85 protein-coding genes and 2 tRNA genes (1 of these 87 running past the window's edge) are annotated in these 89,229 nt (G+C 56.2%); 42 read left to right on the top strand and 45 right to left on the bottom strand.

Translation table 11 applies throughout. From position 1 onward, the window contains the following. The 5 genes from Q1A43_RS13260 to Q1A43_RS13280 form a co-directional block, all read left to right on the top strand. Positions 1-834 carry the 3' portion of a tripartite tricarboxylate transporter permease gene (locus Q1A43_RS13260; RefSeq protein WP_299926208.1) on the top strand. 714 nt of this gene lie to the left of the window's left edge, so 834 of the gene's 1,548 nt are visible here — the last part of the coding sequence; the start codon falls outside the window, past its left edge; its stop codon occupies positions 832-834. Positions 835-889: 55 nt separating this feature from the next. Further along, complete coding sequence (locus Q1A43_RS13265; RefSeq protein ID WP_299935876.1) at positions 890-1,975, top strand: isocitrate/isopropylmalate dehydrogenase family protein; 1,086 nt, start codon at positions 890-892, stop codon at positions 1,973-1,975. A gap of 112 nt (positions 1,976-2,087) precedes the next feature. Next, positions 2,088-2,771: an aspartate/glutamate racemase family protein gene (locus Q1A43_RS13270; protein WP_299935879.1), complete on the top strand. Its 684-nt coding sequence runs from the start codon at positions 2,088-2,090 to the stop codon at positions 2,769-2,771. Next, positions 2,765-4,045 (top strand): 3-oxo-tetronate kinase, encoded by a 1,281-nt coding sequence (gene otnK, locus Q1A43_RS13275; protein WP_299935882.1) that lies wholly within the window; start codon positions 2,765-2,767, stop codon positions 4,043-4,045. The genes Q1A43_RS13270 and otnK overlap by 7 nt, the downstream gene beginning before the upstream one ends. Before the next feature lie 48 nt (positions 4,046-4,093). Continuing rightward, positions 4,094-5,149, top strand: coding sequence for an AbrB family transcriptional regulator (locus tag Q1A43_RS13280; RefSeq protein ID WP_299935885.1), 1,056 nt, complete (start codon positions 4,094-4,096; stop codon positions 5,147-5,149). Positions 5,150-5,246: 97 nt separating this feature from the next. Here the strand turns inward: Q1A43_RS13280 and Q1A43_RS13285 are convergent. Further along, a tRNA-Arg gene (locus Q1A43_RS13285) sits at positions 5,247-5,323 on the bottom strand. 121 nt (positions 5,324-5,444) lie between these two features. Between Q1A43_RS13285 and Q1A43_RS13290 the strand changes: the two genes are divergently transcribed. The 3 genes from Q1A43_RS13290 (at position 5,445) to Q1A43_RS13300 (ending at position 8,332) form a co-directional block, all read left to right on the top strand. Beyond that, positions 5,445-6,470 carry a LacI family DNA-binding transcriptional regulator gene (locus tag Q1A43_RS13290; RefSeq protein WP_299926195.1) on the top strand — a complete coding sequence of 342 codons (1,026 nt, stop codon included), beginning with the start codon at positions 5,445-5,447 and terminating at the stop codon, positions 6,468-6,470. Then, on the top strand, positions 6,467-7,669 hold the full coding sequence (locus Q1A43_RS13295; protein WP_299935888.1) for a crosslink repair DNA glycosylase YcaQ family protein: 1,203 nt from the start codon (positions 6,467-6,469) through the stop codon (positions 7,667-7,669). Before Q1A43_RS13290 ends, Q1A43_RS13295 begins: the two co-directional genes overlap by 4 nt. Positions 7,670-8,116: 447 nt before the next feature. Next, positions 8,117-8,332 (top strand): DUF1127 domain-containing protein, encoded by a 216-nt coding sequence (locus tag Q1A43_RS13300; protein ID WP_299935891.1) that lies wholly within the window; start codon positions 8,117-8,119, stop codon positions 8,330-8,332. A gap of 126 nt (positions 8,333-8,458) precedes the next feature. Here the strand turns inward: Q1A43_RS13300 and rpsD are convergent, their stop codons facing one another. Continuing rightward, positions 8,459-9,079, bottom strand: coding sequence for a 30S ribosomal protein S4 (rpsD, locus tag Q1A43_RS13305; protein WP_299926187.1), 621 nt, complete (start codon positions 9,077-9,079; stop codon positions 8,459-8,461). 315 nt (positions 9,080-9,394) lie between these two features. Here rpsD and Q1A43_RS13310 point away from each other — a divergent pair, with 315 nt between their 5' ends. From Q1A43_RS13310 to phbB, 3 genes are all read left to right on the top strand, one after another. Beyond that, complete coding sequence (locus Q1A43_RS13310; protein ID WP_299936040.1) at positions 9,395-10,141, top strand: EAL domain-containing protein; 747 nt, start codon at positions 9,395-9,397, stop codon at positions 10,139-10,141. 146 nt (positions 10,142-10,287) lie between these two features. Next, complete coding sequence (locus Q1A43_RS13315; RefSeq protein ID WP_299935892.1) at positions 10,288-11,463, top strand: acetyl-CoA C-acetyltransferase; 1,176 nt, start codon at positions 10,288-10,290, stop codon at positions 11,461-11,463. 153 nt (positions 11,464-11,616) lie between these two features. Beyond that, on the top strand, positions 11,617-12,339 hold the full coding sequence (gene phbB / locus Q1A43_RS13320) for an acetoacetyl-CoA reductase (RefSeq protein WP_299935895.1): 723 nt from the start codon (positions 11,617-11,619) through the stop codon (positions 12,337-12,339). An 83-nt stretch (positions 12,340-12,422) separates the two neighbouring features. Here phbB and Q1A43_RS13325 read toward each other — a convergent pair whose 3' ends face one another. Further along, entirely contained in the window at positions 12,423-12,578 is a 156-nt protein-coding gene (locus Q1A43_RS13325; protein ID WP_299926178.1) for a hypothetical protein, read from the bottom strand. Between the two features lie 110 nt (positions 12,579-12,688). Here Q1A43_RS13325 and gcvA point away from each other — a divergent pair, with 110 nt between their 5' ends. Next, positions 12,689-13,630: a transcriptional regulator GcvA gene (gcvA, locus tag Q1A43_RS13330; protein WP_299935897.1), complete on the top strand. Its 942-nt coding sequence runs from the start codon at positions 12,689-12,691 to the stop codon at positions 13,628-13,630. A gap of 26 nt (positions 13,631-13,656) precedes the next feature. Here gcvA and Q1A43_RS13335 read toward each other — a convergent pair whose 3' ends face one another. From Q1A43_RS13335 to Q1A43_RS13345, 3 genes are all read right to left on the bottom strand, one after another. Beyond that, the gene (locus tag Q1A43_RS13335; protein WP_299926172.1) at positions 13,657-13,830 is read right to left on the bottom strand and encodes a DUF465 domain-containing protein; all 174 of its coding nucleotides are present in this window, start codon (positions 13,828-13,830) and stop codon (positions 13,657-13,659) included. A gap of 117 nt (positions 13,831-13,947) precedes the next feature. Beyond that, a complete protein-coding gene (locus tag Q1A43_RS13340) occupies positions 13,948-14,721 on the bottom strand; it encodes a methyltransferase (RefSeq protein WP_299935900.1) in 774 nt (257 codons plus the stop codon). Next, a complete protein-coding gene (locus Q1A43_RS13345; protein WP_299935903.1) occupies positions 14,711-14,926 on the bottom strand; it encodes a DUF2007 domain-containing protein in 216 nt (71 codons plus the stop codon). The genes Q1A43_RS13340 and Q1A43_RS13345 overlap by 11 nt, the downstream gene beginning before the upstream one ends. Before the next feature lie 54 nt (positions 14,927-14,980). Here Q1A43_RS13345 and Q1A43_RS13350 point away from each other — a divergent pair, with 54 nt between their 5' ends. Next, entirely contained in the window at positions 14,981-15,979 is a 999-nt protein-coding gene (locus tag Q1A43_RS13350) for a polyprenyl synthetase family protein (RefSeq protein WP_299935907.1), read from the top strand. A 3-nt stretch (positions 15,980-15,982) separates the two neighbouring features. Here the strand turns inward: Q1A43_RS13350 and Q1A43_RS13355 are convergent, their stop codons facing one another. From Q1A43_RS13355 to Q1A43_RS13380, 6 genes are all read right to left on the bottom strand, one after another. Then, positions 15,983-16,789, bottom strand: coding sequence for a 4-(cytidine 5'-diphospho)-2-C-methyl-D-erythritol kinase (locus Q1A43_RS13355; RefSeq protein ID WP_299935910.1), 807 nt, complete (start codon positions 16,787-16,789; stop codon positions 15,983-15,985). After that, complete coding sequence (locus tag Q1A43_RS13360) at positions 16,779-18,494, bottom strand: tetratricopeptide repeat protein (RefSeq protein WP_366944266.1); 1,716 nt, start codon at positions 18,492-18,494, stop codon at positions 16,779-16,781. The genes Q1A43_RS13355 and Q1A43_RS13360 overlap by 11 nt, the downstream gene beginning before the upstream one ends. 116 nt (positions 18,495-18,610) lie before the next feature. Then, entirely contained in the window at positions 18,611-18,898 is a 288-nt protein-coding gene (locus Q1A43_RS13365; RefSeq protein WP_299926157.1) for a PilZ domain-containing protein, read from the bottom strand. Positions 18,899-18,959: 61 nt separating this feature from the next. Continuing rightward, the gene (locus Q1A43_RS13370) at positions 18,960-20,609 is read right to left on the bottom strand and encodes an electron transfer flavoprotein-ubiquinone oxidoreductase (RefSeq protein ID WP_299935912.1); all 1,650 of its coding nucleotides are present in this window, start codon (positions 20,607-20,609) and stop codon (positions 18,960-18,962) included. Between the two features lie 255 nt (positions 20,610-20,864). Then, on the bottom strand, positions 20,865-21,842 hold the full coding sequence (locus Q1A43_RS13375) for a hypothetical protein (protein ID WP_299935915.1): 978 nt from the start codon (positions 21,840-21,842) through the stop codon (positions 20,865-20,867). 127 nt (positions 21,843-21,969) lie between these two features. Continuing rightward, positions 21,970-23,259: a vWA domain-containing protein gene (locus tag Q1A43_RS13380; protein WP_299935917.1), complete on the bottom strand. Its 1,290-nt coding sequence runs from the start codon at positions 23,257-23,259 to the stop codon at positions 21,970-21,972. An 80-nt stretch (positions 23,260-23,339) separates the two neighbouring features. Here Q1A43_RS13380 and Q1A43_RS13385 point away from each other — a divergent pair, with 80 nt between their 5' ends. From Q1A43_RS13385 to Q1A43_RS13400, 4 genes are all read left to right on the top strand, one after another. Further along, positions 23,340-24,104: a DUF6502 family protein gene (locus Q1A43_RS13385; RefSeq protein ID WP_299935920.1), complete on the top strand. Its 765-nt coding sequence runs from the start codon at positions 23,340-23,342 to the stop codon at positions 24,102-24,104. Further along, positions 24,101-24,280, top strand: coding sequence for a hypothetical protein (locus Q1A43_RS13390; RefSeq protein WP_299935923.1), 180 nt, complete (start codon positions 24,101-24,103; stop codon positions 24,278-24,280). Before Q1A43_RS13385 ends, Q1A43_RS13390 begins: the two co-directional genes overlap by 4 nt. Before the next feature lie 146 nt (positions 24,281-24,426). Next, positions 24,427-24,897 carry a transcription elongation factor GreA gene (gene greA, locus Q1A43_RS13395; RefSeq protein ID WP_299935926.1) on the top strand — a complete coding sequence of 157 codons (471 nt, stop codon included), beginning with the start codon at positions 24,427-24,429 and terminating at the stop codon, positions 24,895-24,897. An 8-nt stretch (positions 24,898-24,905) separates the two neighbouring features. Next, positions 24,906-25,910, top strand: a complete 1,005-nt coding sequence (locus Q1A43_RS13400; RefSeq protein ID WP_299926136.1) for a hypothetical protein — start codon at positions 24,906-24,908, stop codon at positions 25,908-25,910. Here Q1A43_RS13400 and Q1A43_RS13405 read toward each other — a convergent pair. The 4 genes from Q1A43_RS13405 to Q1A43_RS13420 form a co-directional block, all read right to left on the bottom strand. After that, positions 25,907-26,866 carry a homocysteine S-methyltransferase family protein gene (locus Q1A43_RS13405; RefSeq protein WP_299926133.1) on the bottom strand — a complete coding sequence of 320 codons (960 nt, stop codon included), beginning with the start codon at positions 26,864-26,866 and terminating at the stop codon, positions 25,907-25,909. The genes Q1A43_RS13400 and Q1A43_RS13405 overlap by 4 nt on opposite strands. Positions 26,867-26,906: 40 nt before the next feature. Further along, complete coding sequence (locus Q1A43_RS13410; RefSeq protein WP_299935929.1) at positions 26,907-28,676, bottom strand: bifunctional molybdopterin-guanine dinucleotide biosynthesis adaptor protein MobB/molybdopterin molybdotransferase MoeA; 1,770 nt, start codon at positions 28,674-28,676, stop codon at positions 26,907-26,909. Further along, on the bottom strand, positions 28,673-29,311 hold the full coding sequence (gene mobA / locus Q1A43_RS13415) for a molybdenum cofactor guanylyltransferase MobA (RefSeq protein WP_299926127.1): 639 nt from the start codon (positions 29,309-29,311) through the stop codon (positions 28,673-28,675). Before mobA ends, Q1A43_RS13410 begins: the two co-directional genes overlap by 4 nt. A 448-nt stretch (positions 29,312-29,759) precedes the next feature. After that, positions 29,760-30,635 (bottom strand): formate dehydrogenase accessory sulfurtransferase FdhD, encoded by an 876-nt coding sequence (locus Q1A43_RS13420; protein WP_299935931.1) that lies wholly within the window; start codon positions 30,633-30,635, stop codon positions 29,760-29,762. Positions 30,636-30,684: 49 nt separating this feature from the next. On the opposite strand from Q1A43_RS13420, the gene Q1A43_RS13425 reads away from it, so the two are divergent. Beyond that, positions 30,685-31,386, top strand: coding sequence for an AzlC family ABC transporter permease (locus Q1A43_RS13425; protein WP_299926118.1), 702 nt, complete (start codon positions 30,685-30,687; stop codon positions 31,384-31,386). Then, the gene (locus tag Q1A43_RS13430; protein ID WP_299926115.1) at positions 31,383-31,709 is read left to right on the top strand and encodes an AzlD domain-containing protein; all 327 of its coding nucleotides are present in this window, start codon (positions 31,383-31,385) and stop codon (positions 31,707-31,709) included. Before Q1A43_RS13425 ends, Q1A43_RS13430 begins: the two co-directional genes overlap by 4 nt. Here Q1A43_RS13430 and Q1A43_RS13435 read toward each other — a convergent pair. The 5 genes from Q1A43_RS13435 to Q1A43_RS13455 form a co-directional block, all read right to left on the bottom strand. Next, positions 31,694-32,326 (bottom strand): hypothetical protein, encoded by a 633-nt coding sequence (locus tag Q1A43_RS13435; protein ID WP_299935934.1) that lies wholly within the window; start codon positions 32,324-32,326, stop codon positions 31,694-31,696. The genes Q1A43_RS13430 and Q1A43_RS13435 overlap by 16 nt on opposite strands. A gap of 43 nt (positions 32,327-32,369) precedes the next feature. Continuing rightward, on the bottom strand, positions 32,370-32,504 hold the full coding sequence (locus tag Q1A43_RS13440) for an aa3-type cytochrome c oxidase subunit IV (RefSeq protein WP_299926109.1): 135 nt from the start codon (positions 32,502-32,504) through the stop codon (positions 32,370-32,372). Positions 32,505-32,608: 104 nt separating this feature from the next. Further along, positions 32,609-33,067 carry a DUF6173 family protein gene (locus Q1A43_RS13445; protein WP_299926106.1) on the bottom strand — a complete coding sequence of 153 codons (459 nt, stop codon included), beginning with the start codon at positions 33,065-33,067 and terminating at the stop codon, positions 32,609-32,611. A 117-nt stretch (positions 33,068-33,184) separates the two neighbouring features. After that, on the bottom strand, positions 33,185-34,216 hold the full coding sequence (locus Q1A43_RS13450) for an MBL fold metallo-hydrolase (protein WP_299935937.1): 1,032 nt from the start codon (positions 34,214-34,216) through the stop codon (positions 33,185-33,187). Between the two features lie 9 nt (positions 34,217-34,225). After that, a complete protein-coding gene (locus Q1A43_RS13455) occupies positions 34,226-35,926 on the bottom strand; it encodes an acyl-CoA dehydrogenase (RefSeq protein ID WP_299935940.1) in 1,701 nt (566 codons plus the stop codon). Between the two features lie 124 nt (positions 35,927-36,050). Here Q1A43_RS13455 and Q1A43_RS13460 point away from each other — a divergent pair, with 124 nt between their 5' ends. Continuing rightward, a complete protein-coding gene (locus Q1A43_RS13460; RefSeq protein ID WP_299935942.1) occupies positions 36,051-36,998 on the top strand; it encodes an L-threonylcarbamoyladenylate synthase in 948 nt (315 codons plus the stop codon). Here the strand turns inward: Q1A43_RS13460 and Q1A43_RS13465 are convergent. Then, entirely contained in the window at positions 36,973-37,305 is a 333-nt protein-coding gene (locus Q1A43_RS13465; RefSeq protein ID WP_299935945.1) for a hypothetical protein, read from the bottom strand. The two genes, Q1A43_RS13460 and Q1A43_RS13465, sit on opposite strands and share 26 nt — an antisense overlap. A 63-nt stretch (positions 37,306-37,368) precedes the next feature. Beyond that, entirely contained in the window at positions 37,369-37,950 is a 582-nt protein-coding gene (locus Q1A43_RS13470; RefSeq protein ID WP_299935947.1) for a YqgE/AlgH family protein, read from the bottom strand. A 150-nt stretch (positions 37,951-38,100) separates the two neighbouring features. Between Q1A43_RS13470 and Q1A43_RS13475 the strand changes: the two genes are divergently transcribed. Next, entirely contained in the window at positions 38,101-38,907 is an 807-nt protein-coding gene (locus Q1A43_RS13475; RefSeq protein ID WP_299935949.1) for a protein-disulfide reductase DsbD domain-containing protein, read from the top strand. 95 nt (positions 38,908-39,002) lie between these two features. Here the strand turns inward: Q1A43_RS13475 and Q1A43_RS13480 are convergent, their stop codons facing one another. The 6 genes from Q1A43_RS13480 to Q1A43_RS13505 all read right to left on the bottom strand — a co-directional run bounded on the left by Q1A43_RS13480 (position 39,003) and on the right by Q1A43_RS13505 (position 46,455). Next, a complete protein-coding gene (locus tag Q1A43_RS13480; protein ID WP_299935952.1) occupies positions 39,003-42,392 on the bottom strand; it encodes an efflux RND transporter permease subunit in 3,390 nt (1,129 codons plus the stop codon). Positions 42,393-42,395: 3 nt separating this feature from the next. Next, complete coding sequence (locus Q1A43_RS13485; protein ID WP_299926082.1) at positions 42,396-43,853, bottom strand: HlyD family efflux transporter periplasmic adaptor subunit; 1,458 nt, start codon at positions 43,851-43,853, stop codon at positions 42,396-42,398. A gap of 85 nt (positions 43,854-43,938) precedes the next feature. Continuing rightward, positions 43,939-44,481: a molybdenum cofactor biosynthesis protein B gene (gene moaB, locus Q1A43_RS13490; protein ID WP_299935955.1), complete on the bottom strand. Its 543-nt coding sequence runs from the start codon at positions 44,479-44,481 to the stop codon at positions 43,939-43,941. Between the two features lie 8 nt (positions 44,482-44,489). After that, positions 44,490-45,059: a hypothetical protein gene (locus Q1A43_RS13495; protein ID WP_299935957.1), complete on the bottom strand. Its 570-nt coding sequence runs from the start codon at positions 45,057-45,059 to the stop codon at positions 44,490-44,492. A gap of 5 nt (positions 45,060-45,064) precedes the next feature. Next, on the bottom strand, positions 45,065-45,673 hold the full coding sequence (locus Q1A43_RS13500; protein WP_299935960.1) for a LysE family translocator: 609 nt from the start codon (positions 45,671-45,673) through the stop codon (positions 45,065-45,067). After that, positions 45,670-46,455: a uracil-DNA glycosylase gene (locus Q1A43_RS13505; RefSeq protein WP_299935962.1), complete on the bottom strand. Its 786-nt coding sequence runs from the start codon at positions 46,453-46,455 to the stop codon at positions 45,670-45,672. Before Q1A43_RS13505 ends, Q1A43_RS13500 begins: the two co-directional genes overlap by 4 nt. A 155-nt stretch (positions 46,456-46,610) precedes the next feature. Here Q1A43_RS13505 and Q1A43_RS13510 point away from each other — a divergent pair, with 155 nt between their 5' ends. The 5 genes from Q1A43_RS13510 to plsY are packed head-to-tail and all read left to right on the top strand — an operon-like array spanning position 46,611 to position 50,390. Next, positions 46,611-47,561 (top strand): aspartate carbamoyltransferase catalytic subunit, encoded by a 951-nt coding sequence (locus Q1A43_RS13510; RefSeq protein ID WP_299926067.1) that lies wholly within the window; start codon positions 46,611-46,613, stop codon positions 47,559-47,561. After that, positions 47,561-48,100, top strand: a complete 540-nt coding sequence (locus Q1A43_RS13515; RefSeq protein WP_299926064.1) for an aspartate carbamoyltransferase catalytic subunit — start codon at positions 47,561-47,563, stop codon at positions 48,098-48,100. The genes Q1A43_RS13510 and Q1A43_RS13515 overlap by 1 nt, the downstream gene beginning before the upstream one ends. After that, the gene (locus Q1A43_RS13520) at positions 48,097-48,492 is read left to right on the top strand and encodes a hypothetical protein (protein WP_299935965.1); all 396 of its coding nucleotides are present in this window, start codon (positions 48,097-48,099) and stop codon (positions 48,490-48,492) included. The genes Q1A43_RS13515 and Q1A43_RS13520 overlap by 4 nt, the downstream gene beginning before the upstream one ends. Beyond that, positions 48,489-49,769: a dihydroorotase gene (gene pyrC / locus Q1A43_RS13525; RefSeq protein WP_299935968.1), complete on the top strand. Its 1,281-nt coding sequence runs from the start codon at positions 48,489-48,491 to the stop codon at positions 49,767-49,769. The genes Q1A43_RS13520 and pyrC overlap by 4 nt, the downstream gene beginning before the upstream one ends. 15 nt (positions 49,770-49,784) lie before the next feature. Continuing rightward, positions 49,785-50,390, top strand: a complete 606-nt coding sequence (gene plsY / locus Q1A43_RS13530; RefSeq protein ID WP_299935970.1) for a glycerol-3-phosphate 1-O-acyltransferase PlsY — start codon at positions 49,785-49,787, stop codon at positions 50,388-50,390. A 31-nt stretch (positions 50,391-50,421) separates the two neighbouring features. On the opposite strand, the gene Q1A43_RS13535 is transcribed toward plsY, so the two are convergent. After that, positions 50,422-51,210 (bottom strand): alpha/beta hydrolase, encoded by a 789-nt coding sequence (locus tag Q1A43_RS13535; protein WP_299935973.1) that lies wholly within the window; start codon positions 51,208-51,210, stop codon positions 50,422-50,424. Beyond that, positions 51,207-51,806, bottom strand: a complete 600-nt coding sequence (locus Q1A43_RS13540) for a 2-hydroxychromene-2-carboxylate isomerase (protein WP_299926051.1) — start codon at positions 51,804-51,806, stop codon at positions 51,207-51,209. The genes Q1A43_RS13535 and Q1A43_RS13540 overlap by 4 nt, the downstream gene beginning before the upstream one ends. Positions 51,807-51,900: 94 nt before the next feature. On the opposite strand from Q1A43_RS13540, the gene Q1A43_RS13545 reads away from it, so the two are divergent. Beyond that, positions 51,901-52,911, top strand: a complete 1,011-nt coding sequence (locus Q1A43_RS13545) for a ribose-phosphate pyrophosphokinase (RefSeq protein ID WP_299926048.1) — start codon at positions 51,901-51,903, stop codon at positions 52,909-52,911. Between the two features lie 94 nt (positions 52,912-53,005). Further along, the gene (locus Q1A43_RS13550) at positions 53,006-53,515 is read left to right on the top strand and encodes a hypothetical protein (protein WP_299935976.1); all 510 of its coding nucleotides are present in this window, start codon (positions 53,006-53,008) and stop codon (positions 53,513-53,515) included. Positions 53,516-53,517: 2 nt separating this feature from the next. Here Q1A43_RS13550 and Q1A43_RS13555 read toward each other — a convergent pair whose 3' ends face one another. Continuing rightward, positions 53,518-53,868 (bottom strand): H-type lectin domain-containing protein, encoded by a 351-nt coding sequence (locus Q1A43_RS13555; RefSeq protein WP_299926042.1) that lies wholly within the window; start codon positions 53,866-53,868, stop codon positions 53,518-53,520. Between the two features lie 199 nt (positions 53,869-54,067). Here Q1A43_RS13555 and Q1A43_RS13560 point away from each other — a divergent pair, with 199 nt between their 5' ends. Then, on the top strand, positions 54,068-56,203 hold the full coding sequence (locus tag Q1A43_RS13560; protein ID WP_299935978.1) for a DEAD/DEAH box helicase: 2,136 nt from the start codon (positions 54,068-54,070) through the stop codon (positions 56,201-56,203). A gap of 154 nt (positions 56,204-56,357) precedes the next feature. Here the strand turns inward: Q1A43_RS13560 and Q1A43_RS13565 are convergent, their stop codons facing one another. Genes Q1A43_RS13565 through Q1A43_RS13585 form a run of 5 tightly spaced genes read right to left on the bottom strand, consistent with a single transcriptional unit; the run spans position 56,358 to position 61,273 of the window. Beyond that, on the bottom strand, positions 56,358-56,780 hold the full coding sequence (locus Q1A43_RS13565) for a F0F1 ATP synthase subunit epsilon (RefSeq protein WP_299935980.1): 423 nt from the start codon (positions 56,778-56,780) through the stop codon (positions 56,358-56,360). Positions 56,781-56,835: 55 nt separating this feature from the next. After that, entirely contained in the window at positions 56,836-58,260 is a 1,425-nt protein-coding gene (atpD, locus tag Q1A43_RS13570) for a F0F1 ATP synthase subunit beta (RefSeq protein ID WP_299926034.1), read from the bottom strand. A gap of 16 nt (positions 58,261-58,276) precedes the next feature. Then, positions 58,277-59,155, bottom strand: coding sequence for a F0F1 ATP synthase subunit gamma (locus Q1A43_RS13575; protein ID WP_299935983.1), 879 nt, complete (start codon positions 59,153-59,155; stop codon positions 58,277-58,279). A gap of 12 nt (positions 59,156-59,167) precedes the next feature. After that, the gene (gene atpA, locus Q1A43_RS13580) at positions 59,168-60,706 is read right to left on the bottom strand and encodes a F0F1 ATP synthase subunit alpha (protein WP_299926028.1); all 1,539 of its coding nucleotides are present in this window, start codon (positions 60,704-60,706) and stop codon (positions 59,168-59,170) included. Further along, positions 60,707-61,273: a F0F1 ATP synthase subunit delta gene (locus tag Q1A43_RS13585; protein ID WP_299926348.1), complete on the bottom strand. Its 567-nt coding sequence runs from the start codon at positions 61,271-61,273 to the stop codon at positions 60,707-60,709. A gap of 539 nt (positions 61,274-61,812) precedes the next feature. Between Q1A43_RS13585 and Q1A43_RS13590 the strand changes: the two genes are divergently transcribed. From Q1A43_RS13590 to Q1A43_RS13600, 3 genes are read left to right on the top strand one after another with little or no spacing between them, the layout of a single operon-like run. Then, positions 61,813-64,335 carry a hypothetical protein gene (locus Q1A43_RS13590; protein WP_299935985.1) on the top strand — a complete coding sequence of 841 codons (2,523 nt, stop codon included), beginning with the start codon at positions 61,813-61,815 and terminating at the stop codon, positions 64,333-64,335. A gap of 14 nt (positions 64,336-64,349) precedes the next feature. Then, a complete protein-coding gene (locus tag Q1A43_RS13595) occupies positions 64,350-65,675 on the top strand; it encodes a hypothetical protein (RefSeq protein ID WP_299935988.1) in 1,326 nt (441 codons plus the stop codon). A gap of 18 nt (positions 65,676-65,693) precedes the next feature. After that, a complete protein-coding gene (locus Q1A43_RS13600) occupies positions 65,694-66,716 on the top strand; it encodes a hypothetical protein (RefSeq protein ID WP_299935991.1) in 1,023 nt (340 codons plus the stop codon). A 74-nt stretch (positions 66,717-66,790) separates the two neighbouring features. Here the strand turns inward: Q1A43_RS13600 and Q1A43_RS13605 are convergent, their stop codons facing one another. Further along, positions 66,791-67,540, bottom strand: a complete 750-nt coding sequence (locus Q1A43_RS13605; protein WP_299926014.1) for a methyltransferase domain-containing protein — start codon at positions 67,538-67,540, stop codon at positions 66,791-66,793. 73 nt (positions 67,541-67,613) lie between these two features. Between Q1A43_RS13605 and gloB the strand changes: the two genes are divergently transcribed. The 3 genes from gloB (at position 67,614) to Q1A43_RS13620 (ending at position 71,810) form a co-directional block, all read left to right on the top strand. Further along, complete coding sequence (gene gloB, locus Q1A43_RS13610; protein WP_299935994.1) at positions 67,614-68,375, top strand: hydroxyacylglutathione hydrolase; 762 nt, start codon at positions 67,614-67,616, stop codon at positions 68,373-68,375. Between the two features lie 151 nt (positions 68,376-68,526). Beyond that, positions 68,527-70,857, top strand: coding sequence for an ATP-dependent Clp protease ATP-binding subunit ClpA (gene clpA / locus Q1A43_RS13615; protein ID WP_299936000.1), 2,331 nt, complete (start codon positions 68,527-68,529; stop codon positions 70,855-70,857). Continuing rightward, positions 70,857-71,810, top strand: a complete 954-nt coding sequence (locus Q1A43_RS13620; protein WP_299936003.1) for a M23 family metallopeptidase — start codon at positions 70,857-70,859, stop codon at positions 71,808-71,810. The genes clpA and Q1A43_RS13620 overlap by 1 nt, the downstream gene beginning before the upstream one ends. Before the next feature lie 3 nt (positions 71,811-71,813). Here the strand turns inward: Q1A43_RS13620 and Q1A43_RS13625 are convergent, their stop codons facing one another. From Q1A43_RS13625 to Q1A43_RS13635, 3 genes are all read right to left on the bottom strand, one after another. Beyond that, positions 71,814-74,441 (bottom strand): peptidoglycan -binding protein, encoded by a 2,628-nt coding sequence (locus Q1A43_RS13625; RefSeq protein WP_299936006.1) that lies wholly within the window; start codon positions 74,439-74,441, stop codon positions 71,814-71,816. A gap of 3 nt (positions 74,442-74,444) precedes the next feature. Continuing rightward, positions 74,445-75,617, bottom strand: a complete 1,173-nt coding sequence (locus Q1A43_RS13630; RefSeq protein WP_299925999.1) for a biopolymer transporter ExbB — start codon at positions 75,615-75,617, stop codon at positions 74,445-74,447. A 65-nt stretch (positions 75,618-75,682) separates the two neighbouring features. Continuing rightward, a complete protein-coding gene (locus Q1A43_RS13635) occupies positions 75,683-76,213 on the bottom strand; it encodes a gamma-glutamylcyclotransferase (RefSeq protein WP_299925996.1) in 531 nt (176 codons plus the stop codon). Between the two features lie 64 nt (positions 76,214-76,277). Here Q1A43_RS13635 and Q1A43_RS13640 point away from each other — a divergent pair, with 64 nt between their 5' ends. Both Q1A43_RS13640 and Q1A43_RS13645 read left to right on the top strand, forming a co-directional pair. After that, positions 76,278-77,237, top strand: coding sequence for a DUF2125 domain-containing protein (locus tag Q1A43_RS13640; protein WP_299936008.1), 960 nt, complete (start codon positions 76,278-76,280; stop codon positions 77,235-77,237). Between the two features lie 51 nt (positions 77,238-77,288). Beyond that, complete coding sequence (locus Q1A43_RS13645) at positions 77,289-78,566, top strand: acetylornithine deacetylase/succinyl-diaminopimelate desuccinylase family protein (RefSeq protein ID WP_299936011.1); 1,278 nt, start codon at positions 77,289-77,291, stop codon at positions 78,564-78,566. An 81-nt stretch (positions 78,567-78,647) separates the two neighbouring features. On the opposite strand, the gene panC is transcribed toward Q1A43_RS13645, so the two are convergent. The 3 genes from panC to Q1A43_RS13660 all read right to left on the bottom strand — a co-directional run bounded on the left by panC (position 78,648) and on the right by Q1A43_RS13660 (position 81,818). Beyond that, the gene (gene panC, locus Q1A43_RS13650) at positions 78,648-79,490 is read right to left on the bottom strand and encodes a pantoate--beta-alanine ligase (RefSeq protein WP_299936013.1); all 843 of its coding nucleotides are present in this window, start codon (positions 79,488-79,490) and stop codon (positions 78,648-78,650) included. After that, complete coding sequence (panB, locus tag Q1A43_RS13655; protein WP_299936016.1) at positions 79,487-80,332, bottom strand: 3-methyl-2-oxobutanoate hydroxymethyltransferase; 846 nt, start codon at positions 80,330-80,332, stop codon at positions 79,487-79,489. Before panB ends, panC begins: the two co-directional genes overlap by 4 nt. An 88-nt stretch (positions 80,333-80,420) precedes the next feature. Beyond that, positions 80,421-81,818 carry a hypothetical protein gene (locus tag Q1A43_RS13660; protein ID WP_299936019.1) on the bottom strand — a complete coding sequence of 466 codons (1,398 nt, stop codon included), beginning with the start codon at positions 81,816-81,818 and terminating at the stop codon, positions 80,421-80,423. 145 nt (positions 81,819-81,963) lie between these two features. Between Q1A43_RS13660 and Q1A43_RS13665 the strand changes: the two genes are divergently transcribed. After that, positions 81,964-83,436: an ABC transporter substrate-binding protein gene (locus Q1A43_RS13665; protein ID WP_299936022.1), complete on the top strand. Its 1,473-nt coding sequence runs from the start codon at positions 81,964-81,966 to the stop codon at positions 83,434-83,436. Position 83,437: 1 nt separating this feature from the next. On the opposite strand, the gene Q1A43_RS13670 is transcribed toward Q1A43_RS13665, so the two are convergent. Further along, positions 83,438-85,057: a GMC family oxidoreductase N-terminal domain-containing protein gene (locus Q1A43_RS13670; RefSeq protein ID WP_299936025.1), complete on the bottom strand. Its 1,620-nt coding sequence runs from the start codon at positions 85,055-85,057 to the stop codon at positions 83,438-83,440. Positions 85,058-85,255: 198 nt separating this feature from the next. Here Q1A43_RS13670 and Q1A43_RS13675 point away from each other — a divergent pair, with 198 nt between their 5' ends. The 4 genes from Q1A43_RS13675 (at position 85,256) to Q1A43_RS13690 (ending at position 88,340) form a co-directional block, all read left to right on the top strand. Then, on the top strand, positions 85,256-85,966 hold the full coding sequence (locus Q1A43_RS13675) for an SGNH/GDSL hydrolase family protein (protein WP_299936028.1): 711 nt from the start codon (positions 85,256-85,258) through the stop codon (positions 85,964-85,966). A 220-nt stretch (positions 85,967-86,186) separates the two neighbouring features. Further along, a complete protein-coding gene (locus Q1A43_RS13680) occupies positions 86,187-86,888 on the top strand; it encodes an autoinducer binding domain-containing protein (RefSeq protein WP_299925970.1) in 702 nt (233 codons plus the stop codon). A gap of 82 nt (positions 86,889-86,970) precedes the next feature. Then, positions 86,971-87,831 (top strand): acyl-homoserine-lactone synthase, encoded by an 861-nt coding sequence (locus Q1A43_RS13685; RefSeq protein ID WP_299936030.1) that lies wholly within the window; start codon positions 86,971-86,973, stop codon positions 87,829-87,831. Between the two features lie 419 nt (positions 87,832-88,250). Then, positions 88,251-88,340, top strand: a tRNA-Ser gene (locus tag Q1A43_RS13690). The last annotated feature ends 889 nt before the right edge of the window (positions 88,341-89,229 follow it).

Consider the following 89,229-nt stretch of genomic DNA (forward strand, 5'->3'; position numbering starts at 1 on the left):
ACAAAAGTCGGTCGTATCATGCCCGACTTTGGCATGATCAAACGCTGCATTCCTTCGATGGCACGTGGCACCGGTTTGGGATTCTTTGCTGGCGTGTTGCCGGGGGCGGGCGCATCCTTGGGCTCTTTCCTTGCCTACTCTCTTGAAAAGCAAACGGTTGACCGGGACGGAAAAACCTTTGGCAAAGGCGATCCACGTGGTGTGGCCGCCCCCGAGGCCGGCAACAACGCGGCCTCAGGCGGCGCGCTGGTCCCGATGCTGGCGCTTGGCGTTCCGGGCTCTGGCACGACAGCGGTTCTTTTGGCCGTCCTTTTGCAGCTCAACATCACACCCGGCCCGCTGTTGTTCACCAAGAACCCGGACGTGGTTTGGGGCCTCATCGCCGCACTGTTTTTGGCCAATTTCATCCTTTTGGCGATGAACATTCCATTGGTCGGCATTTTCACAAGGGTGCTGATGGTTCCGACCCGGATTTTGATGCCGATCGTTGCGATGATCTCCTTTGTGGGCATCTACAGCATCACCGGATCGTCCTTTGATGTGATGTTGATGGTCGGTTTTGGCATCGCCGGTTGGGTACTGCGAAAACTGGATGTTTCGCTGGTGCCTGTGATCCTTGGCATCTTGCTTGGCAACCAAATGGAAGTGAACCTGCGCCGTGCCATGACCATCTCGGACGGAGACTGGCTTGTGCTTGTTGGAAGCCCATTGGCCATCATTCTCTGGATTATCGCAATCACCGGATTTGTGCTGCCCATGCTCATGGGACGTCGGATGAAAAAGCGGATGGAGAACGCCGGTTCCCATCACGAAGAAATCGCAGCAGGCGACTGACCTGCTTCCCCCAAATTGACCATGTCGCGAAAGCGGCACCTATCGGAGACATACTATGCGTATCATGACTTTGCCCTGTGACGGCATCGGCCCGGAAATCATGGCTGCCACGCTCGACGTGGTAGAAGCCGCCAGTCAAAAGTTCGACCTTGGCCTCACGTTTCACGAAGAAGAAAGTGGTTTCACCAGCCTCAAGAACCACGGCATCACACTGCGTGATGAGGTGTTGGAGCGGGCCCGCACCGAGTTTGATGGCGTGATCCTTGGCACGCAGTCGCACATGGATTACCCCCCCGTTGTCGAAGGTGGCCGCAATGTTTCGGCGGGCTTTCGCATTGGGTTAGACCTCTATGCCAATGTCCGTCCGGCCCGCAGCCGCGATTTTTTGGAAAACAAAGCGGCTGGCATGGATCTGGTGATCATGCGCGAAGCCACCGAAGGCTTTTATCCAGACCGCAATATGTTTCAGGGCGTCGGTGAAATGATGCCCGATCCCGACATGGCCTTGTCGGTGCGCAAGATCACCCGCAATGGTTCTATGCGGATTTGCCGCGAAGCCTTCAAACTTGCGATGCAGCGCAAGAAAAAAGTGGCCGCGATCCACAAGGCGAATTCGTTTTTGATGACGGATGGTTTGTTCCTTGAGTGCTTTCGCGACGTCGCCAAGGAGTTTCCAGAGGTAGAGACCGAGGAGTTGATCGTAGACGCCTTTGCCGCGCTGTTGGTCCGCAAGCCGGAAACCTATGACGTGGTTGTGGCGACCAACTTCTACGGTGACATCTTGTCTGATCTTGCGTCCGAACTGTCCGGGTCGCTTGGGCTTGCAGGTTCGATCAATGCCAATGCAGAAACCGGCCTTTGCTGCGCGCAGGCACAGCACGGCTCTGCACCGGATATTCAGGGCCAAAACGTGGCCAATCCCACCTCACTTATCTTGTCAGCGGCGATGATGTTGACGTGGCTTGGTGAGCAGCGTGGCGTGACCAAGCTGATGGACGCCGGTCAGGCCATCGCGGACGCCGTGGACTCAGTTATTGATGAGCCAGCAAACCGCACCCGCGACCTTGGCGGTACTGTAAACACCGATGCCTTTGGCCGTTTGGTGGCCGAGGCCGTGGCAGCCAGAGCCTTGGCCGCCTGAGTTCCTCCTGTGGGCGCAAGCTCACTCTGACTGGCGGTGTCAAGACACCTTTGGCACCGCCTCTTTCCCGAGCGAAACGCCCGAGAGAGAAGCCACCCAGAAAGAAACAACAATGACATGCAAACCTCGACTGGCCCTGATCCATGCCACCCGAGTGGCCATTGACCCGATCGAAACCGCGGCGCAACGGCTTTGGCCAGAGGCGGAAACAATCACAATTCTCGAAGAGGGCCTTTCAACGGATCGGCAAAAAGACTCGGACCTGAGTTTAGAGCTTTGGGACCGCATCATTGGCCTAACGCGCTATGCCGAGGATATCCGCGCCGATGCGATCCTTTTTACCTGTTCGGCCTTTGGTCGCGCCATAGAAGATGCCGCCGAGGGCGCCAAAGTCCCGGTTCTGAAACCCAACGAGGCCATGTTTTCCGAAGCCTTGGCCATCGGCCCCCGCGTGGCAATGATCTACACGTTTGCACCAGCCGCCAAAGGGATGGAGGATGAGTTCCGCGACGCCGCCAAGGCCTTGGGAAGCAACGCAAAACTCACGTCCTTTTGTTGCGATGGTGCCCTTGCGGCCAAACGCTTGGGCGATGATGCAAAGCACGATACGTTGATCGCCGAGACAGCCGCCAGCATTGTTGATGCGGATGTCATCCTCTTGGCACAGTTCTCGATGGCCGATGCCGCAGGCCTGGCCCGCCAAAAGACAGCCATCCCGATACTCAGCAGCCCGGATTCCGCCATTTTGGCGATCAAACATCGGGTGCATTCCCAAGAGAAAGACGTGGCATGCTGATTGGCGTCATTGCCGACGACTTTACCGGCGCAAGTGACATTGCCAACACGCTGGTAAAAGGCGTGGCACCCGAAGGCGGCCTTAAAACCGCACAGTTCTGCGGCATTCCAACGGGAGACGTCGCGCAGGACATAGAAGCCGGTGTCATTTCTTTGAAAAGCCGAACGGCCCCGATGGCTAAGGCGGTTTCAGACAGTTTGGCGGCCTTGACGTGGCTTCTTGGCCAAGGCTGTGAACAGATCATTTTCAAATATTGCTCGACGTTTGATTCAACCCCGGACGGCAATATTGGCCCGGTCGCGGATGCATTGGCCGACGCTCTTAATGCCCAAGGGGTTGTGGTCTGTCCGGCATTTCCGGGCGCGGGACGCACGGTGTATCAGGGGCACCTTTTTGTTGGTGAGAAACTGCTTAGCGAAAGCGGTATGGAAAACCATCCGCTGACCCCGATGCGCGATCCGGATTTGCGCCGGGTCTTGGGTCGTCAAAATGATAGTTCCATAGGCTTAGTGCCCTTGTCGCGGGTGCAGAAAGGTGAGGATTCACTTCGTGACGCCTTTGAAAATGCCACGGATCGATTTGTTGTGGCGGACGCTGTCACAGATGCTGATCTCTTGCGGCTTGGCACTGCGTTGAGCAATGCCAAATTGATGACCGGCGGGTCAGGGATTGCTTTGGGCCTGCCGCGCAATTTTCACCGCGCTGGCAAAGTGGGTTCAAATGGCGCGACAGATGCGCCCTCGGTGACAGGTCCTGAGGCGATATTGGCAGGCTCCTGTTCTGGTGCGACCCGCGGGCAAATCGACACCCATGCGCAAAACCACCCGACACTGGCCATCGATGTGCCCGGAGTGATGCGGGGGAGCGTTACCGAAGATGCGTTGGTTGAGTTTTACCTCGCAAATTCGGGCAACGCTCCGTTGGCATATTCTGCCGGATCGCCGGATGCCGTTGCTGATATTCAGGCCCGCTTTGGGAGAGAGGCAGTGGCGCATCGGTTGGATGAGCTTTTTGCAAATGTGGCGGCGTCCTTGGTGACCCAAGGTTTCAAGCGGATTGTCGTGGCCGGAGGCGAAACCTCTGGTGCCGTGGCACAGGCCGTGGCCGATGCAGTGGGGGTTTCGGCCATGGCTGTAGGGCCCGAAATCGATCCCGGCATTCCAATTCTCACCTTGGGCGAGGATGCGCCTGTTACTCTGGTGTTGAAATCTGGGAATTTCGGCACCGAGGACTTTTTTGCCAAAGCTCTTAGCATGATGGCGGCACCGCAATAACCGACCAAGAGCAAGCGCTATCTATGATCTGGCAAAGGTAACGAACACGTGGACCGTGATACACAGATGAACAACCTCTCAAAGCAGATCTTTACAGTTTCTGTGGCTGGTTTGGCTGGCTGGTTGACGAGCAAAACCGGCATGCCCTTGGGCTGGATGATCGGCGCAATGTTGGCAACCGCCGCGCTTTCCTTGTTCAAATTGCCGATGCAACAGCCAGCAGCGGTATTCCACGTGGTTCGCGCCTCCGTCGGAGCGATGCTTGGAACGGCCTTCACGCTCGAGCTTCTGATGTCCGTGCCGAAATGGACAACCTCAATCGCGGGCCTTCTTGTCGCTATGGCTGTCATGTTCGTCTTGGCCTATGTCGCGTTGCGCAGGCTGGCCCATTTTGACAGGCCTTCGGCACTGCTATGCGCCATTCCCGGCGGCATTGCGGAAATGATCTTGCTCTCTGAAACCGCTGGTGCCGATCAAGCCCGTGTTTCAATCGTTCATGCGCTGCGGATATCGCTCACAATTCTGATCTTGCCTGTGATAATCGGCCTGACCACAGGGCTGACGGTTTCCTCGGATCAAACGACCGAGATCTTTACATTCAATGTGCCGGATTTTCTATGGTTCGCGCTATGTGTCGCGGCAGGCTTTGTTGCCAAACGGTTTTTGAATGTTCCAGCACCCTTGGTCGTAGCTCCAATGGTAGTCAGCGGCGCTCTGCATATTAGCGGGTTAAGTGATTTTGTCGTGCCAGCCGCTCTTTCGAATGCTGTGCAGGTGTTTATTGGAATCAACGTAGGTGGTCGGTTTGCAGGTGTCACTTTTCGGGCTCTATCGGCCGTTTTTGGGTCTGCTGTCGTGGTGGTGGCAGTTCAGATTTCTGTGGCCTTTGCGGCCGCAACGCTGGCGGCACAGTCGATGGGATTTGATATCCTCACAATGACGCTTGCCTATGCACCCGGTGGGCTTGCTGAGATGTCTCTGATCGCGGTGGCCACCGAGGCAGACCCTGCTGTTGTTGGTCTTCACCATGTTTTCCGTGTCTTGGTGGCATTGGTGGCAGCACCTCTGTTGCTCAGTCGATTTGCGCAAGCCAAGGACCAATAAAGGTCGAAAGCCGCAATTCTATCCGGTCAGAGGGCACAACAAACGTAGCCATCCTCTTTTTAGCAAGGCTAGGTATTTGCTCAGGCTTCTGGTGTTGTGGCGACCCCGGCAGGATTCGAACCTGCAACCTGCCCCTTAGGAGGGGGCTGCTCTATCCAGTTGAGCCACGGGACCACACACCGTTTTCTTAGCGTGGCCATTCCGGGTTGTCATCCCGCCACCGCGTCATATTCGCCATCTTGTGTCACAGCGCGCGTTTGCGGTAACGTTTTCCCAAACCAAAAGGATTTCGCCTGTGACCAATGATGCCAATCGCCCGTTGACCCTTCGTGATGTTTCAGAAGCGTCGGGGGTTTCTGAAATGACGGTCAGTCGGGTGTTACGCAATCGCGGCGATGTCAGCCAGGCAACTCGCGAAAAGGTTCTAGAGGCCGCAAAGGCGCTTGGTTATGTGCCTAACAAAATCGCCGGAGCCCTTGCAAGCCAGCGGGTTAATCTGGTGGCGGTAATCATCCCAAGCCTGCGCAACATGGTTTTCCCCGAGGTCATGTCGGGGATTTCCAGCGTTTTAGAAGAAACCGAACTTCAACCTGTTGTCGGCGTCACCGATTACATGCCCGAAAAAGAAGAACGGGTTTTGTATGAAATGCTGTCTTGGCGCCCCTCCGGTGTCATCATCGCCGGGCTTGAACACACCGACGCCTCGCGCGCAATGCTCAAGGCAAGCGGTATTCCAGTTGTCGAAATCATGGATACGGACGGCACCGCTATTGATAGCGCGGTCGGCATTTCGCACCGCCGCGCCGGTCGTGAAATGGCCAAGGCAATCGTGAAACAAGGCTATGAGCGGATCGGGTTTATGGGCACCAAAATGCCGCTTGATCACCGCGCGCGCAAACGGTTCGAGGGCTTTACCGAAGCCCTTGCCAAAGAGGGCGTCGAGGTTGTCGATCAAGAATTTTATTCGGGTGGCTCCGCCTTGGCCAAAGGTCGCGAGATGACCGAAGCCATGCTTGCCCGCGACCCGGAAATCGATTTTCTCTATTATTCCAACGACATGATCGCTGCGGGTGGTTTGTTGCATATGTTGGACAAAGGCATCGACATTCCCGGTCAAGTTGGCCTCGCGGGTTTCAATGGCGTTGAACTTCTTCAAGGTCTTCCGATGCAATTGGCCACAATGGATGCCTGCCGGACTGAAATCGGTACACGCGCCGCTCAGATCATTGCCTCTCGCGTAGAAAACCCCGAAGCGGAGCTCGACAAGATAATCGAACTGACACCAACCATTGCCTATGGTGATACGCTCAAGCGCCGGTGATCACACTTTCCAATTCTGACGCCCGGCGGTTGTTCCTAGACAAACACGCCTTGGGCGAGGCCCCGACCGGCCCCGGAAAAGGGGCCGATCTTCTCGATCTGATCACCCGACTTGGGTTTGTTCAGGTCGATAGCGTTCGCACAGTCGAGCGCGCCCATCATATGATCCTGTTTTCTCGGCGTCCCGCCTATCGGCCCAAGAACCTTGACGCCCTTTTAGAAAAGGATCGCAGTCTTTTTGAGCATTGGACCCACGATGCCTCGGTGATCCCAACCGAGTTCTACCCCCATTGGCACCTGCGCTTTTCCAGAAATGACGCCCTACTTCGCAAGCGGTGGAGTGTGTGGCGTCGCGGCGGGTTTGAGGAAAAGATACAGGGTGTTTTGGATCAGATAGCCGCCCAAGGCGGATGTGGGTCTGGGGACGTCGGAGATGGAGAAGCCCGTGGGTCGGGCGGATGGTGGGACTGGCACCCCTCTAAAACCGCCTTGGAATTTCTGTGGCAAACCGGCCAGTTGGCGGTATCGCGACGCGAACAGTTTCGCAAGATTTTCGATCTGACCAACAGGGTCATTCCCGAAACACACCTGCAAAACCTACCCACCGAAAACGACAGCGTTGATTGGTTATGCAACGCCGCTCTTGACCGTCTCGGCTTTGCCACCAGCGGCGAATTGGCGGCGTTCTGGGCCACCATTTCCGCAGCAGAAGCCCGCAAATGGTGTGACAAAGCATTGGACAATGGTGAGATTAACCAGATCGAGGTGACCCAAAACGACGGTAGCCTGCGCAAGCATTTTGCCCGCCCCGATATTCTCACCCAATTAGATCGCGCGCCACAACCGCCAAACCGCCTACGCATTCTCAGCCCATTTGACCCGGCATTGCGTGACAGAAAACGGGCCGAACGGCTGTTTGGTTTTCACTACCGGATCGAAATCTTCACGCCCGCCGCCAAGCGCCAGTATGGCTACTATGTCTTCCCTCTTCTTGAACAAGACAAGCTCGTTGGTCGGATCGATGCCTCAGCTGACCGATCACTGGATGCGATAAAAGTGACGGCCCTTTGGCCAGAGCGCTCAATCTCTTGGGGGCGCGGGCGGCAGCATAGACTTGAAGCGGAGTTGCATAGGATGGCCAAATTTGCAGGCACATCCAACGTTGTTTTTGCGGATAATTGGCTCCGCGATCCAAAATAATCCGAGCCACCGAAAGACGGAGCAGCAAGAATCAGTTGGCCGATGCCCCCTCATTTCCACAACACGCACCTTGGTCCAGCGCTTGTAAGTTGCCCAAAAAACGATCACCTAAGCCGATCAAGCCGCCCGTTTTTTGATTTCGGCACAACTTTGGCGCTACAAGGCGTCAGAAATTTGCGACACCAATCGATTTTGCGCTATAATGTTCCCTGTGAGTGTGACCGCAGCCGAGGCGACGTCATTTAGCTTTGGAATGGATTTTTGATCTTTTTTAACGAGTCATTTTAAATCAGGGCGGCAATGAGCCGCCCTTTTCTTTGTCGAGAGCAGCCGTCATAGCCATGCATTTCCGTGACACCGGATATGTGTTCGCGCCCCTAGCTCTACGCTGCAACGCAGCATAAGTATTGTATCAAGTCATACGCTAACAGTTTCGAGGTCAAGACCATGGCATATCTGTCAACTCCACTCCCGACCAAGAGCAATCCGCTTGCAGGTTTCTTTGGCAACCTTTTTTCCGCTCTGGTTCGCATCGCCGAATCCAACACACGCTTTACTGCGGTGGAAAAGCTCCAACAGCTTTCCGATGAAGAACTGGCTGCAAAAGGTATTCGCCGCGAAGACATCGTGCGCCACGTATACCGCGATGTTCTTTACATCTAATTCGAGCAAAATCACTGCTTCTTAAAACGCGCCTTTCCGGCGCGTTTTTTCTTGTGCAACGTGACACCCAAACGAAAAAGGCCGCCCCAATCAGGGCGGCCTTTTCTAAATCTCGATAGTTTACGCTTAGTTCTGGGCGTAATATTCGATAACCAGGTTTGGTTCCATAACAACAGGGTAAGGCACATCGGCCAGACCAGGTGCGCGAACGAATGTCGCGGTCATTTTGGAGTGATCGGCTTCGATGTAGTCAGGAACGTCACGCTCTGGAAGCTGTGTCGCTTCGATCAGCGCAACCATCTGGCGCGACTTTTCGCGAACTTCTACAACGTCACCTTCTTTAACGCGGTACGACGGAATGTTCACGCGCTTGCCGTTCACCAGAACGTGGCCGTGGTTCACAAACTGACGTGCAGCGAACACGGTGGCAACGAACTTGGCGCGGTAAACAACGGCGTCCAAACGACGCTCGAGCAGACCGATCAGGTTTTCACCGGTATCGCCTTTAACACGCTCGGCTTCGCCATAGATGCGGCGGAATTGCTTTTCGGTCAGATCGCCGTAATAGCCTTTCAGCTTCTGCTTGGCACGAAGCTGCAGACCGAAGTCGGACATTTTGCCCTTGCGGCGCTGACCGTGCTGGCCTGGGCCATAATCACGGCGGTTTACTGGCGACTTAGGACGACCCCAGATGTTTTCGCCCATGCGACGGTCAATTTTGTACTTGGCAGATGTGCGTTTTGTCACAGCTGATATCCTTCAGTTGGGTTTTGAAGGGCGTTGTCCTCTTTCCGGATTTTGCCGAAATGACAGGGATCCTCTTGCGAGGGCCACCAACACCAATGAACGCGCGCTTATACGGCAGACTGAGACGGAGTCAACAGCAATCGAAGATCATTACAATTCGAACCAAACGCGAACTTTAAGCATCGCTTAAACCCTTCGCGTCACAAATGTGGCAGGTTCGATACGGAGGCGGAATTGGCACGCGACCACACGAACATCCCAGGCGGGGCGCGCAATGCGCTCGAACACGCCTTAAACTCACGGGATGCAGGCATAATGGATATGGTAAAGCGGGCGATCAAGCATCGCCAAGTGATGCTTGCCTTCCAGCCTGTAGTCCACTCTCAAGCTATGGATCGAGTCGCTTTTCACGAGGGGCTTATCCGCGTTCTTGATGAAACGGGCCGCGTCATACCGGCCGGTGAATTCATCAATACCGTCGAAGAAACGGAATACGGCCGTTTGCTCGACTGCATTGCCTTAGAAAAAGGCATAGCAGAGCTAAGCCGTGTTCCCGATCTACGCTTGTCGATCAACATGTCCGCGCGCTCCATTGGCTACAAGAAATGGATGCGCACATTGAACAAGGGTCTGTCTCAGGACCCAACAGTCGCGGAGCGCCTGATTCTTGAGATAACCGAGCATTCGGCGATGCTCGTGCCGGAACTAGTCGTGAACTTCATGACCGAATTGCGCGGCAAAGGGATATCTTTTGCCATCGACGACTTTGGTTCGGGCTACACAGCTCTGCGCCATTTCAAGGAATTCGACTTCGACATCCTTAAAATTGACGGCGAGTTTGCAGTCGGCATTGCAAAGGATGCGGACAACCAAGTTTTAGTGGCCGCTATGGTCTCAATTGCTGAGCAATTTGATATGTTTACGGTCGCTGAATATGTTGAAAACCTTGCTGATGCTCAATGTCTGGTCGACCTAGGCGTCACCTGTTTGCAAGGCTTTTATTTCGCTGCTCCAACGGTTAGCCCCCCTTGGCGAGACACAGAAAACAAGCGCACCGCATGACTTTAGGGCAAGCCTGAGACACACTGTCTCTTTTGCTGCACTGCGGCTTGATCTATTCCTCTCACCTGACAGGCGAGCAATGCTCGGTTTTGCACAACGCAGAATCGCGCTATGCATGCTTGGTACGCTTGGCCGGAGGAATTCATATGACCAATGTCGTTATCGCATCTGCAGCACGGACAGCCGTGGGCAGCTTCAGCGGTTCTTTTGCAAACACCCCTGCACATGATCTTGGTTCTGCCGTGCTCGAAGCACTGGTAGAACGCGCGGGCATCGAAAAAGGTGAAGTGTCCGAGACCATTCTTGGTCAGGTTTTGACCGCAGCTCAGGGTCAAAACCCAGCACGTCAGGCCCATATCAATGCCGGCCTTCCTCAGGAAGGTTCCGCTTGGGGCATCAACCAGGTCTGCGGATCGGGCCTGCGCGCCGTTGCACTTGGTGCTCAGCACATCATGCTTGGTGATGCTTCCATCGTCTGCGCCGGTGGCCAAGAAAACATGTCACTCTCGACTCACGCCGCACATCTGCGCGCCGGGACGAAAATGGGCGACATGAAATACATCGACACAATGATTCGCGATGGTCTTTGGGATGCCTTCAACGGCTATCACATGGGTCAAACTGCCGAAAACGTTGCTGCCAAGTGGGACATCTCCCGCGAGATGCAGGACGAATTCGCCGTTGCGTCGCAAAACAAAGCTGAAGCCGCTCAGAAAGCAGGGAAATTTGACGACGAAGTGATCCCCTTCACCGTCAAAAACCGCAAGGGCGACATCATTGTCGACAAGGACGAATACATTCGTCACGGCGCGACAATGGCAGCCATGCAAAAACTGCGCCCGGCCTTTATCAAAGACGGCACAGTCACCGCTGCAAACGCATCGGGCCTCAACGACGGTGCCGCCGGTGCTCTGTTGATGAGCGCAGACGAAGCTGAAAAGCGCGGCATCGAGCCTTTGGCCCGCATCGCGTCTTACGCCACTGCTGGTCTTGACCCATCGATCATGGGTGTTGGCCCGATCTATGCGTCGCGCAAAGCTTTGGACAAAGCGGGTTGGTCGGTTGGCGATCTGGACCTTGTCGAAGCCAACGAAGCCTTTGCCGCTCAGGCCTGTGCAGTGAACAAAGACATGGGCTGGGATCCGGCCATCGTGAACGTCAACGGCGGCGCGATTGCGATCGGTCACCCAATCGGTGCCTCGGGTTGCCGCGTTCTCAACACCCTGCTCTTCGAAATGAAGCGTCGTGATGCCAAAAAAGGCCTCGCAACTCTTTGCATCGGTGGCGGCATGGGTGTCGCACTGTGTGTGGAGCGCCCATAAGTTTCGGGTCATCCGAAATATGAGGCGCCTTCGGGCGCCTCTTTTTTTATAAATCGCCGCATTGCGGCAAAAAGGTTGCGCAATATTGTTGCGCGCGACGGGGAAATTCAATAACAACCTTACCCAATGGGTAGTCACATTTTGGAGAAGACAATGGCAAGAGTTGCACTCGTCACCGGCGGAAGCCGCGGTATCGGTGAAGCGATTTCAAAAAAACTGCAGGCCGACGGATACACCGTTGCTGCGACATATGCCGGTAATGACGAAAAGGCCGCAGCCTTTACCGCAGCCACCGGCATCAAAACCTACAAGTGGAACGTTGCCGATTATGACGCGTCCAAAGCTGGTCTTGCTCAGGTTGAAGCTGATCTCGGTCCTATCGACGTGGTCGTTGCAAACGCGGGCATCACCCGTGACGCACCGTTCCACAAGATGACGCCGGAACAGTGGAGCGAAGTGATCGACACCAACCTGACCGGTGTTTTCAACACCGTTCACCCGATCTGGCCCGGTATGCGCGAGCGTAAGTTCGGCCGTATCATCGTGATCAGCTCGATCAACGGTCAAAAAGGTCAGTTCGCTCAGGTGAACTATGCCGCGACCAAAGCCGGCGATCTTGGTATCGTTAAGTCCTTGGCCCAAGAAGGCGCACGCGCTGGCATCACCGCCAACGCCATCTGCCCCGGCTATATCGCCACCGAAATGGTGATGGCGGTTCCGGAAAAAGTCCGCGAATCGATCATCGGCCAAATCCCGGCCGGTCGTTTGGGTGAGCCAGAAGAAATCGCACGCTGTGTTGCCTTCCTGGCCTCCGACGATGCGGGCTTTATCAATGGCTCGACCATCTCCGCCAACGGTGCTCAGTTCTTCGTCTAACGACTGGACAAAGTTCAAAACAAAAACGCCCCCGGAGCCTTGCGGTTCGGGGGCGTTTCTTTTGGTCCAATCTGGACCGGAGCTTAACCGGCGGGCGTGGCCTGCGGTTTCTGGCTCAGCGAAAATTTGGGGAACAGCGAAAACAAACCTGTCCAAATCGCGGCAAAAGCCGCGCTGCGTTCAGCATGGGCCACTTTGATGGCACGTTCCATTTCGCGGTTATGAGCAATCTCAATCATAGTGACCTCCTAGGTTTGGGTTAGCATCTCTTGACTACACTGAACCTAACGCCCACTGTCGAAGGCGACAAACGAGACTATTTCCGCTCTCACTTAAGAAAAACTAATCTATGCCAGATCGTCTCCCGCCACTAACCGCCCTTCGTGCCTTTGAGGCTGCCGCCCGTCACATGTCATTTGCCAAGGCGGCCGAAGAGTTGCACGTCACCCCTGCCGCCCTGTCTTTTCAGATCAAAAATCTTGAGGAACATCTGGGGCAGCCGGTTTTCCACCGTCTCACCCGTGCCGTTGAGTTAACAGAGGCGGGTCGCGCTTTGGCTCCGGGCACGAGCGAGGCGTTCAATCGCTTGGAATCAGCTTGGAGCGCCACGCGTCGCCTTCAGGACACCCGCGCGCTGTCTGTGACGGCGGGTCCGGCCTTTACCGCCAAAATTCTTGCTCCGCGTCTATATGATTTTGCCCGCGCGCATCCCGAGATCGAACTGCGCTTTGCCGCAAGCCTGCGCACCATGGATTTCGACCGCGATGAAATTGATGTTGCGGTGCGCTATGGCGATGGGCCGGACACCGGTCTGTATAGCCGAACCCTGCTCAACGACGCGGTTATGCCAATGATGCGTCCCGATCTTGCCGAACGCTACACGTCGCCCAAATGCCTGATCAGAGCGCCGCTGATCTATGGCGACCCTCTGCCCTTGCTGCACGCCAATGCCAATTGGCGGCATTGGTTTCACGCCAATGGCATCGAGCACGACCCAACACTGGCCGCGCAGTTTTCGCAACCGGACCATGCTTTGGACGCCACGCTGGCCGGAGATGGTGTTGTTCTTGGTCGGTCAGCTTTGGCCTCGCGATATTTGGCAAGCGGCCAGCTCGTCGCTCCCTTTAAAGTTGCATTAAAGGTTCCGACGCGGTTCAGGTTTTTATGTGTCGAAGGTAATGAAAAAAGGCCGCAGATTGCGGCCTTTGAAGAGTGGCTGTTCTCCGAGATTGGGAAACTGCCGGATGGGACTATTGGAAAGACACAAGTCCCGATCGAGGACCTGCTGTAACCAGCAGGTCATGAGGTGAAAAGTGCTTAGGCGACTGGGTCGCTGAGCCGTTCGATCTCTTCTTTGATCTTCAGCTTCTGCCTTTTCATGTCCACGATTTGCAGGTCATCAACCCCTGGAGCGCGCTGCGCTTCTTCAACGGCATCGGAAAGCGACTGATGTTTCTTCTTCAGTTCCTGCAGGTGTGAACTCAAGCTCATAGTTTCCTCCTTTTGATGGGTAACATTTGCAGTCCAGCACAATCAGAAGCGGTTGTCACGCCGCACCTGCACAGTAATGCATCAGATTTATGACAATCAGCAGAGATTTGCCCGAAATCAGTCAGAAAACGGCAAAGATGCCCCGGTGCTCAGCACCTTTTCAAAGCGCGATGTATAGCTCTTGCCTTGCTCCACATGCACCGGCCCGACATGCATGATTTGCGGCGGGTGGAATTTAAAATCCGCCCGACCGTCCTTGCGCCCACGTAACAAAATCAATCGCGGTGGCCGTCCGACGCGCGGTAAAAGCGGCAAAAGCTCCAACGACCCGACTCGTTTCTGCATGGCACTCATCAACTCAGGAAGCCGCTCGGCTCGCTGAATGAAGGTCACATATCCGCGAGGTCGAAGACGTTTTGTCGCGGTCTCGACCCAGGTTTCCAATGCCGTCTGCCCAGCAAGTGCAATTTCGCGCCCGCCATCCCAGGCGCTTATCCGTTTCTCTTGTTTAAAATAGGGGGGATTCGCGATGACGTGGTGAAAGTTCATTGCCTTCATGTCCGCCGGTGGGGACGACACATCGCCTTGCCAGATCGTGCCTTTTTGACCGTTTTGATGAAGGTTATATTGACCCAACTCGGCATAGCCCGGCTGCAATTCCAACCCATAAAGATACAGCCCCGGAATGCGCACACCTAGGCAACATAGGGCCGGAGCTGCCCCACAGCCCAGCTCAAGCACGGTTTGACCCGCTTCGGCCTCAACCGTTGCGGCCAATAAAACCGGATCTACCCCGGCCCGATACCCGCCCCGAGGTTGGCGCAACTGCACCTTGCCACCCAAAAAATCGTCTTGGGTCAACTCGTCCGTTTCAAAGGTCTCAACCTTCAAAATTCACTCCGTTTTCGCGTAGAACCCGACGCGCTTCGCCGAGTTCACTTGTTCGCACCATAAGGCGGCGCGGCAGAATGCCTATGCTACCTTCCAAGATGCTCATGTTTACGTCCAATTCAAAGCTGTCTATACCCTTCTCGTCCAGAAGTGTTTTCGCCAGCGGGATCAGCGTGATGTCGGTGGTTCGTAAAAGCTCTTCCATGACAGGGATGTAAGGACAAGGCGCGGCAAATGTCGACCCTTGCACGGGAGTGTGATGAGCGTGGAACAAACACCGCTAAAGCCGCATGAGCGTCTGGCAGCATTGCTTGACGATGATATGGGCACTGTAAATGCGTTGATCCGGACCCGCATGGCGTCGGAACATGCGCCGCGGATCCCCGAGGTAACTGCGCATTTGGTCGAAGCTGGGGGCAAACGTTTGCGTCCGTTGTTGACGCTCGCCGCCGCGCGGATGTGTGGGTACGACGGCCCCTATCATGTGCATTTGGCTGCGACGGTTGAATTTATCCATACCGCGACTCTGCTTCACGATGACGTTGTCGACGAAAGTGACAAGCGCCGTGGCCGCCCCACCGCCAATCTTTTGTGGGACAACAAATCAAGCGTTCTTGTCGGCGACTATCTCTTTGCCCGGTCGTTCCAGTTGATGACCGAAACCGGCAACCTTGATGTGTTGCGCATTCTGTCAAATGCTGCGGCCACCATTGCTGAGGGCGAAGTGCTTCAGCTCACAGCGGCGCAGGACCTTGGCACAACCGAAGCGACTTATTTGCAGGTTGTTCGCGGCAAAACTGCGGCTCTCTTCTCGGCGGCAACCGAGGTGGGCGGAGTGATTGCGGATCGTCCGGCCGACGAGGTTAAAGCACTCTATGACTATGGCGACGCCCTCGGCATTGCTTTCCAGATCGTTGACGACCTTTTGGATTACTGGGGATCGGATGCCACCGGCAAGAACGTCGGTGATGATTTCCGCGAACGCAAACTGACCTTGCCGCTGATCAAGGCTGTTGCCAAAGGCAATGACGAAGAGCGCGCATTCTGGAAGCGGGTCATCGAAAAGGGGGATCAACGCGACGGCGACTTAGAGCACGCGATTGCCCTTTTGAACAAGCACAACGCCCTCGAAGACACGCGTCAAGAAGCGCTCGCTTGGGCCGCCCGTGCCAAACAGGCGATGGGTGTTTTGCCGCAAAGCGAGTTGCGTGACCTGCTTATCGAACTCAACGACTTTGTCGTGTCGCGGGTAAGCTAAACCCTAGCTGAGCGTCACGTCGCGCACCCACCAATCTGGGTGCGCCTTTGCCAATTGGTGCGCCATAGCCTCTGCGTGACTGCGGTTGTCAAACACGCCAAAACAGGTCGCGCCAGAGCCCGACATTCGCACCAAGCGCACTCCTTCCAACTGCGAGAGCGCTTGCAAGACTTCATGGATGACGGGAGCCGCAGCAATAGCCGGCCCTACCAGATCATTGCGCTGTTCGGTCAACCAACCTGTTGTGCCCGTTTTTGGGGGTGCAGACATCTTAGGATTGGTTTTGCACGCCAGCCCTTTGAACACGACAGGTGTCGGGACTTCGACCCTTGGATTAACCAAAACTGCAAATAGTGGTTCGCAATCGAGGGGTGTCAGCACCTCGCCGACACCCTGCATTCGAACCGCTTTGCCGACCTGACATACCGGCACATCGGCCCCAAGTGATACAGGGTCACCGATACAGGGCCGGTCAAACAACAATGTCATAGCGTTCAAAACAGCCGCCGCATCCGACGATCCACCGCCGATACCCGCCGCATGAGGCAAGTTCTTGGTCAAATGGATCGACACGGTTGCGCCAAAGAGCTCGGCCGCTTTCCAGCACAGGTTGCGGTGGTCGGTCGGAACACCCTTGGCAAAGGGCCCCGACACCGTCATTTCCATCTCATCTGACGGCGCGACGGTTAGAAAATCACCAAAATCTGCAAACACCACCAACGAATCGAGCAAGTGATAGCCGTCATCCCGTTGTCCCGTCACATGCAGCGTTAGATTGATCTTGGCCGGGGCAAAGACCTCAATCGCCATTCGCAACCTTGAGCGGCTCGGCCCCTTCATCCGAAAGAACCTGATCCAAACCAACTTCGAGCTTGCGACGGATGCGATCAACATCTGCCTCTTCGGCGGCCTCTTCCCAATCGGCAAAGCTTAGGGCGCGTTTCCACATAAACTCCGCCTCGCGGGTTCGGCCGACGGCCCAATACACATCACCCAAATGATCGTTCACAATTGGGTCAATCGGCATCAATTCCGCCGCGCGCTCCATATGGGGCACGGATTCTTCATAGCGGCCAAGGCGATATAGAACCCAACCCAGCGAATCGACGATGTAGCCAGCATTCGGTTGTTTCGAAACCGCGCGTTGGATCATTTCCAACGCCTCGTCCAACTTCATCTGCTTTTCGACCAGGGAGTACCCTAGGTAATTCAACACCTGTGGCTGTTCTGGGTTTAGCTCTAACGCCTTGCGAAAGTCGACTTCGGCGGCTTCCCAATTGTCTTGGCGCTCATTCGCGATCCCACGGGTGTAAAACAAAAACCACTGACGGTCTGTGACTTCTTCATAGAGGTCAATCGCCTTGGTGTAAGACGCGCTGGCCTCAACAAACTTCTCTTCGGCGCGCAGCATGTCGCCCAGCGTTGAATGCACAATTGGCAAATCACCATGGCTTTCGGTCAGGCCCCGCAAAACGGCAATCGCCTCGTCGGTTTTGTCCTGCGCGCGCAACGCAGCCGCCCGGCCAAGTTCGGCGGCGTGATGTGAACTATCGTCTTCGGGCACACGGGCATATGTGGTCACCGCCAGTTCATAGCGCTGCATCGAGTCCAACACTTCGGCAGTCAACAGAATCGCATCCACATGATCGGGGCGCAAAAATTCCGCGATCTGAGTGTAGATCAGCGTCAGCTCATCGTTGTTTTCATTCGATAGAGCCCCACCAAGCGAATAGAACACCTCGGCAATCCCATCGCGCGGCGACTTCACATGGGTAAAGGTAAGCTTCTCACCGGCCTCAAGCGCCGTGCGCATCGCATCTAGCTCAGGGTCTAGGTCACGTCCAAAGGCGCGGCCAAGCAAGGCAATCGCGTCATCGTTGCGCTCTAGCTGGCTCAGAATCTCAGCATGGGCCATGACACCACGGCGCGTTAGCCCAAGCCCACCAGCGTTATCGGTCGCAAACAGGGCCTCGGCGTTTTCGAAATCTCCAACCGACGCCAGGGCAAGCGCCTTGTGGTAAACGGCAAAGCCGCCCAAACCTTGGATTTTCTTGACCTCTTCAAAGCCAACTAAAGCCGCGCTCATATCGCCTTGGCCCAATTGTGCCCAGGCCTGAACAAGACCGTCGGCAAGCGGACCGAGCGCGCGTTTATCGGAAATCGCCTGCAAAATCGCACCATAGTTCTCGGCTTTGGCATCGCGGGCAACGGTGGCCATTTGCGCAATCTGGCTATTCAAACCAAGGTCGGCCATGTGTTGTGCTAGCCCAGAGGCGGTTTCGACCTCACCCAAGGCCAAATTCGACAACACACCGCGTTCCAAAAGCTCGGGCCGGTCCGGGTCGAACATGATGGCACGGCCATAGTAATGCGCAGCGGATTTGAAATCCCCCAAGAAGCTGGCTTGCCGTGCGGCCAGATAATCGCCCGAGATGCCATTGGCCCCGACGCTCACCGGAAGGCACGCCCCCGCCATCATCACAGCTGCACGAAATGTGTTTGCCCAAAATGCCACTATGCGCCCCTTTTTATCTGCACGGTCTTTCCAAAGCCTATGCCGCACGCCGCGGCAACGCAATCGCACAGCGCTGACAAGACTGTCATTCCAGACCAAGCCAACCGAAATTTATCCTAAAGGTCATGAAAACCGCGACATTGGCGCATGGTTGAAAGCTCGCGGTTGCTGAGTTTCTTACGAAAAGCGACTGCTCCGCCATCCATAGAAATTCGGATGACCCGTCCGGTGATCACATCTCCCAGCACTTTGAACTTTACAATCTGACCAGGGCGCGCACCAACGTACCCGTCAAAACGCAATCCAGAGACGCTGATATTTGTGACGCGCGCAAGAAACCCCGCCTCGCGCGTGCGAAGTTCAAATGCCCATGAACTGGGCCAACGTGGGTCGCGTACCTTCATCTTGTAACCGCATGGCTTCTTTCGGAAGTGTTGCAGTCAAAGATGAAGGTGCGCTTAACGCTTACATATTTGGATAGTTGGGGCCGTCGCCGCCCTGTGGAACCGTCCAAGTAATGTTCTGGCTCGGGTCTTTGATATCGCAGGTTTTGCAATGCACGCAGTTCTGGAAGTTGATGACGAACTTGGGGTCTTTGCCCTCTTCGCTCACAACTTCGTAGACACCCGCAGGGCAATAGCGCTGCGCAGGCTCATCAAACTGACGCAAGTTGACAGTTATCGGCACGTTTTCGTCGGTCAACTTAAGGTGCGCCGGCTGGCTTTCCTCGTGGTTGGTAAAGCTAAACGCCACGTTGGTCAGGCGGTCAAAGCTGATCTTGCCGTCCGGTTTCGGATAGTCGATCGGCTCATAAGCTGCCGCCGCGCCGGTGCTTTCAGCATCGTTTTTGCCATGCCCAATGGTTCCAAACAGCGAAAAGCCCATGGTGTTGGTCCACATGTCCAGACCACCCATCGCCAAAGACGCGGTCAGGCCCCACTTGGACCACATCGGCTTGACATTGCGGACTTTTTTCAGGTCCGCACCAATGGCACCGTCGCGGACTTCGGTCTCGTAATCGTTCAACTCATCGCCCTGACGATCCGCTTTGATCGCCGCCACGGCCGCTTCAGCCGCCGCTTTGCCAGACAACATCGCGTTGTGGTTGCCCTTGATCCGCGGCACGTTGACCATGCCAACCGAACACCCCAGCAGCGCCACACCCGGTGCCACCATTTTTGGCATCGATTGGTAACCACCCTCGGTGATCGCCCGCGCGCCGTAGGCCACGCGTTTACCGCCTTCCAACAGCTTTTCGATCATCGGGTGATGCTTGAAGCGTTGGAATTCCATGTAAGGGTAAAGATGAGGGTTTTTGTAGTTCAGGTGAACCACGAAACCGACATAGACCTGATTGTTTTCAATGTGATAGATAAAGGATCCGCCACCAGCATTGCTTCCCAAAGGCCAACCCATCGTATGGGTCACGGTGCCTTCTTTGTGCTTGGCCGGGTCGATTTCCCAGATCTCTTTCATGCCGATACCGAATTTCTGCGGCTCTTTTCCGGCCTGCAGGTCGTATTTGGCGATCACTTCTTTGGACAACGATCCGCGCACACCTTCGCCAAGGAAGACATATTTGCCGAGCAATTCCATACCCGGCTCATAACCCGGCCCTTGGCTGCCATCGGCTTCTTTGCCGAATTCACCGGCGACAACACCGCGCACTTCGCCGTTTTCACCGTAGATCAGCTCGGAACAGGCCATGCCGGGGAAGATTTCCACGCCCAGCGCTTCGGCTTGTTCGGCCAACCAGCGGCAGACGTTGGCCATCGACACGATGTAATTGCCGTGGTTGTTCATCAAAGGTGGCATCGGCCAGTTCGGGATGCGAACCTGACCGGCTTCACCCATCATATAGAAGTTGTCTTCTTTGACCGGCACGGTCACCGGCGCGCCTTTTTCTTTCCAATCCGGGATCAACGCATCAAGGCCCGATGGGTCAAGCACGGCACCAGACAAGATATGCGCGCCCACTTCTGAGCCCTTCTCAAGCAGAACAACCTCAAGGTTTTCGTCCAGCTGCTTGAGACGGATCGCGGCGGAAAGGCCCGCTGGCCCGCCGCCTACGATCACAACATCATATTCCATCGACTCGCGTTGCACGTCGCTCATGCCGGTGTCCTCCCGGGAATTGGCTATTATTCTTCGGACGCAGAGGTAGCGCGGCAGCGCAGCATTGGTCAATCGGAACACGGCGTCGGTTTAAAGGAATACGACAGAATGTTAGCGATATACCGGTTTTTTACGTAATTTCCTTGCCCGGCCGTCGAACTTGAGACCGTGCGTGATTCGGAATCCGGGGGTGATCACCGGCAGGGGATTCGCGCACTGCGGCAATGAAATGACGGCGAAAAGCGACCCGTTCAGTTAGTAGACGGCAACCGCCTGCACCGATCCGCGATCCGGGGCCACTTTGAACAAGCGATAGGCATTGGTGCCAAAGTAGAGCGTCCCATCTTTGCCCTCAGCCGTCGCCGTCACCCACTCCGCCGGACCGCCGGGCAATCGTTGCGCGGTGAGCAACCCTTGCGCCGCGCCGCCATCAACCGGGACAAAGCGTAGATCAACGCCATTGGTTAGAACAAATGTCTTGCCCGCATCATCAATCATCGCGGCGTTGAAATAATCCTCACCCAGATCAATCAACGTGGCCGAGCCATCGGCCCCAACCAAGGCGCTGTCGACGTTCGATCGCAGGATCATCATCTTGTCATCAAGCATCCGCACCTGATGTGGGTAGGACACGCGGTAATGGCTTTGGGTTGTCGTAAACTCACCCAGATCAAAATCCACCGTGATCACAGACGACACGTAGCCGTCGGTCTTCTGCTTGAACTCCGCCTTTTGCAGCTTGGTCATGTCAGCCGGTTCATCCAACTTGCTTTCGCTGTCACTTTTGGAGCTTTGCGTCAGAATCAGCGCTGATTTTCCATCCGGGCCAAGCGCCAACATGTCGGACTTGATCTTGCCCAGGGCAACGCGCGCCTTTTGGCTGCCATCGGCGGCATCTATCAAACGCAGCGCGTCATCTTTCCAATGTTCGTCCAGTACGGCCAGCACGCCATTTTCGGCGTCATAAACCACTTCATCCGCCCCCTCGACGCTCCAGATGCGGGTCATATCCGCCCCATAAGCAATGAGGTTTTCTTCGTCGTCGCGCATAAAGATCATCGCGCCATCGTCGCTATGGATGATCTGGCGGACCATTTCGGGGATGTAGCGACGGTCCGTCACCTCTAGGCTTTCGGCCCCCACCGTATAAACCACACGATTGAGACCGCTCAGCACCACGGTTTGACCGTCGGGTGACACGCTTAGCCCCTCAATCCCCTGAGCATGGGACATTCCGGCGACTAGTATGAGGCCCGCTAGGGCAGGTTTGAAACACGTCATGGCAATTCTCACTTTTGGAAATAATGCCAACCAGCGTAAGACAGCCCCAGAACAAGTCAAATGTCAGGAATGACAGGGTCTATTGTGCACAAACGCCACTCTTATAGTTCCCAACCTCTCGGATCACCGCCGATGGGGTGGCCTCACGCCGGGTTCCACTCAGTTCCGATTGCAACACCCGGACCAGCAAATCCTTGAGCTTCGTCACCCGATAACAGGCTATGTTTGGCTCGGCATGGCTATTCCCCACCCCGGAATCATCGGTCAGGAACAGATACCGCCCACCGGACAAAACCGAGGCCTGCCGCATTAGGTATTCGCTCTCGGCACCGACGCCGCTGGCCCCAAGGCCAAAGATTTGCACGTCTTGCCCGGCGGCGATTTGCGCGGCGCGAATATAGGACAATGCGTTTTGTTTATGCGGCGGCGCATCAGCGATGTGAAAGATGATCCGCTCGCCCTTGCCTCGACGCCAATCCAAATTCACCGCCGCTTGCATGGCCTTGTCTGCGGCCTCTGGGTAATCCCCACCGCCATCTGCATTGAGCCGCTTGAGCCAGCTTTGCATTTGCCGTTGCTGATCGGTGAAACCGTAGTTTTGCACCTCATAAACATCGCCCTGATCGCGATACGCCACAAGACCGTAGCGAATGGAAACACCGGGTGCGGATCGGCGCGCCTGACGGACAATCCCGGCAAACTCCTTGGTCAACCAATCAAGTTCATCCCCCATGCTTCCGGTGGTGTCGAAGACAAAGACCAGATCAAGGAAGTCGGGTTGCCAGCCGCTAGCCTTGGGTACGGCGACTTTGCTCCAACCGCCGGCACTGATCACCTGACGGGTCACTTCTTGACCGTCATCAAAGGCGCGTAGTTCAACTTTGTGCTGCCGCCCGGCCCCAAGCGAGGCGGGAAACACTGTGATCCGGCCATCAACGCCGGAATAGCCGGTGTGAAACGCGTCAGAGGCCCCCGACGCGCGGAGGCTATAAGATACGCCCGGCGCAGGTTTGCCATTTGGCCCAACCATCTGAACTTGGATCGGCGTCAACAGGTTGGCACGGGGCAGATCAAGCTCTTTGGCGGTGCGGCTCTGATACTTTTTGAAGGCCGATAGATTAAGCGCATCATCAATGTCGCCCGCTGTCACCACACCCCGGCGTGCCGATCGTTCCGGACGCGGTGCCCCCATGTCCGGAACCACCATCGGCTCCATCATTGCATCCGCCGATTCAAGCGCCGGTTCAACCGCTATGCTCGCGTCGACATCCGCCATGCCATCCGGGATGTCACAGGCAGACAACAGCGCAAGCCCGATAAAGGTCATCGCAATACGCGTTCGTTTTAAACCAAATTCAGAGCCCGTCATATCTGCACCTCAAAAATGTGTTAATTGCACATTATTCATTTTCCTTGCCCCTTGCAACAAAAATGTGCATTTTGCACATCATGTCATCTATGTTCGACTCCCTACTTGCCGCCTTGGCCCGTCTCATGGTTGCGCGCGGCGTGCCCTTTGCCGATTTGGCCGAACGGCTCAAGGGCCATTACGTCCGCGCCGCCCAAGACCAAGCCAGCCGCGATTCAAGCTCTGGCAAAGTCACCGATAGCCGTCTTTCGGTTCTGACCGGTTTGCAACGGCGCGATATTGCCCGGCTACGCGCCTTTGAACACAAGCCCGCCCGCGCCAATCCGCTCAGCCGGCTTGTGGCCACATGGCAAAGTGATCCGACCTATTCAAAAGACGGCCAACCGATCCCGCTTCCCCGCACCGGACCGCCTCCCTCCTTTGAGGCCCTCGCCCGCCACATCTGCCAAGACATTCACCCTCGCACCATGCTCGACACGCTAAGTGCCGCGGGGACGGTTGCGGTCAACGACCATGTGACATTGGTCGACACCGCCTATGTTCCCCTAAGCGGAAGCGACGAGCAGCTAGCCTATTTGTCTGACAACACCGGCGACCATCTGATGGCGGCCTGTGAAAACGTCCAAGGGGCAACCCCGGCCCATTTTGAGCGCGCCGTTCATTACACCGGGCTTACCGCCGATCAAGTCACGGACCTCGACATCGCGTTTCGAGACGGACAGGCCAAGCTTTTGACCCAAATCAACGCCCAGGCCGCCCGCCTAAAAGCCGCCGCGCCCAAAGGGGCCAATCACCGGTTCCGCGCCGGGACCTATCTCTATTCCACCAAGGTTGATCCATCATGACATGTCGAATTCTTGCAACCTTGGCCTTGCTAAGCCTCGCGGCTTGCTCCGCCCCGATGGACCAAGCCCCAGAGCCTCTAGCCGAACCCATGGTCGAGGCCACAGCCCTTGAAACCGTCGATCCATGCGAGTCGAGCGGTGACGGAATCGGCGGCACAGGGTGCCCCGAACTTTAGACGCAGGCCGGATTTTGCCGCCTTTTGCTGGACTTTGTGTTTGTCCTGTTGCAATGCAACCGGGCATACGCACATTGTGACCGATACGGGAACGGGCCCAAGGGACCGCCCGCCCCTACACGAAGAAGAAGAACGGATAGAACCAGATGGACAAGTTCCCGATGACCCGCACCGGTTTCACCGCATTGGAAACCGAACTCAAGCAGCTCAAATCCGTTGAGCGCCCCACAATCATTCAGGCCATCGCCGAAGCCCGCGAGCTTGGCGATCTGAAAGAGAACGCTGAATATCATTCAGCACGGGAAAAGCAGGGCTTTATCGAAGGCCGCATCAAAGAGCTTGAGAGCGTGATCGGCCTTGCCGAAGTGATTGACCCGACAACCTTGTCCGGGACGATCAAATTTGGCGCCACCGTTACTCTTGTTGACGAAGACACCGACGAAGAAAAAACGTGGCAGATCGTTGGCGAACACGAGGCCAATATCGAAGCCGGATTGTTGAACGTGAAATCGCCCATCGCCCGTGGCTTGATCGGCAAAGAAGAAGGTGACAGCGTCGAAGTGCGCACCCCCGGCGGTGTGAAATCTTACGAAGTCCTCACAGTCGTCTTCAAGTAACCCATATCATGGCCGATCGCAAAGAAGCTCGCCCCACCCCTGCCGGTCTCTATGACCGCACCGCCGTGTCGGGGATCACCGCAATTGAAATGGCGGCCCTTGCGGCCACCATCCTTTGGTTGCTGTTGTCGGGCAGCTATTTCATGACCGATGGCCCGAATGAAGCTCAGGGCATGGGCTTTTTGCTGACGGCGATGGTGATCATGATGCCAATCGCGCTCATCTGGGTTGCCGCCATGACCGTGCGCTCGACCCGCGTGATGCGCGAAGAAAGCGCGCGCTTGGCCGCCGCCATCGACGCCATACGTCAAGCCTATGTCAATCAGGCCCAGAGCGGCCGGAACGAGGCTCCGCATCCTGCGGTTCTCAAACGCCTTGATGAAATCGCCAGCACCCAAAAGAACCAGGAAACCACACTGGCGATGCTTGTTGGCATGCGCCAGGCCGATCCAACCCCGATTGTCGCGCCCGAACCAAACGCGCCCGTCGAAGAAGATCAGCCGGTTTTGTCGCTTGGCACCCCGGCCGAGGCCCATCGCCCGCCGCTCTCAAACGCCGATTTCATCCGCGCGCTGCATTTCCCGGAAACCGCTGACGATACCGAAGGTTTCGCCGCCCTGCGCCGCGCTCTCAAAGATCGTCAGGCCGCGCAGCTTATTCAGGCCGCTCAGGATGTGCTCACCTTGATGAGCCAAGACGGCATCTACATGGACGACCTGCGCCCCGATCTGGCCCGGCCCGAAGTCTGGCGCGCCTTTGCCCATGGCAAAAGGGGTCGCGAAGTGGCCGCGCTGGGTGGGGTGCGTGACCGCTCTTCCCTTGCTCTGACCGCTGGCCGCATGAAGCAAGACCCGATTTTCCGCGATGCCGCGCACCATTTCCTGCGTCGTTTTGATCAGAACATCGCCCAGTTCGAACAGCACGCCACCGATGCAGAAATCCAAGAGCTTGCCGGCACCCGAACTTCGCGTGCGTTTATGTTGTTGGGCCGGGTTGCCGGGACCTTCGACTAACGGCTCTGGTCGATAGACCGCATCCGCATCCCAATATCGATCAAGTGGCTCATATCGGTGCCACAACATCCACCCAACACGGTGATGCTGTCATTGGCCAATTTGAACGCCGACAACTGTTGCGCCAGTTCATTTGGATCACCAGAATCCAGCACCTCGGCATTGTCTAGCTCGGCATGACTACACCGCGACGCGTTGGCAACGATCCCTTTGAGCCGTCGTGGACAGGGCAGATCTCGAAGCACATCGCCAAAATGATCAGGATGGGCACAGTTGACCATAAAGTAGCTGGCGTAACTGCCCGTCTTCTCATCCACCTCCGCCACTGCATCATAAAGCGAAACCCCACTTGGCAAGTGTCCGTTCGTGTCGACGGTAAAAGAGATGACCACCGGGATGTCCAAAGCCTGCGCGGCACGCACAATGCCGGTGGCTTCGGCGGGATATGTCAGGGTGTAGGCTGTCACCAAATCCGCATTGGTTTGGCTAAAAGCGACCATTTGCTCGGCGTGAAACTCGTCTGCCTCGGCTTCGGATAATTGGTTCCCCGGCGCATAGGCATCACCAAACGGCCCGACATTGGCACTTAGCAAGCAGGGCACGTTCCAACGATCGTTGTTGTTTTCCACCAGATAGGCGTCGCGAATTTCTTCGATCAACGCGACCCCTTCAATGTTCAGGCTGTGCAATTGCTGCGGGCTATAGCCTAGTGGCCCGCCACGCCCCCGATGCGCCGCCCATGTCGGGGCTTCAAGTATCGCGCCAAGCCCCAAAGAACTGCTAATCAACAACTGGCGGCTATAAATCTGCCGCAAAACGCGTTTGCCGTCCTCCGTTTCCAACAAGGGAAAACAAGCAAAGCCCGGAAGGTCAATTCCTTTGGAAAACAGGAGATATGTTTCAATCCCAGTATAGGTCAGGAAACTACGCGTCTGCGACAAGAGAACATGGGTCACGAGTTACACTCCACCAAAAGGGTCGCTTGGCGATGTCGCCTTACAACCCAAAACTACCATAGGGATAGTACCGCACCAAATCACCCTCTTTGATGTCGCGCCCCTCATCACCAAGCTCAACAAGCCCCTCTGCCCAACTTAGGCCCGACACCCGGCCCGACCCTTCGGATTTGAAGACCTCGGCGTGCCCATTGCGCATTCGGGCCCGCAGGTATTCGCGTCGTCCCGGTTTCTTGCGTTTGCTGAACGCCGCCGGAAGGTCATAATGATCGGGCACGCGCCATCCGCTCCCTGCCAGAACCGAAAGAGACGGGCGCGCAAAGATCAGAGTACAGACAAAGGCCGCAACCGGGTTCCCCGGCAATCCAAACACCGGCACGCCGTCCCAAATCCCAAGCGCCAAGGGCCGCCCCGGTTTTAGGGCAATCCGCCATTCCGCCAACGCGCCACTTTCCCGCAACAAAGCCGAAACATGGTCTTCGTCACCCGCCGAAGCACCACCAGAGGTCAGAATTACATCAACCTGCGCAGCGGCCTCATTCAATTGCGCCTTCAAGGCCTCACGACTATCAGCAACGCGGCCCAAATCGACCGCCTCATAGCCAAATCGCGCAATCGCCGCCAAAAGCATCGGGCGATTGGCATCATAAATCTGTCCCGGTTTGGCCTCTTGCCCCGGTTCGACAAGCTCATCACCGGTCGACAAAACCCCAACCCGCAGCGGCAAATACACGGGTAGTTCGCCAAACCCAATCGCAGCGGCAAGCGCCAGATCCGCCGGAGTCAACACCCGCCCCTGAGGCAGCGCGACATCGCCCGCCGTCACGTCTTCGCCCGCCTTACGTGTATTTGCCCCCTGTTTGACAGGGCCGTTAAACGCGATTTGCGTGTCACTGATCGCACAATCTTCTTCGAGAACAACGGTATCGACACCTTCGGGCAACGCCGCACCGGTCAGCACACGAATGGCATGACCGGCGGGCACTATGCCTTGAAACGGCACTCCTGCCGCGGCCCGGCCTTCGATCAAGGGGAAGACCGCTTCGCCTTCGGGGACCCCACCGGCAAACCCGTACCCATCCACGGCCGTATTTGGCAGCGGCGGGTTGGATCGTTTCGCCACCACATCCGCGGCCAAAACTCGGCCTGCGGCCTGCATAAGCGGCACGACTTCTTGCCCAACAACAGGTTTCAACCGATCCCGTAGCGCCTCCAACGCCTCATCAACCGGCGTCCAATTCACACCGGGAGGCAGCGCAAAACAGTCGTTTTTCAACGGCGGAGGTTTTAAAGCGGATGTCGGTTGCGGCGTATCCTCGATCAATCCAACGGATTGCAAAACAAAATCCGCAATCGCCGCCGTATCGTCCAAATCAAACACCGGTCGATCCAAATCCAACGCAATATCCGATGCCACCGCCTTGATCGTCGCATCCTTGGGCGCGATCAGATCGTGACCGGCAACCTCACGAAAGGCTTCAATTTTCGGATGGGCCTCACGTTTGTACCCTTCGATCAGCACCAAATCGACGGGTTTGAGCCGCACCAATAGCACTTCCAAGGGCGGTTCGGCATCACCGCGCAGCTCGGTCATCTGCGCGATCCGTGCGCCCGAGGCCAACATGACTTCATGCGCGCCCGCCGCGCGGTGACGATAGCTGTCGCGTCCCTCATGATCGACGTCAAAGGCGTGGTGGGCATGTTTGACCGTGCTCACTGAAAACCCGCGTGCTGTGATCTCGGACACCAGCCGTTCCATCAACCCGGTTTTTCCGGCGTTCTTCCATCCGGTGACCCCAAACATTCTCATGTCAAAAACCCTTCGGCCACCGCCAAATCTTCCGGCGTGTTGACGTTGAAAAATGGATCAAACTTGTGCACCGGAAACAGCGCCTCGCGCCCATCATGTTTGTCGGTCCAAAGCACCACTTTGCGCAGGCCATCGTTTAACGCGGCGCGCAGATCATCACGCAGCGCAACGGGCCAAATGCCAAAGGTCGGGTGCCGGTTCACCTTGCGCCCACCACCGGATTTAAGCGCCTCTCCGTCACCACGCGGAGTGGTGGCCATAACCAACGGGTGCTCTTGCCCATCGGCGGCCAGCAACAATTGCGGCACCAGATCACCGGGGAAAAACGGCGTGTCGGCGGCCACCGTCACAACCGTATCGGCCCCGCGCGACGCGGCCCAATCCATCCCGGCCAGAACCCCGGCAAGGGGGCCGGGAAATTCGGCAATGCTATCGGGTACAACCGGCAATCGGAACCGATCAAACCGCGCCGCATCGCCATTGGCATTCAATGCCAACCCCGCCACCTGTGGCTCGATCCGCTCAATCACCCGATCCAAAAGCGTCTGCCCACCCAAGGGCAACAACCCCTTGTCACCACCACCCATCCGGGTCGCCTGACCACCAGCAAGGATCATTCCAACGGGTTGTTTCATTGCGCTTTCCTAAGATATTTTGGCCATCTGGGGTTCTGCTTCCAATGCTCAACCAGAAAGTACAACCAGCAAAGGGCACAAAAAAGTCTCAGGGGGACCGACAACTCTGCGAAAGCAAGAAACAAACTGATCGCCCCAAAACCTATGGCGCAATTGAGAAGCCCCCAAAATCGAAATCTACGGCCCAGATCTAGCACCTTGTTTGATACCCATGGCAGTGGCGGAAGGCCTCTTAGAATGATGCGACGTTCCAAGCCATCATACATAGATATGTCATAACTATAGCTGCGTTTTTCGCTCAACGTACCAATTTGCTCAAGATCATAGCGCGGATTGGCCCGCATTTCTTCAATTAGTCTCGCATATAGTTTCTTTTGCTGCCGACCCACACAGAACCAAAAAGAAAAAATGGCCAAATTCGTGAGAAGTAGATACACCAGCAAGTGGTTCATTCCGACGCCTTCCGCCGTGATTTCTTGGCCTCTTCAGGAACGCTATCAGGGTCGATATCGCGGACAAGGCGTTCCTCTCCGCTTAGACACACAAAGCGTTTGCCGCGCATCCGGCCGATGCAGGTCATGCCGACTTGTCGCGCGATTTCAACGCCCCATGCCGTGAACCCAGACCGGGACGCCAGCACCGGAATGCCCATCAGCGCCGCTTTGATCACCATCTCCGAGGTCAGCCGCCCGGTGGTATAAAGCATCTTGTCACCGCCCAAGACGCCTTCGGACAGCATCCAACCGGCGATCTTATCAACCGCGTTATGGCGCCCGACATCTTCCATATAGACCAAGGGCCGATCGCCCTGACAGAGCACCGTGCCATGGATCGCCCCGGCCTCAAGGTACAACGACGGCGTGGTGTTGATCCGCTGCGCCAGCGCATACAGCCACGAGGTTCGAAGCTCGGATGCTGGTAGCTCAACCTGATCCAACCCCTCCATCATATCGCCAAACACCGTGCCAACCGCGCAACCGCTTGTCCGGGTCTTTTTCTGAAGTTTTTCTTCGTAGGTCGTTTCGGACGCCGTGCGCACCACAACAACCTCAAGCTCTTCGTCATAATCAACGCCGGTGATGTCCTCGCTATCGCCAAGCATCCCCTGATTGCGCAAAAACCCCAGCGCCAGATATTCAGGGTAGTCGCCAATCGTCATCGCCGTGACGATCTCTTGCCGGTTTAGGTAAATCGTCAAGGGGCGTTCCTCGACCACCGACACATCGACCGGCGCGCCGGTGTGATCCGTGCCCGACACGGCCCGCGTCAAACGCGCAGCGCTAGGATCAGGCGCAATGAGATAATCGTTTTTGGGCAATTGCATATGGCTTGGGCCTTGGCTACGGCTATGGGTCTAGGGTTGGGGGTAAGTCATGGCGCAGAGCGATGTGATGTCAAGCTATTGGAGGGGCTTTCGCGACGGATTGCCCTTTGTGGTGGTGATCACCCCCTTTGCCACGCTGTTTGGTGTTTTGGCCACGGAATCGGGGCTTTCGGTCTTTGAAACCGTGGCGTTTTCGGTGGCTGTGATCGCCGGGTCCGCGCAATTTGCCGCCCTGCAATTGATGAATGAAAACGCGCCTTTGGTGGTGGTTATCGCCTCGGCGCTTATCGTGAATTTGCGCATGGCAATGTATTCGGCGGCGCTTGTACCCTATCTCGGGCCACTGCCGCTCTGGAAACGGGCCATTGCCGCCTATTTCATTGTTGACGTGACCTATGCGGCCTCGGCCATCGACTATGAAAAACACCCCAATGAAACCACGGAACAAAAGCTCGCGTATTTCCTAGGGGTCATGACCCCGGTTTGCCCGCTTTGGTACATTTTTGCCGCTATCGGGGCTTTGCTTGGCGCGTCGATCCCGTCTGAAAACGGCTTGGACTTTGCCCTCCCGATTGCCTTTATCGCCATGGTTGCCCCGACGTTGAAAACCAAAGCCCATCAAGGCGCAGCGGCGACGTCTTGCATGCTGGCGTTGGCGCTTGTCTGGGTGCCCTTCAACCTTGGCCTGATCTTTGCAGCCTTGGGCGGCATGATCGTTGGAGCGGAAATAGAACGCCGGGGGCTGGTATGATCGACAAAACAGACCTGTGGATTGTCATCATCGCCTTGGCCATCGGCTCTTTTGGCCTGCGGTTTTTGTTTTTGGGGTTGGTGGGTGACCGCGTCATGCCCGATTGGGTCATGCGGCACCTGCGCTATACCGCCGTTGCGGTTTTGTCGGCCTTGGTGACACCGCTGGTGGTTTGGCCTGCGGCGACCGGCGGGCATACCGATCCTGTCCGCTTGGTTGCGGCACTATCAGCGGTGGTAGTCGGGTATGTCACCAAAAGCGTTTACGGGGCCCTTGCTATCGGGGCCGCCGTAATGGTTATCGCCGCTTATTGGCCTTCCTGAGCGAGCTTGTCTTCAAACTCACGAATGGCGACGGCCTTGTCGTCATGGTCCTCTTCGCGCAGGATCCGTTCACTGACGCCGGGGATTTTAGCGAACTGATCCGCAAGATTGTTAGGGAACATCGTGCTCTTGATGCCTTCAAAACCGGGTAATTGGCGAAGGATTTGTGATGTTGACGACGAACACATCGCCGAGGCCACAGAGCCATTCGCCTGAGCGAGGCGCAGCGCCCTTTGCGCAACATCCGGCGCGACTTCGACGCGCTGAATACGCACGTGATAGGTGTTGCGGGCATGAGCGCGTTCGTAGAAATCTTTGATGCGCGGGGTGATCCCATACAGCACATCATTAACCTCTGGCATCGCCTTCAGGCGAACAGATCCCGCCGGATCAAACACCACCCTTTGGCTCGGGGCGTTGATCATCAGGCTGGTATGCGCACCCGATCCAGAACTGTTAGAGATCATTGTATAAAGCGTTAGCGCCGGTGGCCCGTCGTGACGGTAAGCCGCCGCCGCCGCTTGCTCCGGAGAGGCATCAGGATACCCTTTGTCGGTCGCACAGCCAGCCAAAGTCAGAACGGCCAAGCAAATCAATGCCAAGGAACGCAGTCCCATTAGCTTCTCCCCGAATGATCAAATCAAGTTATGAAAAGGCGATTTACGCGCCAAAGATCGCAAGAAAAACCACAATCGCAAAGATCGCGATCAGGCTGCGGATTGTAAACGTGATGAATCCGTCAAAGGTTTTTTCCTGTACGGAGATATCCATGCTGCCATGCTTGTGTTCGGCCATGAGTGTCTGTCCTGTTCTTCGTGTGTATTTCTCAGCGTTTCCAGCTGGAGTTAGCGCATTTTTGCCCGCCTGTCACGGTTGCAAAAATGCGCAGTTGTCGCGGGTTATTTCGCGCCCAACTCGCTCGCGAGCTTGAAACCAATACGACGCGGCGGGCTGTTTTCTTCTTCGGCGGCCTTGGGCAAAGCCCGCAAAATAACGCTTAGCTGGCTGACATGCTGGATCAACTGGGTGCGCGCGCCGGTTGGATCGGTGCCGTAAAACGTCACGATATCCGGGTCGAAAAAACCCAACCCTTCGATGCGCAAAACACCCGCGTCTCCCCCGGCAAAGCCCATGGCGACCTCGTGTTCGTTGTCCAGCTGCTTCTCAAAATTCTGGATATAGAGAATCAGCCGTTCATAGGCCCATTCCGCCGGGCTTTTCTGTTTAACGGGCGTCTTGGTCACCGCTTCGGGCAGGTCATCGGTGGTGATGGCCTCTCCTTCGGTATGCACATCAATCCGGCGTGGAATAGCGTCTGCTTCATGCGCCTCGGCTGCGGTGGCAATGGTGTCGTTCATGGTCTTCCCCTCAGCGCGGTTATGAACCGTCTGGTGTCACTGTTGCACAGTCATGGGTGACAAAGAATGACGGATTTTGCCAGAGGTGATCAACTTTTTGTTGGGCTGTTTGCGGGCCTAGACCGCCTGAAAGACCCAGGCACCGTCGGCGCGCATCTCGCGGGTTGCGCGGCCTTCGTGCCAAAGATGCAGGCAATGCGCCATCGCTTCGACCAACGCCAAACCATATTCGCCACCGCCAATATGACGCTTGAACAGCGGCATAAAACACTCGCCCGCCGATTTAGGGGTTTCGAGATGGTCCATCAGCCGATCAAGCGCCCCATGATGGTTGTCGATCAACTGACGCATCCGCGGTGGCACGCCGGTAAAGGGCAATTTGTGCCCGCCCAGCGCAAGGTGCTCGGGTCGCGCCAATTTCGAAAGCCGTTCACAGCTTTCTAGCCATTCACCCACCGGATCCGCCTCGGGCTGGGTGGCGTAAACCCCTAGGTTCGAGCTGATCGACGGCAAAATCTGATCCCCCGCCAACACCAAATCGCAATCACGCGACCAAAGCGTGGCGTGTTCGGGCGCATGGCCATTGCCGATGTGAATATCCCAATCGCGGCCACCAGCGCGGATCACGTCATCCTGTTGAATACGGGTAAAGCCGAGCGGCATTTCATAAACGCAATCGGCAAAATTGAACGGACGACCGGCCTGCCGTTCGGCCAGCTCTTTGGCCTCCATCCCGCAGCCTTTCCAATAGGTTACGGTTTCATCGGTCGGAAGGTTCTGCACATCCAACTGCAACATCCGCGCCATCAACCACGCGGTGCGGGTCATCACCAATTCCGCGCCATGTTCCTTTTGGAACCATCCCGCCAACCCGATATGATCGGGGTGGTGATGGGTGCCAATCACCCGGCGCACCGGTTTACCCTTGAGCGGGCCGTCCAATGTCGCTTGCCATATCTCACGCGATTTGCGGGTGCTAAACCCGGTGTCGACAATGGTCCACCCATCGCCATCATCCAGCGCATATAGATTGACGTGATCCAGCTTCATCGGCAGCGGTTGGCGCAGCCAAAGCACTCCGTCTGCAACTTCGATAGCCTCGCCAGGGGCGGGCGGTGTTTCAAACGGGTAGCGGATCACATCTGTCATATAGGCCCCTTACACCGCCAGATCGTCAGGTGAAATAGCCATCAGATCATCGCCACCCTCGCGGGCATGGGCCAATAGTCCAACATGCTCCGGCAACAGCCGGGTGATGTAAAACCGCGCCAATTTGGCCTCGGCCCCATCTGGTTTGGCCATCGCGGCGCAAAGGTGGAAATAACCGCCCAAAACCCGCGCAAACCCCTGCAAAAACGGCACAGCCACGGCAAAGCGATCCGCAATGTCACGGGCCGCTAAGGCTTCGGTGGTTTCGCGAAGGTTCTCCGAGGCCTGCCAAACCGGTTCGGCCAAATCCGGCATCGTCGCCCGCGCGCTTTCGGCAAAGGCTTCGATCTCATCAAGCAACCGATACGCCGCCTCGCCGCCATCCAACAATTTGCGCCCCACAAGGTCCATCGCCTGAATGCCGTTGGTGCCTTCGTAAATGGATGTCACCCGAACATCGCGCACATATTGCGCCGCTCCGGTCTCTTCGATAAACCCCATGCCGCCATGCACCTGAAGGCCCATATTGGCCACCGCGATGCCGGTATCTGTGCCAAAGGCCTTGGCAATCGGGGTCAAAAACGCGGCGCGGGCCTTCCATTCGGCATCACCCGTGGCGTTGGACATATCAATCGCCACCGCCAAAGAGAGCGCGATCGCACGCGCGGCAAAGGTGTCGGACTTCATCGTCGCCAACATTCGGCGCACATCGGCGTGGCCAATGATTGTGCCCTCGGGCGACCGGCCCTGTTTGCGCTCATTGGCATAGGCCAACGCCTGTTGATAGGCGCGCTCGGCAATGCCAACCCCTTGGACACCAACCCCAAGGCGGGCGTTGTTCATCATGGTAAACATGGCGCGCATCCCGTCATGCTCTCCACCAATCAACCAACCGCGCGCGCCCTCAAACGACATCACGCATGTCGGGCTACCGTGAATGCCCATCTTGTGCTCAACACTGACCACCTTGAGGCTATTGGCGGTGCCGGGGTTGCCGTTTTCGTCGGGAATATTGCGCGGAACAAGGAACAGGCTGATGCCCTTGGTGCCCGCAACCCCATCGGGAAGGCGCGCCAACACCAAATGGCACACATTCTCGGTGAAATCATTGTCACCCCAGCTGATGAAAATCTTTTGGCCGGTCACCGAATAAGTCCCGTCACCATTCGGCTCGGCCTTGGACGAAAGCGCCCCGACATCCGATCCCGCCTGAGGCTCGGTTAGGTTCATGGTCCCCGCCCATTCACCCGTCACCAGTTTCGGCAAATACAGGTCCTTGATCTCATCACTGGCGTGGTGTTCCAACGCCTCGATCTGGCCCTGGGTCATCAACGGGTTCAAATGCAACGACATGCAAGACGACACCATCATGTCGTTCACCGCGCTTGTCACCGTCATCGGTAGGCCCATACCGCCATATTCAGGATCAGCAGACACCGCGACCCAGCCACCTTCGGCAATCGCCTGATACCCGTCGGCAAACCCCTTTGACGTGCGCACCTTGCCGTTCTCTAGAACCGCCGGGTCGAGATCACCGTTGGTGTTCAAAGGGGCAAGCACCTCTTCGCACATCTTGGCGGCCTCGGACAAAATCGCCTCAACCGTGTCTGTGGTTGCATCGGCGAAACGGTCGGTCCCGGCCACGGCGTCAAAGCCGATAACGTGGTTCAGAAGCAGACGGAAATCATCCAGCGGGGCTCGGTAAGTCATGGGGCCTCCCGTATGGCTTGGCATTGGCCAAGCGCTCTTGTAGCTAAAGGTGTCTAAAAGCAAAATGAATTGGCCTGCCGCCGCCTTCAACCGAAACGCGGCGTCACAGAAAACGAGGGCCGCAATGGCAGAAATCGCGACACAGCGTTTGGGCATGGTGGCCCAAGACATCGCTCAGGCGGCGAATGTCCTGCAGAACGGTGGCCTTGTCGCCTTTCCCACAGAAACGGTTTACGGCCTCGGAGCCGACGCCCGCGATGATCGCGCCGTTGCCCGAATTTACGAGGCCAAGGACCGACCAAGCTTTAACCCTCTGATCGTGCATGTCCCAACGATTGAGGCCGCCAAGGCCCTTGTTCACTGGACCAAAGCCGCGCAAAAACTGGCCGATGCCTTTTGGCCCGGACCTCTGACCTTGGTCCTTCCTATCCGCGCCGATGCGGGTATTTCCAAGCTGGTCACCGCCGGGCTCGACACCTTGGCGATCCGCCTTCCCGACGCCCCCTTGGCGCGTGATCTGCTGACCGCTTTTGGTGGCCCGGTCTCGGCGCCGTCGGCAAATACGTCGGGTCAAATAAGCCCGACTCGCGCGCAACACGTGCTTGATGACCTCACGGGCCGGATCGAAGCGGTGCTGGATGGTGGGGCCTGTTCGGTCGGCCTCGAATCAACAATTCTGGGATTAGCGGGCGATCCGACCCTCTTGCGCCCCGGCGGCGTCACCCGTGACGACCTATCAAAAGCATTGGGGCGACTCGTTCTTTTGCGCGATGAAAACGCGACAATTTCGGCCCCCGGCCAGATCAAATCGCACTACGCACCTCGGGCACAGGTCCGGTTAAATGCAGAGAACTGGAACACCAACGAGGCGCGGCTAGGCTTTGGCGATATCGAATGCGACCTCAACCTATCGACCAAACGTGACCTGACCGAAGCCGCCGCCAATCTCTTTGAATTCTTGCATCGTCTCGATGCCATGAACCGGCCAACCATTGCCGTGTCTCCCATTCCTGATACCGGATTGGGAATTGCGATCAATGACCGGCTTAACCGGGCTGCAGCTGATCGGTGAACCCGGTGGCTTTGATCAACTCTGACAACCCTTCGGCGTTTGTTTCAAAATCCAGAACCGTGATCGTCGCATGATCAACCGGATCAAACTGACATAGCTGATACATGTCGTCATAAACTTCGATCTCAACTTTGGCCTTGCTCCAATGCAAGCAAACCGTCGGCCAATCGCCGCGCCCAGCCCAGTCCGGAACCGCCCCTTTGACCGCTTCAAGCAGCCGCGTCGCATTTGAAATCGCTGTTTCAGACGGGGCGCTGTCCGGGGTCCAAGCAATGCGGACCGGGGTCCAAATGGCAGGAAGTATCATAGTTTCATAGACCTTTGGCATTTCTACTAACGTCACGGCGAACCTTGCCAACCACCAAACACCTCACGCGCGCCCGCCTTCGGACGAAAGAGCAAGTGCTGCAACGCCAATGCTTTCAAGCGCGGCCCCCCATCGTTCGCCATCGGGTAAATCAAAAACGATTCTGGGGTCCGATTCGCACACCAACCACCCGTTGGCGGCAATTTCCCCTTCAAGTTGGCCCGAGCCCCACCCCGCATAGCCAAGCGCCATCATCCATTTTTCCGGCCCCTCGCCAGCGCCGAGATCCTCAAGAATGTCTTGGGTCGCGGTCATGTGGATGTCATCGCGTACCTCAACCGTCGTCACCAGTGATTTGTAATCGGGCGTGTGCAAAACAAACCCACGACCCATTTCGACCGGCCCGCCAAAATGGACGTGATGATCGGATAGATCGGTTTTCATTTCGATCGAAAGTTGGGTCAAAAGGGTCGGCATATCAAGATCATCGCTGGATTTGTTGATGATCAGCCCCATCGCCCCTTCGTCCGAGTGGTCGCACATAAAAACAACGCTGTGTTCAAATCGCGGATCACCCATGCCGGGCATGGCAATCAGCATATGACCTGTCAGGTTGGTTGAGGATGTTACGTCTTTCAACGTCATCGCGGGCCTTTCCGTTCTTAGACTCTCAGCATGGCCCGGCAACGGGCGCGACGCAAGGGGAACACGTGCCGCAGCCCCCATATGCAACCATTAGGCGCATCACGCATCCTATCGCCGGAATGTGACTTTTATTTCGGCGTGAAAAACCCCATGTCTGATCCTATGAAACACCCAATTCTTGCCCTCGCCTGCCTTGCACTGCCCACCCTTGCCAGCGCTGAAAGCTATGAAAACGTCATCCGCGCCACGCTTCAACCGGGATGGCGGATGGCGGATGGCTCGCATATGGCGGCGCTGCATCTCGAACTGGCTCCGGGCTGGAAAACCTATTGGCGTGCGCCGGGGGATGCGGGCATTCCGCCGCAATTCCGCTGGAAACGCGCCAAAGGCACAAAAAGCGTCCGCATCCATTGGCCCGCTCCCGAGGTGTTTCACCAATCCGGCATGCGCTCGGTCGGCTATTCCGGCTCGGTCACGCTGCCATTGCGGGTTCAATTGAACACAACCGGCGATTCCCGGCTTAAGGGTGTGATTGATATCGGCATCTGCAAAGAAGTTTGCCTCCCCCACCGCGTTCGGGTCGAGGCGGTCTTGCCCGCCGCTAACACCAATCCAACGCCGTCCATCGCCGCCGCCTTGGCCGATGAACCCTACGCCGCAGAAGAGGCCGGGGTGTCCAACGTCTCTTGTTCGGTGTCTCCGGCATCCAACGGCCTGACCCTCACGGCGCAGATCGCCATGCCCAAGGGTACCGGGCGCGAAGAGACCGTGATCGAAACCGCCAATCCCGAAGTCTGGGTCGGTGAGCCGAAAACATGGTGGGACGGCAATCGCCTTATGGCCGAGGCCCAGATGGCCCATATGAACGGTGGCGCGTTTGCGCTTGATCGCTCGCGTGTCCGGATCACCGTATTGGGTGGCTCAATGCCCGTCGACATCCGCGGATGCGATAGCTAACCGGCCCGGCTTCTTCTTTCCACAAATATCCCGGGGGTGACCGAAGCCATCGGCTTCAGAGGGGGCTGGTCCCCTTCCTTCCTCCTTAAGAAATGCTATCCCCGCATCATGCGTTTAACGCCGATTCCAAAGCCGCCAAGCACATAAAACACCACCGCCAAAGCCCCCGAGCCAAGAACAAACACGGCAAAGGCAGCGAGGTTCGGGGCCACTTGCGCCACCGGCCCTTGGGCCAATTGCGCGGGCAGTTCGCCATAAACGGCCGTATGGCCCAAGGTCACCGCCAACCACGCCAACATCGCCGCAAAACCCAAAAGCATCCAAGCCCGCAACGCCAACCCACGGAACCAAAGCCCCCGCTTCAAGGCGGCGATATAGCGCCCGACATCATGCTGGATCGCCACCAATGCCGGCACCACCAGCAAAACCAAGATCATCCCAAAGCCTAGCCCATAGACCAAGGTGATCACCGTCGGCTTAAGAAACTGCGCCTGTGCTGACCGTTCGGTGAGCAAGGGGGCAAGCCCCAAAACCGTGGTCGCCGTGGTCAAAAACACCGGGCGCAATCGGTCAGCAACCCCATCAATGATCGACGGAACCAATCCCCGCTCGGCGGCGTATTCATCAATCTGGGTCACCAACACGATGGAATCATTGATGATAATCCCCGTCATCCCCAATAGACCAACCACCGTAAACATGCTGAGCGGTACATCCCAATAGGCGTGACCATAGATTGTCCCGACCAACCCAAAAGGGATAATCGCCATAACAACCAAAGGCCGCGACCAGCTGGCAAAGACCCATGACAGCACGAGGTAGATCCCAAGCAACACAAGAACCAATCCGGTTTTGGCATCATTGAGGAAGTCATCCTCTTGCTCGCTTAGACCAGATAGCCGGTATTCCACCTGCCGTGTTTCGGCGATCCCCGGCAAAACCTGTTCGTCCAGTATCGTCATGATCTCTGTGGCGCGGGCCGGGTCATCTTCGGACAAATCACCAGTGACCGAAATCACCCGGATGCCGTTTTCGCGTCGGACCGTCGAAAACCCGGTGCGGCGTTCAACGCTGACAATATCGGCCAGCGGCACATAGGCCCCGTCCGGTGTGCGCATCAACGAGCGCTCCAGAAAATCCGCCGTTAGCTCGCCACTGGGAAGCTCAACCCTAATCGCCGCGCTACGCGGTCCGTCCGGATAAGTGGCCGCTTCGATGCCCCCCAATCGGTCGCGCAAAACCCGCCCCAACCCGTCAATTTCAAAGCCAAGGGCCTGCCCCTGCGCCGTCAACTCAAGGATCAGCTCTTCTTTGTCATAGGCAAGGTTGTCTTCAACCGCCGAAATCTCGGGGAACTGCGCCACTGCGGTTTGCAAATCCTCCGAGGCAGCTTTCAAAACCTCGGCAGAAGCTCCGTAAAATTGGACGTCCAAAGCATCGCCACCCGGCCCCGACCGCCAGCCGCGAAAGGTCAGCGTTTCGACCAAGGGATGGCGCGGCACCCGGTCTTGCAATTCACCGACGAACGCAAAGCTGGAATAGGGGCGCAAATCCGACTCGATAAGCTCAATCGAAATGCCGCCCAATTGGTCGGCGTCCTTGGTATCGGCCCCACGCAACCCACGCCCGGCATTCCCGCCCACTTCGGCCACCACATAGACCAACGGGTTGCGACCATGTTTTTCCTCATATTCAGTGGCAAGCTCTTCAGTGGCTTGTTGAAACAGGCGCATTTGCTCCATGGAATCGGCCCGCGTCGCCCCCGGTGCCATGGCAAAATTCCCGGTCACCGACGCGCGTTCGGGCGCGTTAAAGAACCGCCATTGCACATCGCCATCAATCAGCAAAACCACCTGACTTGCCAATGCAAGAACCGCGCCAGCTATCACCGCATAGCGCATCCCAATAATCAGCCGCATGAACGGGCGAAACAGCTTGTCACGCACAAAGCAAAAACCGCGATCAACCACGCGCGACGGCCAATCATACCAATGTTGTTCGGCGGAATGTTTGAGTGCATGCGCCATATGGTGCGGCAGGATCAAAAAGCATTCGACCAAAGAGGCCAGCAAAACCACAATCACTGTGAACGGAATATCCCCGATCAAATCGCCAAACCGACCGCCAATCGCCGTCAAACCAAAAAAGGCAATCACCGTGGTCAAGGTCGCCGAAAACACCGGTAAAGCCATGCGCCGCGCCGCTGATTCCGCCGCCTGATAGGGGTCCAAACCCCGGCGGGACAGGTGATCGGCATGTTCGCCAACCACAATCGCGTCATCCACCACGATGCCCAAAGTGATGATAAGCGCAAAGAGCGAGATCATGTTGATCGTCAGCCCAGACAGATACATCAACGCAATCGCCGCAAGCATCGCGGTCGGAATACCCGCCGCCACCCAAAGCGCCGTTCGAGCATTGAGGAACAAAAACAACAACCCGACAACAAGAGCCAGACCGGTTAACCCGTTGGTCAAAAGGATGTCCAACCGGCCCGAAATCGCCTCGGCCCGCGTACGGATAAGGTCGATGCTGACCCCATCGGGCAGTGAGGTTTTGAACTCTTCCGCGACGTCTTCGACGGTGTGCTGAATGCCAATCGCGTCGCCCTGAGCTGTGCGATCGACCCGGATCGATATGGCCGGGTTTTCGCCGACGAAATAGCTGCGTTCGCGGTCAATGCCTTCGACTTGAATCTCGGCCACATCCGCAATGGTGAGCTTGGACCCATCCGGGTTTGAGCGCAGCGCAATTGCCCCGATATCCCGTGCCGTGCGTTTTTCGACACCGGTGCGCACCCGCGCGCCAGCGCTCCCCACGTCACCGGCGGGGTCGGTATCAACCTCGGCGGCAATGGCCGTTGCGATGTCGCGCATGGTGATGTCAAAGGCGATCAAATTCGACGATGGCACTTCGATCATCGTTTGTGGTGCCGCCAGCCCGCGGATTGTCGTGCGCGTCACCCCTTCGGCAAACAGGCGCACCACCAATTCGTCGGAAAAACGCGCCAATTGATCGACGCCAACCGGGCCGGTGATGACCAAATCGGTGACCCTATCGCGCCACGCCGCGCGGCGCACGCTTGGGTCATCGGCATCTTCGGGAAGCGTTGTGACCGCATCAACCGCCGCCTGCACATCGTCGGCGGCGCGGGCCATATCCCAACCCGGTTCAAACTCAAGCGCGATAAAGGCGCTGCCTTCGCTTGACGAAGCACCAGATTGCTCAACCCCTTCCACCGTCAACAACGCCGGTTCAAGAACCTGCACAATCGCCGCGTCGACGTCTTCGGCCCCCGCCCCTTCCCAGGACACACGCACCGTGACGTCATCCAAAACCACATCAGGAAAGAACTGCGCGCGCATGTTTGGCGCGGCCATCAACCCGGCGGCAATCAGGATCACAAAAACCAGATTGGCAATTGTTGGATGCCGGGTGAAATAGCTGAGAATGCCACCAGCGGCTTTGGGAACGCGGCGGGCCATCACTTAGCCCCCCATCCGGGATTCAATCCGTTCGACCATTTGCACCGGCACCTGAGGTTTGTCCAACTGCCCCAAAATCCGCGATTTCGCCTCGGCTGGCATCCGGTTATTGGCCTCAACAAAGGCACGGATTTTTTCGCGCCGCTCGTCGGTAAGCTCAACCATCTCTGGCCCGGCGGCGGGTTTGGGCGCGTCTTTGCGGATCGGTTTGACGCGAATACCGGCGCCCAAAAGCGGCGTGCGTTCGGCCACAACTTCGCGGCCCTCTAATTCACGCGCCCGGATCAACACATCGTCGCCCTGTCGGCGCAACATCGTAACGGGAACAACCTCAAGCCGGTCATCGGCCCCAATCGCAAGAACCTCAGACGCGGCATTCAGCGCCGAAGACGGCAAACGCACCACACGTCTCAGCTCCTGTTCCTGCAGCTTCACAGTCACAAAATCACCGGGTTTGAACCCGCGTGGCGTATCAAGATCGGCAAACAGCAATCGCCCTGTCTGCCCTTCACCAACCGCAGCCCCCTCGCGGCTTAGCTTGCCGCTGGTGATGATATTGGTGCCAAACACGTCAAGGCTCACATTCACCGGGGCGACACGCAAATCACCGTTTTCATCAAGCAAACGCGCGTATTGCTGGGTCGACACACGAAACGCCACCTCAAGCAAATCCGGATCCACCAATTGCGCCAAACGCTCGTTGGCCGACACCAAACGCCCCGCCACAACGGTCACATCCGACAAGGTTCCGGAAAACTCGGCCCGAATTTCCGTATCTTGCAAAAGACGCTCCGCCTCTTCCTTGGCGATACCGGCGCGGCGCAAACGGGTCACGGCCTGATCAATCCGCGCCTCGGCGGTGGCCACAGCGCGACGATGAGTCAACACCGCTTGGCGCGCCGAAGATAGCGCCAATTCCGCCGTTTCCACCGAAGCTGCTGTACCGACATTGCGGTCTTTCAAATCCTGTTGGCGCTTTAATGCGTTTTCACGCAATCCAACCTGCTCTTGGGCCGCGGCCAACTCGTCCTGCGCCAGTCCAAGCGCCCGCGTCGCTTCGCGTTGTTCAGCTTCGGCATCCAAAAGGTCGCTCTCGGCACGGTCCAAATTGAACTGCGCGCTCGCCTGATCCACCTGTGCCAAAAGCTGCCCGGCCTGTACGCGCCCACCTTCGACAAAAACCGGATCCAGTGACAACAAAGCACCGCCCACCGCCGCGCGCAATTCAAGCGTCCGACGGCTATGCACCTCACCAAAGGTTGACAGCTCTGGCACCACAGGACCCGAAACCACCGGCACAACATTGACCGCAAACACCCGTTCACGGGCCGGACGCGACCGCGGTTCTTCGTCCAAACGGGCCTGCACGGCATCGCGCACCATGATGCCCGCATAGGCCAACATGCCCAGCGCCAAAGACACTAGGAACAGGCCAGTCAGGCTTTTGCGTAGAAAACGCATGGCTTTCCTCACTGCGAACGGTTTCTTTAAATGTAGCGGCTAGGCGAAAGATTCCAAGCAGCTCAGGCTTATACGCGGCTTCCCGCTACTTCCGTCGCTGATGTTCGTCCAAACGTGGAAAAATTTCGACAAAGTTGCAGGGTCGATGCCGATAATCGAGCTGAAGCACTAAAATTTCGTCCCACGCATCTTTGCAAGCCCCCGGACTTCCGGGCAAAGCAAAGAGATATGTGCCCCCCGCGACGCCCCCCGTGGCCCGGCTTTGAACCGCCGATGTGCCGATTTTCTGCATCGACACTATGGTGAAAACGGTGCCAAAGGCCTCGATCTCTTTTTCATAGACGTCGCGGTGGGCTTCGACCGTGACGTCACGCCCGGTCAAACCGGTGCCGCCGGTCGAAATGATCACGTCGATGTCTTTGTCCGCGATCCAATCGCGCAACTGCGCCGAAATCATATCGCGCTCATCCTGCACAATCTTGCGATCGGCCAAGACATGCCCCGCCTTTTCCAACCGGGCCACCAACGTATCGCCCGACCGATCCTCGGCCAGCTGTCGAGTGTCGCTAACTGTTAACACAGCGATACGGACCGGGATAAACTCTTTGCTCTCGTCAATGCGGGACATGGGATTCCTCAGAAACAGGGGTTGGCCACGACAAATCGCGGCGTTTTAAGCAAATCGGGTAAATTGACCGCCGTATTGCGCGCCAGTCGGATCACATCGGTTTCGAGCCGTTTTGGGCAGGCCCCATATTGATCTGTGACGATCTGCTCAAACACATCTTTGCCGCGCGCGGCGTGCTCTTCAATGCGGCGCTTTTGCGTGTCCTCAGACAACGGCGGATAGGAATTGGCCAATTCGAACGCCATCAACTTTTGATCTACGTCCTTCACAAGCTCAATTTGTGACGCCGGAAAGATCTCGGTGCAAATTTCGGCGACCGCGCGCAGGTTGGTGATGACTTTGGCGGCACATCCAACCGACCCTTGGTCGGACCAATCCACCCCCCAGTTGTACCATTTGCCGTCTTCTTTGGCGCGGTACAGGGTGACGTTCCCGGCGGTCGTCAGGCTATGCAGCCCCTTGTCGTCAACCGACACTTCATCGGCGCGATCCGCAAATAGGGCATCATAGTCGATCCCTTGAGACCAAGCAGGAGAGGCCAGAGCCAATATCCCCCAAACAAGACATGTTTTGTACATATTGCCTATAGTGCCAGCCGAACCGCCAGCCCTCCAAAGAGTGTTGCGGTGATCCACCGCGTAAGCCGTTCCGTCATGCTTCCGTTCGTCAATCGATGGCGCAGATTTCCGGCAAATTGCCCAACCAAGCCGTTTACGATCAACCCACCTGCCGCAAGCATCACGCCAAAAATCAAGAACTGCGGAAGAACCGCGCGGCTTGGGTCAACGAATTGCGGAACAAAGGCGAGGATGAACAAGATCACCTTGGGATTTGTTAGGTTGACCACAAACCCTTGCCACGCCGCTCGGCGCGGCGTTAGCGGTTTTGCATCCGCTGAACCAATTGGGGTACGCAGGGTTTTCCAAGCAATATAAAGGAGATAGGAAACGCCAGTCCAGCGGATGACGTCAAAGGCTCCGGGATGAGCATCCACCAATGCCCCAAGACCGATCCCCGCCAAAAACGTGTGCACAAAGGCCCCAGCCGAGACCCCAGCCGACGCTGCCCAACCGGGCCGAGCCCCGCCGCGCAACCCTTGGGAAAGGCAAAACAGCATATCCGCGCCCGGCGTGATATTCAGCGCAAGTCCGACCGGGATAAAGGTAAGTAAAACAATGGGGTCAATGATCATTTCAGCCCCTTCAACTTGGCCTGCACCTCAAGCAAATCCGCCCAAGTATCGCGTTTTGCAGCCGGATTTCGCAAAAGATAAGCCGGGTGAAACATCGGGATTGCCGGTTTGCCCTCGGCCTGACCCCACTGGCCCCGCAACCGGGTGATCCCGCGTTTACCCAACAAGGCCTGACAAGAAATATTTCCCACGATGACAAGGACTTCTGGCTTCGCCAAGGCGATGTGGCGTTGTAAAAACGGCAACATCATTGCGATTTCTTCGGGCTTGGGGTCGCGGTTTTGCGGTGGCCGCCAAGGCAAAACATTGGTGATATAGGCGTTTTCATCGCGCGATAGACCAATTGCCGCTAGCATTTTATCCAACAACTGTCCGGCACGGCCGACAAAGGGTTTGCCTTGCAAATCCTCGTCGCGACCCGGCGCTTCGCCAACGAACATCACCTTGGACCCGGCGACACCATCGGCAAAAACCAAGTTGCGCGCGCCTTTCTTCAACGGACAATGTGGATAGGCCGCCATCGCCGCCTCCAGCGCCGCTAAATCGGGCGCGGCTTGCGCCGCCTTCACCGCTTCTTCGATCGGATCGATCCGGGTTTCTACAATCCTAACAGGGGCTTGGCCACCTTGGGGTTGCGCCCGCGCGGCCTCGGCCTTGGCGCGTGCCTCTTCCTCGGCTGCAAACCGATCTACGGGCGTGGCAAGGATCGCCTCGTCCACTCCCATCTCCGCCTGCCACTCGAGCATGGCGCGCGCCGTATGCCAATCAATCGCCGATTCCATGCGCGCACCCTACCCGCGCTTGGCACCAGAGGAAACGGTAAGAAACACTGTGACGCTCGGGGGAGGGTGGGTGGGCCGAGTGTCACAGTGTTTCTGAGCCCTTGCCCCCACGTCCCGCCCTTTCTATGAAGGCTCAAACCGTCAGGGAGTTCTACATGCGTTTCGACCAGCGCCACCTTCTCGGCATTGAGCCGCTTCGCCCCGACGAGATCACCACGATCCTCGATCTGGCCGACCAATACGTCACCTTCAACAGAAGCCGCGACAAACATGCCAATGCGCTTGCCGGGCTAACGCAAATCAACATGTTTTTCGAAAACTCTACCCGCACGCAGGCGAGTTTTGAGATTGCCGGAAAACGTCTTGGCGCGGATGTGATGAATATGGCGATGCAGGCCAGCTCGATCAAAAAGGGCGAAACCCTGATCGACACGGCCATGACGCTCAACGCCATGCACCCCGATCTTTTGGTGGTGCGGCACCCGCATTCCGGCGCGGTGGACCTTTTGTCGCAAAAGGTGAATTGCGCGGTCCTGAATGCCGGTGATGGCAAACACGAACACCCGACCCAAGCGCTTTTGGATGCGCTGACCATCCGTCGCGCCAAGGGCCGATTGCACCGCCTCAACATCGCCATTTGCGGTGACATCGCCCATAGCCGCGTGGCGCGCTCCAACATCTTGCTGTTGCACAAGATGGAAAACCGCATCCGTCTGGTTGGTCCATCCACTTTGATGCCCTCGGGGATCGAGCATTTCGGCGTCGAAGTTTACGACGACATGCGCAAGGGCCTCGAAGATGTGGACGTTGTCATGATGCTACGCCTGCAACGCGAACGCATGGATGGCGGCTTTATTCCGTCAGAACGGGAATACTATCACCGTTATGGCTTGGACGCGGCCAAGCTCTCGGTTGCCAAAGACGATGCCATTGTGATGCACCCCGGCCCGATGAACCGCGGCGTAGAAATCGACGGCACCTTGGCCGATGACATTAACCGTTCGGTCATTCAGGATCAGGTCGAAATGGGTGTGGCCGTGCGCATGGCCGCAATGGACCTTTTGGCGCGCAACCTGCGGGCCAACCCCAAAGAGGTGATGGCCTGATGCAGATTGATGTAAACGGATCAGATCGCAGCACTTTGCGGGTCTTTCAGCTCGACCTTCCCGCCGAAGCCGTCGAACGGTTCACCGTGCAAGCGGGCACCGGGGAATGGCCGCTGAAATATGCGCTTGGGGCCACCACCCTGCGCAATGGCTTTGTAGATGTTGTTGATATTCGCGATCTCGAAAAGATGAGCGTGTCCAAATACCTTGCCGAGGCGCACAGCGCTGCTGGGGACGATTTCAAAGCCGACCGGTCGCGTCTGGATGCGTTGACCGGACACCTTGTCATTCTCCCAGCGCAGGCTTTTGACAACACTTCGCAAACCCTGACCATCGCCCCGCAGCTGCGCCTAATTGGGAGCTACGCCGAAGAGGCCGCCGCCACACGCGGCCCAAAACTGCGCAGCACATCCGCCAAAGGGCTAACCGGCCAAGGCGCGCCGATTGATCGCGAAAACAGAACATCTCTGTTTGTGCTCTTGGCCCTGATTGGGCTTGGCATTGTGGCCCTTTTGATAATGGCGGCGATCCTACGATGACAGTGTTTTCCCCAGACCGCGATACATATATCAAGACCCACAAGATCATGGGCGTTGTGGCCATGGCGCTTGGTTTTGCTGTGCTTTGGATTGCTGGCAATCCGCATGCTTGGACCGGCCTGATTGGTGGGGCTGCTGCCGTTGCCTTGCGCGGCTGGTACCTCAAGGACGAAGAGCTTGGCCATGATTGGGTGATGGAAGACGGGGCGTTGAATGGCCCCGGTGGGCGTCGGGTTTTCCTCGCCGATTTGGTCAAGGTCAAAACCATCGGCTCGGCTGTTCAGCTGATCAACACCGCCGGTGACAAACACCTGATCAAGTTTCAGGCCGACCCAGAGGCCACGATCAACAAAATCAACGCCGCCCGCTCTGCCGTGGGAGAGACGACATGACCAAGACCCTCATCACCAATGCCAAACTGATTGATCCCGAAGCCGATAGCGTCTCACCCGGTGCGATTTTGATCGAAAACGGTGTGATTGCTGAACGTTTTGACACCCCGGCCCCGGATGTTGCGGGCGCAGATATTGTTGACGCGGGCGGAAAATGTTTGGCCCCCGGTATTGTCGATATCGGTGTCAAAGTCGGTGAACCCGGCGAGCGTCACAAGGAAAGCTATGGCACCGCCGGGCTTGCGGCGGCGGCTGGCGGGGTGACGACGATTGTTACCCGCCCCGACACAACCCCCTGTATCGACACGCCCGAGGCGCTGGAATTTATCCGTCGCCGCGCCAATGAGGCCGCGCCGGTGCATGTCTTGCCCATGGCCGCCTTGACCAAGGGCCGCGATGGTCGCGAGATGACCGAGTTTGGGTTCCTCATGGACGCCGGGGCCGTGGCTTTTACCGATTGTGACAACGTCGTTGGCGACACCAAGGTTCTGGCCCGCGCCATGACCTACGCCCAAAGCCTTGATGCGCTTGTTATGGGCCACCCTCAGGAGCCGACGCTGTCCAAAGGCGCGGCGGTGAGTTCCGGCAAATTCGCCACGCTGCGCGGCCTTCCGGCCGTGTCACCAATGGCCGAACGCATGGGGTTGGATCGCGACATCGCCTTGGTCGAAATGACCGGCGCGCGCTATCATGCCGACGTGATTACCGCTGCCCGCGCCTTGCCCTCGCTTGAGCGGGCCAAGCGCAATGGTTTTGACGTGACCGCAGGCACCTCGATGCACCACCTCACCTTGAACGAGCTGGACGTCGCCGATTATCGCACCTTCTTTAAGGTCAAACCGCCACTTCGTTCCGAAGATGACCGTCAGGCGATTGTGGCCGCCGTGCGCGACGGATTGATTGACATCATTGGCTCGTTCCACACTCCGCAGGACGAAGAGAGCAAGCGCCTTCCTTATGAAGAGGCCGCAAGCGGGGCCGTGGGCCTTGAAACCATGTTGCCGGTTCTTCTCCGCCTCTATCATTCTGGTGAGCTTGAGCTACCGACCCTTTTCCGCGCCTTGTCTTTGAACCCGGCCAAACGGCTTGGGCTTGATGCCGGGCGCCTGGCCAAGGGTGCACCTGCGGATCTGGTCTTGTTTGACGCGGACAAACCCTTTGTTCTGGATCGGTTCAAACTGAAATCGAAATCCAAAAACACCCCCTTTGATAGCGCGCGACTTCAGGGCAAGGTGCTTGGCACATGGGTCTCTGGCCAGCGGGTCTTTGAGGCCTAAGCGAAGGAAAAGACAATGTTCAACACCGATCCGACCACCATCGTGATTTGGGCGCTCTTTGGCTATCTCTTAGGGTCAGTACCCTTTGGGATTGTGATCACCCGGCTGTTTGGTCTTGGCGATCTGCGCAAAATCGGATCGGGAAACATCGGCGCGACCAATGTTTTGCGCACCGGTAACAAACCCGCCGCTCTGGCAACTTTGATATTGGATTCCTCCAAGGGCGCGATTGCGGTTTTGATCGCACAGGCCGTAACCGGCGACACATCCGCGATGCAGATCGCCGGGTTTTCCGCGTTCGTCGGCCATTGCTATCCGGTCTGGCTCAAATTCAAAGGTGGCAAAGGGGTCGCAACCTATCTGGGTGTTGTGCTGGCGATTAGCCTCCCGGTGGGTTTGCTATGCTGTGCGACTTGGGCGGTTGCCTTTGCCGTCACACGCATTTCATCGGTTGGGGCGCTCACGGCGGCTTTGTCCACGACCATCTGGATGGTTTTCATGGGGCGCGGCGATCTGTTCTTGATGGGGCTTTTGTTGACCATGCTTATCTTTTGGCGTCACCGCGAAAATCTTGCCCGCCTCAAAGACGGGACAGAACCGAAAGTTGGTCAAAAGAAATAGGGCCAAAGCAATTTGGCCCCTTTCTGGATGTCTAAACCGTGGTGACCGCGGTCAAATGTGCGGCCAAGGCTTCGCTCACCGGTGCCGGGTGGCTAATGGGCAGCATATGCCCGGCCTCTTCTACCACCACTTCATGCGCCTGCGGAATCCGCGACATGAGATTGGCATGGATTTGCTCCATAACAGGCTGCGATTGACCGCCGCGCAAAAACGTCACCGGCATCGATAGGTTTTCGAGTCGACCCTGTGTCAACAAGCCACAGGAATCCTCCGTCAGGCTTGCCTCTGAGGCTGCGACCATCGGCATAAGACCAACAATCGCCTGTTGCGCCGATTTCGGTACGCTTTCCCACGACGCCCCACCACCCCAAGCGCCATAAAACGCAAGGGCCATGGCACTCCAATCTTCTGCGTCACGCGCCTCAAGGTAAGGGCGCATGAGGTCTCGGTAGATCTCATAGGTCGGGGTATTTTTGGCGGCGGCAAACAACACCGGTTCGATCATCGTAAGCGACAGCACTTTGTCCGGGGCCTCAAGGGCAAGCCGCAAAGCCACCGTTGCCCCAAAACTATGTCCAACAAGGTGGCATGCATCACCTATCAACGGTCGAACGCCTTCGGTCACCGCATCATGAACGTCCCCTTGGCCATCCCAAGGCACAGACCGGCCATGACCGGGCATATCCGGGGCAAACCCTGTCACCCTATCCGCCAACGGGCCAACAACCGATTTCCACACTCCGCCATGCGCGAGTGAGCAATGTACAAAAAGGGCCGTTTCCGGCCCCTTTCCAAACTGCGTAACGTTCAACTTGGTCAAAGATCGCCCGCCAAATGCGCGTCCAAATCATCGAGGCGGTCCTGACCCCAAAAGCGTTGATCCCCGTCTACGATAAAGAAGGGCGACCCAAAGACACCATTGTTCACCGCCTCTTCGAGGTTGCTGGCGTATGTTTCAGCGCCGGTTAGCAAACCACTATCGGCGAGCTTGGGGTCAAAACCAGCGGCCTCAAGGGCGGATTTCACCACCTCATCCGTGGCGATGTCTTTCTCCTCAACCCAACAGGCGCGGAAAATCCCTTGGACCAGCTTGCCCATATCACCACCACCAGCGTTTTGGGCCGCAATGATTGCATAAGAGGCCGGAGCGCCATTTGTTGGCCAAAAGGCCGGCTTGGGCGTCAACTCCATACCGGTCTTTTTCTTGGCCCGAAGCAGTTCTTGCATCCGATATTCCATACGGCTTGGATGACGATCCTTGGGCAATGTGCCACCCGTCCGCCCGAACAACTGACCAATATCCAGAGGTTTATAGGTGAGGCTGGCCCCGTGTTTAGCGGCGATTTCTTCGACTCTGGAACCGCAAAGATAGGCCCATGGGGACAGAGTCGTGAAATAGTAATCGATATGAGCCAATGCTCTTCTCCTGATGGTGTTGCTGGTGTGAATGCTAAGCGCATGTTAAGGCGACCGCAACGTCACGAATCCGTCATCTTCCGGAGCCCCACTCATGCCTACTGTCGTTGAACCCAAAATCATCTCAGGCAATGCCAATCGCCCCTTGGGCGAGGCCGTTGCCCGCCGCATGTCGCTTTATCGCGGCATGAGCGTTAACCTAGTTGACGCGCGTATCGAACGCTTTAACGACGGCGAAGTTTTCGTCGAAGTGTTCGAAAACGTTCGCGGCGAAGACATGTACATCATGCAAAGCACGTCGAACCCAGCCAATGACAACCTGATGGAGTTGTTGGTCATGGCTGATGCGCTGCGCCGCTCATCTGCTGCGCGGATCACTGCTGTGATGCCCTATTTCGGCTATGCCCGTCAGGATCGCCGCACCAAGGCCCGCACGCCCATCACTGCCAAGCTCGTCGCCAATATGATCGCCGAAGCCGGGATCGAACGGGTTTTGACCATGGACCTGCACGCCGCGCAGATCCAGGGCTTTTTCGACATTCCAGTCGACAACCTCTATGCCTCGCCGATCTTCGCGCTCGACATCAAGAAACAGTTCGAAGGTCAGCTTGAGGACGTGATGGTGGTGTCACCAGACGTTGGCGGCGTGGCCCGTGCCCGTGAATTGGCCAAACGCATCAACGCCCCGCTGTCGATCGTTGATAAACGCCGCGAAAAACCCGGCGAGATCGCGGAAATGACCGTGATCGGCAACGTTGAAGGCAAGAAATGTATCATCGTTGATGACATGTGCGACACCGCCGGCACGCTTTGCAAAGCGGCTGAGGTGATCCTTGAGCACGGTGCCACCGAAGTGCACGCCTATATCTCGCACGGTGTGATGTCCGGCCCTGCGGTTGATCGCGTCACCAAATCAGTGCTCAAAACGCTGGTTCTAACCGATTCGATCCAACCAACCGATGCCATCAAAGGCGCTGCGAACATTCGCGTTCTGCCAACCGCACCGCTGTTTGCGCAATCGATCCTGAATATTTGGAATGGCACCTCGGTGTCGTCGCTGTTTGAAACAGATGTGTTGGGGCCGATCTACGAAGGTATCTTGTAAGATTTGACCGAGGTCATGGCCTAAATCGCCGGACCTGACACAGTACAAAGACCGGCGCGCCACTTGCGGCGCGCCTTTTTTGTTGGAGGTCGACATGAAACCTACCATTGCCGCCATGTTCGGATTTGCTGTGGTGCTTGGAGCAAGCATCGGCCACGCCCAACAGATCGATCCTCATGCCTTGTATGAAAGCAAATGCGGAACCTGCCACGTTCCCCATGCCGGAGAGTTTGTAGGTCAAAGCGTTATGGTCGATGGGACAGAGTTGATCGGAAAATCAACGCAAATTCCGGTGCGCACGTTCCTGCAAACCGGTCACGGGCGATTGTCAGACAGCGAAATCGACACAATGATGGATCACTTGGAGACCATCCAAGACAGCGGCCAGCTTTTCATTCGCAAATGCACAATTTGCCACGGACGCGCCGTTGTGTTGTCTGAGCTGAACCTGATCATGAAGGATGGCGAACCTTGGGGCCGCTACACAGGCCGCAAGATCGAAGACTTTCTACAGGATCACGGCCGTCTGACCCAAGACGAGATTCCGATCATCATGGGGGCGTTTGTGCGTCAACTCGTTCCTGCCGACGGCGTCGAAAACTAGGTTTAATACAGTTCCCAATCATCATCCGACGCCACTTCACCAATCGCGGTCCAGCTCATGCGGACACGGGCGACGCGTGTATCAGACCAGGTGCGAAACACCAGGTCACAGCCCTTTTCGGTGATCTTGTCGGCGGTGATGTCGGCGCGCACATTGGCCCCTTGATCCATGTCCCACAGGGACAAGGTGACCTGAACGGTAGGAATGCTGCGAAACGGCTCCGAGAACTTGACCTTTTTGCGCCGCTCACGAGAGCCGTGGCCAGTCCACATGTCGCCACCCGATGCGAAATCGGAAAAGACTTCTTCGTTGCCTTGATCCACCCCGATGAGTGAGCCCACATATTTGCGCATAGTCGTTCTCTTACGTTACTGCCGGGGCGTCCGCCTTTCCCGTCAAACGGGTATATCGCCCTTCGCCCCTAAAAGGGAATGCCAAAGAGTGGTTTCAAAAGCGTTGCCATTCACCTTGTGGCGCTTTTGGCATATACATCTTGGCCTTTGCGCTATATAGGCCAGCCCTTAGCCCCCTCCTCCGCTGAAAGATTCCCTGATGATTGCCCCATTGCAAGATGCCTTAACCGAACGCGGTTACGACACCCTGACAGACGTTCAAACCGCCTGTTCCAACCCTGACCTCGAAGGCAAAGATCTGCTCGTCTCTGCCCAAACCGGATCGGGTAAGACTGTCGGCTTTGGTTTGGCGATTGCGCCAACTCTGCTGGGTGATGCTGTGCATATGGGCCGCGCCGAAGCGCCGGTTGCTTTGGTCATAGCACCAACCCGCGAACTGGCCCTTCAGGTTAAGCGTGAGTTGACATGGCTCTATGCCAAAACCGGTGCCTGGATCGCGTCCTGTGTTGGGGGCATGGATATGCGCGAGGAACGCCGGGCACTGTCACGCGGGGCACATATTGTTGTCGGCACACCGGGGCGTTTGCGCGACCACATTGAACGTGGGTCGTTGCAGATGGACCAACTCAAAGCGGTGGTGCTAGACGAAGCGGACGAGATGCTCGACCTTGGGTTTCGCGAAGATCTGGAATTCATGCTGGGCGAAGCCCCGGAAGATCGTCGCACCTTGATGTTCTCGGCCACCGTGTCGCCGATGATTGCCAAGCTGGCCAAGAACTTCCAAAACGATGCGGAACGCATTTCCACCGTATCCGGCAAAGAACAGCACGCCGATATTACTTATCAAGCTGTCCGCGTGGCCCAGCAGGACGCGGAACATGGCATTATCAATATTCTGCGCTACCACGAAGCTGAAAAAGCTATCGTATTCGCCAACACCCGCGCCGCAGTCAACCGTCTGACCGCGCGCTTTTCCAACCGTGGTTTCGCGGTTGTGAGCCTCTCTGGTGAGTTGTCCCAGAATGAACGGACACACGCGCTCCAAGCGATGCGGGATGGTCGTGCACGCGTCTGTGTGGCCACGGACGTTGCGGCGCGTGGTATTGATTTGCCCAAACTGGAGCTGGTCATCCACGCCGACCTTCCTACCAACACCGAAGCCTTGCTGCACCGGTCCGGTCGGACGGGCCGTGCCGGTCAAAAAGGGATCTCGGCGCTTGTTGTAACCCCAAAGATCGCCAAAAAAGCCGAACGCCTGTTGAAATGGGCTAAGCTCAAGGCCGAATGGGTCGAAGCCCCAAGTGCCGAAGAGATCATGCGCAAAGACGAAGAGCGTCTTTTGACCGATCCAGTTTGGACCGAAGAGACTTCGGACGAGCAAAAAGAATTTTCGGCCAAGCTGCTTGAACTTCATACACCTGAAACCATCGCCGCCGCTTATCTGAAGCTATACCAATCGCGCAAATCGGCCCCAGAGGAATTGGCCGACCCCAATTCACGACCCGAGCGTAAGGAACGCAAAGAGCGAGCGCCATTTGGACCCTCGACGTGGTTCTCGGTTTCCGCCGGGCGCAAGGATCGTGCCGAGGCACGTTGGTTGTTGCCTTTGGTCTGTCGCGCTGGTGACATCACCAAGGATTCGATTGGCGCGATCCGCGTTCAAGAGAAAGAGACCTTTGTTGAATTGGCGCAACCTGCGGTGGCCGGTTTCCTAGATAAAGTTGGCGATGGTGGTGAACTTGAAGAAGGCATGACCATCCGCAAGCTCGACAAGGCACCTGACCTTGAGCGGGGCGGGCCACGCGGGCCAAAACCGGGCGGTGGCAAGCCCTTCCGAGGCCGCGATGATTCAGCGCCGCGGGGCGAGTATAAAGGCAAGCCAAAGCGCGATTTCGACGATCGCAAGCCAAAGTCCGACTACAAACCGCGCCGCGAAGACGACAAGCCGCGCGAGAAGCCTCACGTCAAGAAAAGCGGCAAAGCGGTTTGGGGTGGCGACGCGCAGGCGGCTGAGGCCGAGTTCCGCAAGCCACGCGAGCGTAACGATGACGCAGAGAAGCCTGCGAGCAAGGGGCCTCGGAAAGAGGGTGGTAAACCCTTTGTCAAATCCGATCGTAAACCCGATGGCAAACGGCCGGGCAAGCCCGGCGGTAAACCTGGCGACAAGCCATTTTCCAAAGGGCCAGGCGGAAAGCCCGGTGGCAAGCCATTTGCCAAGGGTCCCGGTGGAAAACCAAGCGGTAAACCTAAGGGCAAACCCGGTGCGGCATCATCCAGCAAGCGCCTAGGCCCGCCCCGCAAGGGTGGCGACGCACGCCCAACGCGCAAGAAGTAAGGCGTGGGAGCGAGGGGCCGGCCCCTCGCACACCCTTGAGTTTACTTGGCGAGATGACAGGGCAACGCCTTTGATTTAAACAGTTTCGAACAAGAAAAAGCCCCGGCCGCATCTCTGCGCCGGGGCTTTTTGTATCTATGCTGTGTCGCGCTCTTTACAAAGAGGCGGCTTTCGCTGTCAGGCCAACGGCACCAGCAATCGCAACCATGTCGTTCAGCAGCTTGGCTGCGTCATCCACGGAAGCACCGGCTTCTTTGGTCTGGGTATAGACGGCCTGGGCCTCATCTACCAATGCGTCATAGGTTGCCTGATCAACGTCGCCCTTAGGCAGCGCCTTTTCAGCCAATACCGACAGGCTTTCACCGATTTCGGCAAAGCCACCAGTGACCACAAATTCCTGAACGCCTTTGTCAGTGTCCACAGTCAGGACGCCGGGGCGCAGGGTGGTGATCAGCGGAGCGTGGTTCGGCATCGCGGTCAGGTCGCCATCGGCACCTGGGATCTGCACCGAGGTGACCTGCGCAGTGAGCAGGCTACGTTCGGGGCTAACCAGATCGAATTGCATCGTGTCTGCCATGTGTAACTCCTTTCATGCCGGGGAAGCAGCGGGTGCTTCCCCAAACAAGACTAGATTAGGCAGCTTCCGCAGCCAGCTTCTCGGCTTTGGCCAGCACTTCGTCAATGCCGCCAACCATGTAGAAGGCACCTTCTGGCAGGTGGTCATATTCACCGGCCACAACAGCTTTGAACGAGCTGATGGTATCTTCCAAAGGAACCTGAACACCGTCAGAGCCAGTGAAGACCTTCGCAACGTCGAACGGCTGCGAGAGGAAACGCTGGATCTTACGCGCACGGGCAACGGTCAGTTTGTCTTCTTCCGACAGTTCGTCCATGCCGAGGATCGCGATGATGTCCTGAAGCGACTTGTAACGCTGAAGGATACCCTGAACGTCACGAGCAACATTGTAGTGCTCCTCGCCAACGATCTGTGGGTCCATCAGGCGCGATGACGAATCGAGCGGGTCAACCGCTGGGTAGATGCCCAGCTCGGAGATCGCACGGTTCAGAACGGTTGTCGCGTCCAAGTGAGCAAAGGTGGTTGCAGGGGCAGGGTCGGTAAGGTCATCCGCCGGAACGTAAACAGCTTGGATCGAGGTGATCGAGCCGTTTTTGGTCGATGTAATCCGTTCCTGCATCGCACCCATGTCGGTGGCCAGTGTTGGCTGGTAGCCCACCGCCGAAGGAATACGACCGAGCAGAGCCGAAACCTCGGAACCCGCTTGGGTAAAGCGGAAGATGTTGTCAACGAAGAACAGAACGTCGGTACCGGATTGGTCACGGAACTGTTCCGCCAGGGTCAGACCTGTCAGAGCAACACGAGCACGCGCACCGGGAGGTTCGTTCATCTGGCCGTACACCAGAGCAACCTGCGATTCTTCCAGGTTGTCAGGCTTAATAACGTTGGATTCGATCATCTCGTGGTAAAGGTCGTTACCTTCACGCGTACGCTCACCAACACCCGCGAACACGGAATAACCCGAGTGCACTTTGGCGATGTTGTTGATCAGTTCCATGATCAGAACGGTTTTGCCAACACCGGCACCACCGAACAGACCAATTTTACCACCCTTCGCGTAAGGCGCGAGAAGGTCGATAACTTTGATGCCTGTTTCCAGAACTTCCGATTCAGTTGCCTGCTCGGAGAAATCTGGCGCTTCTTGGTGAATTGCACGGAATTCAGTGGCGTTCAGTGGCTCACCTTCGTCAACGGGTTCGCCGATAACGTTCAGGATGCGGCCCAATGTGGCGTTACCAACAGGAACCGAAATCGGTCCGCCGGTGTCTTCCACAGCTTGACCACGAACGAGACCTTCGGTCGCGTCCATAGCGATGCAGCGAACAGTACCTTCGCCGAGGTGCTGGGAGACTTCCAGTACCAGTTTCTTGCCGTTGTTTTCAGTGTTCAGGGCGTTCAGGATTTCCGGCAGTTGGTCGCCGAACTGAACGTCAACCACGGCGCCAATCACCTGCGTGATTTTGCCTTGTGCGTTAGCCATGTTTCTACTCCGGTTCTTAGAGCGCCTCGGCGCCCGAAATAATTTCGATCAGTTCGTTCGTGATGACGGCCTGACGCGAACGGTTAAACTGGATCGTGAGGTTGTCGATCATGTCACCAGCGTTACGTGTTGCGTTGTCCATGGCCGACATCCGGGCGCCCTGTTCCGAGGCACCATTTTCGAGCAAGCCCGAAAAAATCTGTGTCGCCACACCACGTGGCAGCAGGTCATTCAGAATGGCCTCTTCATCGGGCTCATAGTCATAGAGCGTCGATTCAGCACCCTCTTCCCCAGTGCTTTCATAAGCAGCGGGAATGATCTGCAGCGCAGTTGGGTCTTGGCTGATGACGGAGTTGAACTTCGAGAAGAAGATCGTCGCCACATCAAATTCATCTGCGTCAAAGCGTGTCAGAACATCGCGGGCGATATCCTGTGCATTGGCGTAACCAAGACGTTTGACCTCGGACAGGTCCACGTGGCCAACGAAGTTTGCTTCGTAGTCACGTTTCAGCTGTTCGCGGCCTTTTTTGCCAACAGTGAGAATTTTCACTGTTTTACCAGAGGCCAGCAACGCTTCGATGCGTGTGCGCGCAAGCTTGACGATGGAGCTGTTAAAGCCCCCGCACAGCCCACGCTCGGCGGTCATAACCACCAAGAGCTGTACGTCGTCTTTGCCTGTGCCCGCCAAAAGGCGAGGTGCACTATCGCTGGTGCCAACACCGGCAGCCAGCGATCCCATCACGGCGTTGAAGCGCGCGGCGTAGGGCCGCGCAGCTTCTGCGGATTCTTGGGCGCGACGCAATTTTGCTGCCGCGACCATCTGCATAGCCTTGGTGATCTTGCGGGTCGATTTGACCGACTCGATCCTGGTTTTTAGGTCCTTGAGATTCGGCATCTGCTCTCCTCCTTACGAGAAGTCAGCGGCGAAAGCATCCAGCGCAGCTTTGACCTTGTCTGCAAGCTCACCTTTAACCTTGCGGTCATTGTCGGTGATGTCAGCCAGCAAATCAGCGTGCTTGCCGCGCAGATGCGTCAGCAGACCAGCTTCGTAACGGCCAACGTCGCTTACGTCCACTTTGTCCAGGTAACCATTGGTACCGGCATAAATGGTGCAGACGATTTCAGCATTGGTCAGCGGCGAGTACTGGGCTTGCTTCATCAGCTCGGTCAGACGCGCACCACGTGCCAGCAGCTGCTGGGTTGCGGCGTCAAGGTCGGAACCAAACTGCGCAAAGGCAGCCATTTCGCGGTACTGAGCCAGCGAGAGCTTAACAGGGCCAGCAACCGAAGACATCGCTTTGGTCTGAGCCGAGGAGCCAACACGCGAAACCGACAGACCGGTGTTCACAGCAGGACGGATACCTTGGTAGAACAGTTCGGTTTCCAAGAATATCTGACCGTCGGTGATCGAAATCACGTTGGTTGGAATAAACGCGGAAACGTCACCACCTTGGGTTTCAATGATCGGCAGAGCGGTCAAAGAACCGGAACCGTTGTCTTCGTTCAGCTTGGCCGAACGTTCCAGCAGGCGCGAGTGGAGATAGAAAACGTCACCAGGATAGGCTTCACGTCCGGGTGGGCGACGCAGAAGCAGCGACATCTGACGATAAGACACAGCCTGCTTGGAGAGATCATCATAGATGATCAGCGCGTGGCGGCCATTGTCACGGAAGTGCTCGGCCATCGCGGTCGCGGCGTATGGTGCCAAGAACTGCATTGGTGCGGGGTCGGAAGCGGTCGCAGCAACAACGATCGAGTAGTCAATCGCGCCGGATTCTTCCAGCTTTTTCACCAGCTGAGCAACAGTCGAACGTTTCTGACCAACGGCAACATAGATGCAGTACAGCTTCTTGTTTTCGTCGTCGCCAGCAGCGTCGTTGTAGGATTTCTGGTTCAGGATCGCGTCCAGAGCAACGGCGGTTTTACCGGTCTGACGGTCACCAATGATCAGCTCACGCTGGCCACGGCCAATTGGGATCATCGCGTCAACGGCTTTGAGGCCAGTCGCCATCGGTTCGTGAACCGATTTACGTGGGATGATGCCTGGGGCTTTCTGGTCCGCGATGCGGCGCTCAGATGTTTTGATCGGACCTTTGCCATCGATCGGGTTACCCAGACCGTCAACAACGCGACCCAGAAGTTCGTCACCGGCGGGAACGTCCACAATGGACTTCGTACGCTTAACAGTGTCGCCTTCTTTGATGTCACGGTCGGACCCGAAGATAACGATACCGACATTGTCGGTTTCGAGGTTCAGGGCCATGCCCATGATACCACCGGGGAATTCGACCATTTCACCGGCCTGGATGTTGTCCAGACCGTGGACACGGGCAATACCGTCCCCCACGGAAAGCACACGACCAACCTCAGCAACTTCGGCATCTTGGCCAAAGTTCTTGATCTGGTCCTTTAGGATCGCAGAAATTTCTGCTGCTTGGATACCCATTTATCCGACCTCTTTCATTGCATTCTGGAGGGAGTTGAGCTTGGAGCGGATCGACGTGTCGATCATCTTCGAGCCCACCTTAACGACAAGACCGCCAATGAGGCTTTCATCGACGGTCGCATTGATTTTGACGTCTTTGCCAACGGAGGCTTTGAGCGTCTCGGCGAGTTTGACTGCCTGAGCATCGCTCAGCGCGGTGGCTGATGCGACGTCTGCGGTCACTTCGCCTTTTTCTTCTGCCAGCATATCGCGCAGAACGGCGATCAGCTGAGGCAGAACAAACAAACGGCGCTTTTCAGCCATCAGGCCCAGCGCGTTGGTGACGGCCGGGATAAGGCCCATCTTATTGGCAATTGCCGACACCGCCTGCCCTTGCTCTTCACGGCTGAAAACCGGCGACGAAATCAATTCGCGCAGGTCGGCGCTGTCATCCAGCGCAGCCGAAAGATCATCAAGGTTGGCTTCGAGCTTGGGGAGATTCTTATTCTCCTGAACAATCTCGAAGATGGCGGTGGCATAGCGCACGGCGATGCCGGAGGAAATCGATGCAGATTCTGACACGTCCACCCTTTCGATATTCAGCCCCCGTGACGCGACGGGGATCCGGCGCATCCGAGGGCAAGTCGAACTCTTGAAATGCTCCAAGAGACATAAATCGACGCGGATGTAACAGAGCTATTCGCACCTAGCAACATGCTAAGGCAATTTTAACTTTAGGGCTAAACCCATGCAAAACAGGCACTTGGGTAAAAGTGCGACTTTGTGCGCGCCTTCAAGATGCATCTATTTTCGATATTTTTGAGAGAATCCCCCCTTTGCCCCCTCGAAAACCAGTTTTTTATACCTAGGCAAAACGCTTCACGACAATGACGACGGGAAACAATAACCGGTATTTCGCTAGTATTGCCTCCACAGACGCCAAGTAACGTCACACCCCTTGAAAACTTGGGTGAAAACAGGAATAAGTCCGCATAGCTTGTGTTTTCACAACTTACTCTCGTCAAAACGGCAATTGATGACGTGAGGCTGGGATAGTGCAGATTGCGCACGAACCGATACACCGCCGTTCTGTGACGTGATTTGGAATTTGGTAAAGGGCGATTTCGATGTTTTTGGCACTTCTAGGTTTGGCAATGGTTGGCTTGCTTGCTGCAATGGTGGGCGACGATTCGGAGAGCGATGCGGATAACAACGCCCCCCAAGATCCACTGCCTGACCCGGTAGAGCCGCCGGTCGACCCCGATGACGAACTTGATCTTGGTGCATCTATCACGGCAAATCAGGACGGTACCTTCACGGTCGAACTTGGCGAAGACGAAACCGGAAGCCTTGTTGCGGTTCATTCCACTGAGGAGAGCATCCCCACCAATGCATGCTGTTCCTACGAGGATGCTCATTCCTTGAGGCTTTATCTCGTGCCACAGGGAACCGACCTTCCCGAAAGTCAGCAAGAATATTGGGACGATTACAACGCATTTAACGCAGACCGGGATGAACCGGTCTCTGGCGATGAAACGGCCGCTATATATGGTCTGACTTTAGTCGAGAAATTTGACCTTGGGGATGTCGGAAATATTGACAGAAGCTATGACGGCGGCGTTTCAAGCTATTGGGACACCCGTGTCGGCCTGCCGACGCTGATCTCATCCTCAGAAATCACCTATGTCGATGGCGGTGACTCAGAAGCGGTGCTCTCTGATCTTCCAACTTTTGACGGCCCGGATGATGCCCCCTATGTCACGCCCACCCACGGAACGGACGGCGACGATGTTCTGGCAGCGCGTGGCACTGCCACATCGGGCTTTGCAGGCGATGATAGCATTTCCGGTCGAGCCGGAGATATTAGGGGTGGCGAGGGCGACGATCTTATTATTTCGGATGGGTCTACGATTATTCGTGGTGGCGACGACAACGACACGATCATTGCCGAAGGTTCTGAGTTCATTTTGGGGGGTGATGGCGACGATTTGATGCGTCTGAATGATCCCGACCGAGACTCTTTGACCTTGACCGCCCGAGGCGATGGCGGCAACGACTATATTGCGATTTCTGGCCAGACACTTGCAGAAGGCGGCGACGGCGACGACACCCTATCCGCCACCCAATCAGGTGATCTGCCGTACCGACTCGCTCCAAACATGACGGGCGGTGCGGGGTCCGATACGTTCCAAGTTATGGCATCGGACGATGGGGTGTATGGCGGAACCCAAGAAGCCCCTTTGCGTTTGGCCACGATCACCGATTTTGACGCCACCGAAGACACGCTTGTGCTTTCCACAAACCTTCCTGGCCCAATCACGGCCACCTATGCCGAGGGTTCTGTGTTGCTCGAACTGGGTGATGGCAGTTTCGCCAGCGTCGCCCTTGGCGTTGAGAGCTTTGATGTCAATTCAATCACCTACGCGGATGTCGAAGACGACGTCGACAACGCATTTGCAGATGTGCCTGTTCTTGAACCCACCGCCACCGAAAACGAAGATGGGTCAATTACCATCGAGCTGCCAGAGGGTGATACGGGCTCTGTCTTTGCGGCTGTTGTCGAAGCCACCTACCCAATACGCGGTGCGGGCGGTGACTACGAAGCCTATGAGATGCACCTTTACTATGCGCCCGAAGGCACCGATCTTCCGTCATCCTACGCGGATTTCCCGGATGAACAAATTGCTGAAGACGGCCGCCTTTATCCTTACAACATGTATAGCCACCTCGACTTGACCTATCTTGGCGAATGGAACCTCGGCTCGGTTGTCAGCGATTATCTAGAGCTTCCCGAAGATCGTTACAGCGATACACGTATTGCACCGCCGACACTTCATTCGGAGGCCAATGTGCATTCCGTCTTTGTGTCTATGCCAAGTGACTCAGACGACAACATTTATGTTGGGCGCTTCTATGAAACTACCTCTGTCCAAGACGTCCCCTATAGTCTGCCTCAAGAAGGCACGAGCGGCGATGACCTGCTGACCGGTGGCTCTGCCCGCATTTCCGGCGGCGAGGGCAACGATACCATTGATGCTCCAAATGGCTTCATTCTTGAAGGTGAGGCCGGGGATGACGTCATAAATAGCGGCCAAAGCGGCGTGATAGATGGCGGCAGCGGAAATGACACAATCACGATTGACCAACCATTCTATGTGCAGGCTGGCGACGGTGACGATGTTGTTCTAGGCCGATCCTTCGATGAAACCCTTATTGTAGGTGGCGCAGGCAATGACTACATCGCGACCAACGGCGATGCGCAAGTAAGCGGCGGTGACGGCGACGACACAATAACCACGCTGTATGACAGTGACGAGTCCGTCTATGGGGTATACTCAACGGGTGGTGAGGGCTCGGACACTTTCCAAGTCCAACTGCCGGCCGATCTCCCGTCGTCTAGCGCAGACGATCCGCTCCGTATTGCGACGATCACCGATTTTGACGCCGCCGAAGATACATTGGTCATCGATACAACCCTTGGCACACCGACGGCTGTCGCGTTTGTCGGGTCGAACGTGACCCTAAGCTATGCCGACGGTTCGACCCTACAAATCCTATTGAGCGATGTTGAAACCTTTGACCCCAGCACGATCATATTTAGCGATGTAACCGCCGACGTTGGCGGCAGATATGCGGCCGTGGGCGCGTAAAATGGAGTGAGATAGTGTATTTAGCGATATTGGGTTTGGTGATGGCGGGGCTTTTGGCCTCGGCCTTTTCAAGTGAGTCAGACGATGACTCTGATGGCGCTTCAAACAGTCCAGACATCCCTGATGTTCCCGAGGTGCCGGAGCTTCCAGAAGAGCCTGACACCGGAGCCACGCTATCCCACAACGAAGATGGCAGCGTAACAGTCGAGTTGGGGGAAGACGAAACCGGATCGTTGGTGACTATTGTCACGGACGAACAATACGTTCCCTATCCAACAAATTCGGGGCACTCTTCTGCAAGCGAACATACGGCCACGTTGCTCCTAGTCCCTGAAGGGATTGATTTAGAAGACGAATACCAAGATTTTTTGACCTCAGAAGACGATGAGTTTACCGATTACCTTAGCGCTCAAGGCGCGTCGGTTCTTGACGCCTTTGACTTGGGAAACGAGGGCTTTCTAAGGGCTGAACAAACTGACCCGATGGACCGCTTCGAAGCGTTTGATACGCATATCCCTATACCGGAGATTTTGTCCGATCAGCCGGTCGCCTATTACGCTCCCCTAGGAGACGACATAGGACAATTTGATCCGTCAGAGGGCTTTCCCTATGACCCACCTCCCCCTGCAACAGATAACGCCGATACACTTGTTGCGTCTGGAACCGTGACCAACGGGCTTGCTGGCGACGATACGATAACCGGAACCGAAGATAACCCTGTGCGTTTGGTCGAAGGCGGCGAAGGTGGCGATCTAATCTATGATGTTGCGTCAGTGGCCATTCATGGCGGAACCGGCGATGACACCATTGACGTTGGTCCAACGGAATTTGTTTTCGGAGAAGACGGAAACGACGTCATCCGATTGGATGACCCTCAGGCGGATACCGAACTGACCTACATCGGAGGCGGTTCCGGCGACGATTATTTGGTGGCAACGGGCGAAACCACAATTTCTGGTGGTGAGGGCGATGACACCCTCACGGCTGGTGGGGTATCCGAAGATTCATCCGGGCTTTATCGACAAACCTTGATCGACAGCCAGGGGAGCAACACCTTCCAAGTTATGGGCCCTCTGGGCGAATTAACTGGCGGTACGCTCGATGATCCCATTCAACTCGCTTCCATTCGCGGATTTGACTCCGCCGATGATACGCTTGTTCTGTCCTCAAACCTGCCCGGCCCGATCACCCCAACCTATTCCGATGGTACTTTGTTGCTGGAACTAGGCGATGGCAGCTTTGCCAGCGTCTATTTAGGTGTCGAAACCTTTGATGTCTCGACGATCCAACTGGTGGACATTGAGGCCGAAGTTGACGCGGCTTTTGCGGCCACCGCTTAGCCTGATCTTGGGGCAACTGTGACCGAGAATACGGATGGAACCGTCAACATCGAACTCGGCGAAGACGAGACCGGATCGCTGGTGGCTCTTCAAATCGCCGAACGGGGCAATTTGGGGAATCAAGCGGGTGAAGTCGACTACTCAGTCAATCTTGCCCTCTTGCCGGAAGGTGCCGAATTCCCTGAAACACGAGAAGAGGGCGCGGGATTTGGCAACGTTGAAACGTACTCCTATCTAAACGAAATCACTGATGATCTGGGTATGCAGCTTGTGGGGTCTTGGGATCTGGGTAGCACCGGATCAAATGAGGAAGATTTCAACAACGGAGACGGACCGATGCGCATTTGGGATGCGCGTTTGCCAAGCCCAGAATTCGTCTCTGACACTCCGATCTCTAGTTATGATATCGAGGTGGATGAAATCGTAGAAGGCATCACACCAATTGCTCGCCTCGATCTGTTGGTTGATGGTCATGTCGGCGTCATATCGATACAGCCAAATGACTACTCAACAGCGTTTCTATCTAATGGGTCTTCGTTTGACGGAACGGCAGGGAACGATACGACTAGCGTCAATGCATATGACGAAGACAGCCTACGGATCACACCGTGTGCCGGCGAAGATCATATCACCATCGGCCTGTCTTCTTCGTTTGTGGATGTGAGCGGAGATGGAGAGGCCTACACGGTTGCTATTCAGGTTACTGACAACCACAGCTTTGACAGTACGTCGCTTGTGCCAAGCCTAACGGCCGACAGTCTGGACACCATCGAAATTGATTTCCCCGAAGACACCGACGGCCAGTTGATCGCTATTCATTCACGCACCGATGCAACCGACAAAAGCCCTTCTGGAGGTGATCCCGAAGATTGGAACATAGAGGTATTCCTTGTCCCAGACGGGTTGGAAATACCTGAGCAAGTCGACGACTATACGGAGATTTTGGCCCTTATCCAAGACAACAGTCTCGGCCTTGCAGACATCCATCTAGGTGAATTCAACGCTCTAAACCCAACTTCTCTGGGCATGGACTATGACTGAAGCTTCTCTCCGGAGCTCGTGACCGATCGCGGCATTTTCCACGTTGTTGTTTCCACGCAGATTAGCTGAGGCGGTTATACCGGCTCGGCCACTTTGCCCGGTTTTGGTGTCAAAACATCCAAGGGGCTCAACACCCTTGCCGCTTCGCCAACACCGCGATGGCGTGGCGGATGGCGTTTGGATGCCAAAACCATCATCACCCCTCCGGCCATAATGGCGGGAATAGCGCGACCGGTTTTTTCCCAGAACGGCCCGGTTTTCATCCAAAAACGCCGGGTTGAAGGCGGTTGATACAGCACCGACACATGCGCTTCTGGAACAAAGTCATGGCGCTTTAACTGTGCCTCAAGCTGACCCGACGTATAGGGCCGCCCAAACCCAAACGGCGTTTGATCCGCCCGCGCCCAAAGCCCAGTCCGGTTTGGCACCACAAAAAGCGCCTGACCGCCGGGGCCTAGCACGCGGTAGGCTTCTTCCAAAACCTCGGTCGGATTCTGCGACGTCTCTAGCCCATGCATCAACACCAGTTTATCTGTGTGCCCTGTTTCCAGCGGCCATTGGGTTTCTTCGCACAACACGCTGACATTTTGCATTCCTGCGGGCCAAGGCATCACCCCTTGCGGGCCGGGCATCAACCCAACAACGCGCCGCGCATCCGGAAGGTAAGGGCGCAACAAAGGCACCGCAAACCCATACCCGGCCACGGTTTGCCCCTTGGCCTCTGGCCAAAAGTCCAACACTTGGTTGCGAATGATTTTCTGCGCCGCCCGCCCTAGCGCGCTGCGATAATAGAAATCCCGCAAAACTTGTACGTCCAGATGCATGTCAGCCCCATTGAAGCCCAGTGGCAGATGCGTCACTCTGGGGTTAGTTTGTCATTGCCCGCGAGGAAAGACCATGCCCTTTGAAGTTGTCACCGTGCCCTGCCTTGAAGACAACTATGCCTATTTGGTGAACGGGCCAGATGGTGTCGCGGTTATTGATGCCCCCGAGGCCGAACCCATCATTGCAGCCCTTGAGGCGCGCGGCTGGACGCCCGGTGTGATCATGCTAACCCACCATCATTGGGACCACGTTCAAGCGGTCGATGCGCTCAAAGTTAAATACAACTGTATGGTCATGGGCCCAAAGGACGAAGAAGACCAATTGCCCAAACTTGATTTCGCCCTGCCCGACGGTTTTTCCGGTGGCAAGGATGAAGGGCTATGTCAGGTCATCTCTGTTCCCGGTCACACATTGGGGCATGTGGCGTTTTACTATCCAAAAGGCGGTGCCGTTTTCACCGCCGATAGTCTTATGGCCTTGGGCTGCGGTCGCTTGTTCGAAGGGACCGCCGACATGATGTGGGAAAGCCTGACAAAGCTCGCCGCGTTACCACCGGAGACCATGGTTTATTCCGGTCACGAATACACCGCATCCAATGCGAAATTTGCGCTGACTATTGACCCTGAGAATGCGCAGCTTATCTCCCGAGTCCAAGATATAGAAACAGCACGCGCTGAAAATCGCCCAACAGCGCAGGTGCCTTTGGCACTGGAATTGGCTACAAACCCGTTTTTGCGCGCCGATGATCCGGCAATTCGCAAGGGGTTGAACATGGAAGACGCCACCGATGCCGAGGTGTTCGCCGAAATTCGCGCCCGCAAGGACCAATTTTAGCGGAAATCACGCCCGGTTACGGGAATGCGGTGGAAAGTGAACCGCATTTGGGCAGAAAAAACTTGAAGCTTGGCGTTAATCGACCAAACTTTAACCTTAAGAAGACATGCTGGCGGTCAACGACAGCGCTTAAAACAAGAGGAGCACCCTCGTGCCTTCATTCTCGAATACGCTTGAGCAGGCAATCCACGCAGCTTTGGCCTTGGCCAATTCGCGCAGCCATGAGTTCGCCACGCTGGAACATTTGCTATTGGCGCTGATTGACGAACCGGATGCGTCCCGCGTGATGAAGGCGTGTTCCGTCGACACAGAAGAGCTTCGCACCACATTGGTTGAGTTTGTGGATGAGGATCTGTCGAACCTTGTCACCGACATCGAAGGCTCCGAGGCGGTACCAACCGCCGCGTTCCAACGGGTGATTCAGCGTGCCGCGATCCATGTTCAATCCTCTGGCCGGACCGAGGTCACCGGGGCCAATGTTTTGGTCGCGATCTTTGCCGAGCGCGAATCCAATGCAGCCTATTTCCTGCAAGAACAGGACATGACGCGCTATGACGCCGTGAATTTCATCGCCCATGGCGTCGCCAAAAATCCGGCTTACGGCGAAAGCCGCCCAATCACCGGTGCCGAAGAGGAAGAAGAAGCGCCTCATGTTGAGCCGCAGCAGTCCAGCGCCGAAAAGGAAAGCGCGCTGGCCAAATACTGTGTCGATCTCAACGTCAAAGCCGGTGAGGGTGATATTGACCCGTTAATTGGCCGCGATTCCGAAGTTGAGCGTTGTATTCAGGTGCTGTGCCGTCGCCGCAAGAACAACCCGCTTTTGGTCGGTGATCCCGGTGTTGGCAAAACCGCCATCGCCGAAGGGTTGGCGCGCAAAATCGTTGCCGGAGAAACACCCGAAGTCCTGTCGAAAACCACGATTTATTCGCTCGATATGGGGGCTCTTCTGGCCGGTACCCGCTATCGCGGCGATTTCGAAGAGCGCCTTAAGGCGGTGGTTAATGAGCTAGAAGACCACCCCGATGCGGTCCTTTTCATTGACGAAATCCACACTGTTATCGGGGCCGGTGCCACGTCGGGTGGTGCCATGGATGCCTCTAACCTGCTGAAACCTGCGTTGCAGGGCGGCAAGCTGCGCACCATGGGCTCGACCACCTACAAAGAGTTCCGCCAGCATTTTGAAAAAGACCGCGCTCTAAGCCGTCGGTTCCAAAAGATTGATGTGAATGAGCCGTCAGTCGAAGATGCGGTCAAGATTCTCAAGGGCTTGAAGCCATATTTCGAAGAGCACCACAGCGTTAAATACACGGCCGATGCGATCAAATCCGCCGTTGAGCTCGCCGCGCGCTATATCAATGACCGCAAGTTGCCGGACAAGGCGATTGACGTGATCGACGAAGCCGGTGCCGCACAGCACTTGGTTGCCGAAAGCAAACGTCGCAAGACAATCGGTGCAAAGGAGATCGAGGCTGTCGTTGCAAAAATTGCGCGCATTCCTCCGAAAAACGTCTCCAAAGACGATGCAGAAATGCTCAAAGATCTTGAAAAAACGCTCAAGCGCGTGGTCTTTGGTCAAGACAACGCCATCGACGCCCTCTCCTCGGCAATCAAACTGGCCCGTGCCGGTTTGCGCGAACCTGAAAAACCAATCGGGAACTATCTTTTTGCCGGTCCAACCGGTGTCGGTAAAACCGAGGTCGCCAAACAACTGGCGGATAATCTCGGCGTCGAACTTCTGCGCTTTGACATGTCCGAGTATATGGAAAAACACGCGGTTTCGCGCCTGATTGGGGCCCCTCCCGGCTACGTCGGGTTTGATCAAGGCGGACAGTTGACCGACGGAGTCGATCAGCATCCGCACTGCGTGTTGCTCCTAGATGAAATGGAAAAAGCGCATCCGGATGTCTACAATATCCTGTTGCAGGTCATGGACCATGGCACTTTGACTGACCACAACGGTCGCACGGTTGATTTCCGCAATGTGATCTTGATCATGACGTCCAACGCCGGGGCTGCAGAACAAGCGAAATCCGCTATCGGATTTGGTCGGGATCGTCGTGAAGGCGAAGATACAGCTGCGATCGAACGCACCTTTACGCCGGAATTCCGAAACCGTCTCGACGCTGTGATTAGCTTCCAGCCACTGCCGAAAGAAGTCATTCTTCAGGTGGTCGAAAAGTTTGTGCTTCAGCTCGAAGCGCAACTTATGGATCGCGGCGTCAGCATCGAATTGACCCGTCCTGCGGCTGAATGGCTTGCTGACAAGGGGTATGACGACAAAATGGGGGCCCGTCCGCTCGGTCGTGTCATCCAAGAGTACATCAAGAAGCCACTCGCCGAAGAGCTACTGTTCGGAAAACTGATGAAAGGTGGCCTCGTCAAAGTTTCAATCAAAGACGGCGAGTTGGTGTTGAACCTAGAAGGGCCCGACAAGCCCAAGATCAGCACCAAGAAAAAGCCACCACTTTTGACGGCTGACTAATGCGCATCGCCCTAATCGGGGCAATCGCCCTTTTGGCACAATCAGCCCAGGCGGAGGATCTTCGTCTGGGCTTTCCTTTGGACTGCACGCTTGGCGAAACGTGTTACATCGAAGACTACGTTGATCACGACCCAACCAAAGGCGTGCAAACCGATTACCAATGCGGCCTGAACGCACGTGACGGGCACAAAGGTACCGACTTTGCGCTTCTGTCTTTTGATGACATTAAAACCGGCGTCGCCGTTTTTGCCACCGCCCCAGGCCGCGTTTTACGCATTCGCGATGAAATGCCTGATGATCGGGAAATGCGGGGCGTTACCAGCCAAAACGCCTGTGGCAATGCGGTCGTCATCGAACATGTACAGGGTTGGGTCAGCCAATACTGTCATCTACGGCTGGGGTCAGTCACAAAACAGCCCGGCGACATCGTCGAAACCGGTGATGAGTTGGGTTTGGTCGGCCTATCCGGTCAAACCAACCACCCGCACCTGCATTTTTCAGTGTATCAGGGCAAGACATTAATCGACCCCTTTCAACCCGGCCCGCTGGATAGCTGTCAAATCGAAACGGACTCGATGTGGGCCGACCCAATCCAATATGTGCGGACCGGCATTTTGACAGCAGGTTTTGCCGACCATGTCCCTAACCTAAACAGCGTCCGAAACGGATCTGCGCGGTTGGACACCGGGAAACCGACGCGCCCAATCGTGATCTACATGCATGCAGGACATGCCGAGCACGGCGATGTTTTGCAGTTTGTGGTCTCTGGTCCAAAGGGCGAGGTTTTCAACCATGACATGGTGCTCAAGCATCCAAAAGTGAGCCAGATGCGGGCGTTTGGCCGCAAAGCCCCAAGCGCGGGCTGGGCAAAAGGTGACTACCTTGGCGAAGCCACGCTTCTTCGCAAGGGCAAGATTATCGCCCATCGTTTTGCACATATCACCATCGAATAAACTTTATCGCTCGGTCAATTTAAGCTCAATCCGGCGGTTTTGAGCGCGCGCCTCAGCCGAGTTTTCTGGATTGACTGGCTGAAACTCCCCAAACCCATTCGCTGCCAAGCGCTGTGGTGGGATGCCGTAGGAATCGATCAGAACACGCACAACAGACAAAGCGCGTGCTTGGCTGAGCTCCCAGTTGTCCGCAAAGGCCGCGCCCGGACGAACCTGAACATTATCTGTGTGACCATCGACTCGAATGACCCAATCAATCCCATCTGGAATATCGCTCGCGATGGCGCGCAGGACGTTGGCAACCTTGGAAATCTCCCGTTTGCCCAAGGCGGACAATTCGGTTTCACCTGGCGGAAAGAGAACCTCGGACGAAAACACAAACCTATCGCCTTCGATCCGAACCCCTTCGCGGGCACCAACAACATCGCGCAAACGGCCAAAGAATTCAGAGCGATAGCGTTCAAGGTCCTTCTTTTCCTCCTCAAGACGTTTGCGCTCCGCTTCTTCCAACTTGCGACGTTTGCGTTCCTCTGCCGCTAATCGCGCCACCGCCGCATTTAGATCGGACCCGAGATTTTGCAATTGTACCTGCGCCTCGATATCGCGAACTTTGGCGTCATCCAAAAGCGCCTGAAGCTCGCCCAACTGCTGGCGCAATGCCGCAACCTGTTGGTTCAGAAGCTCTGCTTGCTTCTCAGCGACACTCGCTCGTTCCTGATTTTGAGCCAATTCTGTACGCGCTTGCGACAACAAAGCCTGCTTTTGTTCGGCTTCCGACAATTGCGTATCTAGCTCGGCTTCGGCCGCCTTTTGGGCTGCCAAGGCGGCAATCAGCTTGGCACGCACATCTTCGGCGGACCCCTGTGCCTCAAGCCGCGCGGCCAAAGCCGCAGCGAGACGTTCTTCCAAAGACCGGCTATCGTCCTCTTGCTCCAAGGCTCGGGCCTCGGCAACGGCCAAAGCTTGGCGCAGGTCAGAGATCACAGCATCCCGGTCGGTGTCGCGTGCCGCCGCAGCCGCCAACTCCGCCTCAAGGCGATCGGCACGGTTTCTCGCGCCAATCAATTCCACCTGATCCGCGGCCTTCGCGCTCAATGACCCCAATTGCGCCGTAAGCTCCTCGTTTTCATTTGCAAGCGCATCAATTCGAAGCTGGCGTTCACCAGAGCGTTTTTCAGATGCTTCAAGTTGCACCTGCAACTCTGCCGCTTGGCCCTGCAAATCTGCCAGTCGTTCATCGCCCAAATCACCCCGTTCCCGTGCGGCCCCAAGCCGGGCCGCAAGGTCTGCTGATTGGGCCTCCAAGTCCTCTAAACCGGTCTGGGCAGCGGCCAATTGTGCCTGTGCATCCGCTGCGGCGGCTTCCAGCGCGCTCCGTTCGCTTTGCACATTCGCAAGTGCCGCTGCGGCATCCTCGCTTTGTTGTGTTGCTAGGGCCAACGACGTGCTCAACTCGCTATTTGTGTCTCGCAAAGCACTCAACTCGCCCCTAAGACTGTCGGCTTCGGCCAGCCCCGCCAACGCAGCGGCCAGTTTAGCCGACAAATCTGACAGGCGCGTATCAGTGGCATCTGCCGACTGCTGCGCTTTGGCCAATGCACCTTCGGCATCACTACGGGCCTTTTCCTCATCACTCAAAGCCGCTTCGGCCTGTTGCCGCGCGGCTCGTTCTGCGGCCAGCTCCTCTTGCAGAGCGGTCAATCGTTTGCCCGCATCGGCCCCTTGATCGCGGACCTCGCCAAGGGCGGTTTCAAGACGGGTCAGCTCCGCGTTTGCACTGTCCAGCTGAGCTTGCAATGTTTGAGCTTCGCTTTGCCCAGCAATCAACGCCGCTGCAAGTTGTGCATTCAACTCTGCTTCGGCTTGGCGTGCCGCCGCCAAAAGCGTCAATGTGTCCTCTGCCTTTTGACGCTCATCTTCCAACGCCAAGGTCATAGCAGTCAGCTCAGCATCCGCGTCTTCAAGCCGTTTGCGCAACAATTCTGCGGCCTGCGCCTCGGCCAGCTTTTGGGCCTCTTCTTCGCTCAGCGCCTCCTGCGCTTCACTCAACTCGCCAGTCAAGGCACCGATCTGCAATGCCTGCTCTGAACTTTTGGCCTGAAGATCGGCGAGCACGGCCTCCAACGCTTCGCGTTTAGCTGCAGCAAGCAAGGCTGCTTCGGCTTGGGCGTCAATCTCCCCGCGCGCTTTGCCCAACTCGGCCGACAAATCATCCCGTTCGGACAAGAGTGCGGCCACTTGTTCTTCGAAACTGGCAATGCGCGTCGTCGCCGCTTCGAGATCCGCGGCTTGGCGATCACGCGTTGCAGATAGCGATGCGATGATCTGTGCTTGTTCGGTTAACCGCGTTTCGTTGTCGTTCAGGGTCGCCTGAAGTTCACCCATTTCATTGGTCAACGCGGTGTTGCGCCGTTCTTGCAACCCCAACGCCTGCGCCAAGGCCGCGACTTCGGTTGAAAGCGAATCCAGTTCGGTTTCCTGCCCGGAAATCGTTTCCCGCAGGACAAACTGAACCGCCATAAAGATAGATAAAACAAAGGTCAGGACCAATAAAAGCCCGGTCATCGCGTCCACAAAACCCGGCCAGATCGAGGCCTGTAACCGGGCACCGGTGCGACGGGACAGCGCCATGGCTTAGTCCTCGCCCAAACGGCTACGTGGGGTTTGCGCCAATTTACGGCCAAGTGCCGCCAAATCGGTGCGCAATTCGGCCATGCTTTCCTGACGACCGGCGGCAATCTCTTCGAGGATGCGCAGCATTTGCACGTCAATCGAACGGAGCCTCATTCGGCTTTCGGCATCCAAGCCTTCGCTGCTTTCTTTCTCTCGGATCGCTTCGGCCAAAAGCTCTTGGCCTTCGGCGATGCGCGCCATCGAATTTGCGGTGGGCGCAGTGGCTTCGATGCGTTCGGTCAAACGTTCAAGCGAATCCGCAAGCTGGGCTAGACGGTTATCAACATCCGCCCGCCCCTGTTCCGAGCGCGCGAAAAGCAACTGCAAACGTTCCATTTGCTCGGCCATTTGGTCCAAAACCAAACCGGCGGCCCCAAGATCAGGCCCGTCGCCTTCACCCGAGGAAAAGCCGATTTTGGTGATCGAGCTAAGCCATTCTTCTAGCTCACGATAAAACCGGTTTTGGCCATGACCTGCAAAGAGTTCCAACAAACCAACTATCAAAGAACAGGCCAAGCCCAACAAAGACGAGGCAAAAGCAACGCCCATGCCGCCCAATTGGCTTTCAAGACCTGTCATCAAGCGATTGAAAACCGCAACGCCTTCTTCGCCCTCTTGCGGGGCAAGGCCGCGGATTGTGTCGACCAAAGCCGGAACCGTGGTTGCCAGACCGTAGAATGTGCCGAGCAGGCCCAAAAAGATCAGTAAAGACACGATATAGCGGGTGATTTCACGGGCTTCGTCGATCCGGGTGGCAACAGAATCCAAAATCGACCGGGTCGAGGTGGTATTGATTTGCATCCGGCGGTCATGCCGCCCGAGCAACGTCGCCAAAGGGGCAAGAAGTTGCGGCGCTTTGGCCCGCATGCCTTGATCGCCTGGTCGGGCGAAGTTCAAAATCCAACGCACAGAGGTGATCAGTTGCGCGACTTGCCAAAAACAAGCCAACACCCCGATCACAAAGACAAAAAGGATAAACCCGTTCAGGTATGGGTTGGCCTCGAATACCGGCAAAACCCGCGGCAGCGCCAAAACGGCACCGGCGACAGACAGCCCCAAAACCGACAGCATCAAAAAGACCTGACGGACGGGTTGAGAGAAATGCGGCTCGGCCTCGAGGTCCGGCTGGTCCATCGGACACCTGACACGTTGTTCTGTTTGAGCAGAGCCTAAGCGTTTAGTTCCATTTCGCCAAGCACTTATACACGCAAAGCTTTGACCCGATCAGACAGCCAGTGCAAATCCGCATCGGGAACACCCAATTCGTCCAAATGGGCAGCAGTATTGTACAGATAGTCACAGTTTGGACCGCGCCCGCCATGAGCATGGGCGATAATCTGGGCCTGTTCTTCCAGCGAAAGCGCGCCGGTATATTGAACATGGTCCGGGTCGATCACATAAGACACCGCTTCAACCTGACGCCCGTCGCCCAATTGCACATGCAACATGCGTTCCAAATAGGCGGCGGACACCAGCTCGCGTTCGCGTAGATACTCCAGAGCGCTTTCCTCGGTACCCGGCGCGGCGCGCAGGGCCAAGCCATCGCATTCGGCGGTGTCATGTTCGTCTAGCGCCAAAACCAACCCGGGTTTTTCTTCGCTACCGCGATGGTGGATCGAATACATGCAAAAGCTACGCGCATATCCCTGCAACCGGGCCGGTTGGCTTTCCACCACCTCAAACCCAGGGTTCCACAAAAGCGACGCGTATCCAAATACCCAAAGTGTCATGGTCTGGTCCTTATTCGTTCCGGGCTGTAAACACCATCAAGCAGGATAGGAAAAGGGGCCAGCAATGAAACGGCTTATCATGATCGTGGTTTTGGCTGCCTTTGGGTGGGCCGGATGGTGGTTCTTTCAGGCGCATACCCTGCGCGGGCAAGTCGAAACATGGTTCGAGGAGCGCCGTCAGGATGGCTGGGTCGCGACCTATGTCGACTTTTCGATCGGCGGTTTCCCCAATCGCTTGGACATGACATTTGAAGATCTGTCCCTTGCCAATCCCGATACCAACATCCTCTGGGAAGCGCCGTTTTTTCAAATCCTGTCCCTAAGCTACAAACCCGATCACCGCATCCTGATCTTTCCGGATTTGCAGACCATCACAACGGCAACCGGCGTTCACGAAGTCACCAGCGAAGGTTTCCGCGCCAGTGTCGTATTTGCCGATGGGGATCGCATTGATCGCGTCAATGCAGAAGCCACCGTTTTGAATTGGGGGGGAACGGCGCTCGCCGAAACGACCGCCGCCTTGCTCCGTCAGGACGACAAACAATACCAGTTTGCATTTGTTGCCAAGTCCATCGCACGCGCCGAAGGGCGGCTAACCCCCTTGGCCGAGGGTCGGGTCGACGATACACAAATCAACACTCGCATTACGTTTGACAAGGATTGGGCCATGTCGACGCTAAAAGGCGACCGCCCCCAACCCACCAAAATTAATGTGTCTTTGATGTCCTATCAGCTTGCCGCGTTGAACCTGAACTTGGCCGGAGACCTTGATGTCGATGGCCAAGGTCGCGCGTCGGGGGAACTCACCCTGCGGGCGGTGAATTGGCAGGATGCCTTGGAACAGGCCCGTGTTGGACAACAATTACCCGGAAGCGTGACTGAAAAACTGGTCCAAGGCTTGTCTGTCGTGGCCGGTCTTAAGGGGCGCTCCGACACGCTCGATTTGCCGCTAAGGTTAATTGACGGGCAGATGTCTCTTGGCTTGATCCCACTTGGGCCGGCACCACTATTGCAAGTGCCCTAACCTCTTGCACAAAACACGCATTGGGTGAACACTCCGCACACGGAGGCACCCATGGACGATGGTATTTTCAAACGGATCAACAACAAGCGCGATGATTTGATCGCCCTGACTCAGGATTTGATCCGCATTCCGACGCTCAACCCGCCGGGTGAAAACTACCGCGACATCTGTGAATATCTAGCCAAACGCCTTGAATCACGTGGGTTTAGCTGCTCGCTTATCCGCGCCCATGGGGCCCCTGGCGATAGTGATCGCTATCCGCGCTGGAACATCATCGCCCGCCGCGAAGGGCGGAAAACCGGCGAATGCGTGCACTTTAACTCCCACACCGACGTGGTCGAGGTTGGTCATGGCTGGACCCGCGACCCGTTTGGTGCCGCACTCGAGGGCGATCTGATTTATGGGCGCGGGGCCTGTGACATGAAAGGCGGCTTGGCATCATCCATCATCGCCGCCGAAGCTTTCATAGAAGAACATCCAGATTACGCCGGAGCCATAGAAATCAGCGGCACCGCCGATGAGGAATCTGGCGGCTATGGTGGCGTCGCCTATCTCGCAGAACAGGGTTTCTTTGATCCGGCGCGCGTGCAGCACGTGATTATCCCTGAACCCTTGGGTCATGATCGGATTTGCCTTGGGCATCGCGGCGGATGGTGGGCCGAAATTGAGACCAAGGGGGAAATTGCCCATGGCTGTATGCCTTTCCTTGGTGATTGCGCCGTCCGTCATATGGGCGCGGTACTTGATGCCTTTGAAGACAAGCTTTTCCCAGCGATGGCGACCCGGCACACCGATATGCCAGTTATTCCCGATGGTGCGCGTCAATCGACGATGAACATCAATTCGATCCATGGCGGTCAACCCGAACAACCCGCCGACTACACTGGCCTTCCGGCGCATTGTGTGCCCGATAGCTGTCGAATTGTCATAGATCGGCGGTTTTTGATCGAAGAAGGGTTGGAGGCAACACAAACCGAGGTCATTGACCTGCTCGAAGAGCTGAAATCGACCCGCCCCGGTTTTGACTATGACCTGCGCGAAATCAACCGTGTGATCCCGTCCATGACGGCCAAAGACGCTCCGGTTGTGACAACGGTACATGAGGCGATCCGCGACGTGCTGGGGCAAGAACCGGATTATGTCGCCTCACCGGGGAGCTATGACCAAAAGCACATTGATCGGATCGGCAAGCTCAAGAATTGCATCGCCTATGGCCCCGGCGATCTCGAGATGGCCCATAAACCTGACGAATTCATTGCCGTAAAAGACATGCTCGACAGCACACGGGTCATGGCCAGAAGCCTGCAAAAACTCTTGCTCACCCCTTGAACACTCCGTTTGAACGATCGGTCTGCGGGATGGCGGGTGGGGCGTCTTTCAGCTTGCTGAAACAGCGTCCCCGCCATCCGATTAAACGGCGATATTGTCGATCAAACGCACCCCGGCCAACCACGCAGCCGCCAGCAATCGCGCCGGGCGTTCGGGTTTGTCCAGCGTCGAAAGATCATCGCAGGCACGCAGATCCAGATATTCAACCTCGGTGAACCCGGCTGCCAAAATCCGCTTGCGCGCCTCTATTCGCAATTCCGAAGCTGACCCTCCGGCCCGCAACCCTTCGGCCATGGCCTCCATCGCGTCTCCCAAGGCGGGGGCCTTGATCCGCGCTCTGTCCGAGAGCAACAAATTTCGCGACGACATCGCCAAACCATCCTCTTCACGAATGGTCGGGCACCCGACAACCTCGGTCATCAAATCGAGATCAGCCGCCAGCCGCGTCACCACCTGCAATTGCTGAAAATCTTTTTCGCCAAAAAACGCCTGATCCGCCCGCGTTTGGGTGAACAACTTGGTCACAACCGTCGCTACCCCATCAAAGTGACCGGGCCGATGCGCGCCACATAATACATCCGTCAAGCCAGACACCGACACATTGGTCGCAAAACCATCCGGATAGATTTCCTCGGGGTTTGGTACATAAACCATATCCACCCGATGATGAGACAGCTTCTTGGCATCATCCTCTTCTGTGCGCGGATAGTTTTCCAAATCTTCGGGATTGTTGAACTGCTTAGGGTTCACAAAAATCGTAACGATAACCCGATCGCAGGCCTCTTCCGCGGCGCGCACCAAGCTCAGGTGCCCTTGATGCAACGCGCCCATTGTTGGCACAACGCCCACGCTCTCCCCGGCCGCTTTCCACTCTGCAACGCGGGATCGAAGGTCGGCTTTTGTACGAATAATCGGCGGGATCATTTGCCTGTCTCGCTCTTCTTTTGCGGTGCTTCATCGGCAAAAAGATGCTCTTGGGCCGGGAACGTTCGGGCGCGCACGTCTGCTGCATATTCTGCAAAAGCGGCCTCGGCTTGCTCACCTAGATTGGCATAGCGTTTAACGAACTTCGCCTTAAAGGCCGTGAACAACCCGATCATGTCATCCACCACCAAGATTTGCCCGTCACATCCCGCCGACGCGCCGATCCCGATTGTAGGGATGTTGATCTCGGCCGTCACCTCATCCGCCAGAGTTGCCGGAACTTTTTCCAGGACAACCGCAAAGGCCCCTGCGTCGGCCACCGCCTTGCTATCCGCCATCAAGGCGTCGCCGGCATCGCCGCGCCCTTGAACTTTGTAGCCGCCAAGCGTGTTGATAGATTGTGGCGTCAGCCCAACATGCGCCATCACAGGAATGCCCCGCGCTACCAAAAACGCGATGGTGTCTGCCATGGCCACACCACCTTCAAGCTTCACGGCGGCGGCACCAGTCTCTGACATTATACGTGCCGCGTTGCGAAAGGCCTGTTTGGGGCTTTCCTCATAGGACCCAAACGGCATGTCGACGACCATCATGGCGTTGCGAAGCCCGCGGGCCACGGCTTGACCATGCAGGATCATCATCTCCATGGTCACGCCCAAGGTCGACGGCAACCCGTGCAAAACCATCCCGACACTGTCCCCAACAAGGACAAAGTCACAATGGGCGTCCATCAGTTCGGCCATTTGCGTTGTATACGCTGTTAGGCTGACCAAAGGCTCACCGCCTTTGCGGGCCCGAATATCGTCGGGCATTGGGGCCCGTTTCTTTGCTGTCGCGCTCATATCCGCGTCCTCCACGCAAGAATATTTCGCGGGGGTGTATCATTTGCTGCGCTGCAGAACCAGTGCGGATTTGTTTCGGCTCGTGACGTCAGCGCAAAGAGGTGATCGCATGTGATTGCGCATGGAAGGAAACCTCGGCTCTAGAGGCCGCTGCAAGTTGCCCGCCATCGGCACTCGCAAGGTCACAGGTCACCCCGTGTTCCATCACCTTGTAAATCCACACCTGCCCCTCAACAATTTGACCACAAATCAACGCCTCTTGACCGTTTTGCATGCGACCTGCGTTCAAAATCGTCAGGGATGACACGTCCTTTTGCTTTAGCTGAGTGGCCAGCAAATGGATGGCGTCGCCCGCTTGGAAACGCTTGGCCAGATCAATCGCGGACAGTATCTCATCCTGAGACACATGTGACAGTTGTCGGCCCACTTCATTCGGGCGATAGGCCTGTATGTCCTCCAAACTCGCGTCAAACTTGTTCTTGGGCAAATGGGCATTGTCATGTTGTACGCACTCATACAACGTAACCCCATGCCCTTCGATCGGCGTTGCATAGCAACTTCCGCTTAGGGTTGAGACCATGAACGCCATCATCTTGTCACCCTCGATTGGCTTGTAAGTGCCACTGCCGATCTGAACCAAAAAATCTAGCGGAGATATGCGGCCACAACACATCGCAGTGCCAACGCGCAACGGGTCGGTCAATTGTCCCGTTACACTGGCGCATGTTATAATTGCTTTGCGATGCGGTAACATGGCGTTGGCATCGATAACGTTCTGCATCTCTTGGCCCAACGCGTCATCCGCAACAACTTTTAGGTCGGGATGCATGGCTAACCATTCCGCGATTTTTGGGCGCAATGGTGATTTGGTATTGAGCAAATAGAAGGGCTTGTCGAGCTTGGCCAGTGCCGGATCAATACCGCCTTCAAACCCGGTTTGCTCTTTGGCAAGCTCTGGGTTTTCTAGCACCCATTTTCGCCCCGCATGCGCCAAAAGCATGTAATCCTTTGCGTGCATAGCCTTCAAAGCCGCGCTTACATCACCCCAAGTTTCCTCAATTAGAACACCGGAGTTTCCGACAAACTGCGCGTGGCCGCCATTCAAGACCTGTGCGAGATAATAGTCGCAGTTAAAAGCCTGACGCGCGACCGCATGGATTTCTTTTCGCTTATAAAGCCCCTGATTCGACAAGGTATTCACATAATCAACAACGGCGTTGACCAACGGGTTCGAATCCTCGGGCCACGCATCAAAGGCGGACTTGGGAACGATGATGTCAGAGGTCGTTTCAACGGGGACATCAACCGGAGGCGTCGCGTCCCTGTGTTCGCCTTTACTCCAGGGTCCGTCCGCCACGGGTGGCACGTCGTCCATTGTTGGCTCATTTACACCCGCTGAAAAGGGTCGTCCAACACCAGCGCGACGGTTTTCAAAAGCATCGCTTGCGGCGTCTCGACTGAATGCACGTTTGATCAATTCCAACATAAAACCACTCCGAATATTTACCCAATCGTTAATCGCATAATAGGGCGCAACTTTGACGCGATAAGAACAATGCAAAGGCTGCGCTTGATTACCGCCCCAGTTGCGGCAACACTCTTCCCCATGCCTTACCCAAAGGGAGACACCCATGTCGCATTTTCGCAAAGCTTTATTGGCAGCCACGTTTTTGGCCGGGGCCGCTCAGGCTCAGCAAACTGATCTGACAATTGCCATCCAACTGGAACCGCCGCATCTCGACCCCACATCCGCCGCAGCCGGTGCCATTGACAGCGTGCTTTACTCCAATGTTTTCGAAGGTCTGACCCGCTTTACGGAAACCGGCGCGGTTGTGCCCGGCCTTGCCGAAAGCTGGACCATTAGCGACGATGGGTTGATCTATACCTTTACCCTGCGCGGCGGCGTCACCTTCCATGATGGCACCGATATGAACGCAGGCGATGTGAAGTTCAGCCTTGATCGCGCCCGCGCCGAAGATAGCGCCAACGCGCAAAAGGCGCTTTTTGCCGGGATAGCCGAGGTCAACGCGGTTGATCCGCTAATCGTTGAGGTGATCCTTTCCAAACCCGATGGCAATTTCCTATTCAACTTGGCTTGGGGCGATGCGGTGATTGTTGCCGAAGAAAGCATCGACGGCATCAAACAAACACCGATTGGCACCGGCCCTTTCAAGTTCGCTGATTGGAAGCAGGGGGATAGCATTTCCCTTGCCCAGAACGACGCCTATTGGGGTGAAAAACCGGCCCTGACCGAGGCGACGTTCAAGTTTATCTCGGACCCAACCGCCGCCTTTGCGGCAATGATGGCTCAGGACATTGATGCGTTTGCGGGCTACCCCGCGCCCGAAAACCTCCCACAATTCGAGGCCGATCCACGGTTTCAGGTGCTTGTCGGATCGACCGAAGGCGAAACGATCTTGTCGACCAACAACCTCATGCCACCGCTGGACAATGTCCTTGTCCGTCAGGCCATCGCCCATGCCATCAACCGCCAAGATATCATTGACGGCGCGATGTTCGGCCTTGGCACCCCAATCGGCAGCCATTTTGCCCCGCATAATCCGGCCTATGTCGATCTGACCGGTAACTCAGCCTACGATCCAGAGAAAGCTAAAGCCCTTTTGGCCGAAGCCGGATTTGCCGATGGCTTTACCACAACCCTCAAACTCCCGCCGCCAAGCTATGCGCGTCGAGGCGGTGAAATCATCGCCGCACAATTGCGCGAGGTCGGCATTCAGACCGAGATTAGTAACCTTGAATGGGCGCAATGGCTTGAAGAAGTGTTTCGTGGCAAGGATTTTGGTCTCACCATCGTGAGCCACACCGAACCCTTTGACATCGGGATTTATGCGCGGCCCGAGTATTACTTCCAATATGACAACGCCGATTTCCAAACGTTGATCTCGGACCTGACCGGCACAACAGACGAGGCCGCCCGCAAAGAGATGATCGCCAAAGCGCAGACGATCATTTCCGAAGATTACGTCAACGGCTACTTGTTTCAGCTCGCTTATCCAACGGTTGCCGATGCGCGGCTTGAGGGGCTTTGGCTAAATCAACCGACCCAAGCCACCGACCTAACCGGTGTGCGCTGGACCGAGTAAACTAGGGTTTGGCGGCGGCTTTGATCATATCCGCCGCCTTTTCCGCAATCATGATTACCGGCGACGCCGTGTTGCCCGAGGTGATGCGCGGCATGATCGACGCATCAATCACCCGCAATCCCTCCATGCCGCGCACCCTAAGTTCGGTATCGACCACGGACATGTCATCACTGCCCATGCGGCAGGTACTTACCGGGTGAAAAATCGTCGTGGCGATGTCGCCTACCGATTTCAACAACTCGTCTTCACTGGCCACAGAGGGGCCGGGCAAAATTTCTTCGGGCGCATGTGGGGCCAAGGCCTTGGCCGTCATGATTTGCCGCGCCTGTTTCACCGATGTTACCGCAATCGCCTTGTCCACCTCGGCAGAAAGATAGTTCAGGCGGATATCGGGTTGCTGATCCAAATCGGGGCTTTGGATATGACAGGTCCCGACGCTTTCAGGCCGCAAATTACAGACCGACATTGTGATCGCCGGAAACGGATGCAGCGGGTCGCCCAATTTGTCCGTCGACAAAGGTTGTACGTGATATTCGAGGTCAGGTGTGGCCTTGGACGGGTCGGATTTGGTGAAAATACCAAACTGGCTTGGGGCCATCGACATAGGCCCCGATTGCGTCAAGGCATATTGCATCCCGATCTTGGCCTTGCCCCAAAGGCTATTGGCCATGGTGTTCAACGTCTTGGCATTCTTAACCTTATATACAGTGCGGATTTGCAAATGATCTTGCAGGTTTTCACCCACCCCCGCGCTTTCATGGCGTGCCTCGATCCCAAACTCAGACAAGACATCGGGGCGACCAATCCCGGAAAGCTCAAGGATTTTGGGCGAATTGATTGCCCCCGCTGCCAAAAGCACTTCGCCCTGTGTCCGGGCCTCCATCAATTGGCGCTTGTGGCGGAATTGAACGCCAACCGCGCGCTTGCCCTCAAGCACGAGATGATCCGTTTGCGCATGGGTCATAACCCGCAGGTTGGGCCGTTTCATCGCCGGCTTCAGAAACGCTTTTGACGCATTCCAACGCACACCTGCCTTTTGATTCACTTCGAAAAAACCGGACCCCTCGTTGTTGCCGTCGTTGAAATCGTCGCGTGGCATAATGCCAAACTCCTTGGCACCCTCCTGAACCGCGCGCAGAATGTCCCATTCCAATCGCTGCTTAGAGACCTTCCATTCGCCGCCACCGCGATGCATGTCGCTATCGCCGCCATGGTGGTCTTCGGATTTGAGGAAATAGGGCAAGACATCGTCCCAGCCCCAGCCGGTATTGCCCATCTGCCGCCAGGTGTCGAAATCCGCCGCCTGCCCGCGCATATAGATCATGCCGTTAACCGAGGTGCAGCCGCCCAACACCTTGCCACGGGGATAGACCAAGGAACGGCCGTTCAGACCCGGTTCAGCGGCGGTTTTCATCATCCAATCGGTGCGTGGATTGCCGATGCAATAGAGGTAGCCCACCGGAATATGGACCCAATGGTAATTGTCCGATCCCCCCGCTTCGAGGAGCAGAACCCGACACGATGGGTCTTCGGTCAGCCGATTGGCCAGCACACAGCCAGCCGTGCCAGCCCCGACAATAATATAGTCGAATTCACCGTCTAACTTTGTCGCCTGCGTCATAGGTCCCCCAATGCTCCTCAGCCCCTAGGGCAGCCGAGCGATTGAATGCTCTTTCTTGCCCGACGTCAACGAGAGAGCGTTTCCACAAACTGTGACCAAGCGCCCTGGCGTCACCTGTGTCAAATATCTAATATTTACAATATAACGTCATGACCCTTAACCCTCCACGATCCGGTCGCTCAGATGGTCAAACGATTGATGCAATATCCACATGCGGCGCTTCAGGCGATGCATGTCAAAAAAACGGCCATGGTGTTGCCTGAACCAGAAGGCAAACGCATTGGGCAATCGGGCGTAGGCAAGGACATCAGCCTATTGGTTTTGGGAGATTCATCGGCCGCGGGCGTGGGTGTTTCCAACCAAAACGACGCTTTGACCGGTCAACTTGTCTCCGAACTGGCTGAGGACCATCGGGTCAGTTGGCAGCTCATAGCACAATCCGGGGCCACAACCGGATGGGCCCGGGAAGTTTTGTTACAAGAAAATCCGCTAAATGCGCAATTTGTCGTGGTCGCACTCGGGGTAAACGACGTCAAAAACGGAGTTCCACTCCGTGTTTGGCAAGCGCGGATTCAGCAAGTTCTTGATCTACTGGCCGATCGCCATGGCGCATCAGGAATCTACTGGTCAGCCCTTCCTCCTATGGGTCGCTTTCCCTTGCTGCCTGACCCGTTGCGCCAGCTTCTTGGCCAGCGGAGCGACCGGTTTGATGCGGCGCTACGGGGATTGCTTGAACGCCACCCCGCCGGACGCCACTTGCCGCTCGATCTAGATTTAGATGAATCGCATATGGCTTCAGATGGATTTCATCCAGGTCCTTTGATTTACAAACAATGGGCTCAAAAAGCAGCGGACATGATCCGGGATGATCAGGATCTCAACAAGGGTGCCACTACTTTGCTTGGGTGACCGAAGCTCCAACGGCCAAAGCACCCAGTGAGCACGGACTGTGTTGATAGATCGGTTTGCATGTGGTGCCGTGCCAGCATTCCCATCACCAAACGAAGTTAGATATTCATATTTGGGACATGTCCGCATTTTTTGTTGCGTCCTTTGGCTTTTACAGAGAAACTATCCTGACACTTGGTATTGACGTGCCGACCAAAGCGCACGGGTCAAGAGGAACCCTTTGTCCGTAATTGATCTCAGCAAGCTTCCCCAAGCCGAAGACAATCTTCGGGATTTTCTGGACTCTGTTTGTGAAACTCATGAACTTGATTTTGCGGCCTATGCGGGTGTTAACCCGGTTGCCCAATCTGTCCATGGGTTCGTAAATTACCCCGATGAATGGCAGACGCTTTATGTGGAGCAAGGGTTCCAATACAAGGATCCGACATTGATCATGGCAACGCGTAGCATCGCGCCGGTGGATTGGCATAGGCTTCGCAATGAACAGAGTTTTCAGTCTGTCTTTCGCGCAGCACATGATTTTGGCATTTCCGAACAAGGCCTTACGATACCTGTGCGCGGACCGTTTGGGGATGTTGGATTGTTCAGCGTGACGCGCGATTGTCCTGACGCGGAATGGAAGCTTCTCAAAAAGAAAATCCTTGGCGAACTGCAAAATGCCGCTGTGCACCTGCATGACAACGTTGTTCACTCGCACGCTTTGACACGATCGTTGACACATCCAACTCTCTCTGCGAGAGAATGCGAAATTCTACAATGGACTGCCGCTGGCAAGACCCAGCAGGATATCGGCGATATTCTGAGCATCTCTAATCGGACAGTAGAAGTCCATTTGCGGTCTAGCCGGTCTAAATTAGGTGCCTTAACGACATCTCAGGCCGTCGGACGGGCCATCGGAATGGGCCTTATTCATCCAAATTAACCAATCTACGGGATTTCCCCAATAGCGGAGGAAATCGAAAGCATGATCATCTCGTACCTGGATAGGGTAGTGGAGAAGAACCATGATTATTGTCGTCGATGGCCTCAACAGAGAACGTTACACCCGGCTTCTGGATGAGATGTTTGCCCTTAGGGCACGGGTTTTTGGTAAACGCCTTGGATGGGAAGTTGACATCAAGGAGGGGAAAGAAATCGATCAGTTTGACGCGTTAGATCCAGCCTATGTGATTGGCGTCAACGATGAGGGCAAGGTCGTGTCTTGCGTTAGAGCCCTTCAGACAACAGGCCCTCACATGCTGTCTGACGTGTTCTCTGCGATCTTGAACGGGGAGCAACCGTTGCGAAGCGCCACACTCTGGGAATCGACTCGATTTTGCGTAGATACCGAAGCGCTAGACCGTGGAAAGTGCCGAAATTCAGTCTCTTATGCGACCTGCGAATTGATGGCGGCGTCGCTTGAATACGCCCAGCAGTCGGGCATATCGGACATTGTAACAGTGATCGACCCTGTGATGGATCGGGTTTTAAAGCGGTCGGATTGCGCCCCATATGGGTACGTCGGAAAAACCACTCCGATGGGCAAGGTTTCGGCCATGGCGGCTTTGTTGGATTGTAGCGATGAACGTATCAATAAAATCAAAGATTTCGCTGGAATTGAAGGGGACGTTTTTATGGATGAAACGCAAGCCGCTGCGCTGGCCGATCCAGTGGAACCAGTTATTGATCCAAGCGTAATGGCCGCCATTCTCGCCGCGCGAGCAGCACCCGAACAAGACAGCAGTAGCCTGCTCGAACAATATTGCCTCGATCAAGCAACCGCCGCAAATTCGCGGGACGAATTACATGCCGCCAATCGCTTGGCAGGGGTTCTGTTTGAAGAGGGAATGATATCGCACCAACGGCCCCGGTTTTTTGTTTGTTAAAGAGTACGAGTTTAACAAGTGCTTGACCCCGAAGGAAACTTCGGGGTTTTTGTTTGTCTTGCTGGTTTCCCTAGGTGGAACAATGCTCCCCTTTTGCTCGAACATCATGAGGTGCCAAGCCATTCCACAACACTGATTTTTTACCTAACCTTCACAGAGCGAATGGGCCCAGAAGTTCCTCGTTTGCGCCATCTGCAATGACATACAGCCCGTTGACGGGGTGCGAGGTATTTGAAAACGGCATCAGCCGTTTCGCCGCAGACAAATAACAGTGGCATCACGGTCCGAAAAGGCCAGATCTCCCAATAAGCTTGCAAAGATTATCGGTAAGACACCGGTTAAAAACCTTTACAGGAAAAATTCAAAAACGAGTTTTTTCACCTTGTGTCCTCTATGTTTACTTGGATATACGCGTCGGTGGAGACGTGGCCGAGTGGTCGAAGGCGCTCCCCTGCTAAGGGAGTAGGCCCGGAAGGGTCTCGAGGGTTCGAATCCCTTCGTCTCCGCCACTAAATCTGGCTAAGATTTTGGATCTGGAATTCAAATTTCTTTATTGCGCGTTAGGGTACATTTCGGGGTGCCAAGGTAAGCATTTTATGCAGATCTGTGTGGGAAGGCATTCTTGTTTCAGTACTTTAAGAACCTACGCCTGAACCAATTATTCAAATCTCCGGCAAAAACTGCAACCAGCACCTCGTAACGAATAATTCTTCAACCTCGTGTCAACGCACGCTTCAGAGCATTGACCTTCTATTTCATCTTTGAACCTGAGTTTGCAATCCAGCGGCAGGCTGGGAGAAGGGCCAGAGCGAGGAGAGCGTCCGGAACGGTTGGTTGTCGCGGTAGAGGGGCAAGTCGCTTGCACACACGACCGCGATATTGATCAGCTCCATCATAAGCCTGGTAAAGTCATCCATGACTGGCACCACTATCAAGCGGTCATTCAGCGCAGACCGGGGCATTCCGCAACGGTGCGGCTAATTGCAGTGATGCCCAACATCGTCCGCCGCCTGCAGCCCTAAGGGTGGCAGAGATCGTCGTGTCCAATCCCTCGTGTTATCCCACGACGAAGACGCAGTTCTGCGTGGCGTAGAACGAGCGCTGGAAGCGGGTGTGCCGACCAAGACGCACATCTTGAACCTTCTGCACAGGCTGAGCATCCGGAGATCGATCCACCTGATGCTCTCGCCTTGGAAGCGGAACGGCAAATGTCGATCTTCATTGAGACCTAAGACAAGCAGGAGGAAATCGTTATCTTACAGGGGTTTGCGTTGTCATCACGCAGCATAGTCTGAAGCTTCATCACCCCAAAGGCATTTGAACCGCCCCGTTTTTCCCGGAGGCTGATTACTCCGTTTCAGGCGACTTTATCGAACTTGTTGCATTGTTCATAGAACT

It is taken from the genome of uncultured Pelagimonas sp., from assembly GCF_947498515.1.
GTDB lineage: Bacteria > Pseudomonadota > Alphaproteobacteria > Rhodobacterales > Rhodobacteraceae > Pelagimonas.

Excerpts from the sequence above, each read along its gene's own strand:
- Q1A43_RS13350 (WP_299935907.1), top strand. The coding sequence starts at position 14,981 with ATGAGCGTGGAACAAACACCGCTAAAGCCGCATGAGCGTCTGGCAGCA.
- Q1A43_RS13430 (WP_299926115.1), top strand. The coding sequence starts at position 31,383 with ATGATCGACAAAACAGACCTGTGGATTGTCATCATCGCCTTGGCCATC.
- Q1A43_RS13480 (WP_299935952.1), bottom strand. The coding sequence starts at position 42,392 with ATGGCCCGCCGCGTTCCCAAAGCCGCTGGTGGCATTCTCAGCTATTTC.
- Q1A43_RS13465 (WP_299935945.1), bottom strand. The coding sequence starts at position 37,305 with ATGATACTTCCTGCCATTTGGACCCCGGTCCGCATTGCTTGGACCCCG.
- Q1A43_RS13390 (WP_299935923.1), top strand. The coding sequence starts at position 24,101 with ATGACATGTCGAATTCTTGCAACCTTGGCCTTGCTAAGCCTCGCGGCT.
- gcvA (WP_299935897.1), top strand. The coding sequence starts at position 12,689 with ATGCCAGATCGTCTCCCGCCACTAACCGCCCTTCGTGCCTTTGAGGCT.
- otnK (WP_299935882.1), top strand. The coding sequence starts at position 2,765 with ATGCTGATTGGCGTCATTGCCGACGACTTTACCGGCGCAAGTGACATT.
- Q1A43_RS13310 (WP_299936040.1), top strand. The coding sequence starts at position 9,395 with ATGGATATGGTAAAGCGGGCGATCAAGCATCGCCAAGTGATGCTTGCC.
- Q1A43_RS13635 (WP_299925996.1), bottom strand. The coding sequence starts at position 76,213 with ATGACACTTTGGGTATTTGGATACGCGTCGCTTTTGTGGAACCCTGGG.
- Q1A43_RS13345 (WP_299935903.1), bottom strand. The coding sequence starts at position 14,926 with ATGGAAGAGCTTTTACGAACCACCGACATCACGCTGATCCCGCTGGCG.
- Q1A43_RS13590 (WP_299935985.1), top strand. The coding sequence starts at position 61,813 with ATGTTTTTGGCACTTCTAGGTTTGGCAATGGTTGGCTTGCTTGCTGCA.
- Q1A43_RS13270 (WP_299935879.1), top strand. The coding sequence starts at position 2,088 with ATGACATGCAAACCTCGACTGGCCCTGATCCATGCCACCCGAGTGGCC.
- Q1A43_RS13475 (WP_299935949.1), top strand. The coding sequence starts at position 38,101 with ATGTCTGATCCTATGAAACACCCAATTCTTGCCCTCGCCTGCCTTGCA.
- Q1A43_RS13325 (WP_299926178.1), bottom strand. The coding sequence starts at position 12,578 with ATGATTGAGATTGCTCATAACCGCGAAATGGAACGTGCCATCAAAGTG.
- Q1A43_RS13425 (WP_299926118.1), top strand. The coding sequence starts at position 30,685 with ATGGCGCAGAGCGATGTGATGTCAAGCTATTGGAGGGGCTTTCGCGAC.
- Q1A43_RS13675 (WP_299936028.1), top strand. The coding sequence starts at position 85,256 with ATGCAATATCCACATGCGGCGCTTCAGGCGATGCATGTCAAAAAAACG.
- Q1A43_RS13365 (WP_299926157.1), bottom strand. The coding sequence starts at position 18,898 with ATGAAGGTACGCGACCCACGTTGGCCCAGTTCATGGGCATTTGAACTT.
- Q1A43_RS13515 (WP_299926064.1), top strand. The coding sequence starts at position 47,561 with ATGCAGATTGATGTAAACGGATCAGATCGCAGCACTTTGCGGGTCTTT.
- Q1A43_RS13385 (WP_299935920.1), top strand. The coding sequence starts at position 23,340 with ATGTCATCTATGTTCGACTCCCTACTTGCCGCCTTGGCCCGTCTCATG.
- mobA (WP_299926127.1), bottom strand. The coding sequence starts at position 29,311 with ATGAAACAACCCGTTGGAATGATCCTTGCTGGTGGTCAGGCGACCCGG.
- Q1A43_RS13420 (WP_299935931.1), bottom strand. The coding sequence starts at position 30,635 with ATGCAATTGCCCAAAAACGATTATCTCATTGCGCCTGATCCTAGCGCT.
- atpA (WP_299926028.1), bottom strand. The coding sequence starts at position 60,706 with ATGGGTATCCAAGCAGCAGAAATTTCTGCGATCCTAAAGGACCAGATC.
- Q1A43_RS13440 (WP_299926109.1), bottom strand. The coding sequence starts at position 32,504 with ATGGCCGAACACAAGCATGGCAGCATGGATATCTCCGTACAGGAAAAA.
- Q1A43_RS13670 (WP_299936025.1), bottom strand. The coding sequence starts at position 85,057 with ATGACGCAGGCGACAAAGTTAGACGGTGAATTCGACTATATTATTGTC.
- Q1A43_RS13355 (WP_299935910.1), bottom strand. The coding sequence starts at position 16,789 with ATGGCGATTGAGGTCTTTGCCCCGGCCAAGATCAATCTAACGCTGCAT.
- Q1A43_RS13455 (WP_299935940.1), bottom strand. The coding sequence starts at position 35,926 with ATGACTTACCGAGCCCCGCTGGATGATTTCCGTCTGCTTCTGAACCAC.
- Q1A43_RS13410 (WP_299935929.1), bottom strand. The coding sequence starts at position 28,676 with ATGAGAATGTTTGGGGTCACCGGATGGAAGAACGCCGGAAAAACCGGG.
- gloB (WP_299935994.1), top strand. The coding sequence starts at position 67,614 with ATGCCCTTTGAAGTTGTCACCGTGCCCTGCCTTGAAGACAACTATGCC.
- panC (WP_299936013.1), bottom strand. The coding sequence starts at position 79,490 with ATGATCCCGCCGATTATTCGTACAAAAGCCGACCTTCGATCCCGCGTT.
- Q1A43_RS13555 (WP_299926042.1), bottom strand. The coding sequence starts at position 53,868 with ATGCGCAAATATGTGGGCTCACTCATCGGGGTGGATCAAGGCAACGAA.
- Q1A43_RS13630 (WP_299925999.1), bottom strand. The coding sequence starts at position 75,617 with ATGGACCAGCCGGACCTCGAGGCCGAGCCGCATTTCTCTCAACCCGTC.
- Q1A43_RS13505 (WP_299935962.1), bottom strand. The coding sequence starts at position 46,455 with ATGGAATCGGCGATTGATTGGCATACGGCGCGCGCCATGCTCGAGTGG.
- Q1A43_RS13640 (WP_299936008.1), top strand. The coding sequence starts at position 76,278 with ATGAAACGGCTTATCATGATCGTGGTTTTGGCTGCCTTTGGGTGGGCC.
- Q1A43_RS13370 (WP_299935912.1), bottom strand. The coding sequence starts at position 20,609 with ATGAGCGACGTGCAACGCGAGTCGATGGAATATGATGTTGTGATCGTA.
- pyrC (WP_299935968.1), top strand. The coding sequence starts at position 48,489 with ATGACCAAGACCCTCATCACCAATGCCAAACTGATTGATCCCGAAGCC.
- Q1A43_RS13315 (WP_299935892.1), top strand. The coding sequence starts at position 10,288 with ATGACCAATGTCGTTATCGCATCTGCAGCACGGACAGCCGTGGGCAGC.
- atpD (WP_299926034.1), bottom strand. The coding sequence starts at position 58,260 with ATGGCTAACGCACAAGGCAAAATCACGCAGGTGATTGGCGCCGTGGTT.
- Q1A43_RS13645 (WP_299936011.1), top strand. The coding sequence starts at position 77,289 with ATGGACGATGGTATTTTCAAACGGATCAACAACAAGCGCGATGATTTG.
- Q1A43_RS13335 (WP_299926172.1), bottom strand. The coding sequence starts at position 13,830 with ATGAGCTTGAGTTCACACCTGCAGGAACTGAAGAAGAAACATCAGTCG.
- Q1A43_RS13400 (WP_299926136.1), top strand. The coding sequence starts at position 24,906 with ATGGCCGATCGCAAAGAAGCTCGCCCCACCCCTGCCGGTCTCTATGAC.
- Q1A43_RS13485 (WP_299926082.1), bottom strand. The coding sequence starts at position 43,853 with ATGCGTTTTCTACGCAAAAGCCTGACTGGCCTGTTCCTAGTGTCTTTG.
- Q1A43_RS13375 (WP_299935915.1), bottom strand. The coding sequence starts at position 21,842 with ATGTCCCATGCTCAGGGGATTGAGGGGCTAAGCGTGTCACCCGACGGT.
- Q1A43_RS13685 (WP_299936030.1), top strand. The coding sequence starts at position 86,971 with ATGATTATTGTCGTCGATGGCCTCAACAGAGAACGTTACACCCGGCTT.
- Q1A43_RS13510 (WP_299926067.1), top strand. The coding sequence starts at position 46,611 with ATGCGTTTCGACCAGCGCCACCTTCTCGGCATTGAGCCGCTTCGCCCC.
- Q1A43_RS13500 (WP_299935960.1), bottom strand. The coding sequence starts at position 45,673 with ATGATCATTGACCCCATTGTTTTACTTACCTTTATCCCGGTCGGACTT.
- Q1A43_RS13620 (WP_299936003.1), top strand. The coding sequence starts at position 70,857 with ATGCGCATCGCCCTAATCGGGGCAATCGCCCTTTTGGCACAATCAGCC.
- greA (WP_299935926.1), top strand. The coding sequence starts at position 24,427 with ATGGACAAGTTCCCGATGACCCGCACCGGTTTCACCGCATTGGAAACC.
- phbB (WP_299935895.1), top strand. The coding sequence starts at position 11,617 with ATGGCAAGAGTTGCACTCGTCACCGGCGGAAGCCGCGGTATCGGTGAA.
- panB (WP_299936016.1), bottom strand. The coding sequence starts at position 80,332 with ATGAGCGCGACAGCAAAGAAACGGGCCCCAATGCCCGACGATATTCGG.
- Q1A43_RS13470 (WP_299935947.1), bottom strand. The coding sequence starts at position 37,950 with ATGACGTTGAAAGACGTAACATCCTCAACCAACCTGACAGGTCATATG.
- Q1A43_RS13520 (WP_299935965.1), top strand. The coding sequence starts at position 48,097 with ATGACAGTGTTTTCCCCAGACCGCGATACATATATCAAGACCCACAAG.
- Q1A43_RS13545 (WP_299926048.1), top strand. The coding sequence starts at position 51,901 with ATGCCTACTGTCGTTGAACCCAAAATCATCTCAGGCAATGCCAATCGC.
- Q1A43_RS13660 (WP_299936019.1), bottom strand. The coding sequence starts at position 81,818 with ATGTTGGAATTGATCAAACGTGCATTCAGTCGAGACGCCGCAAGCGAT.
- Q1A43_RS13575 (WP_299935983.1), bottom strand. The coding sequence starts at position 59,155 with ATGCCGAATCTCAAGGACCTAAAAACCAGGATCGAGTCGGTCAAATCG.
- Q1A43_RS13550 (WP_299935976.1), top strand. The coding sequence starts at position 53,006 with ATGAAACCTACCATTGCCGCCATGTTCGGATTTGCTGTGGTGCTTGGA.
- Q1A43_RS13380 (WP_299935917.1), bottom strand. The coding sequence starts at position 23,259 with ATGACGGGCTCTGAATTTGGTTTAAAACGAACGCGTATTGCGATGACC.
- Q1A43_RS13560 (WP_299935978.1), top strand. The coding sequence starts at position 54,068 with ATGATTGCCCCATTGCAAGATGCCTTAACCGAACGCGGTTACGACACC.
- Q1A43_RS13605 (WP_299926014.1), bottom strand. The coding sequence starts at position 67,540 with ATGCATCTGGACGTACAAGTTTTGCGGGATTTCTATTATCGCAGCGCG.
- Q1A43_RS13495 (WP_299935957.1), bottom strand. The coding sequence starts at position 45,059 with ATGTACAAAACATGTCTTGTTTGGGGGATATTGGCTCTGGCCTCTCCT.
- Q1A43_RS13265 (WP_299935876.1), top strand. The coding sequence starts at position 890 with ATGCGTATCATGACTTTGCCCTGTGACGGCATCGGCCCGGAAATCATG.
- Q1A43_RS13450 (WP_299935937.1), bottom strand. The coding sequence starts at position 34,216 with ATGACAGATGTGATCCGCTACCCGTTTGAAACACCGCCCGCCCCTGGC.
- Q1A43_RS13565 (WP_299935980.1), bottom strand. The coding sequence starts at position 56,780 with ATGGCAGACACGATGCAATTCGATCTGGTTAGCCCCGAACGTAGCCTG.
- Q1A43_RS13300 (WP_299935891.1), top strand. The coding sequence starts at position 8,117 with ATGGCATATCTGTCAACTCCACTCCCGACCAAGAGCAATCCGCTTGCA.
- moaB (WP_299935955.1), bottom strand. The coding sequence starts at position 44,481 with ATGTCCCGCATTGACGAGAGCAAAGAGTTTATCCCGGTCCGTATCGCT.
- Q1A43_RS13435 (WP_299935934.1), bottom strand. The coding sequence starts at position 32,326 with ATGGGACTGCGTTCCTTGGCATTGATTTGCTTGGCCGTTCTGACTTTG.
- Q1A43_RS13460 (WP_299935942.1), top strand. The coding sequence starts at position 36,051 with ATGGCAGAAATCGCGACACAGCGTTTGGGCATGGTGGCCCAAGACATC.
- Q1A43_RS13625 (WP_299936006.1), bottom strand. The coding sequence starts at position 74,441 with ATGGCGCTGTCCCGTCGCACCGGTGCCCGGTTACAGGCCTCGATCTGG.
- Q1A43_RS13445 (WP_299926106.1), bottom strand. The coding sequence starts at position 33,067 with ATGAACGACACCATTGCCACCGCAGCCGAGGCGCATGAAGCAGACGCT.
- plsY (WP_299935970.1), top strand. The coding sequence starts at position 49,785 with ATGTTCAACACCGATCCGACCACCATCGTGATTTGGGCGCTCTTTGGC.
- Q1A43_RS13665 (WP_299936022.1), top strand. The coding sequence starts at position 81,964 with ATGTCGCATTTTCGCAAAGCTTTATTGGCAGCCACGTTTTTGGCCGGG.